This is a genomic window from Pseudolabrys sp., assembly GCF_035943735.1.
Classification (GTDB): domain Bacteria; phylum Pseudomonadota; class Alphaproteobacteria; order Rhizobiales; family Xanthobacteraceae; genus Pseudolabrys.
On sequence record NZ_DASZBV010000026.1, the window covers coordinates 1 to 114,536 of the forward strand.

Annotated in this window: 106 protein-coding genes, 1 tRNA gene and 1 pseudogene (1 of these 108 running past the window's edge); 54 read left to right on the forward strand and 54 right to left on the reverse strand. The window is 63.9% G+C overall.

Features of this window, described 5'->3' with window-relative positions:
* Nucleotides 1–682: 682 nt before the first annotated feature.
* Nucleotides 683–2,266: an EAL domain-containing response regulator gene (locus VGV41_RS19460; RefSeq protein WP_326865705.1), complete on the reverse strand. Its 1,584-nt coding sequence runs from the start codon at nt 2,264–2,266 to the stop codon at nt 683–685.
* Nucleotides 2,267–2,344: 78 nt separating this feature from the next.
* Here VGV41_RS19460 and VGV41_RS19465 point away from each other — a divergent pair, with 78 nt between their 5' ends.
* Nucleotides 2,345–3,604, forward strand: a complete 1,260-nt coding sequence (locus VGV41_RS19465) for an EAL domain-containing response regulator (protein ID WP_326865706.1) — start codon at nt 2,345–2,347, stop codon at nt 3,602–3,604.
* A gap of 107 nt (nt 3,605–3,711) precedes the next feature.
* On the forward strand, nt 3,712–6,012 hold the full coding sequence (locus VGV41_RS19470; RefSeq protein WP_326865707.1) for a PAS domain S-box protein: 2,301 nt from the start codon (nt 3,712–3,714) through the stop codon (nt 6,010–6,012).
* Nucleotides 6,013–6,200: 188 nt separating this feature from the next.
* Here VGV41_RS19470 and VGV41_RS19475 read toward each other — a convergent pair whose 3' ends face one another.
* Nucleotides 6,201–7,466 (reverse strand): MFS transporter, encoded by a 1,266-nt coding sequence (locus tag VGV41_RS19475; protein ID WP_326865708.1) that lies wholly within the window; start codon nt 7,464–7,466, stop codon nt 6,201–6,203.
* 103 nt (nt 7,467–7,569) lie between these two features.
* On the reverse strand, nt 7,570–8,487 hold the full coding sequence (locus VGV41_RS19480; protein ID WP_326865710.1) for an NADP-dependent oxidoreductase: 918 nt from the start codon (nt 8,485–8,487) through the stop codon (nt 7,570–7,572).
* A gap of 90 nt (nt 8,488–8,577) precedes the next feature.
* On the opposite strand from VGV41_RS19480, the gene VGV41_RS19485 reads away from it, so the two are divergent.
* The 3 genes from VGV41_RS19485 (at nt 8,578) to VGV41_RS19495 (ending at nt 10,430) form a co-directional block, all read left to right on the forward strand.
* Nucleotides 8,578–9,396 carry an AraC family transcriptional regulator gene (locus tag VGV41_RS19485; protein ID WP_326865711.1) on the forward strand — a complete coding sequence of 273 codons (819 nt, stop codon included), beginning with the start codon at nt 8,578–8,580 and terminating at the stop codon, nt 9,394–9,396.
* A 52-nt stretch (nt 9,397–9,448) separates the two neighbouring features.
* Nucleotides 9,449–9,838 (forward strand): hypothetical protein, encoded by a 390-nt coding sequence (locus tag VGV41_RS19490; protein WP_326865712.1) that lies wholly within the window; start codon nt 9,449–9,451, stop codon nt 9,836–9,838.
* 208 nt (nt 9,839–10,046) lie between these two features.
* Nucleotides 10,047–10,430: a hypothetical protein gene (locus VGV41_RS19495; protein WP_326865713.1), complete on the forward strand. Its 384-nt coding sequence runs from the start codon at nt 10,047–10,049 to the stop codon at nt 10,428–10,430.
* 73 nt (nt 10,431–10,503) lie between these two features.
* On the opposite strand, the gene VGV41_RS19500 is transcribed toward VGV41_RS19495, so the two are convergent.
* Nucleotides 10,504–13,398: a PAS-domain containing protein gene (locus VGV41_RS19500; RefSeq protein WP_326865714.1), complete on the reverse strand. Its 2,895-nt coding sequence runs from the start codon at nt 13,396–13,398 to the stop codon at nt 10,504–10,506.
* Between the two features lie 646 nt (nt 13,399–14,044).
* Here VGV41_RS19500 and VGV41_RS19505 point away from each other — a divergent pair.
* The 3 genes from VGV41_RS19505 to VGV41_RS19515 all read left to right on the forward strand — a co-directional run bounded on the left by VGV41_RS19505 (nt 14,045) and on the right by VGV41_RS19515 (nt 15,794).
* A complete protein-coding gene (locus VGV41_RS19505) occupies nt 14,045–14,767 on the forward strand; it encodes a S1 family peptidase (protein WP_326865715.1) in 723 nt (240 codons plus the stop codon).
* 82 nt (nt 14,768–14,849) lie between these two features.
* Nucleotides 14,850–15,065: a hypothetical protein gene (locus tag VGV41_RS19510; protein ID WP_326865716.1), complete on the forward strand. Its 216-nt coding sequence runs from the start codon at nt 14,850–14,852 to the stop codon at nt 15,063–15,065.
* Between the two features lie 177 nt (nt 15,066–15,242).
* Nucleotides 15,243–15,794, forward strand: a complete 552-nt coding sequence (locus tag VGV41_RS19515) for a hypothetical protein (RefSeq protein WP_326865717.1) — start codon at nt 15,243–15,245, stop codon at nt 15,792–15,794.
* Nucleotides 15,795–15,834: 40 nt separating this feature from the next.
* Here VGV41_RS19515 and VGV41_RS19520 read toward each other — a convergent pair whose 3' ends face one another.
* The 7 genes from VGV41_RS19520 to VGV41_RS19550 all read right to left on the reverse strand — a co-directional run bounded on the left by VGV41_RS19520 (nt 15,835) and on the right by VGV41_RS19550 (nt 23,031).
* Nucleotides 15,835–16,344 (reverse strand): plasmid partitioning protein RepB C-terminal domain-containing protein, encoded by a 510-nt coding sequence (locus tag VGV41_RS19520; protein WP_326865718.1) that lies wholly within the window; start codon nt 16,342–16,344, stop codon nt 15,835–15,837.
* On the reverse strand, nt 16,341–18,170 hold the full coding sequence (locus tag VGV41_RS19525) for a recombinase family protein (RefSeq protein WP_326865719.1): 1,830 nt from the start codon (nt 18,168–18,170) through the stop codon (nt 16,341–16,343). Before VGV41_RS19525 ends, VGV41_RS19520 begins: the two co-directional genes overlap by 4 nt.
* 217 nt (nt 18,171–18,387) lie before the next feature.
* The gene (locus tag VGV41_RS19530; protein WP_326865721.1) at nt 18,388–18,849 is read right to left on the reverse strand and encodes a phage terminase small subunit P27 family; all 462 of its coding nucleotides are present in this window, start codon (nt 18,847–18,849) and stop codon (nt 18,388–18,390) included.
* 32 nt (nt 18,850–18,881) lie between these two features.
* Nucleotides 18,882–20,183, reverse strand: a complete 1,302-nt coding sequence (locus VGV41_RS19535; protein ID WP_326865722.1) for a site-specific DNA-methyltransferase — start codon at nt 20,181–20,183, stop codon at nt 18,882–18,884.
* A 584-nt stretch (nt 20,184–20,767) separates the two neighbouring features.
* Entirely contained in the window at nt 20,768–21,457 is a 690-nt protein-coding gene (locus VGV41_RS19540; protein ID WP_326865723.1) for a helix-turn-helix domain-containing protein, read from the reverse strand.
* A complete protein-coding gene (locus VGV41_RS19545) occupies nt 21,454–21,708 on the reverse strand; it encodes a helix-turn-helix domain-containing protein (RefSeq protein ID WP_326865725.1) in 255 nt (84 codons plus the stop codon). Before VGV41_RS19545 ends, VGV41_RS19540 begins: the two co-directional genes overlap by 4 nt.
* A gap of 72 nt (nt 21,709–21,780) precedes the next feature.
* Nucleotides 21,781–23,031: a hypothetical protein gene (locus VGV41_RS19550; RefSeq protein ID WP_326865726.1), complete on the reverse strand. Its 1,251-nt coding sequence runs from the start codon at nt 23,029–23,031 to the stop codon at nt 21,781–21,783.
* A 395-nt stretch (nt 23,032–23,426) separates the two neighbouring features.
* Between VGV41_RS19550 and VGV41_RS19555 the strand changes: the two genes are divergently transcribed.
* From VGV41_RS19555 to VGV41_RS19565, 3 genes are read left to right on the forward strand one after another with little or no spacing between them, the layout of a single operon-like run.
* Nucleotides 23,427–23,873, forward strand: coding sequence for a DUF2924 domain-containing protein (locus tag VGV41_RS19555; protein WP_326865728.1), 447 nt, complete (start codon nt 23,427–23,429; stop codon nt 23,871–23,873).
* A complete protein-coding gene (locus VGV41_RS19560; RefSeq protein ID WP_326865729.1) occupies nt 23,870–25,189 on the forward strand; it encodes a recombinase family protein in 1,320 nt (439 codons plus the stop codon). The genes VGV41_RS19555 and VGV41_RS19560 overlap by 4 nt, the downstream gene beginning before the upstream one ends.
* On the forward strand, nt 25,186–25,587 hold the full coding sequence (locus VGV41_RS19565; RefSeq protein ID WP_326865731.1) for a hypothetical protein: 402 nt from the start codon (nt 25,186–25,188) through the stop codon (nt 25,585–25,587). The genes VGV41_RS19560 and VGV41_RS19565 overlap by 4 nt, the downstream gene beginning before the upstream one ends.
* A 498-nt stretch (nt 25,588–26,085) precedes the next feature.
* Here VGV41_RS19565 and VGV41_RS19570 read toward each other — a convergent pair whose 3' ends face one another.
* Nucleotides 26,086–26,562 carry a hypothetical protein gene (locus tag VGV41_RS19570; protein WP_326865732.1) on the reverse strand — a complete coding sequence of 159 codons (477 nt, stop codon included), beginning with the start codon at nt 26,560–26,562 and terminating at the stop codon, nt 26,086–26,088.
* Between the two features lie 565 nt (nt 26,563–27,127).
* On the opposite strand from VGV41_RS19570, the gene VGV41_RS19575 reads away from it, so the two are divergent.
* Together VGV41_RS19575 and VGV41_RS19580 are read left to right on the forward strand one after the other, a co-directional pair.
* Nucleotides 27,128–29,416 (forward strand): AAA family ATPase, encoded by a 2,289-nt coding sequence (locus VGV41_RS19575; RefSeq protein WP_326865733.1) that lies wholly within the window; start codon nt 27,128–27,130, stop codon nt 29,414–29,416.
* 18 nt (nt 29,417–29,434) lie between these two features.
* Nucleotides 29,435–29,917, forward strand: a complete 483-nt coding sequence (locus VGV41_RS19580; RefSeq protein WP_326865734.1) for a hypothetical protein — start codon at nt 29,435–29,437, stop codon at nt 29,915–29,917.
* A 906-nt stretch (nt 29,918–30,823) separates the two neighbouring features.
* Here VGV41_RS19580 and VGV41_RS19585 read toward each other — a convergent pair.
* Together VGV41_RS19585 and VGV41_RS19590 are read right to left on the reverse strand one after the other, a co-directional pair.
* A tRNA-Ser gene (locus tag VGV41_RS19585) sits at nt 30,824–30,913 on the reverse strand.
* Nucleotides 30,914–31,127: 214 nt separating this feature from the next.
* On the reverse strand, nt 31,128–31,352 hold the full coding sequence (locus VGV41_RS19590) for a hypothetical protein (RefSeq protein WP_326865736.1): 225 nt from the start codon (nt 31,350–31,352) through the stop codon (nt 31,128–31,130).
* A gap of 199 nt (nt 31,353–31,551) precedes the next feature.
* On the opposite strand from VGV41_RS19590, the gene VGV41_RS19595 reads away from it, so the two are divergent.
* Nucleotides 31,552–32,430 carry a formate dehydrogenase accessory sulfurtransferase FdhD gene (locus tag VGV41_RS19595; protein ID WP_326865737.1) on the forward strand — a complete coding sequence of 293 codons (879 nt, stop codon included), beginning with the start codon at nt 31,552–31,554 and terminating at the stop codon, nt 32,428–32,430.
* 44 nt (nt 32,431–32,474) lie between these two features.
* Nucleotides 32,475–33,107, forward strand: a complete 633-nt coding sequence (gene mobA, locus VGV41_RS19600) for a molybdenum cofactor guanylyltransferase MobA (RefSeq protein ID WP_326865739.1) — start codon at nt 32,475–32,477, stop codon at nt 33,105–33,107.
* On the opposite strand, the gene glp is transcribed toward mobA, so the two are convergent.
* Nucleotides 33,104–34,372, reverse strand: coding sequence for a gephyrin-like molybdotransferase Glp (gene glp / locus VGV41_RS19605; RefSeq protein WP_326865741.1), 1,269 nt, complete (start codon nt 34,370–34,372; stop codon nt 33,104–33,106). The two genes, mobA and glp, sit on opposite strands and share 4 nt — an antisense overlap.
* A complete protein-coding gene (mobB, locus tag VGV41_RS19610) occupies nt 34,372–34,896 on the reverse strand; it encodes a molybdopterin-guanine dinucleotide biosynthesis protein B (RefSeq protein ID WP_326865744.1) in 525 nt (174 codons plus the stop codon). The genes glp and mobB overlap by 1 nt, the downstream gene beginning before the upstream one ends.
* Before the next feature lie 349 nt (nt 34,897–35,245).
* Between mobB and VGV41_RS19615 the strand changes: the two genes are divergently transcribed.
* From VGV41_RS19615 to VGV41_RS19625, 3 genes are all read left to right on the forward strand, one after another.
* Entirely contained in the window at nt 35,246–36,238 is a 993-nt protein-coding gene (locus tag VGV41_RS19615; protein WP_326865746.1) for a DUF2336 domain-containing protein, read from the forward strand.
* Between the two features lie 232 nt (nt 36,239–36,470).
* A complete protein-coding gene (locus tag VGV41_RS19620) occupies nt 36,471–37,430 on the forward strand; it encodes a tripartite tricarboxylate transporter substrate binding protein (RefSeq protein ID WP_326865747.1) in 960 nt (319 codons plus the stop codon).
* A 17-nt stretch (nt 37,431–37,447) separates the two neighbouring features.
* On the forward strand, nt 37,448–38,632 hold the full coding sequence (locus VGV41_RS19625) for an FAD-dependent monooxygenase (RefSeq protein ID WP_326865748.1): 1,185 nt from the start codon (nt 37,448–37,450) through the stop codon (nt 38,630–38,632).
* 26 nt (nt 38,633–38,658) lie between these two features.
* On the opposite strand, the gene VGV41_RS19630 is transcribed toward VGV41_RS19625, so the two are convergent.
* On the reverse strand, nt 38,659–40,638 hold the full coding sequence (locus VGV41_RS19630; protein WP_326865750.1) for a molybdopterin biosynthesis protein: 1,980 nt from the start codon (nt 40,636–40,638) through the stop codon (nt 38,659–38,661).
* Entirely contained in the window at nt 40,635–41,699 is a 1,065-nt protein-coding gene (locus VGV41_RS19635) for a molybdopterin-binding protein (protein WP_326865751.1), read from the reverse strand. The genes VGV41_RS19630 and VGV41_RS19635 overlap by 4 nt, the downstream gene beginning before the upstream one ends.
* On the opposite strand from VGV41_RS19635, the gene VGV41_RS19640 reads away from it, so the two are divergent.
* The 4 genes from VGV41_RS19640 (at nt 41,689) to VGV41_RS19655 (ending at nt 44,930) form a co-directional block, all read left to right on the forward strand.
* Entirely contained in the window at nt 41,689–42,042 is a 354-nt protein-coding gene (locus tag VGV41_RS19640; protein ID WP_326865752.1) for a sulfurtransferase TusA family protein, read from the forward strand. The two genes, VGV41_RS19635 and VGV41_RS19640, sit on opposite strands and share 11 nt — an antisense overlap.
* A gap of 161 nt (nt 42,043–42,203) precedes the next feature.
* Nucleotides 42,204–43,133, forward strand: a complete 930-nt coding sequence (locus tag VGV41_RS19645; RefSeq protein WP_326865753.1) for a virginiamycin B lyase family protein — start codon at nt 42,204–42,206, stop codon at nt 43,131–43,133.
* 21 nt (nt 43,134–43,154) lie between these two features.
* Nucleotides 43,155–43,886 (forward strand): dienelactone hydrolase family protein, encoded by a 732-nt coding sequence (locus tag VGV41_RS19650; RefSeq protein ID WP_326865754.1) that lies wholly within the window; start codon nt 43,155–43,157, stop codon nt 43,884–43,886.
* Nucleotides 43,887–43,946: 60 nt separating this feature from the next.
* Complete coding sequence (locus tag VGV41_RS19655; protein ID WP_326865755.1) at nt 43,947–44,930, forward strand: Bug family tripartite tricarboxylate transporter substrate binding protein; 984 nt, start codon at nt 43,947–43,949, stop codon at nt 44,928–44,930.
* 12 nt (nt 44,931–44,942) lie between these two features.
* Here the strand turns inward: VGV41_RS19655 and VGV41_RS19660 are convergent, their stop codons facing one another.
* Entirely contained in the window at nt 44,943–45,884 is a 942-nt protein-coding gene (locus tag VGV41_RS19660) for a nitroreductase family protein (RefSeq protein ID WP_326865756.1), read from the reverse strand.
* 1 nt (nt 45,885) lies between these two features.
* On the opposite strand from VGV41_RS19660, the gene VGV41_RS19665 reads away from it, so the two are divergent.
* The 15 genes from VGV41_RS19665 (at nt 45,886) to VGV41_RS19735 (ending at nt 58,214) form a co-directional block, all read left to right on the forward strand.
* Nucleotides 45,886–46,899 carry an ABC transporter substrate-binding protein gene (locus VGV41_RS19665; RefSeq protein ID WP_326865757.1) on the forward strand — a complete coding sequence of 338 codons (1,014 nt, stop codon included), beginning with the start codon at nt 45,886–45,888 and terminating at the stop codon, nt 46,897–46,899.
* Between the two features lie 8 nt (nt 46,900–46,907).
* Complete coding sequence (locus VGV41_RS19670; protein WP_326865758.1) at nt 46,908–47,702, forward strand: ABC transporter ATP-binding protein; 795 nt, start codon at nt 46,908–46,910, stop codon at nt 47,700–47,702.
* Complete coding sequence (locus tag VGV41_RS19675; RefSeq protein WP_326865759.1) at nt 47,699–48,586, forward strand: ABC transporter permease; 888 nt, start codon at nt 47,699–47,701, stop codon at nt 48,584–48,586. The genes VGV41_RS19670 and VGV41_RS19675 overlap by 4 nt, the downstream gene beginning before the upstream one ends.
* Nucleotides 48,583–49,299 carry a succinate dehydrogenase/fumarate reductase iron-sulfur subunit gene (locus VGV41_RS19680; RefSeq protein WP_326865760.1) on the forward strand — a complete coding sequence of 239 codons (717 nt, stop codon included), beginning with the start codon at nt 48,583–48,585 and terminating at the stop codon, nt 49,297–49,299. The genes VGV41_RS19675 and VGV41_RS19680 overlap by 4 nt, the downstream gene beginning before the upstream one ends.
* Complete coding sequence (locus VGV41_RS19685) at nt 49,296–49,622, forward strand: succinate dehydrogenase (RefSeq protein WP_326865761.1); 327 nt, start codon at nt 49,296–49,298, stop codon at nt 49,620–49,622. Before VGV41_RS19680 ends, VGV41_RS19685 begins: the two co-directional genes overlap by 4 nt.
* A complete protein-coding gene (locus tag VGV41_RS19690) occupies nt 49,619–49,957 on the forward strand; it encodes a succinate dehydrogenase (protein WP_326865762.1) in 339 nt (112 codons plus the stop codon). Before VGV41_RS19685 ends, VGV41_RS19690 begins: the two co-directional genes overlap by 4 nt.
* A 4-nt stretch (nt 49,958–49,961) precedes the next feature.
* Nucleotides 49,962–50,696: a sulfite exporter TauE/SafE family protein gene (locus VGV41_RS19695; RefSeq protein WP_326865763.1), complete on the forward strand. Its 735-nt coding sequence runs from the start codon at nt 49,962–49,964 to the stop codon at nt 50,694–50,696.
* A gap of 11 nt (nt 50,697–50,707) precedes the next feature.
* A complete protein-coding gene (locus VGV41_RS19700) occupies nt 50,708–51,580 on the forward strand; it encodes a fumarate hydratase (protein ID WP_326865764.1) in 873 nt (290 codons plus the stop codon).
* 10 nt (nt 51,581–51,590) lie between these two features.
* Nucleotides 51,591–52,199 (forward strand): fumarate hydratase C-terminal domain-containing protein, encoded by a 609-nt coding sequence (locus VGV41_RS19705; protein WP_326865765.1) that lies wholly within the window; start codon nt 51,591–51,593, stop codon nt 52,197–52,199.
* Nucleotides 52,196–53,923: an L-aspartate oxidase gene (locus VGV41_RS19710; protein ID WP_326865766.1), complete on the forward strand. Its 1,728-nt coding sequence runs from the start codon at nt 52,196–52,198 to the stop codon at nt 53,921–53,923. The genes VGV41_RS19705 and VGV41_RS19710 overlap by 4 nt, the downstream gene beginning before the upstream one ends.
* Before the next feature lie 155 nt (nt 53,924–54,078).
* Nucleotides 54,079–54,999 carry an AAA family ATPase gene (locus VGV41_RS19715; protein WP_326865767.1) on the forward strand — a complete coding sequence of 307 codons (921 nt, stop codon included), beginning with the start codon at nt 54,079–54,081 and terminating at the stop codon, nt 54,997–54,999.
* Nucleotides 54,996–55,904: a sulfotransferase domain-containing protein gene (locus tag VGV41_RS19720; protein ID WP_326865768.1), complete on the forward strand. Its 909-nt coding sequence runs from the start codon at nt 54,996–54,998 to the stop codon at nt 55,902–55,904. Before VGV41_RS19715 ends, VGV41_RS19720 begins: the two co-directional genes overlap by 4 nt.
* Entirely contained in the window at nt 55,904–56,176 is a 273-nt protein-coding gene (locus VGV41_RS19725; protein ID WP_326865950.1) for a PqqD family peptide modification chaperone, read from the forward strand. The genes VGV41_RS19720 and VGV41_RS19725 overlap by 1 nt, the downstream gene beginning before the upstream one ends.
* The gene (locus VGV41_RS19730; RefSeq protein WP_326865769.1) at nt 56,139–56,609 is read left to right on the forward strand and encodes a lasso peptide biosynthesis B2 protein; all 471 of its coding nucleotides are present in this window, start codon (nt 56,139–56,141) and stop codon (nt 56,607–56,609) included. The genes VGV41_RS19725 and VGV41_RS19730 overlap by 38 nt, the downstream gene beginning before the upstream one ends.
* A gap of 21 nt (nt 56,610–56,630) precedes the next feature.
* The gene (locus VGV41_RS19735) at nt 56,631–58,214 is read left to right on the forward strand and encodes a radical SAM protein (protein ID WP_326865770.1); all 1,584 of its coding nucleotides are present in this window, start codon (nt 56,631–56,633) and stop codon (nt 58,212–58,214) included.
* Between the two features lie 62 nt (nt 58,215–58,276).
* Here the strand turns inward: VGV41_RS19735 and VGV41_RS19740 are convergent, their stop codons facing one another.
* The 7 genes and pseudogenes from VGV41_RS19740 to VGV41_RS19770 all read right to left on the reverse strand — a co-directional run bounded on the left by VGV41_RS19740 (nt 58,277) and on the right by VGV41_RS19770 (nt 66,225).
* Complete coding sequence (locus VGV41_RS19740; protein WP_326865771.1) at nt 58,277–60,190, reverse strand: asparagine synthetase B family protein; 1,914 nt, start codon at nt 60,188–60,190, stop codon at nt 58,277–58,279.
* 545 nt (nt 60,191–60,735) lie between these two features.
* Nucleotides 60,736–61,329: a phage tail protein gene (locus tag VGV41_RS19745; protein WP_326865772.1), complete on the reverse strand. Its 594-nt coding sequence runs from the start codon at nt 61,327–61,329 to the stop codon at nt 60,736–60,738.
* 25 nt (nt 61,330–61,354) lie between these two features.
* The gene (locus tag VGV41_RS19750; protein WP_326865773.1) at nt 61,355–61,942 is read right to left on the reverse strand and encodes a phage tail protein; all 588 of its coding nucleotides are present in this window, start codon (nt 61,940–61,942) and stop codon (nt 61,355–61,357) included.
* A 222-nt stretch (nt 61,943–62,164) separates the two neighbouring features.
* Nucleotides 62,165–62,947 (reverse strand): GntR family transcriptional regulator, encoded by a 783-nt coding sequence (locus VGV41_RS19755; RefSeq protein ID WP_326865774.1) that lies wholly within the window; start codon nt 62,945–62,947, stop codon nt 62,165–62,167.
* Nucleotides 62,948–63,078: 131 nt separating this feature from the next.
* Nucleotides 63,079–64,308 (reverse strand): GNAT family N-acetyltransferase, encoded by a 1,230-nt coding sequence (locus VGV41_RS19760; protein ID WP_326865775.1) that lies wholly within the window; start codon nt 64,306–64,308, stop codon nt 63,079–63,081.
* 323 nt (nt 64,309–64,631) lie between these two features.
* Nucleotides 64,632–65,750: pseudogene (locus VGV41_RS19765) on the reverse strand (acetate--CoA ligase family protein); the annotation flags it as partial.
* 121 nt (nt 65,751–65,871) lie between these two features.
* A complete protein-coding gene (locus tag VGV41_RS19770; protein WP_326865777.1) occupies nt 65,872–66,225 on the reverse strand; it encodes an HPF/RaiA family ribosome-associated protein in 354 nt (117 codons plus the stop codon).
* On the opposite strand from VGV41_RS19770, the gene VGV41_RS19775 reads away from it, so the two are divergent.
* On the forward strand, nt 66,224–66,658 hold the full coding sequence (locus VGV41_RS19775) for a hypothetical protein (protein ID WP_326865778.1): 435 nt from the start codon (nt 66,224–66,226) through the stop codon (nt 66,656–66,658). The genes VGV41_RS19770 and VGV41_RS19775 overlap by 2 nt on opposite strands.
* Before the next feature lie 220 nt (nt 66,659–66,878).
* Here the strand turns inward: VGV41_RS19775 and ureG are convergent, their stop codons facing one another.
* From ureG to VGV41_RS19850, 15 genes are all read right to left on the reverse strand, one after another.
* Nucleotides 66,879–67,493, reverse strand: coding sequence for an urease accessory protein UreG (gene ureG / locus VGV41_RS19780; protein ID WP_326865779.1), 615 nt, complete (start codon nt 67,491–67,493; stop codon nt 66,879–66,881).
* Between the two features lie 88 nt (nt 67,494–67,581).
* Nucleotides 67,582–68,229 carry an urease accessory protein UreF gene (locus VGV41_RS19785; RefSeq protein WP_326865780.1) on the reverse strand — a complete coding sequence of 216 codons (648 nt, stop codon included), beginning with the start codon at nt 68,227–68,229 and terminating at the stop codon, nt 67,582–67,584.
* A 166-nt stretch (nt 68,230–68,395) separates the two neighbouring features.
* Entirely contained in the window at nt 68,396–68,848 is a 453-nt protein-coding gene (locus VGV41_RS19790; RefSeq protein ID WP_326865782.1) for an urease accessory protein UreE, read from the reverse strand.
* Nucleotides 68,845–69,141 (reverse strand): putative quinol monooxygenase, encoded by a 297-nt coding sequence (locus VGV41_RS19795; RefSeq protein WP_326865783.1) that lies wholly within the window; start codon nt 69,139–69,141, stop codon nt 68,845–68,847. Before VGV41_RS19795 ends, VGV41_RS19790 begins: the two co-directional genes overlap by 4 nt.
* 27 nt (nt 69,142–69,168) lie before the next feature.
* The gene (ureC, locus tag VGV41_RS19800; protein ID WP_326865784.1) at nt 69,169–70,878 is read right to left on the reverse strand and encodes an urease subunit alpha; all 1,710 of its coding nucleotides are present in this window, start codon (nt 70,876–70,878) and stop codon (nt 69,169–69,171) included.
* A 10-nt stretch (nt 70,879–70,888) separates the two neighbouring features.
* Entirely contained in the window at nt 70,889–71,194 is a 306-nt protein-coding gene (locus VGV41_RS19805) for an urease subunit beta (RefSeq protein ID WP_326865786.1), read from the reverse strand.
* Nucleotides 71,195–71,252: 58 nt separating this feature from the next.
* Nucleotides 71,253–71,555 carry an urease subunit gamma gene (locus VGV41_RS19810; RefSeq protein ID WP_326865787.1) on the reverse strand — a complete coding sequence of 101 codons (303 nt, stop codon included), beginning with the start codon at nt 71,553–71,555 and terminating at the stop codon, nt 71,253–71,255.
* Between the two features lie 8 nt (nt 71,556–71,563).
* The gene (locus VGV41_RS19815; protein ID WP_326865789.1) at nt 71,564–72,388 is read right to left on the reverse strand and encodes an urease accessory protein UreD; all 825 of its coding nucleotides are present in this window, start codon (nt 72,386–72,388) and stop codon (nt 71,564–71,566) included.
* Nucleotides 72,389–72,497: 109 nt separating this feature from the next.
* Complete coding sequence (urtE, locus tag VGV41_RS19820) at nt 72,498–73,193, reverse strand: urea ABC transporter ATP-binding subunit UrtE (RefSeq protein WP_326865790.1); 696 nt, start codon at nt 73,191–73,193, stop codon at nt 72,498–72,500.
* A 143-nt stretch (nt 73,194–73,336) separates the two neighbouring features.
* Nucleotides 73,337–74,092: an urea ABC transporter ATP-binding protein UrtD gene (gene urtD, locus VGV41_RS19825; protein WP_326865793.1), complete on the reverse strand. Its 756-nt coding sequence runs from the start codon at nt 74,090–74,092 to the stop codon at nt 73,337–73,339.
* Between the two features lie 9 nt (nt 74,093–74,101).
* Nucleotides 74,102–75,262, reverse strand: coding sequence for an urea ABC transporter permease subunit UrtC (gene urtC / locus VGV41_RS19830; RefSeq protein ID WP_326865795.1), 1,161 nt, complete (start codon nt 75,260–75,262; stop codon nt 74,102–74,104).
* 181 nt (nt 75,263–75,443) lie between these two features.
* Nucleotides 75,444–77,006 (reverse strand): urea ABC transporter permease subunit UrtB, encoded by a 1,563-nt coding sequence (urtB, locus tag VGV41_RS19835; RefSeq protein WP_326865951.1) that lies wholly within the window; start codon nt 77,004–77,006, stop codon nt 75,444–75,446.
* A gap of 152 nt (nt 77,007–77,158) precedes the next feature.
* Nucleotides 77,159–78,487, reverse strand: coding sequence for an urea ABC transporter substrate-binding protein (gene urtA, locus VGV41_RS19840; protein WP_326865797.1), 1,329 nt, complete (start codon nt 78,485–78,487; stop codon nt 77,159–77,161).
* Nucleotides 78,488–79,181: 694 nt separating this feature from the next.
* Nucleotides 79,182–80,171, reverse strand: coding sequence for a dihydrodipicolinate synthase family protein (locus VGV41_RS19845; RefSeq protein ID WP_326865798.1), 990 nt, complete (start codon nt 80,169–80,171; stop codon nt 79,182–79,184).
* 31 nt (nt 80,172–80,202) lie between these two features.
* A complete protein-coding gene (locus VGV41_RS19850; protein ID WP_326865799.1) occupies nt 80,203–81,576 on the reverse strand; it encodes an MFS transporter in 1,374 nt (457 codons plus the stop codon).
* Nucleotides 81,577–81,698: 122 nt separating this feature from the next.
* Between VGV41_RS19850 and VGV41_RS19855 the strand changes: the two genes are divergently transcribed.
* Nucleotides 81,699–82,619 carry a LysR family transcriptional regulator gene (locus VGV41_RS19855; RefSeq protein ID WP_326865800.1) on the forward strand — a complete coding sequence of 307 codons (921 nt, stop codon included), beginning with the start codon at nt 81,699–81,701 and terminating at the stop codon, nt 82,617–82,619.
* 170 nt (nt 82,620–82,789) lie between these two features.
* Here VGV41_RS19855 and VGV41_RS19860 read toward each other — a convergent pair whose 3' ends face one another.
* Entirely contained in the window at nt 82,790–83,548 is a 759-nt protein-coding gene (locus tag VGV41_RS19860) for an SDR family oxidoreductase (RefSeq protein WP_326865803.1), read from the reverse strand.
* Nucleotides 83,549–83,573: 25 nt separating this feature from the next.
* Entirely contained in the window at nt 83,574–85,364 is a 1,791-nt protein-coding gene (locus VGV41_RS19865; protein ID WP_326865804.1) for an IlvD/Edd family dehydratase, read from the reverse strand.
* Nucleotides 85,365–85,505: 141 nt separating this feature from the next.
* Here VGV41_RS19865 and VGV41_RS19870 point away from each other — a divergent pair, with 141 nt between their 5' ends.
* Complete coding sequence (locus tag VGV41_RS19870; RefSeq protein WP_326865805.1) at nt 85,506–87,143, forward strand: choline dehydrogenase; 1,638 nt, start codon at nt 85,506–85,508, stop codon at nt 87,141–87,143.
* A gap of 3 nt (nt 87,144–87,146) precedes the next feature.
* On the opposite strand, the gene VGV41_RS19875 is transcribed toward VGV41_RS19870, so the two are convergent.
* Nucleotides 87,147–88,664, reverse strand: a complete 1,518-nt coding sequence (locus VGV41_RS19875; RefSeq protein WP_326865806.1) for an altronate dehydratase family protein — start codon at nt 88,662–88,664, stop codon at nt 87,147–87,149.
* A gap of 290 nt (nt 88,665–88,954) precedes the next feature.
* Here VGV41_RS19875 and VGV41_RS19880 point away from each other — a divergent pair, with 290 nt between their 5' ends.
* The 4 genes from VGV41_RS19880 to VGV41_RS19895 all read left to right on the forward strand — a co-directional run bounded on the left by VGV41_RS19880 (nt 88,955) and on the right by VGV41_RS19895 (nt 93,368).
* Complete coding sequence (locus VGV41_RS19880; RefSeq protein WP_326865807.1) at nt 88,955–90,307, forward strand: ABC transporter substrate-binding protein; 1,353 nt, start codon at nt 88,955–88,957, stop codon at nt 90,305–90,307.
* Nucleotides 90,308–90,415: 108 nt separating this feature from the next.
* Entirely contained in the window at nt 90,416–91,357 is a 942-nt protein-coding gene (locus tag VGV41_RS19885) for a sugar ABC transporter permease (RefSeq protein WP_326865808.1), read from the forward strand.
* Nucleotides 91,354–92,253 (forward strand): carbohydrate ABC transporter permease, encoded by a 900-nt coding sequence (locus VGV41_RS19890; RefSeq protein ID WP_326865809.1) that lies wholly within the window; start codon nt 91,354–91,356, stop codon nt 92,251–92,253. The genes VGV41_RS19885 and VGV41_RS19890 overlap by 4 nt, the downstream gene beginning before the upstream one ends.
* Nucleotides 92,254–92,258: 5 nt before the next feature.
* On the forward strand, nt 92,259–93,368 hold the full coding sequence (locus VGV41_RS19895) for a sn-glycerol-3-phosphate ABC transporter ATP-binding protein UgpC (protein WP_326865810.1): 1,110 nt from the start codon (nt 92,259–92,261) through the stop codon (nt 93,366–93,368).
* Between the two features lie 17 nt (nt 93,369–93,385).
* On the opposite strand, the gene VGV41_RS19900 is transcribed toward VGV41_RS19895, so the two are convergent.
* The 5 genes from VGV41_RS19900 to VGV41_RS19920 form a co-directional block, all read right to left on the reverse strand.
* Complete coding sequence (locus tag VGV41_RS19900) at nt 93,386–94,027, reverse strand: ABC transporter ATP-binding protein (protein ID WP_326865811.1); 642 nt, start codon at nt 94,025–94,027, stop codon at nt 93,386–93,388.
* Nucleotides 94,020–94,799 carry an ABC transporter ATP-binding protein gene (locus VGV41_RS19905; protein ID WP_326865812.1) on the reverse strand — a complete coding sequence of 260 codons (780 nt, stop codon included), beginning with the start codon at nt 94,797–94,799 and terminating at the stop codon, nt 94,020–94,022. The genes VGV41_RS19900 and VGV41_RS19905 overlap by 8 nt, the downstream gene beginning before the upstream one ends.
* Entirely contained in the window at nt 94,796–95,743 is a 948-nt protein-coding gene (locus VGV41_RS19910; protein ID WP_326865813.1) for a branched-chain amino acid ABC transporter permease, read from the reverse strand. The genes VGV41_RS19905 and VGV41_RS19910 overlap by 4 nt, the downstream gene beginning before the upstream one ends.
* Nucleotide 95,744: 1 nt before the next feature.
* Nucleotides 95,745–96,641: a branched-chain amino acid ABC transporter permease gene (locus VGV41_RS19915; protein ID WP_326865814.1), complete on the reverse strand. Its 897-nt coding sequence runs from the start codon at nt 96,639–96,641 to the stop codon at nt 95,745–95,747.
* A 237-nt stretch (nt 96,642–96,878) separates the two neighbouring features.
* On the reverse strand, nt 96,879–98,186 hold the full coding sequence (locus VGV41_RS19920) for an ABC transporter substrate-binding protein (protein ID WP_326865816.1): 1,308 nt from the start codon (nt 98,184–98,186) through the stop codon (nt 96,879–96,881).
* A gap of 178 nt (nt 98,187–98,364) precedes the next feature.
* Between VGV41_RS19920 and VGV41_RS19925 the strand changes: the two genes are divergently transcribed.
* The gene (locus tag VGV41_RS19925; RefSeq protein WP_326865817.1) at nt 98,365–99,174 is read left to right on the forward strand and encodes a putative hydro-lyase; all 810 of its coding nucleotides are present in this window, start codon (nt 98,365–98,367) and stop codon (nt 99,172–99,174) included.
* A gap of 2 nt (nt 99,175–99,176) precedes the next feature.
* Here VGV41_RS19925 and VGV41_RS19930 read toward each other — a convergent pair whose 3' ends face one another.
* Together VGV41_RS19930 and VGV41_RS19935 are read right to left on the reverse strand one after the other, a co-directional pair.
* Nucleotides 99,177–99,473 (reverse strand): putative quinol monooxygenase, encoded by a 297-nt coding sequence (locus VGV41_RS19930; RefSeq protein ID WP_326865818.1) that lies wholly within the window; start codon nt 99,471–99,473, stop codon nt 99,177–99,179.
* On the reverse strand, nt 99,470–100,336 hold the full coding sequence (locus VGV41_RS19935) for an IclR family transcriptional regulator (RefSeq protein WP_326865820.1): 867 nt from the start codon (nt 100,334–100,336) through the stop codon (nt 99,470–99,472). The genes VGV41_RS19930 and VGV41_RS19935 overlap by 4 nt, the downstream gene beginning before the upstream one ends.
* Before the next feature lie 196 nt (nt 100,337–100,532).
* Between VGV41_RS19935 and VGV41_RS19940 the strand changes: the two genes are divergently transcribed.
* Both VGV41_RS19940 and VGV41_RS19945 read left to right on the forward strand, forming a co-directional pair.
* Nucleotides 100,533–101,363, forward strand: a complete 831-nt coding sequence (locus tag VGV41_RS19940; protein WP_326865821.1) for a sugar phosphate isomerase/epimerase family protein — start codon at nt 100,533–100,535, stop codon at nt 101,361–101,363.
* Nucleotides 101,360–102,820, forward strand: coding sequence for an FAD-dependent oxidoreductase (locus VGV41_RS19945; RefSeq protein WP_326865822.1), 1,461 nt, complete (start codon nt 101,360–101,362; stop codon nt 102,818–102,820). The genes VGV41_RS19940 and VGV41_RS19945 overlap by 4 nt, the downstream gene beginning before the upstream one ends.
* Here VGV41_RS19945 and VGV41_RS19950 read toward each other — a convergent pair.
* Together VGV41_RS19950 and VGV41_RS19955 are read right to left on the reverse strand one after the other, a co-directional pair.
* Nucleotides 102,817–103,197 (reverse strand): cupin domain-containing protein, encoded by a 381-nt coding sequence (locus VGV41_RS19950; protein ID WP_326865823.1) that lies wholly within the window; start codon nt 103,195–103,197, stop codon nt 102,817–102,819. The two genes, VGV41_RS19945 and VGV41_RS19950, sit on opposite strands and share 4 nt — an antisense overlap.
* A gap of 7 nt (nt 103,198–103,204) precedes the next feature.
* Nucleotides 103,205–104,998, reverse strand: a complete 1,794-nt coding sequence (locus tag VGV41_RS19955; RefSeq protein WP_326865825.1) for a thiamine pyrophosphate-binding protein — start codon at nt 104,996–104,998, stop codon at nt 103,205–103,207.
* Between the two features lie 288 nt (nt 104,999–105,286).
* Between VGV41_RS19955 and VGV41_RS19960 the strand changes: the two genes are divergently transcribed.
* The 5 genes from VGV41_RS19960 to VGV41_RS19980 all read left to right on the forward strand — a co-directional run bounded on the left by VGV41_RS19960 (nt 105,287) and on the right by VGV41_RS19980 (nt 112,315).
* Nucleotides 105,287–106,531, forward strand: coding sequence for an ABC transporter substrate-binding protein (locus VGV41_RS19960; RefSeq protein WP_326865827.1), 1,245 nt, complete (start codon nt 105,287–105,289; stop codon nt 106,529–106,531).
* A gap of 85 nt (nt 106,532–106,616) precedes the next feature.
* A complete protein-coding gene (locus VGV41_RS19965; protein WP_326865829.1) occupies nt 106,617–107,492 on the forward strand; it encodes a branched-chain amino acid ABC transporter permease in 876 nt (291 codons plus the stop codon).
* Complete coding sequence (locus VGV41_RS19970) at nt 107,489–110,017, forward strand: branched-chain amino acid ABC transporter ATP-binding protein/permease (protein WP_326865830.1); 2,529 nt, start codon at nt 107,489–107,491, stop codon at nt 110,015–110,017. The genes VGV41_RS19965 and VGV41_RS19970 overlap by 4 nt, the downstream gene beginning before the upstream one ends.
* A gap of 33 nt (nt 110,018–110,050) precedes the next feature.
* Complete coding sequence (locus VGV41_RS19975) at nt 110,051–110,755, forward strand: SDR family oxidoreductase (protein ID WP_326865832.1); 705 nt, start codon at nt 110,051–110,053, stop codon at nt 110,753–110,755.
* A 126-nt stretch (nt 110,756–110,881) separates the two neighbouring features.
* Nucleotides 110,882–112,315 (forward strand): PAS-domain containing protein, encoded by a 1,434-nt coding sequence (locus tag VGV41_RS19980; RefSeq protein ID WP_326865834.1) that lies wholly within the window; start codon nt 110,882–110,884, stop codon nt 112,313–112,315.
* 13 nt (nt 112,316–112,328) lie between these two features.
* On the opposite strand, the gene VGV41_RS19985 is transcribed toward VGV41_RS19980, so the two are convergent.
* A complete protein-coding gene (locus VGV41_RS19985; protein ID WP_326865835.1) occupies nt 112,329–113,210 on the reverse strand; it encodes an NAD(P)-dependent oxidoreductase in 882 nt (293 codons plus the stop codon).
* 179 nt (nt 113,211–113,389) lie between these two features.
* Here VGV41_RS19985 and VGV41_RS19990 point away from each other — a divergent pair, with 179 nt between their 5' ends.
* Nucleotides 113,390–114,400 (forward strand): TRAP transporter substrate-binding protein, encoded by a 1,011-nt coding sequence (locus VGV41_RS19990; protein WP_326865836.1) that lies wholly within the window; start codon nt 113,390–113,392, stop codon nt 114,398–114,400.
* A 119-nt stretch (nt 114,401–114,519) separates the two neighbouring features.
* Nucleotides 114,520–114,536 carry the 5' end (the start) of a TRAP transporter small permease gene (locus VGV41_RS19995; RefSeq protein WP_326865837.1) on the forward strand. The gene runs 490 nt beyond the window's last position, so only the first 17 of its 507 coding nucleotides appear in the window; its start codon is at nt 114,520–114,522; its stop codon lies beyond the right edge, outside the window.

Consider the following 114,536-nt stretch of genomic DNA (forward strand, 5'->3'; position numbering starts at 1 on the left):
GCCTCTGCGATCTCGGCGATGCGCAGCCAGTGCATAGCCATATCGGTCAGGCGAGCGCGGTCGGAATCGAGAGACAATCGACCCGCCAACTCCAGGCAGGTCTTTGCTTCCTTGCGGTATCCTTCGGCCCGCTCGCGTGCATTGGCCATGTTGGATTGGAGTGCTAGGCGCCAGCTGAGCCAAGCTTTGAGCCGAATTCCGCAATGATGTCGGAGAGGCTGTTGTGGTCGGCCTGTTCGGCCAGTCTCAGGTAGCACCAGGCAAGGTGGTTCAGCTCGGACGCGAGGCCGGCGCTTCGTTCATTGGCGGCTTTCGCTCTCAGCTGAGCCGCGAGCTTTCGGTATGAGTCGGCAGCAGTCATGGGCGGGTAGAACCTACTTACAGTGTGTCATTTGACAATCCTTCAAGTTTTACCTGTGCGATGCGTTCCATCAGTCCGCCGACAAGGTAAAGGGACCACAAAACACCTCAAAAGAGGCCAGCGCCGATGGAACCGGGTCAGTACCTGGATGAGGGGGACGGAAGCTATTACCGCCGTTCTAGCCGTGAGCAAGATGCGTTTTCAGAACAAAGCTAGATTATCAATCCAGATCATGGGGTCTGTTCCGGAGTCATGCTCGTGGCGGCGCTGATGCCCGCACCGAGCGAAATCGTCAGATATTTAGCCCTGCTGGGTAGTTATTTAGCCCTGCTGGGTAGCTGGCAAGCTTGCCTCACTCGCATGATCCGACGGCGCACTTACGTCCGCCGCGTGCTTTTCAAGCTGAAGCACAGGAGTCGCAGAAGGCGCTCCACTTCCGGACAAAAGGCGCTGCCGCTGCGCCTTGAGCCTAAGGAATGGGATGAGATCATTCATTGGCATTGGTCTCGCGAGGAGGTGGCCCTGTGCCATATCACAATTCATTTTGTACAGCTCGACCAAGTCTTCCTTGGCCTCCACGCTCTTGGCGACAGCAGCAGCACCGAAGCTGTGCGCCAATTCAACGATCGAGCGGCAAATTGCGGAATTCTGTTCGTTCGTGGAGCAGCCTTGGACATAGCTTGCATCAAGCTTCAATTCCGAGAATGCAAATTTTTTGAGCCTAGGGAATGAGGCCCGCCCTGTCCCAAAGTTATCGACGGCAAAACTAACATCGTAGATCATCAGCTGACTGGCAATATCATGCAGTCCGTCAATTGCCTCCGCGGCTTGCTCTTCATCTAACTCGAACACTAGCCCGGGCCAATTTGCATGATGTGGCCTATGTTCGCGTATGAGCTTGGGAATCGGGACACTCGAGAGACAATCCCCCGAAACATTGATCGCAATCTTAATTGCGTACCCGACTCCCCGCAGATCTGACCATTCCCTCAGGCAAGTCAGGATGACGTGCTCTGTCAGCCGTCTAAGACACGAGCGGCTCGCATGCAGAAGGAATTCTGAAGGGAGCACTGTCCCTAACTGGGGGTGGCAAACACGCGAAAGCGCTTCGACCCCGGCTATTCGCCTGAGCTTCAGGTCAATTTTGGGCTGATACCAGACCTCGACCCAGCCATTTTGCAGGGCGGCGTCCAGATCAACGACCGCACCTTCCGTGACCCCTTCCTCTTGGATCCGCTTTAGCTGCTCTGTGACGACCCCGCGAATCGCGGAGATTGAACACGGTTTCGCCAGGGGCGACAGCATGTTCAGACCGTGTTTTAGCCCGACCGAATGGACGTTCTCCACCACGACCTCGGAGCGTCCGCTTATGAGCTGAACCGCGCCGCGGTACTTCTTTGCCGAAAGCTCCCTAATCACGTCGATCGCATCCGAATCTCGTAACGAGATATCAAGGAAGATCAGACTCGGAACAAAACTAAGTAATCGGTCGGAGACGGCTACGAGGGAGTCTAATTCGATGCAGACGGCGCCGGTTGAAGCTATGGCATTTGCAATTAGGCGCCTCACCCCAGGGTCGTCATCGACAATAAAGCAGGAATTGGCTCGCAGTGGGGATCCGCTCGCCCGGGTCGCCCCACGCCATTTTGCCTTTGGGCGGACGCTTTCATCCGCAAGAGCGGAGGCCAGCCATTTTCGAGCCTTGAACATTGCAGCCCCCGACATCTTCGCCGAAGCCATAAGAGAGAAACTTTTTTTACAAAATCTTACTGCAGTCACAGGGACATGGCGTTTGCAGCGATGGAACTCGGTCGTCCGATACCGCAATACCGTCGGCGACAACCTTTCACCTCGATTTTGCGGCCAATGATAACGATTTCGAAAACGGTATCGCGTGATGCTCATTGAAGCCTGCCCGTTCCCTCCACTTGCTAGGTTGCTCCCCCGAGCGGTGTCCAGATTTCTCATTCGAATTAGTCCGCCATGGCAAAAGTATTCACCGCATCATCCGGCGCGCGGCGCTCTGTTCTAATATTCGACGACGACGCGGCGATGCTCGCTCTTGCCAAGGAGAGATTCCAACGTGAGCAATGCGAGGTCCGCACGGCGAATGACAAATCATCTTTTTTAAACGCGCTCACGGCCAAGCCAGAGCTGATCCTCCTAGACCTCTCACTGAAGGACCTAGACGGGATTGAAGCGTTTTCGTTGATTGCAACTCACCATCCCAGGGTGGACATTTTGCTCTTCAGTGGCCATTCAGAGGAGGTCATGAATCACGCTCGCGTCGTAGGTGAGCAGAGCGGCTTAAAAATTCTTGGGCTGTTACGCAAACCCTTTGCGCGACGCGACGTGCTGAAAGCTCTGGCGCTTCGCTCCCCGGAAAGACCACCGCTTGACCAAGAACTAGATCGCCGGGACAACACCCATCTTCTCGACGAAGCGATTGAGAAGGGCTGGCTAGAATTTTGGTATCAGCCAAAGGTTAGCTTGCGCACAGGCGACGTTTTGGGCGCTGAATGCTTGGCAAGAATTCGGCATCCGGACTTAGGGCTGCTGGCGCCTGCAGTGTTTTTGCCCACGGCATCTGAAGCAAAGCTTTTCGATCTAACTAAATGCGCTCTCTGCGATGCGGCACGCTTAGGCGCTGAGCTGCAAAGACACCCCGACTTCCAGCTTTCAATCAATATCGCCGGCAGCTTGTTGCACCGAACAGACCTTCTCGACGTACTGCTAGAAATTAGTAGAGAGGCGCCACGCAACGGGCGTCTTATTTTAGAGCTCACAGAGACCGACTTCGTGGCTGAGCCACTGAATATGCAACGCTTTGCCACGCGTGCCGTGCTAAATGGGTTTGGGATATCGATCGATGACTTCGGACACGGTTATGCGAATTTCGATCGCCTCCGCCGGACGCCGTTTTGTGAGCTTAAAATTGATCGCTCTGTAACGGCTGGGTGCGCGGGCGACCCACACTTGAGGACGTTGTGCAGAGCTGCGGTCGAGCTTGCACATGGATTTAAGGCGGAGGCAGTCGCAGAGGGTGTGGACAACATCGACGATCTCCGCATTCTGCGAGAACTCTCATTCGATATAGCTCAAGGGTATTTGTTTTCGCGGCCCGTTAGGCGAGATCTCTTCGACGACATTCCACAGAGATATGCATTTGATTGTTTAACCTGCAAAGGCGACGGAGCGGGAGATGATCAAAGCCGTTCGACGCGCTCTGCTACGAAGGTGTAAAGGCTACGCGAATGCACAGCGGTGGTAATGAGCAATTGCTTTCTCCCCAGAGCGCGCGGAATGGATCACGGGTACGGCGGACAGCCCCAGCGCCCGCCACCGCCTCATTGTCCTCGCTCCTGGACGCCCTTCCAGGCCCAGCAGCCTTTCTCGATCGAACCGGGCGCATTTTAGCCGTCAACGAACGGTGGCATATTTTTGGTCATGAAAATGGACTGCGTGATCCTAACGCCTGTATCGGCGTGAACTATTTGGCCGTCTGCGAACGCACCGGCGGGGAAAGCCAGGCGGAAGCTCGTAAAGCCGCGAGTGGAATTGGGGCAGTGCTGGCGGGAGCACAAGATGTTTTCACTCTCGAATATTCCTGCCATTCACCGAAAGAAGAGCGCTGGTTTCTAATGACCGCTTCGAGCACCGCCCACGAAATTGTATCGGGAGCGGTAGTTATGCATTTGGATATCACAAGCCAAAAAGCAGATCAGCGCGCACAGCAGTTTCTTGATGAGTATTTCAATACCCCCTTCCAGGAAGCCGCCATTGGCCTGGCTGTTATCAATCCGGGGGGTCGTTATCTCCAAACGAACGCCAAATATTGCGACATGGTCGGCTACACCGAGGCCGAGTTGAAGTCGAAAAACATGCTTTCTGTTACCCACCCAGAAGACAGGTCTAGCAACCTGTTGCGCCTATCTGAATTGCTCAACGGGCAACGGCAAAGCTTTGTGGCAGAAAAACGTTATGTAAGAAGCGACGGTTCGACGATCTGGGTCAGGAATAGCGTTTCCGCCAGACGCAATGCGTTCGGCCACGTGACTAGCATTCTGGCTTTCTCAGAAGACATAACAACCCGGAAACGAGCGTCGGAGGAACTGGAAAAAGCAAAGGCCAGATTAGAGATAGCTACTCGCCTAAGTCGCCTCGTCGCATGGGAATTTGACGCAGAATTGAATGCTGCGACCTTCTCCGACGAGGCGAAAGCCATTTGCGACATTCCATCTAACTCCAGCCTCAGCCTAGAGGAGTTCTTATCGTTTTATATTGCTGCCGACCGGCGGCGCCTGGAGCAGGCGATTCAAGAATGCCTCACTGAAGGCACTGCATACGACCTTGATCTGGAAATTGAGACATCGAAGAGAGGTCGCTCATGGATCAGAACAATTGGTCAAGCGGTCTCGGCCGGCGATCGCGTCGTGCGCATCCAGGGAGCACTTCAAGATGTTACCGATCGCATATTGCTCCAACGCAAGGCAAGCCATGCGCAAAAAATGGAGGCGGTCGGACAGCTTACAGGGGGGCTCGCTCACGATTTCAATAATCTGCTAACCATCGTTATTGGAAATACTGAACTATTGGAAGAGCAACTGGACGGTCATCCTGAATTGGCTGGTCTGGCGCAAAGCGCAAGGTCAGCGGCGGAGCGAGGAGGAAAATTAGTCGAGCATCTACTGGCGTTCGCGCGGCGGCAATCGCTGAGAGCAGCACCTGTAAATGTGGCACAGCTCACTATCGCAATGACTACCCTCCTGCGCCGCACACTTGGCCCGACGATATGCATCGACTTTTCGATACAGGCGGATCTTTGGGAGGCGCTCGCCGACGCAGCCCAGCTAGAGAGCGCGCTACTGAACCTCTGCCTTAATGCTCGCGACGCCATGCCAAGTGGCGGATCGATAGACATCGAAGCGCACAACCATGAAATCTGCTCAGATAGCTCGGGGCAGCTGCCTTCCCTCTCTAAAGGTCAGTATGTCTGCATCAGTGTATCTGACTCTGGGAACGGCATGTCCCCCGAAATCACGGCGCGAGCCTGCGAACCATTCTTTACCACGAAAGGCTCAGGAAAAGGGAGCGGCCTAGGGCTTTCAATGGTCTGCGGATTTGTCCAGCAGTCCAAAGGCGAGGTCCAGATTGAGTCGGAATCCGGATTAGGGACCACAGTGCGCATGTACTTGCCTCGCGCCACTTCGCATGCCGCGAGCCCCGCGCCTCGGGGCGGAGTCCAAGGAGGAGCCGAGAGGATATTGCTCGTTGACGATGAGTCTGACATTCGACGATACGGCACGCGTCAACTAGAGGAGTTCGGATACACGGTCATTGCGTGTGATAACGGCGACGACGCCTTAGAACTCTTGCGCGAGGGCGGGGCATTTGACTTGCTTTTGACCGACATGGTCATGCCTGGAAAGATCGACGGAATCGGCCTCGCTCAAAGAGCTCGCGTACTGGATCCCAATTTGAAGGTGCTGTTGAGTACAGGTTATTCCGAACGGGTACTGATGGAGATCGTCGAACACGGATTTCTGGTACTCAAGAAGCCCTACCGGAAGAACGAGCTTGCTCTTAAGGTGCGAGAAGCGCTCGCGGCAGAAACTTGGTCGGCTTCTCGAGAATGCAGCGCCGGCGCCTGATCGGGTAGACGCTGCAGTGTCCGAAATGGGTCAGAAGCGGACAACAGCCGACTCGCCCAGTAGGTTTGCTCTGGGCCAAGACGAGACGTGAGCGGGCGCTCATGCTTGCCTGGATCCACGCGGCGTGAACCTTCAACCGGGCTGCCACCACCGTATCCAATTTATGAGATCGCGGACGTAGGCGGCAGTCACCTTAAGACGTCGCGGGTACCATGGACGTCGGCGATGTTGTCGCTCGCCCTCGCTTCGAAGTGCGGATTGCGTGCAACGGCGATGGTGAACAGCGCCGCAATGAGCGCGAGGCCACCGTATCCCAGAGCGATCTGCGGTAGCGAGTAGGCCTTAGATAGTTCGCCGGAGATGAGGCTCGGGAAAGTAGCGCCGCTATAGCAGAGCAGATAGACCGCGCTGAAGATCGGCGCACGTTCTGCAAGCGTGCTGCCTTCAAGCAACCCCCGCGTCGAGGCGCTGATTGCGATACCTTGGCCAGCACCGGCGATCACCGTTGCGAAGACAAACAGCGTTAGCCTGCCGACGCCGACCGCTGCGATGACGCCAATCACTCCCGCCAGGAATGTGATCATGCCGATGCGTTGGGCTACGTCGGATGGAAACCGGCCTCCAATGGGCGCACCGAGAACACTGGGAGCCATGTAGGCGGCGAACACCAGGCCGAGGATGAGCGGGCTGTGGGTGTGAAGTTGCTCTTCGACAAGCGTAGGCACGAAGGCCTGGTAGAAGGCGCCGATCGCCCAGGTCGCCAGGAACACCGCGGCCGCAACCGGCAGCAGATGCCTAACCCGCGCCGGTACGCTGATCTTGGGCAGCATTGAGCGCCACGCGCCCGGCGTCGGGTTTGCGGTTTCCGGGCTGAGGGTGATGAGTGCGGCGGACAGCGACAAGAAGCCGATGCACACAAGGTAGATCACGTCGCGTGGCAAAGGGCCGAATTGCACAAGCGCGCCCGACTCGATCGCGCCGACGGCGAGACCAAGCATGGGGCCCTGGCTCGATGCGACGGAAGCCAGCCATTGCGGTTTCGCGGGTGCAGCGTCGACGATGTAGGAGGTCAAGGTGCTACTGGCCAATCCAGTGCCGACGCCCATCAGGATTCGGCCGGCCAGCAGAGTGCTGACGACATGCACGTTCAACAGCAGCACGCAGCCCAGCAGGAGCAGTCCGAGGCTGAGGATCGCGGCCAGGCGGCGTCCGAGATGATTGGATAGCCGGCCCAGTACCAGAAGTCCGATGCCAGCGCCTACAGAATAAGTGACGATGGCCATCGAGATGGCGAAGTTGGTGAATCCATCTTCGGCCCGATAGATGTTGTAGACCGGGATCGGCGCCGCCGCCGTTGCAAAAGCGGCCACGAGCGAGGTGACCGCGGATAAGAATGCCAGCCGAAGCGTTCTGCTCCGGCCTGCACAGTTGACGACGGGTGCGGCGTTTTGCATGGAGCCTGCCCTTTCCTGTTCCGGACAATTGATAAACATGCGTCGTTGGGCGGGGCGCGACCCTCAGCGACAGAAAGGGATCGCGCCCAAGCCGAGCGAGTCCTCACGGACGAACACGGATGATCGTCTTCCCGTTGATCCGCTTGGTCGTGTTGAGGGCGGCGACCGCATCGTTGAAGGGGGCGACGGTGCCGATGTTCGTGCGCAGCCGTCCGTCCCGAACGCGCTGAACGATTTCAGTTAATTGGGCGCGATCGGCCTCGACGACGAAGTCGATGGCGGCACCGTCGGAAGGGCGCGCTTCGGACGGCCCGACGACAGACACCAGCGTTCCGCCGCCCCGGATCAGACGAGCGGACCGCTTGCCGATTTCGCCGCCGATGACATCGAAGACCAAATCCACGGGGCCGACATCTTCAAGCGTCTCATTATCGAGATCGACGAATTCGTTCGCGCCGAAATCGAGCGCCATCTGACGGTCTGAAGCGCGTCCGGTGCCGATCACATAGGCGCCGAACTCACGGCCGAGCTGCGTCACCATCGAACCGACGGCCCCGGCCGCGCCGTGCGCGATGACGCGCTGCCCCGCGCGCAGGCGGCCATGCACCATCAGTCCCTGCCACGCGGTAAGGCCCGAAATGGGAAGGCTCGCGCCGACCGTGAAGTCGATGTCGTCAGGCAGCGGCGCGAGGTTGCGCGCCTCGATGGCCACGTACTCGGCCAAGGTGCCGTCGCGATACCAGTCGGCGAGACCGAACACGCGCTGGCCCACCGCCAGACCGGTCGTGCCATAGCCTAGCGCGGTCACGACGCCGGCCAGTTCGTGGCCGGGGATCGTCGGGGTCCGGTTCCGCGTGAGGCGATCGGTCCAGGTCGAAGGCCAGGTCAGCTCGGTCCCGACGAACCCGGATGCATGAATCTGAACCACAACGTCGTTGATCGCGGGCTGCGGTTCTGGCCGCTCGCTGAGCTTCATCCCCGCCCGTCCGGCAGCCTCGTCCGTCACGATGATCGCGTGCATAATGTCCTCCTGGGTGGTTTGCCGTTGCACGCCACCCATATGGAGGACTAAGGCTGACCGTTGGTCCCAAGAACATTGCCGATCGTCCCAATGGATCCATTCGCCGCCCTGTTCGCCCATGCCACCCCGCGGGCCCGCGCCTTCTTCGCAGGGACGCTGTGCAAGACGGTGCAATACCCGGACACGGGCCACTTGCATTTTCTGAACGGTGGCAAGCTGACCCTCGTCGAGCCCGGCAAGAGCGATCTGCCGGTCAACGGGCCGACGATCCTGTTCTTCCCGCGTGGTCGCGTTCACAGTTTCGTCGTCAATCCGGAGCGTGGCGCCGATCTCGTTTGTGCAACCGTCGAACTCGGTGGTGCCGAGGGCAACCCGATCGGACAGGGACTGCCCGAGCTCGTGGTTTTACCGCTGGCATCGCATCCCGCGCTGTCTCCGATTTGCAATTTGGTTCTCGGGGAGGCGTTCTCGGAAGAAGGTGGCCGCCAGGAAGCGCTCAACCGGCTGCTCGACTATCTCCTGATCCTGATTGTGCGGCATGTGGTGCATACTGGTGAGGTCTCGACCGGCGTGCTCGCCGGGCTAGCCGACCCGCGCCTTGCCAAGGCGTTGACGGCGATTCACGAGGCGCCCAAGAAGTCTTGGACGCTGGACGACCTCGCCGGCATCGCCGGTATGTCACGCACGCGGTTCGCTGAGCATTTCCGCACGCGGACCGCCCAGACGCCGATGGACTATCTCACGACCTGGCGCATCACGCTTGCACGACAGCTTCTCGCGCGAGGCAAGCCGGTAAAGAGCGTTGCGCAGCAGGTCGGCTACCAGAGCGCAGCCGCTTTCTCTCGTACGTTCAGCCGCGTGACTGGGCAGCCGCCCCGGGTTTCGACTGAGGCTCGTATAGCTGGCTGACGGACGACTTACTGACTAGGGCGCGTGGTTACTCTCAAATCCCGACGAGCCGATGCTGGCCTTCCTCCGCTCATGTCTGCTTCGGTCCATCACCGCCTATATCAGCGTTCCGGGCTGGCGCGACAGCGCAATCGATCAGGCGCGCTCGACAGAGGCGGAGGCAGTGAGCGAGGCGAGCGCCTCGCCCGGCGGCGTGGTCCGCCTAGATCTCGCTAAACTCCTGCACGACGGTGATCGGCGCTGGTCCAGCCCGACACCGACGGATATTGCGGCGCTGCGCCTGCAAGACGTGAAGTCATTGATCGAGCCACAATTGGCCTCTGCGCCCATCGAAGTGGTCGTAGTCGGCAGCAAATTGATCCCACAGTGCAAGCGGTCGCCGCCACCCTCGGTGCGCTACCGCGCCGGTCGCAAGCGCCGCCGCCTTCGCAGGCGGCCATGAGCGTCCACTTCCCCAAAGCAACCCCGACGCCGATCGAACTCCATCATGATGGTCGCGCCGACCAAGGTTTTGCGGTGATCGCTTGGCCAGCGAGCGATTTTTTCGATCAACAAACGGTTCAAGACCTGCAGGTTCTCAACGCGCCTTCAGCGCCCGTCTGTCCGATCAACTCCGTGTACACGACGGAGCTACCTATACACCCACCGTCATGATGAAGAATTCGAGGACGTTCCCAGGCTACGGGTATTTTTTGGCCGGCACCGAACTAGCCCCCGCAAAGATGCCACTCTTCTTCAGCGTTACACAGTCGATCGCCGCCGATCTGCAAGCGCAACCGATCTCAGCGGATGAATTGGATCGAGCGCGTAACCCCAGCGCGGAGGCGATGATCGCGCGTCGGCAATCGAATGCCTACTGGGCTGGCAGCCTAGTCGGCGCTCAGGTCGATCCGCGCCGGCTCGACATCATTCGGGAAACGCTGCCTGCCCTCAAGCGGGTAACCGCCGCCGACGTCCAGCGCGTTGCACAGACCTATCTCTCCGAGACGAAAGCCTGGAAGGCGATCGTTACTCCAGCGTCAAAGCCGCATTGAGGTCTGTCCAAGCCGACCCCCTCATGATTGGGGGTTACGAACAACGGAACCTGCCCACACATCGCACTAACCATTACGACGCCCCGAGCCGCCTTTTGGAAGACCGCAGCTTTCGCCTCTGTAAAGGACGGGACCGCCCAACGCCCGTAAACTCGGCGTACTCGGCGATCGGACGCGGATGGCCGATCAGGTAACCCTGAATTTCGTCGCATCCTTCCGCCACGAGGAAGCGAAGTTGCTCCTGGGTCTCGACGCCTTCGGCGGTCACGGGCAGCGACAGGCTGCGCCCGAGTCCGATAATGGCCCTCGTAATAGCCGCCGATTGCGGATTATCGGATAATCTTGCGATGAACGCCTGATCGATCTTCATGCGATCAAATGGAAATGATTGCAGGTACGAAAGCGAGGAATAGCCGGTGCCGAAATCGTCCATGGCAATTCGAATGCCAAGGCCCTTCAAGCGCCGCAGTACCGCGAGCGCCCGTCTGAAATCATCGATTAAGACGCTTTCGGTGATCTCAAGTTCGAGCCGACTTGGCGGCAGGCCTGTGTCCAAGAGGATCTGGTGAACGAGGCTCGGTAGATCACCGTGTTGAAATTGGACCGGCGAGAGATTAACCGAGACCTTGAGCGACTTCTGCCAGGAGGCGGCTTCCCGGCACGCCTCGCGCAATACCCATTCACCGAGCGCCAGGATCAAGCCACTATCTTCCGCCAATGGGATGAAGACATTCGGTGAAACAAGTCCGCGGGTTGGGTGCTCCCATCGGGCCAGCGTCTCAAAGCCGACAATTCGCCCATCAATGCTCGCTTGCGGCTGGAAATGGAGATGCATCTCGCTACGTTCGATTGCGCACTTCAGATCGTGCTGCAGCAGCCGCCGCTCACGCAGCCGAGCGTCCATTTCGGGCGCGAAGAAACGGACGGTGTCTCGGCCCTCCCGCTTCGCTCGGTATAATGCCGCATCGGCATTTGCCAATAGCGTGGTGAGGTCCCGGCCGTCATCCGGATAAATGGCAACTCCGATACTCATCGCCACCCGTACTGATCGACTATGCAATCCGGGATGAGTGGCGAAGGCCTGTTGGACCTTTCTCGTCAACTCCTCGGCGCCGGACGGTTGATCTGCCCCGGTCATGACAACGCTAAATTCGTCTCCGCCCAGCCTTGCCACAAAGCAGTCGGTTGCGACATCGCGCAAGATATTGGCGACTGCGATCAGCACTTCATCGCCCGCCGCATGGCCGAAGACGTCGTTCACGTCCTTGAACCGGTCGAGATCGACTGAAATGATGGCGAGCCTTTCAGATTCCACGGCCGCGATTTGATGTTCGATAAAATCGTTAAACGCCGCACGGTTTTTCAATCCCGTGAGAGCATCGTGTTGTGCAAGGTACTCCACCCGAGCCTGCGCCTGTCGCTGTTCGGTCGTATCTTCGTGTGTTGCGACCCATCCGCCTCCCGGCATCGGTGTGCTAACGGCACGAATACAGCGTCCGTCGCCAAGTTCCACGTTCCAACTTATCATCTGGCCTCGCCACATCGTGTCTTTCATCTCTTGGCAGCGACGCTCGACGTCACCGCTGAAGACGCCTCTATCTTTGCGATGTTGCATCAGCTCTTCGAGAGAGCAGCCCGGCTTGATGATCTCCCTCGACAGGTTATACATCTCGATATAGCGATTATTGCAGAGAACCATTCGCCCGTCGGAATCGAACATCAGCAAGCCTTGCGACATGTTGCTGATGGCTGCTTCGGTGCGCCGCTTTTGACGAATGAGCTGTTGCTCGGCCCTTGTTATATCTGTGACGTCAACAGCGGCGCAAATGCGCGCGCGGCGTCCCTCGAACGCGAGATCGGTCGCGTGCACCGAAACCTGAATGACAGAGCCGTCCGCCTTGCAGTGACGCCATGTCCGCTGCCCGCGGGTGACCTGGCCTGAGCGAAAGAACTGTGAAAATTCATCACGATCCTCTGGGGGGCGAAGATCATCCGTGAGCATGGCCAGAAATTGCTCCCGGCTGTAACCGTAGTGCTGCAGGGCCGTGTCGTTCACAGCAAGAAAGCGTCCCGAATCGCGCTCGACAACCCACATCGGAACCGGGCTGTTGCTAAATAGGAGATTGAGCGACTCCTCGCGCTGCTTCAGATCGGTGATGTCGACCCTGATCCCAACGCTGCCACCATCCCGGGTGCGGCGCTCGTGCACTCGGATCCATCGTCCGTTGGCGAGAAGCTGTTCATGCGTGGTCGAAGGCTCCTTATGCTGCGCCAGCCGTGCAATTAGCCATTCCTGCTCACGTCCAACGGCGTCCGGATATTGCCCGTGCGAGAGTGCGGTCCTGAGAACGTCCTCGAATCGGGCCCCGACCGAGATCGCATCCCTGCTAATGCCATACATTTCGCGGTAGCGACTGTTCCAGAGGATGAAGCGATCGTCTTTGTCGAGCAGCGCAACCCCTTCCGGGATCACTTCGATTGCCTCGACCAAAAGCGCATGGGCGGCTTGAGCTTTCTCTCTCGCGCTTTCCGCCTCGCCCGTTGCTTTTGTAAGCTCACGTTCGGTCCGCCGCTGTTCAGTGATGTCCTCGTGAGTGGCCACCCAACCGCCCTCGGGCATGGGAACGTGATGGATACGGAAGACCTCGCCCGTGCCAAGCGCAACGGTCGTGTCAGTCGGTTCCCGTTCTATTGCGATGCTCTTACGCCACTCGAGGTACTGTTCTCGCGTCATCGCCGGGACGCTGCCGGCCTGGTAGCGAAGCTCTACGATTTCGGCCAGTGTCATACCCGGCCGAACTTGCTCGGGCGTGAGCCGGTACATCTCAATGTAGCGGCTGTTGCAGAGGATCAGTCGATGGTGCTCATCGAAGGAGCAGAGGCCATGCGAGATATTATTCAAGGCGACATCGAGTAGCGCCGCGCTTGCCCCGCCGGTGGAAGGCGCGATTCCTCGCGTTTTTGGCATATTATGCCTTTCTTAAGCATTGCCCAGCCGGCAACGTCCCGCCGTTCAACAGTAAGACTGTAAGATTGCTTCCCTCTTAATATGCAAGTCGCGAGTAACCCCCTTCCGCTACTCAAGAAAAAAAATCCTGCGGCGCCTGGAGTCGAGAAGAATGAGGAACTCGTTCACCTCATTTGGTCCGCTGATGGCAATCCGGACTGCCGTGATACAACGCGCAAGCAGAAGGCGGAGCGCTTGGTTGAACGGTCGACGAGGCGCGCGGGGCCAGACAAAAGCAGCCTCGAGGCTGAGCCCAGGATGCCACGATATTTCTTCAAGTTCGAAACCGAGGAGATCCAGTACGAGGACCCAAGACGCGGGATGAGATCGAGCAACGGATACGAGACCGCGCTTACCATTGAATCGATGAGGGCGAACCTGAGAGGCAAGTACCTTGATGACTGGCTCCGGGCCGAACGGGAGGTCGAGTAGCACGCCATCCTTGAAAAGCACGGACGAATTGGAGCAAATCTAGTAGCGACCGCACTTTTTCACGCTCGGACGCAATGCGACCTCATGGCCAGCGTGGCTCAGTTAGTGGGTTGACAACAAACCCAATTTTGGGCTCATCCCCAATATGCGGCGTGCTCTTGCGTCAGCAATATTAATGGCGTTTTGCGCCCCCGCGCTCGCTGTCACTGGCGGCGCGCCGCCGGCCACGGGCGACGTCGCGCGTGCCATCGTCATGCTAGTGGACGAGAACGGCGACCTCTGCACAGCCACCGCGCTCGCGCCGGAGCTGGTTCTCACCGCCGCACATTGCGTCATCGGGCCGCACAAGCGCGTGGTGAAGGTCTACCAGACCGGCCAATCCATCCCCGTGCGCTCGGCGCAGGCGCATCCGCGCTTCAATTTCGCCAGTTACGCGGCGAGCCGCGCCACCGCCGACGTGGCGCTGGTCAAGCTCATGGCGCCGCTGCCCGCCATCGTCGCACCGGCCGAACTCGCAGCCCCACGCCGCGTCAGCGCCGGCGAGACGCTCACCATCGCCGGCTTCGGCGTGACGGTGGACCGCACGCCGATCGGGCTCGGCGTCCCGCGCGAAGCCCCCCTCACCGTCACCGGCAAGCCCGGCTCGCTGCAGATCCGCCTGGTCGACCCGAAGACGCGCAACCGCCGCGCCGGGCTCGGCGCCTGCGTCGGCGATTCCGGCGGCCCGGCCTTCGAAACCGGCGCCGACGGCAGGCGCCGCGTCATCGCCGTCGTCAGCTGGACCACCGCGCCGAACGACGAGGACGGCTGCGGCGGCCTCACCGGGCTGACACCACTCCTGCTCTATCGCGACTGGATCGTCGAGACTGCGAAGAAGTACAATTCGACGCTGCCTTGAGCTTCACGCCGCGGCCGATCTTTACCGTCCGCTCACCATATCGGCCAACCGGCGCTTAAGCCTGGCGGCATAAGACAGCCGCATGAGCACCGTCTCCGCCATCGCCAGTTCCGGCATGATGACTGCCGCCGCGCGCCTTGCGACGTCGGCGGCGAAGGTGGCAAACCCGAACTCGGGCGCCGACCTCTCCACCGAGGCGGTCAACCAGATCGAGGCCCGGCTCGACTTTTCGGCCAATGCGCTGGTGCTGCGCGCCGACAGCAGGATGACCGGCGCGCTCCTCGACATGCTGGCGTAACCGCCTGATCTGTCGCAATTCCCCGACGCATTAAGGTTACGCGGTCAGGTTACCGGCGGTCGGCGCTCGTCACGCCCCCCTCGCCCCGATAAATGCCCAGCGTTGCGCGTGGATTGCCACGCCACCCGAAGGAGCCGTTTCCGCGGCCGCAAGCCGCTCCAGAGCTGCGAGGTTGAATTGATAAAATCCGCATCCGTTTTCATCACGGCGATCTTTGTCTGCCTGATCACAACGCCCGGCAACGCTACGCCCCGCTCCGCGCATCACCATCGCGGCGCCACGGCGCATAACCCGATCGTCTGCGACCTACGCGGCTGTTCCGACCGCGCCGCGGCCGCGCCGCGGCATCAAGCCGCCGCACGCGATGCCTACGCTGCGGTGAGCCCGGTCGATGCCAACGGCAACACGGTTGTCGTCGGCGGCCGGCCCGCCGGCTGCCCTTACGAATTCTGCGGCTGTGAGGCCTCGCGGTACGTGTTCGGCGAAATCCGCCGCGAGCTCAATCTCGCCTCCGCCTGGGCGAAGAAGTTTCCACGGACCCAGCCCGCCGCCGGCATGGCGGCCGTACGCAATCATCACGTGATGATCCTCATGAGCCACGTCGACGGCAAGGACTGGCTGGTGCACGACGGCAATTCCGGCAGCCACCTGACGCGCGAGCACGTGCGCTCGATCGCCGGCTACGTCATCGTCGATCCGCACGGATCGCGCGCGGCGAGCGCCGACTGATAACGGTGCCACCGCCGCCTCTTACTAACTGGGGCACCGACTAGCGGGTCGAACTATGAGCTGTACGGCTTGCTGCTACCGCGCCCGTGAGCTCGGTTGCGGCACACTTGAATTTCAGTCGGCTCAAATCGCGGAATACCTTTGGATGGGCAACGCGCACATAGGCAGCCACCTTGGGATTGGCGAGAATCCTCCTGACGTAGGCCTCTGTCACCATCGAAGCGCGAGCATCATCGGCATATGATCTCGCTGCGTTCCAAAAGGCGGCCTCAAACTGCGGCACAGCTTTTTCTATCACCGCCAACTCGGCTTGGCTAAGGCCTCGCATTCGCCGTTTCGTGCGCACGAAGTCAGACGCTTTTGATCCGAAAATAAGAAGGTTTAGAAATGGAAAGGAGTAATCGGAGCAGGCGGCCATAAGATCGGCGATTTCGTTCTGCCGGCGCGCATTGACTCGCCTCAGCATCGAATAGAAATAGAATGGCCTCGCCCTAGCACTGATCTTCTCCAGCGCGGCATCGCAAATTCCCTTTAGGCTAACGCGTGTCATGTCCGCTCAACAAAAACCCTGTCGGAGGTCAGGGAGGGCAGCGAATCGAGTCCTTCTCCCTTTAGGGTTTTGATGAAAGTTGGGTCGCAAAATAAGTGCTGAAGAGACGCCTCAAGTACCCTTTGACGCGCGGCAACGCGGCGCCTTTTCGCAATAAAAGCGGCCATCGATGCGGAGTATCTCTGTAAGGCACGCAGCAAAATCTTAGCATGCGTCGTTTTTCGGTTGAGCCGCAGATGCGAGAAGTTCGGCAAATGAGCACCTTTGACAGCCACCGCGATCGGCTCGCGTATGCGTGCCAACGGCGTCTCGTATAATCCATCGCGGGCGACAAGAACGCGCAGCGGCTCCAAAGTGCTCGCCGCAAACTTCTGAATGTCCAGGTGGCATCTGTCGAGCAGAAGCTGTTGCGCTACGTCTGACGTCAGATCCGGCACAAATAAATAATCGATGATATGGGAAGTCTTCTCTGAAGCCCGAACGATAATCAGCAGGTCAGACTGATGCGTGATGCTTCTTTTGAGGAGCCACCGAGGCCTGCCGTCCCGCGTACGGTAGAACCAGTGCGCGATGGCTATCGAAATCACAAGCTCGTCATTTACCAAAAGCTTCGCCTGCTTGCGGTCACCGATTTCTTTAACCGAGTGGCCCCAGCGTCTCAGCTCGCGGGCGACAAGATCTGAGACGAGTTGTCGGGTAGAGACATACACGAGCCGCTGCGAACCGCGTCGGTATCCGACGGCCTTAAAGGCGTCGAGCATGCTGCCGAAATGACGCTCGAATGTGTTGGCCGATGGGCATCCCGGCGTATCTAGAATAACGGTTGTCGATAAAGCACCGTGCTTGCACCAGATAGCCGTCAAGTGGCTCAGTAAGTCGAACTTCGTAACGCGCCTGTTTATGCCTCGAAGCTTGTCTTGGACGCGATCGAATAGATCCTTAGCGAGGATAGGCTGGAAAACGCCCTCAGCTCGCACCCAGGTTGCCGGATCATGTTTAAGCCTACGTGCCCTAAGCTTAAACGAGGTCATCCCGAAGACGTTGTTGCCGATATATTTTTCGTTGGAAAGCATCGCGCGGACGCCCTTGACGCGCCAAAGGTGCCCAGTGCTATTGCGTATGCCTTCGGCATTCAGTTTCGCTGTCAGCGCGCTGATGGAGACATCCGTCCACGCGAATTCGCCGAAAACACGGCGTACGGTATCGACCTCGCGTTCAGGTCCGGGCACAAGGATTGTGCGATGGCTAGACAGGAACTTCTGCTCTCCGTTCTCCAGGATTCCCTTCAGTTGCCCGTAATCGTCAACGAGCATGCGGCGCAGGCCGAACACCGCACGACCGCCGTGGCTAAACCCACGGCGGGTCATACTGCATTTGGCTAAGAAGATTCTATTCGATAGATCGCGGCTATACTCGGCCGCCATCAGGCGCTTTATACTCTTGATGATAGTGGCTGTGATGCTGCCATCGTTGGCGAATTCCTCGGCGCAATAGCGTATTGCTATACCAGACTCGCGACATAGAAATTCATAATAGGCACTTTCATCGGCATCCTGAAAGCGCCCCCACCGGCTTACATCATAGACAAGTACAGTCCCGAAGCCGGCGTTACCGCCTCGGACGTCTTGCAAAAGTTGCTGGAGGCCGGCGCGACCCTTAATGCTTAGTCCACTCTTCCCCTCGTCCGCATACGTTTTTACGATTTGGAAGCCGTGGCTTGCTGCATACAACGCAATCAATGATTTTTGGTTCTCGGTGGAATACCTCTGCATGTCCGCGGACATTCGGACATATTGAGCTGCCTTCTTCGACTGCTCGTACGGCATCGGCTTTCGCCCCGCGCGTGTCTACTCAGTGCATCGCGGCCCAACAATGTGCTATGGCGCGAGAATACTCCTTGCGCGCAGCCACGCCAACAGGAACTCCATTATTTCAGAGCGCCGGTACTAATGGTGGCAACTTGGTGATCTCTTCCGCGAAGATCTCCCGCCTTCCTCGAGGTCGCACTCTAGCGTTAGCGCTTTTGTTTGAAATATACGCGCCTTACTGAGACCCTTGCGGTTCTGGGCCGTCATCTGTTTCGGGCACAAAATCAAAAAGCGAAGTCTGCGAATCTGGTGGGCCGGGCATCGAAATTCGGCTGCGGCTCGCCGGCGTGAAGCCAAATTCCGAAGCGATCCGCATCATGATCTCGGCCTGACGATTGGCGATTGAGACGTATGGCGACTGGATCGGGTATCCGGTCGGCGACTTGACCATAGTGCCGTATTTCTGAACGGCTTCGATTGCCTCGGCCCAGAGCCCGTAGGCACTGCAATAGGTAGCCAGCGCAGTTCGGTCGAGCGCCGTAATCATCCGGAGACTGGCGAGATGTGTGGTGAGCCGGTCCCATTCCTCTCGTGCAACCGGGCCTAGTTGGGGCGGACATTCCGGGATCTCCGGCTTCGGCTGGGGCTCGTTGGGATTCAGAGGGCGCTTGCCGGGATTGCCGGTCAGCAGCTTCATGCGCGTAGGAACGGGTCTGCGGCCGCGCATCGCTAACCCTCCAAAGATTCAGCGGCTTGGGCCGCGATTTCATCGAACGTGCGGCCATCGGCTTCGAACACGGCCTTCGAGCCTGTGAATGCCTGCCAGCGCCGGATCGCGACATCGACGTAGACGGGATTGATCTCAATGGCGAAGCAGATGCGGCCGGTGGTCTGCGCCGCAATCAGTGTCGTGCCACTGCCCAAGAACGGCTCATAGACCGCTTCGCCGGACGCGCTGTTGTTCAGCATCGGACGCCGCATGCATTCGACCGGCTTTTGAGTGCCGTGCTGCGTCTCAGCATCCTGGCCGCCTGTCGGGATCGTCCAGAGTGTCGTCTGCTTGCGATCGCCTAGCCAGTGGCCCTTGTCGCGCACCGCGTACCAGCACGGCTCGTGCTGCCAGTGATAATCGCCGCGACCGATCACGAGGCGCTCCTTCGCCCAAATGATCTGCGCGCGGATGGTGAAGCCTTGCTGGATCAAACTCTCGGCCACCGTCGGGGCATGCAGCGCGCCATGCCAAACGTAGGCAATCCGGCCGGGAAAGAGAGCCCAAGCAGCGCCCCACTCGGCGCGGCTGTCATTCTCGACTTTTCCGACGCGCTTGGAGTTGTTCACACCGGCCCGGTGACGCCAGGCGGGATCGTAGTCGACCCCGTAGGGCGGGTCAGTGACCATGAGCACCGGCGTTGCCCCGGCGAGCACCCGCGCCACAGTGTCCATATCGGTACTGTCGCCGCAGACGACGCGGTGGAGCCCAAGCTGCCAGACATCTCCGACCTTGCTTACCGCCTTCTCCGCGTGCGCGGGCACCTCGTCCTCGCCGGTCAGGCCCAACGTATCGGCCGGCTGTAACGCCTCCGAGAGCTCCTTGGCTGTGAAGCCGAGCACCTGGAGGTCGGCGCCAAGCGACGAGAGGTCCTGCAGCTCGAGGCGGAGCAACTCGAGATCCCAGCCAGCATTCAGGGCCAGACGATTGTCGGCGAGCATGAGCTGCCGCTGCTGAATTTCCGTCAGCCCTGTGAGGGTGATCACCGGCACCTCCTTCAAGCCCAAAAGCCTGGCTGCGGCGAGGCGGCCGTGACCGGCTATGAGATCGCCGCGATTGTTTACGAGAACCGGGTTGGTGAAGCCGAACGCCCGGATGCTTCCCGCGATCTCCGCAACCTGCTTGTCGTCGTGGGTCCGCGCATTGCGTGCCGAAGGGATTAATCGGCCGATCGGCCACGTATCCAGCGAGAGCGAGGATGCCTGGCTAGAACCGAGTTGGTTTCGCGAGGGAGACGCGGCCTGCGTCACGTCATCGGACATGACCTACCCCCCCCACCCTGAATTTCGCGGCAAATTTCTGAAGTGCACCGGCGCGCACCGTCAAAAAAAAGATTTCGCAATTGGCCGAAAAAGTGTGTGCGCCTAGCCCGCCGGTCCGGGCTCGCGATCGACCCGACTTTTGACCACCCCCCGCCCTCCTGAAAATAAATCGTCGATCGGACGCGTCGGCACGTCGTCGACCACTGAAAGGATTCAGCTTTTGATTTTTTTGATTTCGTTTGATCGAATCAAACCTCACAGCCCAGAAAAAAAATCTCTGCATGAGGGAGGAACCGGTACCTGAGTCGAGAGACGCAGAGATTGAAACCCCCCTCCCCCATGGGCTTTTTGTATCTGAGTTCGATTTGATGCGCGCGAATGGGCGACGCTCGCCTGACGAAACACGCATCCAGCAAGCGTTTGACCGTGCCCGACACCCAACTGACCCTTCGGACCGCGACCTCAAGCGTGAAATTCGGCATCCAAAGCGCAGTGCCACCGAACCACCATTCCGGTTCGCAACGCCCGTGGAGCATACTGCCTGGAAGAACCTGTGGATCGAGGGCGGCATCATCCGTTCCTCTTCAATCTTGAAGCTTCAAGCGGCGCTGAATCAGGCGCAGGCCGGCACCGTGTTGTGAGAGCTCCGCCTCCGTTGCTGCCGCCGACAGGCCGACATCGATCGCGTCGACGATCTCAGCGTACGTTACAGGTCGGCCGGCATAGACTTCGAGTAGGTCGTTCGACCACCGGCGTTCCGCTTCGGTCCGCGCGGCGTCAGCCGCACGCGGGATAGGAAGCTTCGATCGCTGAGGCATCCTTTCTTCCCTCGCCGGACTCCTTGAGTAGGTTTGTTTAGGTAGGATCCTTGAACAGGTTTGGGTGACAGCAGAGTCACTCTCCAGGTGACCGGCTTGTCGCGTCTCAGGTGACACTTTCGACCGGCGCGAACGGTGCAGCTTGCTCTTCCAAGCCGCCTCATGTTCCGCGAGGCGCTTCCAGTTCGGCCGGTAGCGATTCCGGTTCGAGTACCCGCCGTGCCGGTCTTTTTCGAACAGACCAAGCTTCTCGAGCCGGTTCGTCGCGCGGATGACCGTTCGTGTGCAGCAATCCAATAGAGATGCGATCCGCTGTATGCCCGGGTCACACCTCCCGGTCTTCCGGTTGAAATGCTCGATAAGGGCCAGCGCTACCTTCCTGTCACTGGGCCGCAGTCCCGGCATGATGTTGATGACCTTGGCGGCGAGCAAGGTGTCGAGCGCGTTCACGGTCATTTCGGCACTTCCGCGACTGCATGTGCCTGCTTGACGACCGCTGGCACGAGCGGCGCTGCGACCACTGTGTTCTCTTCGGTCCAGGCGATGAGCGCCGGGCGGCGATATCGGACGGCCCTGCCGGCTTTGACGTACTCCGGTCCGACGCCCTGCGAGCGCCAAGCCTGAAGTGTGCGCGAGGACAGCCGAAGAAGGTCGGCAGCCTGGATTTCCGTGAGGAGTCGCTCGGGGTCAGTCGCTTGCTGTGCCATCGGCTTCGCTCAGTTGCGATTCGATGGCACGAAAAGTGGAGCAAGTTCGAACCGCGAAATAGACGCCGCGATTTAATCGCCGCGGCGATTAGGCTGCGGCGATTTCGGGGTGGCACCAGCGACGCGCCACGCATGCGCCCCTGTCTCTGCGATCGCGCGCTTTCTGACTGCCGAGAATGATCGTTCGCTTATGGGCCATTTGGCTCGGGCCGCTGCGAGCAGCTCGCCATTCGTGGCAGTCCGCCTATTTGGAGATTTCCTCATCATGTCAGCAAGCCACGTGTAGCATTCGTGTTCAATTCGATGTTGATCCTCGGCCCAGCGAATACCTTTTCCGTGCGTCTTTGAGGTCGATGCTGTCGTAGCCGGTCGAACATCAACGTGGTCGATCGGTTTCACGTGAAGCTTCTCAGCCGAGCCAGTCTTCGGTCGCCGGAGCATCAGGCTTAAGTAAAGCGGCGCCACCCGCTCTTCGCCATCACCGGACGGATCGGGATACCGATCGTAAAAATCGCCTTGATAGAGATCGAGAACAGCGGTTTTCCGCAGCCACATTGCGGGGGAAATCTCGACCAGAGCTCCTTGGCCGGAGAGCGCAGCTTCTGCGACGATCTCGCCATCAATGAGCGGCTTGATAATGCGGCGGAAACGGTCGCGTAGGGCGTCCTCGGCCACACGCGACCGGGGCTCACCATCGAGCAGAAAGCCTGCCGGATCGGTATCGCGTTCCGTGCCGTGATCGACGTACCAGTACGCGTGATAGAGACGCGACTGGAAGCCGACGGTCCGAGGCTTGCCGCCACGTGCAATTGCCGTCTTCCTGAGGCTTGCCACCTGTGGGTCATTGAAGACAAAAAGATCAAACGCTCGCAGGAGTGGCTGATCGGTCAGCCGCAGCAAAGCGTCATCCGCCCAGAGTGCAGGCACTATGCGCACGTCGTAGATTGCCGTCTTGTCCGGCGCTGGTTCAGTGGCAACAGATCGCCGGAAATCCGTAAAAGTCAGAAGCTTCCACGCCGAAGCCGGAACGGACACGATCTCCGCGAGCGGGCCCCCACGACGGCCTCGAGCCGCCAATTGCCCTGAGATCAGGTGGGCTCTGAGCGCCTCACCGACAGATTTAGCGGCGTTCAGTTGAGCATCTCTGAGAAGCTGCAGTTGCTCGTTCTGCCTGTCACGAGTCTCAGCGTCATCGGCCAAGTCGAGATGGCGTGCGCCCGCTCTCCGCCAATCCCTCTCTGCCGACACACACTGCTTCAGCAGATCCGGATCGACGGTCCGCCTGACAGCTTCTCGTAGTGTCCAACCGGCAACCTCGGCCATTAGTAACCGAATCTCAGCTCGCGAATCGGCACTCAAATCGCCGATCAGTTTGCACCCACAAGGTTGAGACTCAAGAAAGTCGGCTGTTTTCCCCGGCTCTGTCGCCCGTTGATCTACCTTTGTCTTCGCCGCTGCACGGTCAAGCTCGATCGGGACATTTGTCGGCTAGCGTTCCCGGCTTTTGCGTGCAGCTTGGTACGCATGAATGATCCAAAACCCAACGATCACGGCATCCCGAGCGTGGTGTCGGAGATCGCGATCATCCTCTCCGCTGGGCTCATGCGTCTTGCTGCCCGGAAGTCCAGCCAAATCTCCCCGTCTGCCCGAGAAAGTTCGCTTCACTTCTCGGCCCCCGAGAGCGGTGATCCGGCCCGACTTGGACAGGAAAGCCGGGAATGAGCGAGTCGGTGCTAGCGCAACTGGCGGCCCTTAAATTGGCCCCCGTGGCCGATCTCAAGCGCAAATGGCGCGATCTCTTCGATCGGGAGCCCCCACCCTATAACCGCCGGTTTTTGGAGAGCCGGCTAGCCTACCGGATCCAGGAGCTGGCCTACGGAGGCCTCAGCGAGGAGGCGCTGGAACGGCTGGATGCCATCGCCGACGAGCTGGAGGGGAAGGTCACCAAGGCCCGCCGGGCCTCTGCGACCGGTCGGCCGATTGCGGGGACACGGCTGATTCGGGAATGGCAGGGCAAGGAGCACTGCGTCACGGTCCGGCGAGATGACTTCGAGTACCAGGGCCGCCCCTACAAGTCGCTTTCCGCAGTTGCCCGTCACATTACTGGGACCAATTGGAATGGGCTCGTCTTTTTCGGGCTGAAGAATCAGGGGAGGCGCACGTGAAGACTCCCGCTGCCCCGCCGAAGCCGAAGGTTCGCTGCGCGGTCTACACCCGCAAGTCGAGCGAAGACGGCCTTGAGCAGGAGTTCAACAGCCTCGATGCGCAGCGAGAGTCTTGCGAGGCCTACGTCCTCAGCCAGAAGGCCGAGGGCTGGGTTCTCTTGGATGACAGATACGACGATGGCGGCTTTTCCGGAGGAACGCTGGACCGGCCCGCCCTGAGGCGCCTGCTGGCCGATATCGAGGCCGGCAGAGTCGATGTGGTTGTCGTCTACAAAATCGACCGCCTCAGCCGGTCGCTGATGGACTTCGCCAGGCTCGTGGAGGTGTTCGACCGACGGCAGGTCACCTTTGTCAGCGTCACGCAGGCCTTCAACACGACCACATCCATGGGGCGGCTCACCCTCAACGTGCTCCTGTCGTTTGCCCAGTTCGAGCGGGAGGTGATCGGGGAACGCATCCGCGACAAATTCGCCGCTTCCCGTCGCAAGGGAATTTGGATGGGCGGATGGACACCACTTGGCTACGACGTGAAGGATCGGAAGCTCCTGGTGAACGAGACTGAGGCGAAGCTCGTCCGCTCGATCTTCCTCCGCTTCGGCCGCGAGACACCGCCACAGATCCTGATCGAGCAACTCACGAAAGAGGGCGCACTCAACAAGCAAGGCAAGCCGATCGACAAAGGCTACCTCTACCGAGTGCTGAACAATCGGGTGTATCTGGGCGAGGCAGTCCACAAGGGGACTTCCTATCCCGGCGAGCATGAACCAATCGTCGAGACCGAGCTTTGGGACCGGGTCCACGCCCTGATCAAGGGTAGCCCGCACACCAAGAAGACCCGGCAGCTTGGGCGCACGCCGGCCCTGCTTAAAGGGCTGCTGTTCGGTCCGAGCGGCACGGCGATGACGCCGTCCCATACCCGTAAGCGCGGCAAGCTTTATCGCTATTACACGTCGATCGATTGCCTGAAGCGGGCAGCCGCTGACTCAGCGCTGCGGCGCATTCCGGCGGCCGAGATCGAGGCGGTGGTGGTCGCCCAGATCAAGACCATGCTGCAGAGCCCTGAAATCGTCGTGGCAACCTGGCGGGCCGCCCGTCAGACCATCAAGGGCCTGACGGAGCGTGCCGTCCGCGACGAGCTATTCCGATTTGAGGCTCTGTGGAACGAGCTGTTCCCTGCAGAGCAGGCCCGCATCGTCCAGCTCTTAGTCGAGCGTGTGGATATTTCGGAAGCCGGCGCGGACATCCGATTACGTGTCGATGGGCTGTCGACGGTCTTCAATGATCTACGGAATAGCCAAGGGCGACAGGCCGCATGAGCAGGCAAAACCAGGCGCAGACTGTGACCGTGCACGTGCCGATGAAGTTCACGTGGCGCGGCGGACGTAAGACGATCGTCTCTGAAATCGGCCCGGCCTCTCCACCTTTACCCAAGACCGAGGATGCCTTGCTGAAAGCGCTCGCCAAGGCGTTCAGGTGGCGCGGACAGATCGAGAGTGGCGAATACGCCTCGATTACCGAACTGGCAAAGGCTCGGGGCGTGAATGACTCCTACGCATGCCGCCTGCTCCGCTTGACGCTCCTCTCACCCGAAATCGTTACCGCAATCCTCGATCGCCGCCAGCATGCGGATCTCACGCTGAAGCAACTCACTCGGCCATTGCCGATTGAATGGGACCGGCAGGTCAGCGCCATGAGCAGCCTTTATCCCCGATGATTTTCAGCCGACTCGACTCGGCGCGCCGACTCGAAGACCTCTGCAAGCTGCGGATGACGAGCAGTTGCGGGTGCACCAATGCCTATCGAGGGACGGTCGACGAGAGGCAGCAAATCCGACGCGCCCTTTGTTGCTACTGTCGGATATGTCCGGAGCCTGGGCATCGGGAGTGTCGACGCCTACTGCAAGGGCAAGCGGACAGGCGCATGGCCATGCCACCATTCAGGCATAGTCAGTCTTTCAGGCTTGCGCAGCGAAGCCACGCTTCGTGAAATCGAGCAGCGATTGGTCTGCACTCAGTGTGGCGCGATTGGAGCCGATACTCGACCGAATTGGCGGGAGCTATCTGGTCCACAGATCGTCGACTTCAAGCGCGTCCATTCGCGCGTGTAAGTTCATTATGGAACATCTTCCGGCGGTCAGTTTGATGCCCAGGGGCAGGCTCGAACTGGACACCAAACGTCCTGAGAACACTGGCGTTTCGATTCCCTGGGAGTCCTACCCGCGAGCTGGTGAGCCGGGCTGAGCATCCGCGTTACCTACTGGCTTCCAGCGGTACTTGGTCTGCTCCTGCTGATTTTCGAGAGTCTTAAATCCAAGACGTTCAAAGCGCGCAGCCATCAAACTTTGATTGTCATGACGCACGGACGCCGTGATCGGCATGTCATGTTCTTTCAACCGAGCGACTATCCCTGAGCACACGCGCTTGCCTCTCGCTGTGCCGGTAACGCCGAGGTAGACCAGCTCTATCCCATCCTTCCCGTCGCCTTGGGCAAGTGCATATCCGACAATCTTACCGTCGGAATCGAGCGCGACCAACGAAGCACCCGTTGCCACCCAGCCTTCCACCAATCCTTTCGTTTGTTCTACAACTCCTATCGTTGGGACTTCGGGCGCAACTTCCCCGAAAATCGTTAGGATGTCGTCCACGTCGGCGGCAGTTGCGGTTCGGTAGATGATACCCGGCTTATCCATGTTGAAGCGTCCAGAGTAGCGTGAAGCGAAATGTCTCAGCGCTTTCCACGTTCGGCGTAAACATTGGTGTAGCGAATGTCGGGGCTTCTCTGAATTCGCACAGACCATTCTCCCTCGGGCTCTGAGTGTCAATCTTCGCCGCACCTGCCATTGTTGCGGAGAAGTCGCCAAATGACCATGCAGGCGCCCTTGTCGGCCATCCCGGCTGCGACTGACGCTAGGAATTCCTCGGCGGTGTGATGCTTCCGCGCTGGCTTCTTGACGCGGCCTCGGGTGAAGCCGACCGATACCTGCGATTTCAGGCCGTCGATCTCTTCCTGCAAAAAGCTCGTGGCGGTGATAGAGGCACGGAGAGCCCAATCGCATTTCCGTTTGTGATCGAGAGCGCCTGGCGCACGCTCTCGTCCAGCTCGCTGGCCTGTTCGTCCAAGTAGGCGCGGAGCCGGTCGTTCATGGAGGGTCTGTTTTCGCCTTCTTGCTTAAGAACAAATAGAGAACTCGAAGCGCGCGAGTCAACAGCGGACGAATCCGAGAGTATCCTTTGAATACATCAGAGGGTTGCGGGATGTTTGTAAAGCAGGTCAAACACATCGGCTCCGTGGGCCGGTTTCGGAGCTGCGCGGCGGAGGGTGATGTCACCTTCAAGAAGTACACCGTCATTTTCGGCGAAAACGGGCGCGGGAAGACGACCCTGTGCTCCATCCTCCGATCTCTTCAGACGGACAATCCCGACATCGTCATAGGCCGCAAAACCCTCGGCAGCTCGTCGGAGCCGAATATCGTTCTGACCCTTGGGAGTGGCACGGCCCTCTTCAAAGATGGGCAATGGAACAGCGCGCCGACATACTTGCGCATCTTCGATGCTCAGTACGTGGCCGATAACATTTATTTCGGCGATGCGATCGGGACGAACCAACGTCGCAACCTGTGCAACCTGATCCTCGGCCAAGACGGCGTGACGCTTGCCGCCGAGTACCACAACCTCGACACCGCCATCACCGAGAAGAACGGCGAAATCGGAGAAGCGAAACGCGTGCTGACGACGCACGTGCCGGCAAACCAAGTAGATCAGTTCATCGAGCTTGATGAAGATCCGCAGATTGACGCTAAGATCGAAGCCAAGCGCAAGGAAGTCGAAGGTCTAAAGGATATCGACAACCTGCGCTCTCAGGCGCTGCTCCAGAAAGTGGAATTCCCTCCTCTACCTGCTCGGTTAAAGGACATTCTCAGCAAAACGCTCGAAGAAGTGTCCCGTGATGCCGAGGCCACGGTGAAGCAACATCTGAAAGCCCATGGAATGGAGGGCAACGAATCTTGGCTGTCCACGGGCATGATGCATCACCACAACAACGAGTGCCCGTGGTGCGGCCAGGACACTAAGGGGCTTAGCCTCATCGAAGCCTATCAGTCGTACTTCAATGACACGTACACGACGTTCCGACGTGAGCTGACGCAGTACCAAGGTCTGCCCGGCACGCATTACTCGGACGACCGCATCGAACTCATGCTGAATCGGCTGCAGTCGAACACCAACGCGGCCGAAGTCTGGAAACGGTACGTTGCGTTCGATATGCCCACGTTACCGGACGTGGACCTCGGCGCCCTCCTTCGTGCGTTTCGAGAGCAAATGATTGACTTGCTCCACAAGAAGGCCGCCGCACCGCTCGAGGCGCTGCCCCTCTCCGAAGAGTACTCATCTGCCTATGAAGCTGCTTCTCAGCTCAATGACGCGGTCACCGCGTACAACGCCGCGGTAGATGCGGCGAACCAAGCGATTAACACGTTCAAGCGAAGTGCAAGCCCCGCGAAGTTGCAGTCGGCGACCAATGAGCTGAAGTGGCATGAGCTGACTGAGAAACGATATGAGAAGACCGTCGCTCAAGCGTGCGACCGATACAAAAAGCTGACCGCAGAGAAGCAAGAACTCGAACGGAAGAAGCAGGCAGCGCGCGACAAACTCGACGCATACAGCAGTGACGTCTGCGACAAATACACAAAGGCGATCAATCGCTACCTCAAACGGTTCAACGCCGGTTTCCACCTCGACAGTGTCCGAGTTGAATATTCAGGGCGCGTTGCGAACTCTACCTTCTGCGTCGTCATCAACGACACGTCGGTAGAGATGGGCAGCAGCGACACCCCGTTGTCTGAACCGAGCTTCAAGAACACGTTGTCGGCTGGCGACCGCAGCACGCTCGCCCTCGCCTTCTTCTTGGCTGAGATCGAAGCCGATACGGACAAGGCCGATTGCATCGTCGTATTCGACGATCCGTTTAACAGTCAGGATCACTTCCGGCGGACTTGCACAGCAACGGAAATCAAGCGGTGTGGCGAAACGGTGTCGCAAGTGGTCGTAATGTCTCACGACCGCAGCTTCCTGCGAGACCTGTGGGACCTGCCGTTGCCTACCGCAGATCGCAAGCCGCTGTGGCTGATACCGTTTGGCCATAAGGACACCGTAATCGCCGAGTGGTCCATTGAGACCGACACCGAAAGCGAGGACGCAGCGAACAGGCGAGTTCTGCTGAGCTTCTATCATCACCACAAAGGCCAGCCGCGCGATGTGATTCAGAAGCTGCGGCCAGTCTTGGAAACACACATGCAGCGCATGGCTCCGCAACTTCTGGGCGGCGTGAAGGGTCTCGGCAATATGCTCGGGAAAGTTCGAGACGCGAACTCCCCCCCGGTGCTGGTCGAGGCCTACGCCGACATCGACGACATCAACACGTACACGCGACGCTATATGCATGGCGAGGGAAGGAACCCGGACAGCGAGCCCGTTCACGCAACGGAATTGGAAGGCATGGTGGCGAAAGTGCTTGAGATTGCCGGGGCGCTGGCAGAGCTTACATAGGGCTCAGGAGAAACGCACATGCCACGGATGACCGACCCCACGGAGGGGATGGTTTCGTTTCAACAGGCGTTGCTTGATGGCGAAATTGATCTGCAAACGGGCAAGCTCGATCCTGAAATCTTCCTCCACTCCGATAGCCCTACCCCCGGCGTGATGCGGCTCACCTACGTGAGACTCGATGGCAGGACGGTGAAGGCGTTCGTCGTCGCCGTTACCGCCGGATACATCGAGGGACTTCCGGTTCTTCAGTTGGGCGTCGCGGTCCCAGAGAAGTATCGCAACAAGGGCTATGCCAAGAGCACCTTGGCGGCGGCCATCGCTGAAATGAAGAACGGATTCGTCAAAACCAAAATGTCCTCGTTCTATGTCGAGGGAATTGTGAGCGTCGATAACGAGCCGTCGAAGCGCGCTTCGGCGGCTACGATCTCGCCGGACCCAACGCCTGTCACCGACAAGGACACTGGGCTGCCGGCGCTTCAGTACCTTCGGAAGGTCGAATAAGGGCGGTACTACAGAACGCGGATGGATGCCGCGATTTCTCGGTCGTGATCTGTGGCGCTTGCCAGCACCGTATCCTAGTCGAGACCTTCTCGTCGGAAGAACGGGACGAAAATTGCAGCGAACATCAGCAGGTGTCGTGTCATGTCGGCTCCCTCTTGGGCCGATTCCGCAGCATATGCTCGATGAGCTGCAAAGTCTGCTCGATTTGAAAGCGAGCGTACTCACGCATGGCGTGTTTAGTTCGTCGAATTGTGCATCTGGTTTTGCTGGCCCGCTGGCGCTGAGTGTGTCGTTTAAGTACGCGGATATTCGTGAGAGTGCGTCTAATGGCTTTGGTAAGACCATTAGGACTGCTTGTAATGCGGATTCGAACCTCTGACCCCCAGATTCGTAGTCTGGTGCCTCTGCCATCAGTGGATCGCACCAGTCTCCAGCCCCGCGCTCCGCAATAACGGAAATTCTGCCGACTGCGGTCAGAGAAATAAGCGGCCGTCCGGCTTTGCCTCCATACTATGGGAAGTTCGGAGACCTACCCGCGTCCGAAAGCGCCGCGCTTCGGCGGGGTTTTCGACCGGCCGTCCGCCTTGGGGCGAAAGCACCGACTGCCTGGCTGGGACAGCAGGATTCGAACTGCGAGATGGCCGATCGTGGTTGGAAAGCATTTCGATCGAGGGAATGCGCTGCAAACCCCAGTCGCCCGCCGCCTCGAAAAATGGCCGACTGCTACTAGGGCCCCGAACCGTACCTACGGAAAGCAGTACAGAGCGTTCGAGAGAATGCGGCGTTGAGAACGGGGTTGGACGTCCTGGATGGCTTTCGAGGTCCTGAGCGAAGCGTAGCAACGACGCAGGAACAAGGCCTATTTGGCCGCCAAATTCAGTCCGAGAAACGGTTAGCCAACGAGGCTGGCGGAGAGAGAGGGATTCGAACCCTCGATACGGTTTCCCGTATACACGCTTTCCAAGCGTGCGCCTTCAGCCACTCGGCCACCTCTCCGGATCGGCTGTCGTCAGCCGCGCGCAGCCGCACCTGTGCGCGAGGCACCGGCCGCCGGGGCTAGGTTCATGGCCGCGCAAGGGCCGATTTGCAAGCCAAACCTGCGACGGCGCCAATATGTTTTTCTTCCTTGTCACGCGGCGGCTCGCTCGCCGGCATCACCCGAATGCCGACCATTCGCGGGGAAACCCGGCGCGTTCGGAGCGACGCCTTATCAGTTCGCGGCGAATCGGGCGGCGGCGAGCCGGCGTTCGTGCTCCTGCCTGAGTAGATCCAGCGCCAGGTTGGCCTGCGCCTGCAACGCTTCATACTGGATTTGGCCGGCCGAATCGTCGGTGGCTGCGGCTGCGATCGCCAGATCGTTGGCGACCAGCCTCTCGGGCGCCACCGAAACGGATAGCCCGCACACGAAAAGGATGAGCAGAGGAACGACCCGCATGTCCGCACCTGTTTGACTGCCGTGCGGGTAGCATGAAACCACAAGGACCTTGAGGCGCCGCCAAATGGCGCGGCGGATTTGCGTCAAATAAAGTCATAACTTCTTTACGTTTGGAGCTGTCCGGCCCAGCCCGGCAGGACCCGGCCCGCATTATCTCACAGCCCATGCGGGACGACGGCGAATACCCTATATTCGGCACATGTCCGACGAACTGCCATACATCATCCGTCCGAACCCGGCCGATCCGCGCCTGACCGAGCGCGTCCGAGGCATCGATCAGACCGGCGCGCCGATGGAGACGTCGGTGACGGTCGAGCGCGCCCTGACGATCTTCCTCAATAGCCAGGAGATCGTTACCGCAATGACTATCAACGACTATCCCGAATATCTGGCGATCGGCTACCTGCTGAACCAGAACATGTTGCTGCAGGACGACGAGGTAACCGGCGTCGATTACGACGAGGAGCTATCGGTCGTCGTCGTGCGCACAAAGCGCAAGACCGATTACGAGAAGAAACTGAAGAAGAAAGTGCAGACCTCCGGCTGCGCGCAGGGCACCGTGTTCGGCGACCTGATGGAAGCGCTCGAAGACGTCTCGCTGCCGGATGCCGAGTTGCGGACGTCGTGGCTCTACCGCCTGACGCACGCGATCAACACCACGCCGTCGCTCTATCTCGAAGCCGGCGCCATCCACGGTTGCGTGCTGGCGCAACAGGACAAACCGCTCGTCTATATGGAAGACGTCGGCCGCCACAACGCGGTCGACAAGATCGCCGGCTGGATGTTCAAGGAGAAGATCTCGGCGTCGGACAAGATCTTCTACACCACCGGCCGCCTCACCTCGGAGATGGTGATCAAGACCGTGCGCATGGGCATTCCGATCCTGATCTCGCGCTCGGGCTTCACCGCCTGGGGCGTGGAGCTCGCGCGCAACGCGAACTTGACCCTGATCGGCCGCGCGCGCGGCAAACGTTTCGTCGCGTTGGCCGGCGAGAGCCGCATCGTGTTCGACCAGGATCTCGCCTTCGTCGAGGAGGAGAGTACCAAGCACCGACGCAAGGCGGCGGTCGAGGATTGAGATCGGGACTCGCGGAGGCTCTCAGCCTCGACTACATAGCCCGCATGACCCACCCCTACCCCCCGACCCTCGGCCTCGTGCTCGCCGGCGGGCTTGCCCGCCGCATGGGCGGCGGCGACAAGGCGCGCATCGAGCTCGGCGGCGTTTCGATCCTCGACCGCGTGCTGGCAACATTGTCGGCGCAATGCAGCGGTATCATCATCAATGCCAATGGCGATCCCGCGCGCTTCGCCGACACCGGTCTCACCGTCGTGCCGGACAACATCGAAGGTTACCCCGGCCCCCTCGCCGGTATCCTTGCCGGCCTCGACTGGCTGGCGGCGCAGAACAACGGCATCGAATGGATGCTGAGCGTACCGGGCGACTGCCCGTTCCTGCCTGACGACCTCGTCGAGCGTCTGCACGCCGCGCGGCGCAAGATGGGCGCCGGCGTGCCGCTCGCCTGCGCCCGCTCCGGCGAATGGCGACATCCGGTCGTGGCCTTGTGGCCGTTGGCGCTGCGCGAAGATTTGCGCAAAGCGCTGGTCAAAGAGGACCTGCGCAAGATCGAGGTGTGGACCGCGCGGCACGGCATCGCCATCGCCGACTGGCCGACTGAGCCGATCGATCCCTTCTTCAACGTCAACACGCCCGAGGATGCCGCCAAGGCCGCCGAAATCGTCGCCGGCGCAGCCTAGTCCATTAGCACCGCATACGAGAGAAAGCCGACGTGGTCACCACGGGCGATGCTCGTCGTCTCTTCCGGAAATTCCAGCAGCCCGTCGGTCTGCGTCAGCGACGTGAGGATGCCGGCGCCGTCCTGGGGGTGCTTGATCGCCTCCAACTCGCCGTCCGCTCCGCGCCGCAACGCGACGCGCACGTATTCGCGTCGGTCTTTCTTCTTCTTGTACGCAAACCCTGAGCGCACCGGCAGCGGCAGCAGCGTCTGCGGCCGCGCGCCAGAGAGGCGCCGCAGCAGCACCTTCACCACGCGCACGAAGGTCACGAACACCGCCACCGGATTGCCCGGCAGGCCCACGAACGCCGCACTGCCGCCCTCGCCGCGGATGACGCCGAGCGCGACTGGCCGGCCGGGCTTGATGGCGACGCGCCAGAACACCAGGCTGCCGATCTGCGCGACCGCCTCACGGACGTAATCGGCCTCGCCGGTCGAAACCCCGCCGGAGGTGACGATGAGATCGTGCGCCGCCGCGGCCGCGCGCAGCGCCCGCGCCAGCGAAGTGGGGTCATCGGCGAGAATGCCGAGATCGGTGACGCGCGCGCCGAGCCGCTCGAGCAGTTCGCGCAGCAGGTAACGGTTGGCGTCGTAGACACCCGCGCGCGGCAGCGCCGAGCCGGGCTCGACTACTTCGTCGCCGGTCGAAAAGATCGCCACCTTGAGCGGCCGGCGCACGTTCAAATCGGTAATGCCGAGGGCCGCAGCGAGCGCGATGTGCTGTGGCTCGAGCACAGTGCCGGCGGCCAACGCTACGGCGCCCTTGGCGATGTCCTCACCGGCGAGCCGCCGGTTGGCGCCGCGCCTCAAGCCTTTCGGCACGACGACGGCATCGCCATCGGTCGTCACGTCCTCCTGCATGAACACCGTGTCGGCACCCTTCGGCATTGCCGCGCCGGTGAAGATGCGAATGGCGTTGCCGACGTCAAGCGACAGCGCCTCGCCGGCGCCGGCGGTCAGCCGCCCGGAAATCGCGAGCCGCGTGTCGGCATCGGATTTGAGATCGGAATGGCGCACGGCGTAACCGTCCACCGCGGAATTGTCGAACGGCGGCAGATCGACCGGCGCGACGACATCGGCTGCCAGCACGCGTCCGCGCGCTGCCGCGAGCGGCACGCGGTCGGTCTCCGCCACCGGCGCGATACGCTCGGCGATCAGCCGCTCCATGTCGTCGAGCCGCAGCAGCGGCCCGGAGAACGCGAAGCAGTCGTCGCTCAGTTGCGCCATCAGTTGCTCCGCAGGGCCTCGGCCTTTTCCAGCGGAATGGCGTTCGCCAGCACCAGTTCCGCGACCGCTTCGACATCGTCGAGATCGACCACGGGCACCTTGGCCTGCGGCAGGGCCGTATCCGCGGCAATCGCCACGATATAGGGGTCGTCCGGATGGATCAGCGGCTTGCCGTTGGCCGTGCGATGGACCTCAATCTTGGGGAAGGCGTCGCGCTTGAAGCCCTCGACCAGGACGAGATCGACCGCCGACATCTTCGCCACCAGATCGAGCAGATCCCACTCCGGCTCGTCGCGCAGTTCGTGCAGGATGGCGAAGCGGCGTGCCGACGAGACGATCACCTCGGTGGCGCCAGCGGTGCGGTGCATGAACGAATCCTTGCCCGGCTGGTCGAGATCGAAGCCATGATGAGCGTGCTTGAGCGTCGAGATCCGCAAAGACCGGGCAGTCAGGCGCGGAATGAGCTTGGTGATCAAGGTCGTTTTGCCGGAGCCGCTCCAGCCGGCGAGGCCGATGATACGCATGCGGCCTATATAGGGCGGTTCGCGCTCCGCGAGCAATCGCCAGACTTGCCAGCCACTCAGCCGGGCACGGGGCATGTGCTGGCCCACAATGGTGGCCAGGGAGCGGCATCCGCTACAGGTTGTTACCCGCGCAAGCTGTGCGCGAACCCGGACAACCCATAATCGCGATTGTCGATCGGCGATGAGCAATCCACATCGTTAAAACTGAGGGAGCAATCGGGCGCGCACGGACAACTGAAGCCCTGCAACCACAGGTTTTGCATCGCGCTTACAACCGAATGTCCTTAAGTCCCGATCAATACATTCTGTAGTAACTAGGTACTCGTGACCCCAGAATGGGTGTTGTTGCATGCCGGCACCGTTGTCCATCGACGCGATCGAAGACGCGATTCAACACGCCGATCCTAAAACGCGTCACCAGACATTGCGCGCCGTGACCGATCTTTTCATGTCGAGTGCACCCGGTCTCGACGACAGCAAGGTCGGCATTTTCGATAATCTCTTCGATAGCCTTCTCGACGACTCCGAACTGGAAGGCGTCCTCGATGTCAGTAAGCGCATGGCGCCCATCGGCAACGCTCCGCCTCGCCTGGTCCGCCGCTTGGCCGAGGATGATCGCATCGAGGTCGCGGGCCCGATCCTGTCGCAGTCGCCGCGACTGAGCGAGACCGATCTGTGCGAAATCGCCAAAGCGAAAGGCACCGAGCATCTCCTCGCAATTTCGGCACGCCCCGGTCTGACCGAACCTCTGACCGATATCCTGATCGAGCGCGGCAATCAGGACGTGGCGCGCAGTGTCGCAAAGAACGTCTCGGCGCAGCTCTCGCGCGCCGGCCTTGAGCAACTGGTGAGACTGGCGGAGCACGACAACGCGCTCAGCGCCGGACTGAGCGTCCGCTCGGATATTCCGGCCGAACGTCTGCAGGCCCTGCTCGCCAAGGCGGCGGCGCGAGCCGAGCAGAAGCTCGTCGGTGTCGCCGCCGCACAACGGCTCGTCGTTTCGATGCAGCAGTCCGGCGGACTCGCCGAAGCCGCCGTCAAAAACTTTGCGCTGTCGCGGCACTACGAAGCCGTCGTCGCCAGCCTGTCGCTGCTCGCAAACCTGAAATATGACGCGGTCGAAAACCTGCTGCTGCAGGCGGACACGGGCGGCCTCATTCTCACCTGCAAGGCGCTGGGCTTCGACTGGAACACCACGATGGAGATCCTGAAGACGAGCGCCGAGCGCAGCGGCTTGAGCGAGCGCGATGTTAATCGCGCCCACGCCGACTTCATGAAATTGTCGAAGGCCACGGCCGATCGCATTTTGCGATTCTGGCACGTCCGTCAAAGCGTCGCGTGACGCTCATATTCGTCATTGCCGAGCCGCAGGCAAGTCGCCGCCGCGGCACTTGCGCATGCACCACCCGATGACGCGCTGACCGGACGCCTCGGATCGCGCCCGTCCCGCGGTTGCAATTCCCGCCTCGCTGCAGCAATGTCCGCCGCAAAGAGCGGCAGCACACCGCAATAAATCCCCGGGGAGGCATCAATTGCGCACACACCACTCACGTTTCTTTGGCGGCGCCGCCCGCATGTTCGGTATACTGGTCCTTTGTGCGACGCTCGCGCCGCTCGGCAACATTGCGCACGCGCAGGCCTATCCCGATCATACGGTAAAGATCATCGTACCGTTCCCGGCCGGCGGATCGGCCGACACCGTGCCGCGCATCATCGCGGACTGGCTGTCGCGCAAATGGAAGCAGCCCGTCATCATCGAGAACCACACCGGCGCGGCCGGCAACATCGGCGCGGAGCTCGCCTATCACGCCGATCCTGACGGCTACACGTTGCTGTCGGCGCCGCCGCCACCGCTGGTGGTCAACCAGAACCTCTATCCGCATCTTGCCTTCGACCCCGGCAAGTTCGAGCCGATCGTCGTCATGGCGTCGGTGCCGAACGGTCTGTTCGTCAACCCCAACAAGATCAAGGCGAATACCGTCGCCGAAGTGATCGACGCCATGAAGAGGAATCCCGGCAAGATCACCGATGCCACGCAGGGCAACGGCACCACGTCGCATCTGACGGCCGAGATGTTCCAGATGATGGCGCATGTGAAGATGCAGCACGTGCCCTATCGCGGCACGGCCCCGGCGCTGCAGGGCCTGCTGGCCGGCGACGTCGACATCATGTTCGACAATCTTGGCGTCTCGCTGCCGCTGGTGAAGGCGGGCAAGCTCAAGCTGCTGGCCGTCGCATCGAAGAAGAGGCTGGCGGACCTGCCGGATGTGCCGACCTTCGCGGAAACTCTGCCCGGCTTCGAGTCGACCGCATGGTACGCCGTCGTCGCACCGCCGAAGACGCCGAAGGCGATTGTCGACAAGATCAATGCCGACATAAATGAAGCGCTGCGCCAGCCTGATATTCAGGCGAAGCTCAAGAAGTTGACGGCGACCGTCGTCGGCGGCTCGCCCGCACAGACTGCCAGCTACATGCACGCCGACGTCGAGCGCTGGGGCAACGTCATCAAAGCGGCGCACATAAAGCTTCAGTAGCAGGAAGGACATTGAGTATGGCCGGTAAGCGACCGAACGTCGCGATCGTCGGTGGCGGGATTGGCGGCCTGTTTGCCGCCAATGCGCTACGCGCGCAGGGGCTGAAGGTCGACATCTACGAGCAGGCCCCGGCGCTGGGCGAAGTCGGCGCCGGGGTCTATCTCACGCCGAACAGCGTGCGGCATCTCAACCGCGTCGGACTCGGGCCGCAGGTCGAGAAATTCGGCGCGCTGGTCGGCACGCAATCGCATTATTTCCACCAGGACGGCACGCCGATCGCACCGGTGCAGGTGACGGATTCCTCGGGCTGGAACGCCACCTACGGCATGCATCGCGCCGATCTCGTGGAGATTCTCGCTGGCGCGCTACCGCAGGAGATCGTGCACACCGGCCATCGCTGCACCGGCTTCGCGCAGGACGCCGAAACGGCGCGCGTGTCGTTCGCCAATGGCGCGACGGTCGCGGCGGACATCGTCATCGGCGCCGACGGCATTCACTCCGAATTGCGGCCGTACGTGTTTCCGCCGTCCAATCCCGTCTTCCACGGCGGGATCGCCTACCGCAGCGTCGTGCCGCACAGGCTGATTCCAGATTGGCCGAACAAGGCCTGGCTGATGTGGCTCGGCAAAGGCAAGCACTTCCTCACCTTCCCGGTGCGCCACGGCGAACTGGTCAACTATGTCGGCTTCGTGCCGGCCGATCAGCAGATGAAGGAGTCGTGGTCGGCGCCCGGCGATCCCGATGTGCTGCGCGCCGAATTCGCTGGCTGGGATCCGCGCATCGGCGAATTGCTCTCGCACGTTACGCAGACGTTCCGTTGGGCGCTATACGATCGCGAGCCGCTGCCGGTGTGGACCAAGGGCCGCCTGACGCTGCTCGGCGACGCGGCGCATCCGATGCTGCCGCATCTCGGTCAGGGCGCCAATCAGTCGATCGAGGACGGCATGGCACTGGCGACCATCCTCGCGCTATGCGACGTGAGCACCGCAAGCGCCGCGCTCAATGTCTACGAGCGGCTGCGCCGCGAGCGCGTGGCGGCCGTGCAGCGCGGGGCGCGCGAGAACGGCATGCGCTACGATTCGGTTTATGCCGACCTTGCGCGTCGCGACGCCGAGATCACCGCGCACGCCGAATTCCGCAAGCGACTCTACGATCACGACGTGGTGCCGGAAGCGAAAGCGGCGGCAATGTCCTTCGCCTGAGCTGCTGACAAGGCCTCGCGAGACGATCAGGCGGGCTCCATGCCGAGGGCGCGGATGCGCGCGCGCGTCGGCTCGTCCCTGAGCGCAGCAAGGAACGCCTCGACCGCCGCATGCCCGCGTCGCCGCTCGGCGACAAGGAAATCGTAGTGCTCCGGCGCGACCGGCAAGAAACCGAGCCCGTACATCTTCGCCACCGGCGCGATGGCAAGGCCCCAGTCGGCGCGGCGCTGCGCGATCGCCGCGGCGACGGCATTGTGCGACTTCGGCTGGTTGGCGTAACCAGGCGGCCGTTTGCCCTGGAGCAGCGAGTCCATCAGCACGCGCGTGCCCGAGCCGGCGTTGCGATTGACCATCAGCACGCTGGCATCGCCAAGCGCGGCGGCAAGCCCCTCTTTCGCACTGCGGCCCTCGAAGCGCGCGTCGCCGGGCCGGAAAAGGATGCCCTGCATGCGACGCCAGCCGTGCACCAAGCTGAGACCAGGCTGCACCAGGTGCACGTTGTAGTCGCCGCTCTTGGGATCGATCAGATGCACGGGCGCAATATCGCATTCGCCACGCGCGATTGCCGCCGCGCCGCCGAGGCTGCCGACCGCGAGCACGCGCGCGGAGAAGCCGCGATCGATGACCGCGCCGATGACTGCGTCGAGCGCGACGTCGTGGCTGCCCATCACCACGAGATCGGGCGCGTGCGCGACGCCGCCGATCAAAGTCACCTCGGCGGCGCTGCCAGCCTCGAGCGTCGAGGCAAGCGCATCGATGGCGAGGAAGCCATCGGCCTGCGAAAAGCTCGTCACCGCGCCGGAGCCCTTGCCGATCGGAAAGGCGATCGGGCCGTCCTCGCCGGCGATGAGCGAGACGAGCACGAATTCCTCCCGGCCCAGTTCCGAGGCGATGGGCACTGGCACCCGCGCGGTCAGCGTTTCCGCCGCTTCCGGCGGCAGGCCGGCGCGCGCGCGGATGAGCGGCGCAACGAAAGTGTGAAAGGTGAAAATCGCCGAGGTTGGGAAGCCCGGCAGCACGATGACCGGCTTGTCCTGCGCAATGCCGAGACAGAGCGGCTTGCCGGGCTTGAGCGCCACGCCATGCACGACGATCCTGCCGAGACGCGAGACGATTGTGTGCGACAGGTCGCCCGCGCCTTTCGAGGTGCCGCCCGAGAGCACGACGATGTCGCACGCCGCCAGCGCCGCGCGCACCGCCGCTTCGAGTTTTGCCTCGTCGTCGGGAAAGGCGCCGAACGCAACCGGCATGCCGCCGGCCTCGGCGACGGCGGCGGCAACAACAGCGCCGTTGCTGTCATAGACTTTCGCCGGTTTCAGGACTTCGCCCGGTTTCACGAGTTCGTCGCCGGTCGACAAAATCGCCACCTTTGGCCGCCGCACGACCGCGACGGTACCAAGTCCTGCGGCCGCCAGCATGCCGATCTCGCGCGAACCGATGCGCGCGCCGCGCCGCAGAACCGTCTCGCCGCGCGCGATGTCCGAGCCGGCGTAGGAGATGAACTGTCCAGGCGCCACGGGGCGCCGCACGTCGATCGCCGGCGCGCCGCGCTCGCGCAATTCCGTCTGCTCGATCATGACGACGGCGTCGGCGCCGCGCGGAATGATGCCGCCGGTGGCGACAGCGGTGGCGGTGGCGCCGCCGACATCGAGCGTCGGTTCATGACCGCAGGCGATCACCTCCGCATTCAGCGTCAGCACCCGCGGCGCGCTCTCGCTGGCGCCCACCGTATCCGCAGCGCGGACCGCAAAGCCGTCGACATTGGAGCGGTCGAACGGTGGCGCATCGGCGAGCGCCACCACGTCGTGCGCCAGCACGCGTCCGAGCGCGTCCGCCAGCGTTACCGTCTCCGCGGCGAGCGGCGTGAAGTCGGCAGCGCCCGCGAAGCGCGCCTTTGCCTCGTCGGGCGAGACCACCTCGAGGAATTGCTCCTGCCGCGCCGCGGCGCGAACACGGGCGAGAAGTTCCTCTTCAGCGCGAGAAGGCGATGACGTTCCGTGGCTCATGGCCACGGCCATACCCGAACGGCAGAGCCGGCGGAATAGCCCTCGCTCTCCGCGGGTACGAGCACGTAGCCGTCGGCCCGCGCCAAAGCCGACAGCGGCAGATAGCGGCTGGCCAAGGGCTCGGCGCTACGGCTGCTGCGGGTGACCGGCACGAACTCGGTCAGGCCGATGGTCGAAGCGATCTTGCGCTCCAGCCGCACGGTATCGACGAAATCGACGCCCGGCCGGACGGCGGCGAGCCGGTCGACCATCGGCCGACCCAAAATCAGCCAGACGGCGAGCGCGGCGTCGAGCCGGCCCGGCAGCAGCAGGACCGGCCGCTCGCCCGCGAATCCAAATGCCGCCGTTTCGCCCGGCGACAGGGCCAGCCCATGCATGACCAGCCGGCCGTCGCGCTTGAGCGCTGTGACGCTGGCGTCGTTGCGCCCGGTGCCGGTGCCGCCGATGGCGACGATGGCGTCGGCGTCGCCGGCATTGAGCGCGTTGTCGAGGCTGCCGCTCTCGCGCAGCAGCCCGCCGCGGCGATCCACGTCGGCGCCGATGAGCTGCGCGGCGGCGGCGATCAGCGGGTCGTCGCGCACCGGCACAAGACGCACACGCGGCATGCGCATCTGCGCCAGTGACAGCCCCAGCGCGGTGAGCGCGGCAACGTCGGTCAGGCGCAGGCGCTCGCCGGTACGCCGCAGCGGCGTGCCGGCCTGGCTGTCGCCGCCGGCCTCGAGGACGCCGTCGCCATGGAAGGCCGCGGCCAGCGCCTGTGCGCCGGACGCGGCGACCTGAACCGCCTCGAGCGGGACGACGCTGTCCGTCATCTCTGGCAGTGGCTGGCCGACCTCGATGCGCGCCGGCGCGCGGCCGAGCGACGCGGGCGAATAGCTGCCGGCGCCCAGGGTATCGTCCGCCGCGATGGCCCAGCCGTCGCGCAGCGCGATGGCCGCGGCCGGCCGCGCCGGGGCAATGACGTTTTCAGCCAGCACCCGGCCGGGCACGATCGGCGCTTTCGCCGGCACAATGGCTTTCACCTGCGCTTCGACCAGCGCCAAAGCCTCGTTGAGCGGCATCAGCCGCGCGATCGCCTGGGGGTGTGCGGACGCCATTATGGGGCAGGACGGACCGGGGTTGACCTCGGCCTTAGTCTACCGCAACACCGCGCCAGCAAAAGTCCGGATCGGGATCGAAATGGCGGATAAGACGGTCAGCCTGCGCGGCCTCAAGTGCCCTCTGCCGGCATTGCGCACCAAGAAGTTGCTGTCTGGCATGGCCAGCGGCGACCGACTGACCATCGAATGCACCGACCCCTTGTCGGCAATCGACATCCCGAACCTGCTACGCCAGACCGGCGATGCGCTGGAAGACAAGCAGCAGGACGGCGAGCTGCTGACGTTCAGGATTCAGAAGAAGTAGCGAGCCAAAGCTACGCGCTCGCGCAAATTGCGCCCCGCGAAAAAGAAGCTGACCCGTATTGCAGGCAGCTCCGCACTATCGATTGACACGCCTTCCGCCCGGTCAATACGATCTCTTCACGCTTTAAATTGTATCGAAGCGCGGTACAGGATTTCATGTCGATGGAAGCGCGCAAGCCGGATACGGAAAGAGCGCGTCGGATCGTCATCCGCGAACATAAAATTCCGAGCGCGCGCAGCGGCCCCTACATCTGCGTCGAAGGACCCGATCGCAATCTGTGGTTCTGCGAGAGCGGCGCGGCAAAGATTGGCTGCTTCGATCCAACGACTGCACGTTTCGTCGAATTCTCTCTTCCGACCCCCGAAGCCACGCCGATCGGCATTGCGCTCGGCGGCGACGGGCATCTTTGGTTCGCGCAGAAGAAGGCGAACAAGATCGGACGATTGTCCACCACCGGCGCGCTGAGCGAATTTCCAGTCCCCACGTCAAATGCCGGCCCCGACGGCATCGCGCTCGGACCCGACGGCAACATCTGGTTTTCGGAAACCGAAGCGTCGCAGATCGGACGCATCACGCCGGATGGCAACATCACCGAGTTCAGGGCCGGCATTTCGCCGGGCAGCAAGCCGCTGTCGATCGTAGTGCGCGACGGCGCCTTGTGGTTCAGCGAGGCCGCCGGCAATCGCGTCGGCCGCATCGGCATCGACGGCCAGGTCGCGGAATTCGACATCCCGGGCAGCGATCCGCAGCCGCGCGCGATGGTGACACATCCGGACGGAACGATCTGGTTCGTGGAAACCGGCGCCAATGCGCTCGGGCGATTCGACCGGAGCTGCCGATTCAGTGAATTCAAGTTTCCGACGCCGAACGCGTCGTTGCGCGGCGTGACGGTCGGACCGGACAGCAATCTCTGGTGCACCGAGAACTTCGCCAACAAGATCGGCCATATGCGCCCGGACGGCAGATTGATCGGCGAATACGATATTCCGACCGCGTCGAGCGGGCCGCGCTGCATCGCGGCGATGTCGAACGGTCGGCTCTATTTCACGCAATATGACGCAGGCATGATCGGCGAGATCATCCTCGATTGAATCAGCCATACGGGGGATGCGGTGGCCGTCGAACGAATTGACTATAAAGCCGGCGCGGTCGCAGCCACGGGCGCGCTCGTCTATGACGAGAAGGTCGCCGGTCGCAGGCCGCTGCTGCTGGTGGCGCCGAACTGGCTGGGCGTGAGCGAAGACGCCGTCGAGCGCGTGCGATCGATGGCCGGCAGAAAGTACGTTGCCTTGGTGGCGGACATGTACGGCGGCGGCAGGGTCGCCGGTACACCGGATGAGGCCGGCGGCCTTGCCAATGCCGTGCGGCAGGATACGTCGGAACGACGCCGGCGAATTGTTGCAGCGCTCGAAGCCCTGCGCCGCGAAAGCGACGCGCGCGGCATTGGCGATCTTAAGCGGCAAGCCGCCGCCGGCTTCTGCTTCGGTGGCGGCAATGTTCTTGAACTGGCCCGCGCCGGCGCCGACGTGCAAGCCGTCATCTGCGCGCATGGCGACCTCGTCACGCCAATGCCGGCAAAGCCCGGCGACATCAAGGCGGCCATCTGCGTCCTGCACGGTTCGAAAGATCCGGTCGTGCCGAAAGAGCATCGCGACACGTTCGAAACCGAGATGGAGGCCTGCGGCGCGAAATGGCAGATGCTGGTCTTCGGCGGCCTGCTGCACTCGTTCTGCGAGATCGAGTCCGATGTGCCGGGCATCGCCTGCTACGACGCCGGCGCGGCACGCCAGAGCTTTCAGATGATCGACGACTTCGCGACCGCAGCCTTCGCGGGCAAGCTTTAAAGATAACAAAAAGAGCAATGCGGATTATCGCATTGCCGACATCAAGGGAAGGGGAACGTCATGACCAGACTGGGGCGCATCTTCTTAGGCCTGCTGTTCGCGTGCGCAGCCGTTACTGCCCAGGCACAGACATATCCAAGCCGTCCGATTCGCCTCATCGTGTCGATTGCGGCGGGCAGCGTCACAGACGTGATCGTGCGCAAGGCGACGATGGAACTGTCACCGCAACTGGGGCAGCCAATCATCATCGAAAACCGCGGCACCGCCAGCGGCATCATCGCCGCGCAGGCCTGCGCCAGCGCGAAGCCGGACGGCTACACGCTCTGCGTCCTGCACCACGACGCGATGTCGTATAATCCGCTGCACTTCGCCAATCTTCCCTATGACCCCGCGACGGATTTCGTCCCGGTCACGCGGCTCTACTTCATCAACGAAGGATTGTTCGTGTCATCGGCGCTTGGCGTGAAATCGGTTGCCGACCTCAAGGCGATGGCGCAGGCAAAGCCCGGCAGCCTCAATTTCGCGACTTTGGGCGACGGCTCGTTTCCCGATCTCTTTCTGCGCTGGCTAAACAACCAGTGGGGCACACAGATCGTCGGCATTCCTTACGCCGGCGGCGGACCCGCGGCGCAGGCCGTCGCGGCCAATCAGGTGCAGATGACGCGCTTTGGCATCGGCAACTTCCTCGGCCTGGTCAGGGCGGGCAACGTGAAGGCGATCGCCGTCTCGTCGGACCAGCGATCGCCACTCCTGCCGGACGTGCCGACATTCGACGAATCCGGACTGAAAGGCTATCCGGGCAAAGGCTGGTGGGGCCTGCTGGCGCCGAAGGGCACGCCTGCCGACGTGGTGGCCAAGCTCAACAGCACTTTCGTCAAGCTGTTCAGCGACCCGAAGTTTGTCCAGTACCTCGAAAGCCAAGCCGTCGTGTCTGCGCCGACGACGCCGGCGGAGTTCGCGGCGTTCCTCGTCGAGGACCGCAAGGCGGCGGAATCGCTGGTGAAGGTCGCGAACACGAAGCGCAAGGAGTACAAGCCGCAGTAGCCGCGGCGCGGTTCAGTCCAGACTGAACCCCTGCCGTCGGACGAAAGCGCCGAAGTCGGCGCGCTGGGGCGTGGCGTATTGCCGCGCCTTATCCTCCGACCAGCCATAAAACCGCGCGACGCCGAAACGCTCGGTGTCGCGCTGCCTGCGGTACGGACGGATTTCGGCGCGGCGGCGATCGTAGGCATCGATGTTTGCCGCGAGCTCGGTCTCGGCATAGCGCTCTTCGTGCACAGTCACCGACAGCGGCAGCCGGGGAGAGAGCGCGCCCTCTTCCGCCGGCCAGCCGAGCGTCAGACCTGCGACCGGCACGATCTTTTCCGGCAGTCCGAACATCTCGGCGATCGTCTGCGCGTGATCGCGGATCATGCTGATCGGGCAGCAGCCGAGCCCGACCGCTTCCGCGGCCTGCACCAGGCCCGCGAGCACGATTGCGGCGTCAACCGTCGCGTTGAAGAACAGATCGAGGTGGTCGTTGGGGAATGGCTTGCCGCGCATTTCCGCGATCTGCGGCGTGCGACGGCCGTTGCCGAGCACGATGATGAACACCGGCGCATCGATCAACCAAGGCATTTCCGGAAGCAGCGCGCCGATGGCATGCCGCTTTCCTTTGTCGCGAATAATAAGAATATCGCTCTGTTGCAGATCGCTCTTCGTCGGCGCAGATAACGCGCAGGCACACAGAAGCCGCACGAGATCGGGCGCGACGTCGCGCGCTTCATAACGGCGGCACACACGATGCGCGGCCATGCGGGCGAGTTCATCAAGCCCCGCCGGCGCCGCATCGGCACGGAACGGTTCGCCGAACCGCTCGGCGAGCAGCGTTTCGATGCGGTGGATGAGGTCGGACATGGGCTGGCTCCCGAGGACGGATCGCGGCTTGCCACGCGGGCTGATCGTGGTGGATGATAGGGCAACAAGAACAAAGACAAAAAAGCAGCCCGGGAGGAACACAATGATTTTCCGCAGGCATTTCTACGCCTTGGCCGTGCTATCCGCCGCAGCCCTGGTGGCCGGCGCCGTGCCCGGTCATGCCGAGACGCGCACCGTTCGCATCGCGAAACAATACGGCATCTCCTACCTGCCGCTGACCATCATGCAGGAGAAGAAGCTCTTGGAGGCCGAGGGCAAGAAGCTCGGCCTCGACCTGTCGACCGAGTGGGTCCGTTTCACCGGCGGGCCGCCGATGAACGAGGCGCTGATCTCCGGCAATCTCGACTTCGCCTCCGGCGGCGTCGGGCCGCTGGTCACAATCTGGGCGCGCACGCAGAACAACATCAAGGTGAAGGGCATCGCCGCGCTCAACGCGATGCCGCTCTATCTCAACACCATCAATCCCAACGTGAAGACCATCAAGGATTTCACGGAGAAGGACCGTATCGCCTTGCCGGCGGTGCGCGTGTCGATTCAGGCAGTTGTATTGCAAATGGCAGCCGAGAAAGTCTTCGGTCAGGGCCAGGAGCACAAGCTCGATACTCTCACCGTATCACTGAGCCATCCCGATGGACTTGCGCAGATGATGAGCGGCAAATCCGAGATCACCGCGCATCTGACGTCCGCGCCGTACCAATACGAAGAGCTCGACGATAAGCGCGTGCATCGCGTGCTCAACAGCTACGACGTGCTGGGTGGGCCGCATACTTTCAACGTCGTCTGGGCGAATGCGAAGCTCTATCAAGGGAGTCCGAAGCTGGTGCAGGCCTTCCTCGCCGCGCTCGGCGAGGCGATGAAGGAGATCAAGGCGGATCCGCACGCCGCGGCGGAACTGTGGGTCAAAGCCGACAGGTCGAAGCTGCCTGTGGCGGAGGCCGAGAAGATCATCCGCGATCCGGAGAACCAGTGGACGATGACGCCGCTGCGTACCATGGCGTTCGCCGACTACATGGCGCGGGTGAAGATGGTGCCGGTCAAGCCAGCGAGTTGGAAGGACATGTTCATCGACGCAGTACACAATCTGCCGGGGAGCTGAGGCCGGACGTGAACGCGGATAGCAATACCCCGCTGCTCGCCGTCAACGGCGTCACGCTGCAGTACAAGACGCCGCGGCATCTGGTGACGGCGACCTATCGCGTCGACTTCTCGGTGCACCAGGGCGACCGTTACGTGATCCTCGGGCCGTCCGGCTGTGGCAAGTCCACGCTCTTGAAGGCAGTCGGCGGCTTCATGAGACCGGTGGAAGGCGATATCCGCATCCGCGGCAGGGACATCGTCGCGCCCGGCCCCGACCGCATGATGGTGTTCCAGGAATTCGAGCAGCTGATGCCCTGGAAGACGGTGTTTCAGAACGTGCTCTTCCCCATGAAGGTGACGCGCAAGTTCGGCCGCGCCGAGGCGAAGGAGCGCGCCGAAGCAGCGATCGCCAAGGTCAACCTGGCGCAGTTCCGCGACGTCTATCCGCACATGCTCTCGGGCGGCATGAAGATGCGCGTCGCCATCGCGCGCGCCATGGCGCTCGAGCCCGACATCCTGTTGATGGACGAGCCGTTCGCCGCACTCGACGCGTTGACGCGGCGCACGATGCAGCAGGAACTGCTGTCGCTGTGGGAGCAATTGCGCTTCACCGTGCTGTTCGTGACGCATTCGATCGAGGAAGCCATCATCGTCGGCTCGCGCATCCTCGTTTTGTCGCCGCATCCTGGCCGCGTCCGGGCCGAGCTCGACACCGGCAGCCTCGATTACGGCAATATCGACCGGCCTGAATTCGGCGCCATGTCGAAGCGCATCCATGACCTGCTGTTCGCCAATGAGCGGGCGAAAGAGGCGACGGCATGACGATCGACGTCCAGCATCAAGGGCTCGCGCCGGCCCGGCCGGAATTCGAGGTCGAGCCGACCGAGGCGGTGACCATCGGCGACGTCGAGCGACCGCTGTCGCTGTCCGAGCGCATCCTCAGCAACGAGAGCTTCCAGCGGCTGATGATCCTCGTCGTGCTGATCGTCGTCTGGGAAGTCTACGCGATCTGGCTCAACAACTCGTTGCTGTTTCCGACCTTCACCGAGACGGTCCAGACCTTCTGGCACGACATCCGCAACGGCGTGCTGATCAATCGCACGCTGACGTCGCTGCAGACACTGGCTATCGGCTATGCCGCCGGGCTCGTCTGCGCCGCCGTGTTCACCACCTTCGCTGTGGCGAGCACAATCGGCACGCGCATCCTCTCGACGCTGACGGCGATGTTCAATCCGCTGCCGGCGATCGCGCTGTTGCCGCTGGCGCTCATCTGGTTCGGGCTCGGCACGCCGTCGCTCGTCTTCGTCATCATCCATTCGGTGCTGTGGGCGGTGGCGCTCAATACGCTGTCCGGCTTCCGCGCCGTGCCGGAGACGCTGCGCATGTCGGGCCGCAACATGGGCCTGAAAGGCGCGCGCTACGTCGGGCTGATCCTCATCCCGGCGGCGTTCCCCTCGATCCTCGCCGGGTTGAAGATCGGCTGGGCCTTCGCTTGGCGCACATTGGTCGCAGCGGAACTCGTGTTCGGCGTCTCGTCGCGCTCTGGCGGCATCGGCTGGTACATCTTCGAGGCGCGCAACGATCTCGATACCGCAACCGTGTTTTCCGGTTTGCTGACCGTTATTCTTATCGGTCTTTTCGTCGAGTCGATCATCTTCCGCACCATCGAAGCGCGGACGGTCAATGTCTGGGGCATGCAACGATGAGCGCGACGCTCGACGTCGCGATCTGGCGCGGCACCGAAGACGGCCACTTCCAGTCCTTCGCCGTGCCGCGCCGCGAGCACCAGACCGTGCTCGACGTCGTCACCGAGGTGCAGCGGCATTTCGATCCGACCCTGTCCTACCGGTTCGCCTGCCGCGTCGGCATGTGCGGCTCCTGCGCCATGGTGGTGAACGGGCGCCCGCGCTGGACCTGCCGCACGCGCGTGAGCGAGGTCGCCGAGGGCGACCGGCTCAAGCTCGAGCCGCTGCGCAATCTCACGATCGTGAAGGATCTCGCGGTCGAGATGACCGACTTCTTCGATAAGTGGAAGGATGCGCGCGGCTATTTCGAGCCCGGCCCGGCGCCGGAGACGGACTTCGCCGTGGTGCCGCCCGAGACGCGCGAGCGGCAGACCGCCAATGCCGGCATCGAGTGCATCGGCTGCGGCGTCTGCTATTCCGCGTGCGATGTGGTCGCGTGGGATCAGGACTATCTCGGCCCGGCCGCGCTCAACCGCGCCTGGACGCTGGTCAATGACGTACGCGACCGCGGTCAGACCGAACGCATCGACGCAGTCGCCACCGATGCCGGCTGCCACGCCTGCCATACGCACATGAGCTGCACGCAATTCTGTCCCAAGCAGATCGCGCCGACTTATGCCATCGCCGGCTTGAAGCGCGCAGTGATGAAGCGCGCGTTCGGAGGCGGCGGATGACCGCGCTCCTGTTCGCCGCGCAACGCTTGAGCGCGATGGTGCTGGCGCTCGCCGTAGCCGTGCATCTCGCCACCATCCTCTATGCGAGCCACGCGGGGCTGACGGCAGGCGCCATCCTCGCGCGCACGCACGGCAATGTCGCCTTCGCGACGTTCTATGGCCTGTTCGTGGTCGCCGTTGCCGTGCACGCGCCGATCGGCCTGCTTAACATCTTGCGCGAATGGACGCCCTGGCGCGGACGCACGCTCGACTTCGCGCTCGTCCTGTTCGCGCTGATGCTCCTCCTGCTCGGCTTCCGCGCCGTGGTGGCGGTTTACGCATGAGGGCGTCGCACAAACAGCGCGGCTTCGTGGCCGCGATGCTGCACCGGCTGTCCGGAATCGCGCTGGCGATTTTCCTGCCGCTGCATTTCCTCGCCCTCGCCACCGCGCTCAACGGGGCCAATGCGCTCGACTCGTTCCTCGCCCTGACGCGCAATCCGTTGGTCGAGGCGTCCGAGTTCGGCCTGGTCGCAGCGCTGGCGCTGCACATGACATTGGGCCTGCGCGTGCTCGCCATCGAGTTCCTCGATTTCCGCGAAAGGACTGCCGCCATCGTCTCCGTCTGCGCCGCCGCGGCGTGCGCCGCCGGCCTCGTCTTCGTCCTCAATCTCGGCTGACGGCATGTTCGGCGGTCTCACGCTCGATACCATCGCGATTCTCTGGCTCGGCGCGCTGCTCGGTGGCATCGCCGCCGGCGGTTCCGGCTTCGCCTTCGCGCTGGCCGCCTCTTCGATCTGGCTGCACCGCGTCGATCCGCTGCATTCGACGATCATGGTGACTGGTGCCGGCGTACTGCTGCACCTGTCGACGATCTGGCCGCAGCGCAAGAACATCAGCGTCGCGCGCCTATCGCCGTTCATCGCCGGTGCGCTGGTCGGCATCCCGATCGGCGTCTACCTGCTCGCCTACACCAACGCCGGCGCGCTCAAGCTCGTACTTGGCACCTTCCTCATCGCCTACGGCGCCTACGCCGTACTCTCGCCGCGCCTGCACACGATCAGCTTCGGCGGCCGCGGGGCAGACGCTATCGTCGGCTTCATCGGCGGCGTGCTTGGCGGCATCGGCGGCTATTCCGGGGTCATCCCCACGATCTGGACGCAGATGCGCGGCTGGCCGAAGGAGATCGCGCGCGGCGTCTACCAGCCCTATATCATCGTGGTGCAGAGCATCACGCTGGCTGGCATCGTCTGGGTCACGCTCGACCGTATGGGCCTCGTGCTGCTCCTGTCGGTGCTGCCGCCGCTCCTCATCGGAACCTGGATCGGCTGGCAACTTTACGGCAAGCTCGATGAGCGGCGGTTCCGCCAAGGCCTGGGCTTGCTGCTGATCGCATCCGGCGCGACACTCATTCTGTAGGAGCAAAGCCCATGCAGCTCGATCTGAAGGAAGTCGAGGAGCTCGCGAAGACTCTCTATATCCGCGCGCTCAAATTGCTGCCGCCCGACATCAAGCGGGGCTTCGATCGGCTGATCGCTACGGAGACCGACGCGACCGGTAAGGCTGTTCTCGGCACCATGGTCGAGAACATCGCGGTCGCCGAGCGAACGCGCAATCTGCTCTGCCAGGACACCGGCATCCCGATCTACAACATCGTCATCGGCCGCAACGTCGAGTTCGACGGCGCCGGCATGAAGGAGGCGATCCGCCGCGGCTGCGAGCGCGCAACGAAGGAGCATCCGCTGCGCTCCTCTGTCGTGCACCCGATCACGCGCAAGAACGAGCAGACCTCGTGCGGCCCCGGCGTGCCGCTGATCAATGTCGACTTCGACACGCGCGAGGAGACGGTCGAGATCGAGATGATCCCGAAAGGCTCCGGCTCGGAGAACGGTTCGTTTCTGCAGATGCTGATCCCCGCCGACGGCGTCAAAGCGGTCAAACGTTTCGTCATCGACCGCGTCATCGAATGCGGCGGCCGCGTCTGCCCGCCGACTATCGTCGGCGTCGGCATTGGCGGCACCTCGGATCTCTGCATGCATCTCGCCAAGGTGGCGGCGACGCGGCCACTCGGTACGACGTGCAAGGATGAGGAAGGCGCCAGGATCGAGGCGCAGCTCTCGGAAGCCGTCAACGAGCTCGGTATCGGGCCGCAAGGTCTCGGAGGCCGCTCGACCTCGTTCCGTGTACATGTCGAGGTGGCGGCAACGCACATCACCATGAATCCGGTGGCGGTGAACATCCAGTGCCATTCGGCGCGCCGCGCTTCGGCGGTCATCACGCCGGGCGGGATTGCCTTCGCGTAAGGAGCGGACGATGGCCCATCATGTCCTCGACATGCCGATCACCGAAGCGCAGGTGCGCGAATTGAAAGCCGGCGATACGGTCACGCTGGAGAAGACCCTGTACGGCATTCGCGACGCCACCCTGATTGCGATGTTCGACGGCGGCCGCACGACGCGGCTCAACATGAAGGGCCATGCCGTGATCCATACTGCGCCCAACGTGCGCAAGGTCGACCCGCGTCATGACAATTCGTCCGGCTACGAACCTTTGTGCATCGGCACGACGACTTCGATGCGCATGGAGCGTTTCACCCGGCCGCTGATGGAGCGTGAGGGCGTGCGGCTGATCATCGGCAAGGGCGGCATGGGCCAGGGCACGCTGGATGCCTTCGGCGAGCTCGGCGGCGCCTATCTTGCCGTCGTCGGCGGTGCCGCCGCGTTGCAGACGACCTGGATCGAGGCGATCGAAGAGGTTGATTTCGACGACCTCAATCCCGAATCGCTCTGGAAGTTCCGCATCAAGGAGTTCGGCCCTCTGCTGGTGACGATCGACTCCCACGGCAATTCGCTGCACGCGCAGGTCAACGCCGACGCGGCCGCGCGCCGCGCTGCCGTGCTGGCAAGCATTGGCGCGGAATGAACACGCTCCAGACAGACATCCTCATCCTCGGCGCCGGCGGCGCCGGGCTGTTCGCGGCGCTGCACGCGAAAAAGGCCAATCCGGATCTCGACGTCACGATCGCGGTGAAGGGTCTGCTCGGCAAGTGCGGCTGCACGCGTATGGTGCAGGGCGGCTACAACGTCGCGCTGTCGCCCGAGGATTCGGTCGAGCGCCATTTCATGGACACGATCGAGGGCGGCGGCTGGCTCAACAACCAGGAACTCGCCTGGCGGCTGGTCGAGACGGCGCCGAAGCGCATCCGCGAGCTGGAGACCGAGCTCGGCTGCTTCTTCGACCGCAACCCGGACGGCACCGTGCACCAGAAGGCCTTCGCCGGGCAGACCTTCGACCGCACCGTGCACAAGGGCGACCTGACCGGCATCGAGATTATCAATCGGCTGGCCGAGCAAACGTGGCGGCGCGACGTGCGCCGGCTCGAGGATCATCGCGCGCTCGATCTCATTCCCGCCGTCGACGGCTCGGGGCTCGCCGGCGTGCTCATGCTCGACATGCGCACGGGCGAGGTCACGCTCGTGCGTGCACGGGCAACCTTGCTCGCCACCGGCGGCGGGCCGACCATGTACCGCTACCACACGCCGTCGGGCGACAAGTCGTGCGACGGGCTGGCCATGGCGCTGCGGGCCGGGCTGCCGCTGCGCGACATCGAGATGGTGCAATTCCACCCGACCGGACTGCTCGCCGGCGAAGGCACGCGCATGACCGGCACCGTGCTCGAGGAAGGGTTGCGCGGTTCCGGCGGCTGGCTGACGGACAGCGAGCAGAAGCGCTTCATGTTCGACTACGACAAGCGCGGCGAGCGCGCGACGCGCGACATCGTTTCCCGCTCGATTATGGACCGCATCCGCAAGGGCTTCGCCTCGCCGCACGGCGGCGTCTACATCGAGATGGGCCACCTCGGTCCGGAGCGCGTGCGCCGCGAATTCAAGGGTATGGTCGAGCGCTGTGCCGACTGCGGCTTCGACCTTGCCGCCGGCCGCGTCGAGGTGATCCCGACAGCGCATTACATGATGGGCGGCGTGGTGTTCGACACCGACTGCACCACGCCGATGCGCGGCCTCTACGCCGCCGGCGAGGACACCGGCGGCGTGCATGGCGCCAACCGCCTCGGCGGCAACGGCGTCGCCAACTCCACCGTCTACGGCGGTATCGCCGGCGACGTCATGGGCGCACGCGTCAAGCCGGGCGGCGGCCTGCCCGATCCGGACAAGGCGGCGATCGCGGCGGCAGAGGCCCGCGCCTTCGCGCCATTCGGCCGCAAGGCCGGCGCCGGCGATCTCACCGAGATGCGCGAGCGGCTGTTGCGCATCATGTGGGACGACGTCGGCATCCTGCGCACGGCGGAGACGCTGGCGCGCGGCAAGGCGGCGCTCGAGACGCTGACGCGCGACATCGAAGCCTGCGGCATCGCCGACGGCAGCCGCCGCTACAATCTCACCTGGATGGACCGGCTCAACCTGGAAAACCTGACCTTGGTCAGCCGCGCCATCTGCGCCGCCGCCGACTTCCGCAAGGACAGCCGTGGCGCGCATTTCCGCGAGGATTTCCCTCAGCCGTCCGACCTCGCGGGCTCCGCTTTTACCAAGGCGACGCTGGCCGGCGGTGCGATCACGGTGACCAGCGAGCCAGTCACCTTCAGCCGCGTGCGGCCGGGGCAGAGCCTGCTTGGGCAGGCGGCAGAGTAGCAGCCGCGCAGTTGCCCGGCCGGCAGGCCGGAAACCCTTTTATCGCTAGTGTGTTAGCGCTGGTCAGCGGCACGCACTGCGTGTGTTTTCACAATCGTTCTTGCGATGGTTTGGTTGTATTCTAGAATGAGCTCGCGTAGTCACGGGGCTTCAGGGTGGAATTCTACCGTATCTCCGGGCTTTCGGTTGCCAGCGAGATCGTGCTTCCCGGCTTGATTGCCGGGGCGCCCTCGGTGTCGCCGGAGGTCACGATCCGCCGCGGCGAGGTGCCCGAGGCGCTGCCGGCTGCCACATCGTCCGGCATCACCTGGCAGCGATGCGACGCGCAATTCCTGCTGCGCATCCCGGCCATCGCCCGTTTCATGCTCACCGGTGGCCGCGACGTCGTCGTCGCTCCGGAATCCGACGCCGATCCGGACGACGTACCCATATTCCTCCTCGGCACGGTGTTCGGAATTCTGCTCCATCAGCGCGAGCAGATCGTCCTGCATGCGAGCGCGGTGGATGTGAGCGGCAGGGCCATTGTATTTTGCGGCGCTTCGGGCGCCGGCAAGTCGACGCTGGCGGCCGCGTTGGCGCATCGCGGCTATCCGGTCGTCACCGACGACGTTTGCGGTCTTTCGCTTCACGACGAAGTGCCGACCGTCCATCCCGACGGCCGACACCTCAAGCTGTGGGCGCAGGCGATCGCACGGCTGGACCTGACGGAACGGCGGGGCGCGCGCGTACGTCAGAAACTCGAGAAATTTTTCATCGATCCGCACAACGTATCCACCGAGCCGTTGCCGCTCGGCGCCATTTACGTTCTGCGCGAGGCGCGGCCACCGAACGCGGCCAGTATCACGCAGCCGAACGTGGTCGACGCGACGCTGCTGCTCCGGCGAGGCGCCTATCGGCCTCGGCTTGTGTGGCAATTCGATCAGAAGGCGGCGTATTTCCACGCCGCGGCGCGAATCGCAAACATCGCGGGGATTTATCACCTCACCCGGGTGCTGGATTTCGCCGCCATGCCGGATGTGATCGCGTCGCTCGAGCGCCACTGGCAGGATCTTGGCATCATGGAGAGCGCTCCGTGACGCGGACGATCTGGCTCGCGTCCTATCCGAAATCCGGCAACACCTGGTTCCGGATGCTGGTCGCCAACCTGGCGGCGACGGACAGGCCTGTCGACATCAACAACCTGCCGGAGCGCGGCGGCATCGCCAGCGCGCGCGGGCCGTTCGATCATCTCACGCTGATCGAGTCAGGGCTGCTCACGCACGACGAGGCCGACCGGCTGCGGCCGCGCGTCTACGAGGAGCTCAAGCGCGGCGCGCCCGACGATGAATATGATGCGCTGGAACCGCCGCAACCGGTGCGCTTTGTGAAGTGTCACGACGCCTACACGTATACGGTGAATGGAGAGCCTATGCTCGGCGGCGCCAAAGGCGCCGACGCCGCCATCATCATCGTCCGCGACCCGCGCGACGTGGCGACGTCGCTGGCGCACCACAGCCACGTGACCGTCGATGCGGCCATCGATTTCATGAGTAATGCCGCCGCCGCGTTCTGCGACAAAAGCAGCCAGCAGGCGAACCAGCTTCGTCAACAGCTTCCCGGCTGGAGCGGGCATACGGAAAGCTGGCAAACGCAGAGGGACATTCCGATCCATCTCGTTCGCTACGAGGACATGAAGGCCGACACGGCCGGCACATTGCGCCGCGCGCTCGCCTTCGCAGGACGCGACGTCGGCGACTCTGATGTCGCTCGCGCCGTCGCCTTCGCGGATTTTTCGGAGCTGAAGCGGCAAGAGACGGAACTCGGCTTTCGTGAGGCAGCGCCCAAATCGCCGAGGGCCTTTTTCCGACGCGGCGAGGCCAGCGGCTGGCGCGACGAACTGACGGCGGAGCAGGTCGCTCGCATCGAGAAGACCCACGGGCCGATGATGAAGCGGCTCGGCTATCGTCTGTCGTCGGAGACGGTTGAAGGAGAAGCGGCGTGATGGTGCGCAGGCAGGGCGATTGGCTTTCGGCCAAGGTCGGCGATGAGCTGGTGATGATGAGCGCCGAGAAGGGCAACTATATCGGCCTGTCCGAGGTCGGCGCGCGCGTCTGGGAAATCATCGAGACACCGAGTGAATTCGATGCGGTCTGCGCCCAACTTGTGCAGGAATACGAAGTCGAGCCGGACATCTGCCGCGCCGAGATGAAGGCCTTTCTCAACGAGTTGGTGAAGCATGGCGCGATTGCGCTTGATCCGTCGCCTGCTGCTTAGGTTCGGCCAGATCGGCCGACGCCGGCGCACGCTGGTCGCCGAGGCCGTGCTGTGCCTGCTCGCAGCCCGGCTGGCGCTTCTCTTCGTGCCGTTTCCCAGACTGGCACGGCGCCTTGGCCGATTCGTGCCGCCCGACCAGGCGCAGGGTCTTGGCACCGCCTCGACGGCACAGGCGGCACAGGCCGCCACCGACATCGGCTGGGCGGTGACGCGCGCCGCGCGCTACATGCCATTCAAGGCGGTCTGCCTGCCGCAAGCGATGGCGGCGCAGGCAATGCTGCGCCGGCGCGGCGTCGCCAGCGTCATGCATTTTGGCGCAGCGAGAGGCGCGGAGAAACCGCTCGACGCTCACGCCTGGCTCGATGCGGCGGGCGTGGAGGTGACGGGCTATCCGGTGGCCGAAAGCTTTGCCGAGATCGCGTGTTTCGTGTGAAAGGCCGGCGCACTTGAAATCATGACGACACAATCGAAGAATGCGTTAAGGAACGGCGGCTCCGGATATCTGAGCCATCGGCCTCTACAGATTGCCATGACGCCGGCGAGAGCGGTCGGTGGCGTCAGCGATGCATTCGCCAATTACCGACCGCGCCGGGCGGACATCGTTGCGTTGACGCGCATTGTCGGTGGAAGATCGGACGCCCTGGCGGAAGTGCTGCCTATCCTCGACTGCTTGACGCTGCGTCCGCCCGCTTCGTTTGCGAACCTGTCAGACGTGTATGCAGCCGCGCGGCGCGCCGACCAACCGCCGAGACCAAGCACACAGGCCATTCGCCTCTTGCAACGTTTCTTTCTGGACGAGGTCGATCGACGACTGCAATTTCTCTATCGTCAATACCTTTCCTCATGCACAAATGCGGTCGATGCGCCTCACGACGAGAAGGTCTGCGCGCTAGAAGCAGTGCGAAACGAAGCGCAAGCGATCGTCAGTTCCTATGCCTGGCATTGGCTGGCCGAGTGGCTTGAACTGGAACTGATCGGCGAAACCGCCGCCACCTGCATCCGTCGTCTTTCGAATCTCGCTTTTAAGCTCGCGCGGATCAATTTCCGTCTTACCTATCACTGCAACATCTCGTGCCGGCATTGTTACAACAGTTCCGGTCCGCATATGAAATCGCAACGCATTCCACTCGATGCGATGCTTGAAATGGTCGCTCAAATGCCGGCCGCTGGCATCGGGCACCTTAATTTGACCGGTGGAGAACCGTTTCTCTATCGCCGCGATTTGCTGACGCTGATCGCCGCCGGCCGAAGCATCGGGCTGCACGGTATAAGCATTTACACCAACGGATATTGGGCGCGGAGCGATGCGGAGACGAGACGAATTCTCGAGGAACTGGCTGAAGCTGGATTTATGCAAAGCCGGGACGACCATCTCAAAGTGAGCACAGGTCTCTATCATCAGGAGTTCGTCGGAATTGACCGGGTAATGAATGCCGCACGCGAATACCATGCGATGTTCGGGCGCCGGCTGAAGATTGACGTTGAAATAGACGCCGCGCAACGAGGCGCCAAGGACGAGGTTCGCGAAATAATTCGGGCCGCCGGTCTGGGCGACCGCGTGGAGCTGTTTTTTCGCGGCGTCACGCCATTGGGGCGGGCCAAGCAGATGGGCGCCCGCAAGACACAGTCAGTTATCCCGGCTTGCGACGGGATCGACCAGATCGTCTTCGATCCCGGGGGTTACACCAGGCCCTGCTGCGGCCTGAATAACGAAAACCACGGCGTGGTCGTCGGCAATATGAAGTCCCATTCGCTTCTGGATCTGGTGAAGCGGATGCAAAACGATCCGATCCTGCAATTTGTCGCAAATAACCGCATGAGCGATCTTTTCGATCATATCGAAAAGCCGAAGATGCAAGACGGCTATTCTGGCCGATGCCACTTGTGCCAGCACGCGCTGGGAGACTTGCGCGACAAGGAAGAGCTGCAGGCCAAACTGTTCGACCGCCAGAGATTCTATCCGTTCTGGTTCAGTTCGACAGAGCCGGATCGCCCTATATCCTTTCCGGCCGAGGACGAACGGAGCGAGCTCGATTGATACTGGGCTCGGCGTTTGCAAGCCAGTCACAGCGCGCAACCGTGAGCGTCTAGCCAGTCCGCTTATTTCGTCTCGTGCTGCTCGACATAGGCGGCAAGCATAAGGGCATGCAGAGCGGCAACCATGGTCTCAACACCGGCCGGAATGTTTCCCGCAGACATGTCCGCATGGACCCGATCGGCCGCCGGGAAATCCTCGATCTGCTGCCGCAGGCGGTTGAAGTCGATCAGGCGATGCGCCGTCTCGTTGCCCGCAAAATGGGTGAACTTTTCAAGCAAATCGTCTCGGCTCTCGGCGAGGTCCAGCCAGCGACTGGGATAGAACGGATTCTTCCGCCGCCGGAACCGGACCTTTGGTGGCAGCACGTCGACCATGGCGTCGCGGAACGGTCTGCGATCATAGCCGTCGCGCACGAACAATTCGCTGGGCAAGGACAGCGCAAATTCAACGACCCGGCGGTCGAGAAGCGGAAATGCAAAGGCAAGGCCGTGGCTTGCCCCGATTTGAGCCCAGACCTCGGTCCGCTCCGAGATATGCGAACCCGTACTGAGGCGCCAGCGGTTTTCGCACGCACTCGGCGCTGTCTTGTAGGCCGCTGCCGGATTGTGCACCAGGTGAGTGCGCGCTGCCGGGGTCAGCAGTTGAGCGAGCTTATCCCGGAAAGGCCGGCGCTTTGGTGCAATCCTGTCTGCCAAAGCGACGAGCGGAGCTGGCAGCGCGGCACGCCAGAGGGGCGAAAACACGCTGCTGTACCAGATCTTGATCTTCGGCACGCCCGTCGCGCGACCCAGCGCCGAGACCTCGCGAGCGAGCTTGCGCCACCGCCCGGACAACAACAGTTCGGTAAGCGCGCCCTTGCCGCCAAAGCTTGCGGCTTCATCGCCTCCCCAACCCGAGAGGACGACGCTCACACCCCGTGCCTCGGCATCTTCACAGATTGCATTCTCCGGTTGCTCGGGGCCGAGACCAATGACGTTGTCGGCGTCCAGGCGCCCGTTGAGCATGGATAGCCGCACCGGTGGACGTATGGGCGTCCAAGCAAGGTCGCGCTCTTGCTGCAAGACAGCATCGACGAATTCGGATTCGTCCGCGACGCTGACGTCGTTGCGTCGCCGATCCACGAACGAATAGGTGTGTAGAGTACGGCCCTGCTCGCGAAGCTGGCGCGCGGCCAGAACCGCGACACAGGATGAATCCAGCCCTCCGCTCAGATGCGCGGCCGTCGCGCCGTTGTGCGGCAAACGACAGCGCACCGCCCGATCGACCAAGCGGCGCAGTTCGCGCGCGGCCTCTTCGGAGGAACAACGTCGTTTGCCGACCGATGCACGGTCAAGATTCCAATACCTGCTGATCGAGATGCCGTCGCGGGAGACTTCGAGGTAGTGCGCCGGCGGAAGACGCCTGATCCCGGACAGGAGACTGTCATCGGCTTGCCGACCACGCGCGAACCATCGCGCGAGTGCCTCTTCATCGATTTTCTTGTCAATTATGCCGACGCCATACAATGCTTTGGGAAGCGAGGCGAAGGCGAACAGCTTGCCCGGCCGATGGACATAGGAGAGCGGTCGGACGCCGAAGACATCACGACCGCAAACGAGGCGCTGTTCTTTCTTTTTCCAGCATGCGAATGCGAAGTCGCCGAGCAAGCGATGAAGGCCTGGCTCGCCAAAATGATCGAGTGCCGCCAGAAGAAGCGCATCATCATGGAGGGGAGTTGACCGAACAACAGCTCGGAGCGCTTCCGGCTCGTCGAGCCGCACGTCCGCTGCGATCACTGCCGCAGACGTCTCCGGCAGACTCTGCGATCGGCCGGGACCACTTGAGAAGTCGAGCACGACAAGAGCGACCGGACCATCTCGCCATATGGACGTGGCCGGGCGCAGCCGCGGCACCTCCATCTGGGCCACCATCGCGCGCAGAAGACGTTCGCTTGCGCCGGCACCGTCAAGGTTGAACACACCGCAGATCACGCGCATATGTGGCTCGGTTTCGAGGCGCTCGCACAGAGCTATCCCATTGGAAAAACTTAATATTCAGTCGTCCTGCGATATATTATTCTTTTTCTCGGAATAGATGCAACTGTTGACAAAGCGATCCATAGTTGTGTTTAATTCTTGCGGCTTCCGATAGGCCGGGGATCGGGTTTCGGGGGGCGGAGCAGTTGCAAATGGCGCGCGCGATGCAGAATAAGGATCGGTCCGACCTTCGCACATCGCAGGGCTCGCCGCTGAGGCGGCGCAAATGGGAAACACCTTGCGTCATTACGGAATCGGTGCACATCACCGATGGCGCTCCGACCGTGACAAATCCAGATTCTATTTGCACCAGTCAGTGTCTCATCGCCAGCTGATACGCGACGAGGCAGCTTTGGCGCCGAACTCGACACACCGGCGGCATCGTTGATTGTGGCCTTGCAGCGACGTTCGATTTTCTAAACGTCACGGCTCGGCCCTTCCGATGGCCGGCCCACCTTCGTCGTGCCGACCGAACGACGGCGGACTGTCTTCTTGACGTCGCGGCCTTACTGACGCGATGGGTAAATCCCCGTCGTAGCGACACACCAGTTCATCGACAGCGCCGGGCTCTGGGTGCTGACCGGTTGATTGCCGCCGGTCATGCCAATGGCCGTTATGGCCATGGGGGTATTGGCCGGCGATCCGGTCGCCGCGTAGAACTTGCCGGACGCATATGTGGGAAGAAGCGCGCCAGACGGTGAAGCTACGGTTTGCGCACTATTGGTCGCATACAACTGGTGCGTATGGGACGGCAGGTTCGAGACCAGCAGCGTCACCTGCGTTTGGCCATAGGTGGCGCCGAGAGGTTGCCCTTGGCCATTCGCAAGCTGACCGTAGGAGGCCCGTCCCGAAAGGTTGGGCAGGCCGAAGGTCGAAGTACCATTGCCGCCAAAAGAGGTCCCCAGCAGCGAGAACAGCGCCGCGTTCTGTGCGATCGGCAGCAGTGAGCCGGTGGTCTGCGCCCAACCGGTCGGACACCAGTTGAAGGCGAACAGGCGGACTTCGCCGATGTATTGTTCCACATTCTGCGCACTGGCGCCGTGAATGCCGACGATACTCAGCGCGGTTGCGAAAATTGCAGTCGCGATATGGCGCTTCATGAAAGCCGCCTCCCTGATGATCTGTTTACGGTCGCGACGGGAAGATGCCCGTCGTCGCGATGCACCAGTTCATCGACAGCGCGGGACTTTGGATGTTGACCGGCACGTTCTGACCGGTAAACCCGACAGCCATGGACGACATCTGCACGTTGGCAGGCGAGCCGCTCGCCGCGTAGAATTTCCCCGCCGCGTAGGTGGGGAGCAGCGCGCCGGCTGGTGCCGCTACGGAGTCCGCGGCGCTGCTCGCCATTAGCTGATGCGTATGGGACGGCAGGTTCGAGACCAACAGCGTCACCTGCGACTGACCATAAACGGCCCCGATGGGTTGCCCCTGGCCGTTCGCGAGCTGGCCATAAGGCGCGCGCCCGGACAGGTTCGGCAGGGCGAAGGTCGTGCTGCCGTTGCCGCCGAACGTCGTACCGATCAGCGCGAACAGCGGCGTGTATTGGCTGATCGGCAGCACCTGGCCGGCGGCCTGCAGCCAGCCGTACGGACACCAGTTGAAACCGAACTGGCGGACTTCGCCGACGTACATTTCCTGCGCGACAGCAAGGTTGATGCCGGCGGTGCTCAGCGCGCCGGCGAACAAGGCGGTTGCGACATGTCGTTTCATGGCTGACGGCTCCCCTTCCCCGATGATGTGGGCGTGCGCACCAAAAGATTGCATGGCACGTTGATACAACCTGAAGCTACAACCCATCCTTCATGCACGCAATAGAAGAGTTCGGTATTAGAGACACGCACCGAGCGTGTCCGCGGCAGATGCCAGTGACGCACTGACGGGACGATTCCGCCGTCACGGATGGGTCGATGGGTGAGCGCCGCCCGGCAGAACCTATTGGCGGCGTGCCGCGCCGGTCTTGGGCCAATGCAGTTCCATCTCGAGCGATACCGTGTCGCCGCGATAGATGCCGTGGCCCGAATAGAGGATGATTCCATTGACGTCGATGAGCGTGCGATCGACTTTGGCGACCGGCGCGTTCAACGGCATCTTCAGCAGCGCTGCGACCTCGACGTCGGCCGTGCCGACGGTCAGGGTCTGCCAGGCTTGGGCGAGGCTGTTGCCGGCAACGCTGTGCAGGATGGGCAGTGTCGGCAGTTTGCGAAACTGACTGCGCGGACACAGCCGGAAAAGCTCGTCCTCGACGTAGGCGGAGGAAAGCAGATACGGCCGCCCCTCGCGCGTGTGCACCCGGCGGATCATCCGGTACTTCGCCGCCGGCTGTCCCTTCGTCAGATCGAGCGGCGGCAGTGCCGGCAGCAAGCGTATTTCGAGAACGTCAATGTCGGCGCCTTTGTGCACGCTGGCGACAGACTGCCAGTCGGTGGCCAGCTTATGCTGCCGCCCCACCGTCGGCGCCTTGCGCACGAACGTGCCCTTCGCGCGCAGGCGCTCGAGCAGTCCCTCCCGCTCGAGCAGGCCGAGCGCCTCCCGCATCGTTCCGCGCGCCACCGAGAACTCCGCGGCGAGATCGTCGACATTTGCAATGCGACTGCCTACCGGCCATTCGCCGGCGGCAATCCGGTTTCGGAAGAGCGTCGCTAACTGGATGTAGCGAGCGACAGGACTGCGGCTGAGATCCGTCACCGGCGCCTTTTTGGCGTTTTTCTTGATCATCCGGCTTCCTTAATAGTGGGCGCGGACCGCTACCTTAGCGTGTAGGTGCAATTGTGCAAATATTCGCGTAAAAATAGTCAACCGCGGACGGCTGCCGTGGTGTCCAAGGCCGCTTATATTGAGAATCAGACTTAGCGGAGCACCTTCGCGGCGCGAATAAGCGCCGGATCGGATGCATCCGCGCGCGCCGCGAAGCCGAGTTCGGCGGCAATCGCATTCAAGCGGGTGAGGCGGGCGGGGTACGCCAACACCGCCATCCGCGCCCCCTGCCCGGTGACGGCGCGCAACAGCTCCTGCAGCAACTGCGTCGCCAAGCCCTTGTCGCGTAAATCGGCGCGAATGATCACCGCCGCTTCCGCCTGCTCGAAATTGGGATCGGCGGCCGAGCGTGCAAGCCCCGCGACACGCTTATCCTCCCAGGCGAGCATGGTCATCTCGCGGTCGTAGTCGATCTGCGAGAGCCGCGCCGCGGTCTCGTGGCTCTTCTCGCGCAGCAGCGCAAACACCGGATGCCAGAGATCGGCGGCGTCGACCTCCTCCGCGAAGCGCCGCAGTGCCGGTTCGTCCTCGGGACGAATTGGCCGCACCGCAAACACACTGCCGTCGGCGGTCCGAATTTCACTTTCCAGCCGCTGCGGATAGGGGCGGATGGCAAGCCGCGCCTCGGCCGGCGCGCTCGCCGCGCGGATGCGCACGCGGCCGTCGACGGCGATGACGCCGTCGGTGTCGCAAAGCAGCGGATTGATATCGATCTCGGTGATCTCGGCATGCTCAGCGGTGATGCGCCCGAGCTGCATCAGCACGGCGACGACGCCATCGATGTCGGCCGCCGGCCGGTCGCGATAACCCTTGAGCAGTGCGGCGATGCGCGTGCGCTCGATCTGTGCGCGTGCAAGAGCAGTGTTGAGCGGCGGCAGCTCGAGCGACTTGTCGCGCAGAACCTCGACCGCGGTGCCGCCGTGGCCGAACAGGATCACCGGCCCGAAGGTCGCGTCGGAACTGACGCCGGCGATCAGCTCGTAGGCGCCGGGCCGCTGGATCATCTGCTGCACGATGAAGCCTTCGAGCCTGGCCGACGGCCTCGCGCGCGCGACGCGCTTGAGCATCTCGGCCGCCGCCGTCTCGACCGCCTGCGGCGTGTCGAGATCGAGGGTGACGCCGCCGACGTCGGACTTGTGCGTGATGTCGCGCGAGCGGATCTTCAGCGCGACCGGGCCCTTGATCTCCGCCGCGCGAGCCGCCGCGGCCTTCGGATCGGCCACCGCTTCGGTGCGCGCGAAGGGCACGCCGTAGCAGGCGAAGAAGGCGGCGCATTCCGCCGGATCGAGCCACTCGCGGCCGTCAGCCAGCGCCGCCTGCACGAGCGCGCGGGCCTTGTCTGTATCGGCCGCAGCACCGGCGCCGAGGACGGCGTCTCCAGCAGCAACGTCTGGCTCTGCCGATAGCGCACCAGATACATGAAGGCGCGGACGGCGCGCTCCGGCGTCTCGAAATCCGCCACCTTCGCCGACGCGAGCACGGCGCGGCCGGCAGCAAGGCTCGCCTCGCCCATCCAGCAGGCGAAGACGTTCTTGGCCGCGGCGTCGTGGCTTTGCAACGCGCCGACGAGACCTTGGGCCGCATCTTCCGCACTGACGATCGCCGTCGGGCAATAGGCGACGAGCAGCGCGTCGACGTCCTTGTCGTCCATGAGCACGCCGACCGACTTGGCGTAACGGTCGGCATCGGCGTCGCCGATGATGTCGACCGGATTGGCGTGGCTCCATGTCGTCGGCAATACGGCATTGAGCTTGTCGAGCGTCTCGACGCTCATCGGCGCGAGCTTGCCGCCCTCCTCGATCAGGCGATCGGTGGCGAGCACGCCGGCGCCGCCGCCATTGGTGACGATGGCGAGACGGTTTCCCCCGGTCGGCGCCATGCGCGCGAGCGTCGCCGCGGCATCGAACAGTTCCTCCATTTCGTTGACGCGCAGCATGCCGGCGCGGCGGAAGGCCGCTTCGTAGACGACATCCGCGCCGGCGAGCGCGCCGGTGTGTGAGGTCGCGGCGCGCGCGCCTTCCTCGGCGCGGCCGCCTTTGACCACGATCACCGGCTTGATGCGCGCGGCGCGCCGCGCCGCCGACATGAACTTGCGCGCATGCGTGATGCCCTCGGCGTAGATGAGGATCGCCTTGGTGGCGTCGTCGAGCGCGAAATAATCGAGCAGGTCGCCGAAATCGACGTCGCTCATGTCGCCCATCGACACGATGCCGGAAAAGCCGATGCCGCGCGGCAAGGCCCAGTCAAGCACCGTGGTCGCCATCGCGCCCGATTGCGTGAGGAAGGCGATGTTGCCGGCGAGCGTGCCGGCCGGCGCGAAGGTGGCGTTGAGCCCGATGCCCGGCACGGCGATGCCGAGGCAGTTCGGGCCGACGATGCGCAGGAGATGCGGCCGCGCGGCGGCGAGCAATTGCGCTTCCCGCTCGCGCCCGACCTTCGCCTCGCCTTCGGCAAAGCCGGCGGTGAGCACGACCGCGGCACGCGTGCCGCGCCGGCCCAATTGATCGATCAGCGGCGCGATGGTGTCCGGCGGCGTCGCGATCACCGCAAGATCGGGCACGAGCGGCAGACCGGCCACATCCTTGTAGGCCATGATGCCGTGCACCGCCGCGGCATGCGGATTGACCGGCACCACCGAACCCGAAAAGCCGCCTTGCGTGAGGTTGCGCATCAGCGCCGCGCCGACCGAATGCGGCCGGTCGGACGCGCCGATCACCGCCACCGAGCGCGGGCGGAACATGCGATCGAGATTGCGGATCGACATGGGTGTCGCCTGGCTTTGAACTTGTCATGGCCGGGCTCGTCCCGGCCATCCCGCTTAGTCGGGCACAATGCTCTCCTAAGCGAGGTCACCGGGACAAGCCCGGTGACGACAATACTCAGATTCACGGGCGCTCGTGTGACTTGACGTTGCCGGCCATGCGGTCGACCTGATCCTGCAGCTGCCGTCGTGCCCGCTTGAAAGCGTCGTTGAGCGCGAAATTCAAATCGGCGTGACGTTCGTCGGAAACCGGCGTGCGCCCGATATTGACCTCGCGTCCCTCCGGCAGTGCCAGGCGGATATTGACCTCATAAAGCCCGCCGTTGCGATGCCGCACGCCCGGCCCCTTGAGCGCGATACGGCCGGCGGTCACGCGTCCGAAGCGCTCCTCGAGCTGGGCGATATGGCGATCGACGGCGCCGCGCAAATCCGGCTTGCCTTCGATATCCTGAAAATCGATCTGGACGGGGGTCTGCATGGATTGGCTCCATCTTCTTGTGTTCGGACAAGAAGCCTCTCCCAAGCGCCAGGTATCAACATTGATCTGCCTCAAGCAGGCACGGCCGTCGGCGCGGTACGCACGGAACTCCGAAGCCGACCGCGAGTTTTACGGAAAACGCGGGGATCGAACGATGCGCGCCGTTGAGCAGATCGGACTGGATGACGACTCCGTACGTGCCATGGGCGAAGCCTTCGATATCGCCTGTTCGCGATTGATCCGCGCCAGCGTGCTCGACGCTTCCAATGTCGAACGGATGCAACGGCTGGCGGCGAAGCATCTCGTGCACTGCGCCCGCCGTGGCGAGCGCGACGAATGGCGGCTGGCCCGCCGCGCCATGTTCCTGATGTGCATGGCGGCGGCCCAGGAGCGGGTCGCGGCGGCGCAGGAGACGATGGCCAAGGCGGGCTGAGCTGCTCCGTTGACCAAGAGAGGCATCTCCGCGAGCGCTGCGTTTGTCGATGCGCCCTCTCCCCCGCGTGGGAGAGGGCATTGAGAGACTCTCCAAGCGTTCCGATGGGTGAGGGGGCGATTTCAGGAACGCCCCCTCACCCATTCTTTATGTCTGAACTGCTGCGGCTGCCCTCTCCCACGAGGGGAGAGGGCGCGTGCGGCGGCGTTCTCGCCCGCGGCTACGCCAAACCGCCCTTCTCCTCGATGAAGCGCGCGATCGTGTTGGCGCCTTCGCCCGTATGCATATTGGCGAAGACGAAGGGCCGACTGCCCCGCATCTTTTTGGCATCGCGGTCCATGACCTCCAACGAGGCGCCGACATGGGGCGCGAGGTCGATCTTGTTGATCACCAGCAGATCGGAGCGGGTGATGCCCGGCCCGCCTTTCGACGGGATCTTCTCGCCGGCGGCGACGTCGATCACGTAAATGGTGAGGTCGGCGAGCTCGGGCGAGAAGGTCGCCGCGAGATTGTCGCCGCCGGATTCGACCAGCACCAGATCGAGATCGGGAAACTTGGCGCACATGTCGGCGATGGCGGCGAGATTGATCGAGGCGTCCTCGCGGATCGCGGTGTGCGGACAGCCGCCGGTCTCGACGCCGGCGATGCGCTCGGGCGCCAGCGCACCGGAGCGCACCAGATATTCAGCGTCCCACTTGGTGTAGATGTCGTTGGTGATGGCGGCGATCTGATATTTGTCGCGCAGCGCCTTGCATAAGCGGTCCATCAGCGCGGTCTTGCCGGAGCCGACCGGGCCACCGACACCGACGCGCAGGGGACCGTGGGGGTTTTTCATTGGCGTTTGCATCCTCGTGTCTCGCTGTCCGTGGTCTTCCACCCTCCCCTGGAGGGTGAAATGCGGAAGCTGTATCCGCCCGCCGCAGTCACGACCTGAACAGCCGCGTGTACTGAGTCTCGTGCCGCAACGATGCGAGGTCGGCGCGGAACGTCGACGCGCCCAGATCATCAAGCGATGTCTCGAGCGCGCGCCGCGCCGTTGCCGCGACGACCGGCTCGAGCGCCGCAATGACGCGCTGGCCGTCGGTCTGGCCGAGCGGCACCAGCCGCACGCCGGCGGAAACCCAATTGGCGACCAGCGCTTGCAGAAAGGCGGCGAGCGCCGATTGGATCGCGATGCCGTTCCCGGCGGCAGCCACCGCCACCGCGACGGGATAAGCGACGGGGCCGTCCCATGCAGCCTTCAAACGATCGAGCGCGGCGCAGGGCCAGGCGGCGCGCGTCGCCTCGGTGAAGGCATTGCCCTGCGCGGTCGTCTCCAGATGCCGCTCCTTCGACGGCGCCAGAGCCGCGGCAAGTTCGGCGATCCCGCGCAGCGCGTTGTCGTCGTCGACCGCGCGATGCGCGTGCACGAACAGGACCGCGTCGCAGAAGCCGCCGCCATCGGTCAGCATCGTTGCCAGCCAATCTTTGAGCGTTTCGGCTTTCGTGACGTCGCCAGACTCCACGGCCCATTCGATGCCGCTCGAATAGGAGAACGCGCCGACCGGATAGGCCGGCGACAGCCAGGCCATGAGGCGATAGAGACTGCTCTCCCCTCCCCCCACGAGCCCCGCGCGTGGCGGGGAGGGGTCGGGGGTGGGGGGCGAAACTTGCGCAGACGCACGTCGCTCGCGCGATGCGCGCCGACCCTCCCCACCGCTTTGCGGGGGGAGGGTTGAAGTCCGTGTGCCGCTCTTCCTAGAGCCCATGCCCGTCTCCGTGCGCATAGGCGCCGTGCTCGGGATCGAACACCGCATCGATATAACTGAGCGTCGCGCCGAGGCCGCGCAGCATCTCCTCCAGCACATGATCGCGGCGGATGCGCAAAGCGTCGCCGGCGATCTGCACCTCGATGTGGCGGTTGCCGATGTGCCATGCGAGCCGCGCCAGCTCCTGCGCGTTCGTCGCGCTGATCTCGACCAGCGGCTCCGGCTTGCCGGTCACGCGCACCACGGCGCCGTCCTCGATCACGAGCGCATCGCCGTCGCGCAATTGCGCCGGCCGCGGCAGGTCGAGCAGATAGGTGGCGCCCTCGGCGCCGACGAACACCACGCGGCGGCGATGGCGGTCTTGCGCATCGAGCACGATGGTGTCGCGCGCAGCGCTCGCATCCCATTGGCCGGCCGGCTTGATGGCGGTGACGCGCTTCATTTGCGCTCGACGCTTTCCGGCATGATGACCTGGATGTCGCGCTCGACCGCGACCTCCGCCACCACGGCGCGCCACGCCAGCAAATGGGCGGTCTCGTTGTGCCGCGCCAGCGCCTCTTTCGATTCCCAGCGCTCGACCGCGACGAGCCGTGTCGGGTCGGTGACGCTGAGGTTGAAGTCGTAGAACAGGCAGCCGGCTTCCTTGACGGTGCCCGCCACCACCTTGCGCGCCTCAGCGCAGGCGCGCTCTGTCGTGCCCGGCTTCAGCTTGAGCTGGGCGATCACGTAGATCATCGAACCTCTCCCGGCAGTCCACTCGCATCAGAACAAGAAATATCGCTGCGCCATCGGCAGGACCTCCGCGGGCGCGCAGGTCAGCAGCTCGCCGTCGGCGCGCACCTCGTAGGTTTCCGGATCGACCTCGATGTCCGGCGTGGCATCGTTATGGATCATGCTCTTCTTCGAGATCGAGCGCGTCTTCTCCACCGCGACCAGTTGCTTCTCGACGCCAAGCTTGTCGCCGAGCTTTGCCCGCACCGCCGCCTTCGACACGAAGACCAGCGACGACGCGGTCAGCGCCTTGCCGAAGGCGCCGAACATCGGCCGGTAGTGCACCGGCTGCGGCGTCGGGATCGAGGCATTAGGGTCGCCCATCAGCGCCGCAACGATCGAGCCGCCCTTGATGATCGTCTCCGGCTTCACCCCGAAGAACGCCGGCGACCACAGCACCAGATCGGCGAGCTTGCCCTTCTCGATGGACCCGATGTGCTTCGACACGCCGTGCGCGATCGCCGGATTGATCGTGTATTTGGCGACGTAGCGCTTCACGCGCGCATTGTCGTTGTCGCCCTTGTCCTGCTTGAGCCGGCCGCGCTGCTTCTTCATCTTGTCGGCGGTCTGCCAGGTGCGGATGATGACCTCGCCGACGCGGCCCATGGCCTGACTGTCCGACGACATCATCGACAGCGCGCCGATGTCGTGCAGGATGTCCTCGGCGGCGATCGTCTCCTTGCGGATGCGGCTCTCGGCGAAGGCCAGATCCTCCGGGATCGACGGATCGAGATGGTGGCACACCATCAGCATGTCGAGATGCTCGTCGATGGTGTTGCGTGTGAACGGCCGCGTCGGATTGGTCGAGGACGGCAGCACGTTCTTCAAGCCCGCCACCTTGATGATGTCGGGCGCGTGGCCGCCGCCGGCGCCCTCGGTGTGGAAGGCGTGGATGGTGCGGCCCTTGAAGGCCTTGATCGTGTCCTCGACGAAGCCGGACTCGTTGAGCGTGTCGGTGTGGATCATCACCTGCACGTCCATGTCGTCGGCGACCGAGAGGCAGCAGTCGATTGCCGCCGGCGTCGTGCCCCAGTCCTCGTGCAGCTTCATGGCGCAGGCGCCGGCCTTGATCATCTCTTCCAGCGCGGCCGGGCGCGAGGCGTTGCCCTTGCCGGCGAAGCCGAGATTCACGGGAAAGGCGTCGGCGGCCTGGATCATGCGGCCGATGTGGAACGGGCCGGGCGTGCAGGTCGTGGCGTAAGTACCGTGCGCCGGGCCGGTGCCGCCGCCGAGCATCGAGGTGACGCCGGACATCAACGCCTCCTCCACCTGCTGCGGACAGATGAAGTGGATGTGCGTGTCGAAGCCGCCGGCGGTGAGGATTTTGCCTTCGCCGGCGATGATCTCGGTGCCGGGGCCGATGACGATGGTGACGCCCGGCTGGATGTCGGGATTGCCGGCCTTGCCGATGGCGGAGATGCGGCCGGCGGTGATGGCGACGTCGGCCTTGACGATGCCCCAGTGGTCGAGGATCAGCGCATTGGTGATGACGGTGTCGGCGGCGCCCTTCCTGTTCGGCGTCTGCGACTGGCCCATGCCGTCGCGGATCACCTTGCCGCCGCCGAACTTCACCTCCTCGCCGTAGATGGTGAAGTCCTTCTCGACCTCGACGATGAGATCGGTGTCGGCCAGCCGCACCTTGTCGCCGGTCGTGGGCCCGAACATGTCGGCATAGGCGCGGCGGTTCATCGTCACGGACATGGTCGCGTTCCTAAAGCTTGCCCATCACGCCCTGGCGGAAGCCGTAGACGGTACGCTTGCCGGCGAGCGCGACGAGCGTCACCTCGCGCGTCTGCCCCGGCTCGAAGCGTACCGCCGTGCCGGCGGCGATGGCGAGCCGCATGCCGCGCGCCTTCTTGCGCTCGAATTTCAGGGCCGGATTGGTCTCGAAGAAATGATAATGCGAGCCGACCTGGATCGGCCGATCGCCGGTGTTGGAGACGGTGAGCGTCGCCGTCTTGCGGCCGACGTTGAGCTCGATCTCGCCGGGGGCGATGAACATCTCGCCGGGGATCATGCCAGCACCAGCGCGCCGCCGGCGGCAACGGAAACGACTTTCTTCATGCCATGTCCTTTCAGCGGATCGGATTGTGCACGGTGACGAGCTTGGTCCCGTCCGGGAACGTCGCCTCCACCTGAATGTCGTGGATCATCTCCGGAATGCCGGCCATCACCTGCGCGCGGGTCAGCACATGCGCGCCGGCTTCCATCAGATCGGCGACAGTCCGCCCGTCGCGCGCGCCTTCCATGATGAAGTCGGTGATCAGGGCCACCGCCTCCGGATGGTTGAGCGTGACGCCGCGCTCGAGCCGTCGGCGCGCGACCATCGCCGCCATGGCGACGAGCAGCTTGTCCTTTTCGCGGGGCGTCAGGTTCATTCAAGTCCTCATTGATGCCAGAGCCGCGGCACGGCCTGCCCGAGCGCCGCGAGGATCGCCACGAGATCGCGCCGCAAAGTCGCTCCGTCGCGGGCGACGAGGCGCGCCACCGCAATGCCGTTCCAGGCGGAGATGCCGGCTTCGCCGGAAAACCCGAGCGCGCGCACGGCTTCGAGTATCGTTTCGTCGGCAGGCGCGACCAGAACGGTGGCGAGCGCGATGCAGCCCGCAGCCGATGCCGGCCGCGCGAGCTTTTCGGCGATATCGCCGTCAAGCCGCACGTTCTCGGCGAACACAAGCTTGCCGCCGCGGCGCACGCGCCAGGTGTCGGCCCAGAAGCCGTCGCGCATCGCCTCGCCCATCGCGGCGCGGCCGAACAGCACCGCCTCGGCCATCACCAGTGACGCGTCCTCGGCGAGGTCGACGTCGATGCGGCGCTTCAGACGCGCGCGGTCGAACAGGATCGTCTCCTGCGGCAGCCAGGCGAGCCGGCCGCCGGCGCCGACACTGAGCCGCACGTTCATCGCGGCGTCGGGGCCGGCCGAGCGGTAGATCTTTTCCGCCGCCGCGGTGCCCGCGACCAGCCGCGCGCTTTTGCCGACGTCGATGTCGACGCTGAACGCGTCGCCGCCGGTCATGCCGCCGCCGGTGTTGACGACCACGGCTTCGAGCCCGTCCTGTGTATTGGGAAAACGAACGCGCAGCGAGCCGGATTCGTGCACGCGCGTGCGGCGCGTGACGCCGTCCGCCGCGCCGACCGCGAGGGCGATCGTCCCGCACGCGCGGTTGGCGGCGAAGGTGTCCTGTTCGATGGCTGCGGCTATAGCGCGCACGCTTCCCCTCACTCGTCATGCCCGGCCTTGTGCCGGGCATCCACGTCTTCGTGCGTGGAAAGTCTGCAAGACGTGGATGGCCGGGACAAGCCCGGCCATGACGCCGGATTTAAATCGCCATCGCGCGCTTGAGCGCGCCCTCGTCCATGTCGGCCTTGTCGCAGGCGTAGACGATCGACCCGCGGTCCATCACCACCAGCCGGTCGCCGAGTTCCTGCGCGAAATCGAGATATTGCTCGACCAGGACGATCGCCATCTGCCCGAGCGAGCGCAGGTAGGAAATGGCACGGCCGATATCCTTGATGATTGAAGGCTGAATGCCTTCGGTCGGCTCGTCGAGCAACAGCAGCCGCGGCCGCATCACCAGCGCGCGGCCGATGGCCAGTTGCTGTTGCTGGCCGCCGGAGAGATCGCCGCCACGGCGATTGAGCATCGTGTTCAGCACCGGGAAAAGCGAGAACACGTCGTCCGGCACCGAGCGGTCGTTGCGCGGCAGCGGCGCAAAGCCGGTCTCGAGGTTCTCCTCGACGGTCAGCAACGGGAAGATCTCGCGGCCTTGCGGCACGATGGCGATGCCGTGCCGGGCGCGCTCGACCGTCGACAGGCGCGAGATGTCCTTGCCCTCGAACGTGATCGCTCCGGCCGAGATCGAATGCTGGCCGACGATGGCGCGCAGCAAGCTCGTTTTGCCGACGCCGTTGCGCCCAAGCACGCATGTCACCTTGCCCGGCTCGGCCTTCAACGACACGCCGCGCAGCGCCTGCGCCGCGCCGTAGTGGAGGTTGATCGCGTTCACGTCGAGCATGATTCACCTTCTGCCTCGTGTCCCGCACGCGATGCAGCGCGCAGCGGTGCATCGCAGATGCGGGACCCCGGTTTCTTTCCTCAGCAACCGGGGTCCCGGGTCTGCAGCGCAGCGTCCCGCTGCGCTGCGCCCGGGACACAAATTCATCTCCCCAGATACACTTCCACCACGCGCTCGTTCTCGGACACCTGGTCGATGGTGCCTTCGGCGAGCACCGAGCCCTCGTGCAGGCAGGTGACCTTGACGCCGAGCTCGCGCACGAAGGCCATGTCGTGCTCGACCACGACCACGGTACGGTCGCGATTGATCTCCTTCAGCAACTCCGCCGTCTGCATGGTCTCGACATCGGTCATGCCGGCGACCGGCTCGTCGACCAGCAGCAGCTTGGGGTCCTGGGCCAGCAGCATGCCGATCTCCAGCCACTGCTTCTGGCCGTGCGACAGGCTGCCGGCGACGCGGCGGCGCAGCGGCCTCAGCCGGATGGTGCCGAGGATCGCGTCGATGCGCGCCTCCTGCTCCGACGACGTCTCCCAGAACAAGGTGCGGCGCACGCGGCGGTCGTTCTTCAGCGCCAGCAGGAGATTGTCCTCGACCGTGTGCATGTCGAATACGGTCGGCTTCTGGAATTTGCGGCCGATGCCGAGCTCGGCGATCTCGGTCTCGTCGAGCTTGGAGAGATCGAAACTGCCCTGTTCGAAGAACACATCGCCGGCGTCCGGACGGGTCTTGCCGGTGACGACGTCCATCATCGTCGTCTTGCCGGCGCCGTTCGGCCCGATGATGGCGCGCATCTCGCCTGGCTCGATGATGAACGACAGTTCGTTCAGCGCACGAAAGCCGTCGAACGACACGGTAATGCCGTCGAGATAGAGCAGCGCGGAGGTGGTCTGCTGGTCCATCGAGCTCCCCTACTCGGCCGCGCGCGGCGCCGGCGCGTCCATGTCGGCGCCCTCTTCCGCCGCCGCCGACTTCTCGGCACGGCGATCGAAGCCCCACTTCAAGGTGCCGACGATGCCGCGCGGCAACAGCAGCGTGACGGCGACAAACAGGCCGCCCAGCATGAACAGCCAGTACGGCGCCAGCACTCCGGAGGTGAAATAGGTCTTGGCGTAGTTGACGAGCAGCGCGCCGAGCACGGCCCCCGTGAGCGTGCCGCGGCCGCCGACCGCGACCCAGATCACCGCCTCGATCGAATTACCAGGTGCAAATTCGCCCGGATTGATGATGCCGATCTGCGGCACGTAGAGCGCGCCGGCAACGCCGGCCATGCAGGCCGACAGCGTGAACACGAACAGCTTATAGGCCTCGACGCGATAGCCGAGGAAGCGCGTGCGCGCCTCGGCGTCGCGGATCGCGATCAGCACCTTGCCGAATTTCGAGGTGACGATGGCGCGGCAGATGAGAAAGCCCAGCGCCAGCGCCAGGCACGAGATGACCAGCAGCGCGTCGCGCGTCGATTCCGCCTGCACGTTGAAGCCGAGGAGGTCCTTGAAATCGGTAAGGCCGTTGTTGCCGCCGAAGCCGAAATCGTTGCGGAAGAAGCCGAGCATCAGCGCATAGGTCATCGCCTGGGTGATGATCGACAGATAGACGCCGGTGACGCGGCTCCTGAAGGCGAACCAGCCGAACACGAAGGCGAGGAGGCCGGGCGCGAGGAAGATCATCAGCGCGGCATAGGCGAAGTGGTTGAAGCCGTACCAGTAGAGCGGCAACTCGTGCCAGTTCAGGAACACCATGAAGTCCGGCAGGATCGGGTTGGCGTAGACGCCGCGCGTGCCGATCTGCCGCATCAGATACATGCCCATGGCGTAGCCGCCGAGGGCGAAGAACGCGCCGTGGCCGAGCGACAGGATGCCGGCGTAGCCCCAGATCAGATCGATCGACAGCGCGAGCAGCGCGTAGCAGATGTACTTGCCGAACAGCGCGACGAGATAGGTCGAGACGTGAAGGCCCGATGTCGCGGGCACCAGCAGGTTGAGCATCGGGATCGCGACGGCAAATGCGCCGAGCAGCACCAGGAAGATCGCGGCGCCCTTGTCGATCAGCCGCGTGAGCGGGAAGGCGTTCATGACGCGCTCCTTCCCTCTCCCCGCTGTGCGGGGAGAGGGTGGCGAGCGCCGGTAGGCACGAGCCGGGTGAGGGGCTGTGCACGGCCCCTCACCCGGTCCGCCTGCGCTTCGCTTCGGCGGACCGACCTCTCCCCGCATTGCGGGGAGAGGTAAAGAGAGTGCGCGGAGGCGATCGTCATCCTCACGCCTCCACCGCCCGGCCCTTGAGCGCGAACATGCCGCGCGGGCGCTTCTGGATGAACAGGATGATGAAGACGAGGATGGCGATCTTGCCGAGCACCGCGCCGGCATAGGGCTCGAGGAACTTGTTGGCGATGCCGAGCGTGAAGGCGCCGACCAAAGTGCCCCACAGATTGCCGACGCCGCCGAACACCACGACCATGAACGAGTCGATGATGTAGCCCTGCCCGAGGTTCGGCGACACGTTGTCGATCTGCGACAACGCCACGCCGGCGATGCCGGCGATGCCGGAGCCGAGACCGAAGGTCAGCGCGTCGATGGTGGCCGTGCGGATGCCCATGGCCGCCGCCATGGCGCGGTTCTGCGTCACCGCGCGCATTTCGAGGCCAAGCCGCGTGTAGCGCAGCATGCCGAGCAGCGCCACGAACACGGCAAGCGTGAAACAGATGATCCAGAGCCGGTTGTAGGTGACGGTGATGCCGCCGAAGTCGACGGCGCCGCTCATCCACGACGGATTGCCGACGTCCTTGTTGGTGGGGCCGAAGATCGTGCGCACTGCCTGCTGCAGGATCAGCGACAGGCCCCAGGTGGCGAGCAAAGTCTCCAGCGGCCGGCCGTAGAGGAAGCGGATGATCGTGCGCTCGATGGCGATGCCGACAACGCCGGACACGACGAAGGCGAGCGGCACCGCGATCAGCAGCGAATAGTCGAACAGCGCCGGATCGTAGGTGCGGATGAGCTGCTGCACGACGAAGGTGACATAGGCGCCGATCATCACCATCTCGCCGTGCGCCATGTTGATGATGCCCATCACGCCGAAGGTGATGGCGAGGCCAATGGCGGCGAGCAGCAACACCGAGCCGAGCGACAGCCCGTACCAGGCGTTCTGCACGGCGCTCCACATCGCCAGGCGATCGCGGATGCTCGTCTGCGCCGCAGTCACCGCCTGCCGCACGTCCGACGGCATATCGTGCGGCAGGCTGTCGAGCAGGCCGAGCGTGTCCTGATCGCCGCGGTCGCGCAGGACGGCGATGGCGTCGATCTTCGCCTTCGCCGGCGACTCCGGCGTGGTGACGACGACGGCGGCGCGCGCCTCGGCGAGCGCGCGCTTGACCCGGGCATCGGTCTCCTTGGCCAGCGCGGCGTCGAGATTGGGCAGCGCCGGGGTCTCGTGCGACTTGAACACGGCCTGCGCGGCGTTGAAGCGCTTGTTCGGATCTGGCGCCATCAAGGTGAGGCCGCCCATGGCCGCGTCGATGACGTTGCGCAGCCGGTTATTGACGATGACGTCGTCGATGTCGTCCGGCACCTTGCCGCTGAACGGCTTGCCCGTAGCGGCGTCGAGCAGCTTGCCGTCCTTGGTCTTGATGAAGACCTTCTTCTCGGCGGCGCTGAACTGCAGCCGCGCGTCCTTCAGCGCGCCGAGCACGTCGGCCGCCAGCGAATTGCCGCTCGACACCACGCCGTCGATCGCGTCGCCGGTATCGCTGAGCGAGCCTTCGGTGAATTTCGCCAGCGCGTCCTCGTAAGGACCGGCATGCGCCAAACCCGCCCCGGCGAGCATCACACCGAGCGCAAAGACGAGCGCCAGCAGGCGGCGATAAACACCACGCATTTCAGTCGTTCCCCGGCAAGGGTTTGATCGCGTGGAGGCGGCGGCGACCGCCGCCTCCGTTTTCGTCACGCGCCCACGCGGGCGCGGCGTTCAACCACGCGTCAGGAGCCCTGACCGCCGCACTTCTTGGTGACTGTGTTGTAGTTGCCGCACTTCAGCTTGACCCAGTCGGCCTTGAGATCCTTCGAACCCGGCAGATAGGGCGACCACGCGTCGCCGGGGACGAGACCCTTGGTCTTCCACACCACGTCGAACTGACCGTCGCCGCGGATTTCGCCGATGAAGACGGGCTTGGTGATGTAGTGGCTCGGCAGCATTTCCGACACGCCGCCGGTCAGGTTGGCCTGCTTGATGCCCGGCAGCGCCGCGATGACCTTGTCGGGATCCGTCGTGCCGGCCTTCTGGACCGCCTTCACCCACATGTTGAAGCCGATGTAGTGGGCCTCCATCGGGTCGTTGGTGGTGCGCTTGTCGTTTTTGGTGAAGGCGTGCCACGCCTTGATGAAGGCCGCGTTCGCGGGCGTCTTGATCGACTCGAAGTAGTTCCAGGCGGCGAGATGGCCGATCAGCGGCTTGGTGTCGAGACCGGCGAGCTCTTCTTCGCCGACCGAGAACGCCATCACCGGGATGTCGGTCGCCTTGACCCCCTGGTTGCCGAGCTCCTTGTAGAACGGCACGTTGGCGTCGCCGTTGACGGTCGAGACCACCGCCGTCTTCTTGCCGGCCGAGCCGAACGCCTTGATCTTGGAGACTTCGGTCTGCCAGTCGGAGAAGCCGAACGGCGTGTAGTTGATCATGATGTCTTCGGGCTTCACGCCCTTCGACTTCAGGTAGGCCTCGAGAACTTTGTTGGTGGTGCGCGGATAGACGTAGTCGGTGCCTTCGAGCACCCAGCGCTTCACCGAACCACCGTCTTTCGACATCAGATAGTCGACGGCCGGAATCGCCTGTTGGTTCGGCGCGGCGCCCGTATAGAACACGTTGCGCTCGCCCTCTTCGCCTTCGAACTGCACCGGATAGAACAGGATCGAGTTCAATTCCTTGAACACCGGCAGCACCGACTTGCGCGACACCGACGTCCAGCAGCCGAACACGACCGAGACCTTGTCCTTGGAGATCAGCTCGCGCGCCTTCTCGGCGAACAGCGGCCAGTTCGAGGCCGGGTCGACGACCACCGCCTCGAGTTTCTTGCCGAGCAGACCGCCCTTCTTGTTCTGCTCGTCGATGAGCATGAGCATCACGTCCTTCAGCGTCGTCTCGCTGATGGCCATGGTGCCGGAAAGCGAATGCAGGATGCCGACCTTGATCGTGTCCTCGGCGCGGGCGCCGCTCGGGAAAATGCCGGATGCGAGCAGCGTCAGGCCCGCCGCAGCGGCAAGCCACTGACGGCGATTCGGTCGGTTCGCGACCGTCGTTACTGTTTTGAACATGGGTGAAGCCCTCTGGGTGAAGACGTGCGTGGTCGTCCCGGCGACGTCCCGCGAAGAAGGTTTCGCAAGGCCTGTGCCAAGCGTCGGGCAGACGCTTCAAGGCTTTGAGTGGAAATGATTTTCTACAGGCACACAGGCAGATGCCAAATTCTTGAGCACCCACGCCTGATTACGGATTAGGCAGATTGCGTGATTAGTTTTCAGGCGGCGCTGTACGCGGCGGCAGCAACAGAATGCGAGCGACCGGACATGCGCTATCGCCCGTATTCTTTGGTCGGCCCCGGGCAGGCCAGTCCCTTTTTCCTTTTCCCCGAATAGGGGAATGGAGCGCCGGGAGGCGCCAGGGGCTTGCGAGGCCCCTTTGGACCACCCTTGCGATCGGGCGGTCCGCGCGCCGAGGTTCGAGGACAGGGTTGCGAAGCCCGTCCCCGGGCGCGCGCACCGCGGATTCGGCAGGTTTGCGAGGCCTGCCGCCCGGGTGCTGCGCCTCCCGGCGCTCCATCGGTCAAGTCCGCGCGGCTCTCGCGCAAGCTCGACCGCGGCGCACGGGATGTCTCCCCGCACGCCGCTCCGCCGCCGGCCCTCCCCGCTCGAGACGGGGAAGGACCGAAGGCTGATAAAGGCTACATATTCCTATATAGGAGGATTGTCAAGCGCCGCCCGTGCGATCGCGATTGCCGATTTACACGTCTCGTTAGGCGGCCAATCTCGTTTCCTTGATATCGATGACGGGTAGCCCCACGTTCTTGAGCAGGCGATACAGCGTATCGATTTCGTGCTGCTGCGGCTTCGGCATCGGGGCGCGCATGAACGGGCTTGGAATCAGCCCGCACAACCAGGTCGCCGTCTTGTAGCGGATGTGAAGCCGTCCCATGTCGGCCACGTAAGAATGAAGCTGCGACAGGCCGCCGAGCCAGATCTCGCGTGCTTTGTCGATATCTTTCCGGTCCCACGCCTCGAGATGATCGAGCATCGGGTCGAGTGCGAAATTCCAGAACCCCGACAGCGTACCGTCGAACGTGCCGTTCGCCTTGTACTCATGAAAGCGCGAGGCGAGCGCGCCCATCACGGCGACGTGGCGGTCGAGGCCGCGCAGACCGTTGGCGATCAGCATGAAGCCGTCGTACATGTACGTCATCTTCCAGCCGACGACGTTCTTGACCTCGTTGCAAATCCGCAGCGTCGCCTGCAACGGCAGACCCGGATAGAACGGCGGCTTGGCCCCGCCGACCGGATGCGTCACGATCGGAAGATCGACCGCGCGGTCCTGCGCGATGATCTGATCGAGCCAGATCTCCGGGTAATTGTCGGCGTCCCAGCACGAGGTGACGTCCTGCGCACCGCCGGGCGGCGTGACGAAGATTCCGTCGACGCCGAGCGCCTTGCAGTCCCTCGCCGTTTCGACCGTCTCGTCCGTGGTGATCGCCCAGGTGCCGGCAATGACCGGGACCTTGCCGTTGATCTCCTCCATCGCGATCTCCAGCACGCGGCGCTTCTCCTGACGGGTCAGGTAGAAGATCTCGCCCGCCTCCGGATTGATGCACAGGCCGCCGCCCATGCGGACGAAGCGTTCGTTGTCGAGGAAGTGGCGCAGGAAGCGCCGGTAAGCCTTCTCATCGATCTTCATCTGACGATCGAAGGGCAACAGCGCGGCGACGTAGAGATGATCTCCGACGGATGTCATGAGGCTACCTTTCTTCACAGTTCAAGCACGTTCACGGAGACACTTCTTCCAGAACGCGGTTCTTGGTCTCGACCGCGAACACGGCCGTGACGATGGCCGCGAGCGCGGCGATGACGCCAAAGGCGAGAAAGACGTTCTCGAGGCCGCCGCCGATCATCAGTCCGACCACGGTCGGGCCGATCATCGAGGCGAGACGCAGCCACGCCGTCGCGACGCCGACCCCCATGGCCCGCGCGCGCGTCGGATAGAGCTCGGGCGTGTAGAGATAAGCGCCGATCGAAACGACGGAGGAAAAGAAGAAGGCGATGCCGACGAAGACCAGCACCCGGAGAGGCGACTGCGCTCCGATAAACCACAGCGCAATCAGCGCCGCCGCCGCGCCGACAAAAGCCATCGCGAACCACGACCGCCGGCCGAAATAGTCGATCGTCAGCGCGCAGGTGAGCGTCCCGGCGAGACCAACGACCTGGGTGATCAACCCGTATTGCAGCGATTGGCCGAGCGAGAGGTGAAAGACGGTCCGGTAGATCGTCGGCAGCCAGACCGTGAGCCCGTAGGTGATGAGGTAGGCGGCGAACCAGATGGTCCACACGACCAACGTGCGTCGCAGGTATTTCGGCCCGAAAAGGTCCGCCCACGAGGCAGGCTGCTCGTCGGCAGCGGCCACCGTCTGCACCGGCGGCAGCGGCTTCTGCGTCGCCTTCTCCGTTTCGCGCTCGATGAAGGTCAGGGCCGCTTCCGCCTCCGCGTCGCGTCCGCGGGTCGCCAGCCAGCGCGGCGACTCCGGCAACTGACGCTGCATGAAGACGACGAGCAGCGCCGGGATTGCGCCGATGACGAACATGTATTGCCAGCCGAACACCGGCACGACCCAGCGCGCGATCAGCCCAGCACCGACGAGGCCGACCGGGAAGATCAGTTCGTAGAGCAGGACGAAGCGCCCGCGTCCCTGCGCACGCGTGATCTCACTGATGTAAACGGCGGCGATCGGCACCTCGCCGCCAAGCCCGACGCCCTGCAGCGTGCGGAACACCAGCAGCGACCGGTAATCCCATGCGAAGGCGCAGGCGAGACTCATGATCGACATCACGAGAATCGACCATTGCAGCGCGCGGACGCGGCCATAGCGCTGCGCCGCCCAGCTGAACAGCAGCGCGCCCGCCAGCTGGCCGAGATAACCGGCCGAGATCAGCAAGCCGATCTGCGGCCCGGCCAGCTTCCAGAGGGGCACGAGGACGGGCAGGACGAAGGCGATGGCGAGCGCATCGAAGGCGTCGAAAAAGGTGGCGACACCGATGATGACGCGCGCCTTGACGTGCCAGGTCGAGATCGGAAGCCGCTCGATCCTGGCGACGACGTCGGAACGTTTCGATTGATGCAGATGCAGTTGATCCAAGGCGGCCATCGCTCCCTCCATCGTGCCCTTTTTCATTGCGCGTCGGGCTTTCCGGCATGATGCGGGAGAGCATCAGAAATTCAATTCAGGTTATTGTCATAGTTCTATGAACTATGTTCATATGAGCCGCCATGAACCTCCGGACCGTCGACCTCAATCTGCTCGTCGCGCTCGACGTCCTGCTGACCGAGCGCAATGTCTCCCGGGCGGCCGCGAGGCTGGGCGTGACGCAGTCGGCGCTGAGCCATGCGCTCAAGCGTCTGCGCGTGGTGTTCGGCGACCCGCTGCTGCGCCGGGGCGCCCGCGGCATGGAGCCGACCGAGCGCGCGCTGTCGCTGCATGAGCCGATCAAGGCGGTGCTGGCGGAAATCCATTCGCTCGTCAGCACGCGCATCGTCTTCAATCCGGCCACCACGCGCCGGACCTTCAAGCTGTCGATGAGCGACGCCATGAGCGTTGAAGCGCTGCCGCAGATCGTGCGTGAGTTGCGCAGGAGCGCACCGAACATCGATCTGCGGGTGACCACCTGCGGCCCGCGGGAGGCCTGCGCGCGCATCCTCGAGGACGAAGTCGAACTGGCCGTCGGCGTCTTCCCGCACGTACCCGCGGGCATCTCCCGCAGCGAACTCTATCGCGACGTCCTGGTATGCGTGGCCGACAAAGACAACCCGCGCCTGAAGGGCGGTCGCATGGACGAGCGGTCCTACCTCGAGTCGCCGCACGTCACCGTCGCGCCGAACCTGGATTCCGGCGTGCAACTCGACGAGATCTTCGAGTCGATGGGCTTTGCGCGGCGAGTCGTCGTCACCGTGCCGCACTACACCGCTTTGCCGGGTCTGGTCGGCGGCACCGACCTCGTCGCGCACACGCGCCGGCGTCTGGTCAGTATTATCCGGACGGCGGCCAATCTGACCGTGTTTCCGATTCCGGCGCCGTTTCGCGTGCCCGAACTTTGCTTCGAGCAGATATGGCATCCGCGCTATGAGCGCGACCCGGGGCACAGGTGGCTACGCGATCTGATTGCGGCGACGGTGAGCAACAAAAGACGGTAACAAAATAAGCCGCAGCGGCGTGACCCAAGGGCGCGCGCCAGACTGCCTTAGGTCGGCTCCTGGCCTCAGCGGACCTGACCTGTATCCCGCATAATACAATTTTTGTCTCACCCCACCCGGCTTCGCGCCGCGCGCGGCGCCACCCTCCCCTTTCAGGGGAGGATAATGACTCACAGCGCCATGCCGCCGTCGACGAGATGCGGCTGGCCGGTGATGAAGCTCGACTCGTCCGACGCCAAAAACAGCGCGAGGTTGGCCACTTCCTGCGCCTTGCCCAGGCGGCCGATCGGCTGGCGCGCGACGAAGTCGGCATAAGCTTTGTCGCGGCTCTGCCCGGTCGCCTTGGCATTGGCGTCGACGCGTTCGTCGAACGACGGCGACTCGATGGTGCCGGGGCAGATGGCGTTGCAGCGAATGCCCTGGCGGATGAAGTCGGCCGCCACGGCCTTGGTCAGGCCGATCACCGCCGCCTTGGTGGCGCCGTAGGCGTAGCGGTTCGGCACGCCGCGGATCGACGACACCGCCGAGGAGATATTGACGATCGAGCCGCCACCATTCTTCAGCATCGCCGGCAGGAACGCCGTGAGCGTGCGGTGCATCGACTTGACGTTGAGGTCGAAGGAGAAGTCCCAGTCCTTTTCGGAGCAGTCGAGCACGCTGCCCTGGTGCACATAGCCTGCGCAATTGACCAGGATGTGCGGCGCGCCGAATTTCTCGATGACGGACTTCGCCAGCGCGTTGACCGCATCGGTCGAGCGCGCGTCGAGCGCGAAGGTCCTGTCGGTCTTCAGCGCCTTCAATTTCGCAGCGTCGAGATCGGTGGCGACCACATCGGCGCCCTCGGCGATGAAGGTCGCGGCGATCGCCGCGCCGATGCCCTGTCCCGCTGCGGTGATGAAGGCGCGCTTGCCGCTCAGACGTCCGGTCACGTTCGAATTCTCCCTTGCACGTCTCTTAGTGATTATCCCGCGGCACGAACTTCTCCGCGACGCGCTGGTATTTGACCGCCGGCTTGAGCACCATGCCGTCGGCAAGCTGATCGACCATGCCGCGCTGGATCTCCTGCCACGGCGTCTGATGCGGCGGATAAGGGAAGCCGCCCGCCTTCTCCAGCGCCGCGCGCCGCTGCGCGAGTTCGGTGTCGCTGACGAGCATATCGGCCCTGCCCTTGTTCAGATCGATGCGCACGCGGTCTCCGGTCTTCAGTAATGCAAGCCCGCCACCGGCCGCTGCCTCCGGCGAGGCGTTGAGGATCGACGGCGAGCCGGACGTTCCCGACTGGCGGCCGTCGCCGAGGCAGGGCAGCGACGTGATGCCCTGTTTGATCAACGCCGCCGGCGGCTGCATGTTCACGACTTCCGCGGAGCCGGGATAGCCGATCGGCCCGACGCCGCGGACGACGAGCAGCGTGTGTTCGTCGATGCCGAGCGCCGGATCCTCGATGCGCTTGTGATAGTCCTCCGGACCCTCGAACACGACGACCTTGCCTTCGAAGGCCTCGGGATCCTTCGGATTGGACAGATAGCGCCGGCGGAACTCCTCGGAGATCACGCTGGTCTTCATGATCGCCGAGTCGAACAGGTTGCCCCTGAGCACCTTGAAGCCGGCCTGCGCCTTCATCGGCTTGTCGTAGGTGCGGATCACCTCTTTGTCGGTGACGGCGGCGTGGCGCACATTCTCGTCCATCGTCTTGCCGTTGATGGTCAGCGCGTCGCCATGGACGCGGCCGGCCTTGATCAACTCGTTCATCACCGCCGGCAGACCGCCAGCGCGGAAATACTCCTCGCCGAGGAAACGGCCGGCCGGCTGCATGTCGACCAGCAGCGGAATGTCGAGGCCGAGCGTCTCCCAGTCATCCATCGACACCGCGACACCGATATGGCGCGCGATGGCGTTGATGTGGATCGGCGCATTGGTCGAGCCGCCAATCGCCGAGCAGGCGACGATGGCGTTTTCGAACGCCTTGCGGGTGAGGATGTCGGACGGGCGCAGGTTCTCACGCACGATCTCGACCGCGCGCACGCCGGTCTCGTACGCGATCTGGCCGCGCTCGCGATAGGGCGCCGGGATCGCCGCACAGCCGGGCAGCGACATGCCGAGCGCCTCGGCCAAGGCATTCATGGTCGAGGCTGTGCCCATCGTATTGCAGTGACCGATGGACGGCGCCGACGACGTGACGATGTCGATGAACTCGGGGTAGCTGATCTTGCCGGCGGCATGGTCGGCGCGTGCCTGCCACACCACCGTGCCGGAGCCGGCGCGTTCGCCCTTCCACCAGCCGTTCAGCATCGGCCCGCCGGAGAGCACGATGGCGGGGATGTTCACCGTCGCCGCCGCCATGATGCAGGCCGGCGTCGTCTTGTCGCAGCCGGTCGTCAGCACGACGCCGTCGAGTGGATAGCCGAACAGCACCTCGACGAGGCCGAGATAAGCGAGATTGCGGTCGAGCGCGGCGGTCGGCCGCTTCCCCGTCTCCTGGATCGGATGCACCGGGAATTCGAAGGCGAGACCGCCGGCGGCGGTAATGCCGTCGCGCACGCGTTTGGCCAGGTCGAGATGATGCCGGTTGCAGGGCGACAGGTCGGAGCCGGTCTGCGCGATGCCGATGATCGGCTTGCCCGAGGTCAGTTCCGCCCGCGTCAGCCCGAAGTTGAGATAGCGCTCGAGATAGAGCGCCGTCATTCCGGGATTGTCGGGGTTGTCGAACCAGAGCTGCGAGCGCAGTTTCGTCTTGCGGCCGTCCATCGTTCACTCCATCCCGCTGGCGCCTGGCACGATAGAAGCGAATTCCTCGAAGGCAAGCCGGGGGCATGCCGCACCGCGGGCCTTGGAACGGCGGGACCTCGGCGTCTACACTTTGCGCCGGGACACGCAGCAAGGCCGATCATGACGACCGCACGGGATACCGGAAGCTTCGATTACATCATTATCGGCGCCGGCTCCGCCGGCTGCGTGCTGGCGAACCGCCTCACCGCCTCCGGCCGCCATCGCGTGCTGCTGCTCGAGGCGGGCGGCCGCGACAATCACTTCTGGATCCACGTGCCGCTCGGCTACGGCAAGCTGTTCGCCGACGCCAAAGTGAACTGGCTGTACGCGACCGAGCCGGAGCCGGACCTCGACAACCGCCGCATCATCCAGCCGCGCGGCAAGGTGCTCGGCGGCTCGAGCTCGATCAACGGTCTTCTTTATGTGCGCGGGCAATCGGCCGACTACGATCACTGGCGGCAACTCGGCAATACCGGCTGGGGCTTCGACGACGTGCTGCCCTACTTCCGCAAGGCCGAAGACCAGGAGCGCGGCGCCGACGACTACCACGGCGAAGGCGGGCCGCTGTCGGTCTCGGACGTCAGCGAGCCGCATCCGCTGTGCGAAGCCTTCATCGCGGCGGCGCAGCAGGCCGGCTTCCCGCGCAACAACGACTTCAACGGCGCCACGCAGGAAGGCGTCGGCTATTACCAACTGACCACGCGCAAGGGCCGCCGCTGGTCGACCGCGCGCGGCTATCTCAAGCCCGCGCTGAACCGGTCCAACCTGAAAGTGGTCACCGATGCGCTGGCGACGCGCATTGTGTTCGACGGCCGTCGCGCGACCGCCGTCGAATACCGGCAGAACGGCGCGCTGCATCGCGCGCGCGCCAATGCCGAGGTGATCCTGTCCGGCGGCGCGTTCAACTCGCCGCAGCTGCTGCAATTGTCCGGCGTCGGCCCGGCCGAGCTGCTGCGCCGTCACGGCATCGACGTCGTCGCCGACATGGCGGGCGTCGGCGCCGACCTGCAGGACCACTACCAGGTGCGCATGCAATATCGCTGCACCGAGCCGATCACCATGAACGACGTGATCAACAGCTGGCGGCATCGCATGGGCGAAGGCCTGCGCTATTTCGTCTCACGCAAGGGGCTGCTGACCATCGGCGCCGGCTATGCCGGCGCCTTCCTGCGCACGCGGCCGGAGCTGGCGACGCCCGACGTGCAGATCCACTTCCTCATCTTCAGCGCCGACACTGCCGGCGCCGCGCTGCATCCGTTCCCCGGCTTCATGATGTCGGTGTGCCAGTTGCGCCCGGACAGCCGCGGCTTCGTGCACATCAAGTCGGCCGACCCGTCGGCCGCGCCGGCGATCCAGCCGCGCTATCTGTCGGACCGGCTCGACTGCGACACCACGGTCGCCGGCATCAAGCTGCTGCGCGGCATCATGGAGCGGCCGGCGATCCGCCGCTACATCGACACCGAGCTGGTGCCGGGTGCCGACTGCGTCAGCGACGCCGACATGCTCGCTTATGCACGCGCCACCGGCACCACGGTCTACCACCCGACCAGCACCTGCCGCATGGGCGCCGACGCGAAGGCTGTCGTCGACACGCGCCTGCGCGTCCACGGCTTCGAGGGTTTGCGCGTCATCGACGCCTCGATCATGCCGGCGCTGGTGTCGGGCAACACCAACGCCGCCGCGGTCATGATCGGCGAGAAGGGCGCCGACATGATCCTGGAGGACGCCCGCGCCGGAACGCTCGCCGGCGCGGCGTGAGGCCTACATGGTGGCGCCGATCTGCCACGGCACGAATTCGAGATCGCCGTAGCCGAGGTCTTCCGACTTGGAACGTTCGCCGGAAGCCACGGCCAGCACCTTGTTGAAGATCTCCTCGCCCTTGTCGGCCACGCTGACGCCGTCGAGCACGTCGCCGCAATTGATGTCCATGTCGTCGATCATCGACTCGTAGACGTAGTGATTGGTGGCGAGCTTGATCGACGGCGTCGGCTTGCAGCCGAAGGCGGACCCGCGGCCAGTGGTGAAGCACATCACGTTGCAGCCGCCGGCGACCTGGCCGGTCGCGCCGACCGGATCGTAGCCGGGCGTGTCCATGAACACGAAACCCTTCTCCTTCACCGGCTCGGCATATTCATAGACGGCGCGCATCGTGGTCGAGCCGCCCTTGGCGGCGGCGCCGAGCGACTTCTCCAGGATGGTGGTGAGCCCGCCGGCCTTGTTGCCGGGCGACGGATTGTTGTTCATCTCGCCGCGATTGCGCTCGGTATAATCCTCCCACCAGCGAATGCGCGCGACCAGTTTCTCACCGACCTTGGCGTTGACGGCGCGGCGCGTCAGCAGGTGCTCGGCGCCATAGATCTCCGGCGTCTCGGCGAGCACGCCGGTGCCGCCGTGCTTCACCAATAGATCGACGGCGGAGCCGAGCGCCGGATTGGCGGTGATGCCGGAATAGCCGTCAGAGCCGCCGCACTGCAGCGCCAGCACGACCTCCGACGCGGGCCGCGTCTCGCGCTGCGCCCGCGCGGCAATCGGCAGCATCGCCTTGATGCGCTCGACACCCTCGGCAACGGTCTTCTTCGTGCCGCCCGTCGCCTGGATGGTCATGGTCTGGAAGTGATCGCCCTCGACCAAGCCGTAGTCGTCCTTCATGCGGTCGATCTGGAATACCTCGCAGCCGAGGCCCACCATCAGCGCCGCGCCCAGGTTGGGATGCGTGGCGTAGCCCCACTGCGTCCGCTGCAGCACATCCCAGCCTTCGCCCTTCGCTGCCATGCCGCAGCCGGTACCGTGCACGAAGGGCACGACGCCATCGATGCCGGGGTAGTCGTCGAGCAGGCCGGAGCGGTTGACCGCCTCGGCGATGAACTTGGCGACCGAGGCCGAGCAGTTCACCGAAGTGAGCACGCCGATATAATTGCGCGTGCCGGTCTTGCCGTTCGGCCGCACATAGCCCTCGAAGGTAGCGCGCAGCTCCGGCGGCAGCACCTCGTCGTTCTTCGCATCTTCGGCGAAGCGATAGTCGCGGGCGAAGTCGTGCATCGCCACATTATGCACGTGCACCCACTCTCCGGGCGCGATGGCCTGCGATGCGAAACCGATGATCTGCCCGTATTTGCGTACCGGCTCGTTCACCGCGACCGGGCGCACCGCCATCTTGTGCCCGCGCGGCACCCGTTCCCGCGCTGTCTGCCCGGCAATCTGGCTGCCCGCAGGAAATTGATCGACGGCGACCACGACATTGTCGTCGGGGGAGAGACGAATGAAACGCGGCGTGCTCACTGAGGGGTCCTTTCCGACTTCAAGGAACTGTCCGCCATTGCAGCGGATTCGCGGCCGAATTGCCGAGCTTCCGATACAGGGGTTTATCGCGATCCGGGACGATTGGATACAGCCGCAACAATCGCAGTTTCAATTGTCTCTCGCGGCCTGCGCATGTTGGGCAAGGGCTTGTTGCAGCGCGAGATGCACGGTATCGCGCAGACTTCACAAATCTCTAGCCTTTCCAAATGGCGAGAGTATCCTTCCCTCAAGGCCAGGACGACAATGGCAATATTCTGGGAGGAATAACAATGCCATCGACCCGTATCTCGCGCCGTTCCATCCTCAAAAGCGCAGCTCTCGGTTCCGCCGCCGCCATTTCCGCGCCGTATGTCAGCGGCGTCAACGCGGCTGGAACGATCACGATGGGCTGCTGGGACCATTGGGTGCCCGGCGCGAACAAGGCTCTCGACAAGATCACCAAGGAATGGGGCGACAAGAACAAAGTCGAAGTTCATATCGATTACATCACGTCGCAGGGCGAGAAGGACAAGCTGACCGCCGCCGCGGAAGCGCAGGCCGGAACCGGTCATGACATCATGTCGCACCGCGACTGGAACATCCGCATCCACGAGCGGCTGCTGGAGCCGCTCGACGATGTCATGGGTCAGTTGACCAAGTCGCTCGGGCCGGTCAGCCCGGTCGCCGAGTATCTCGCCAAGATCAAGGGCACCTGGCGCGGCATCCCGACGACCGTCGGCAGCCAGGTGAAGCCCTGCCAGTCGCGCTTCGATCTCTATCAGAAGTACTGCGGCATCGACCTGCGCGACATGTTCCCGAACGACATCTCGAAGTACGACAAGAAGAAGACCGATCTCTGGACCTGGGATCTGTACCTCGAGACCGCGCAGAAGCTGCACAAGGCCGGCTATCCGGTCGGCCTGCCGATGGGCCAGGCGTCGGACGCGGTCGACTGGGTCGGCGCCTTCTTCAAGTCCATGGGCGTCGTGTTCATCGACCACGACGACAAGATCAAGATCGACTCCGACGAGACGCGCAAGGCGCTCGAATACATGAAGAAGCTCATGGCGGTGAACCCGCCGGAGGTCTACGCGTGGGATGACGCCGGCAACAACCGCTGGATCATCTCCGGCAAGGGCTCCGGCATCATGAACCCGCCGAGCTCTTGGGCGGTCGCCAAGCGCGACAACCCGGACGTCGCCAAGAACATCTGGCATCACGGCATGCCGAAGGGTCCGAAGGGCCGCTTCGTCGGCCAGCTGCCGCAGTTCTACGGGCTCTGGCAGTTCTCCAAGAACAAGTCGGCGGCCAAGGACCTGCTGCTGCACATCTCGCAGCGCTCGTCGGTGGCGCAACTCGTCGAGGCCTCCTACGGCTACGACCTGCCGTCGTACAAGAGCCTGTACGATCTGCCCACCTGGGCCAAGGTCGAACCGCCGCTCGGCACGGCCTACAGCTATCCGCCGCGCGACGACGAGGAAACCTCGGTGTTCGGTCAGCCGGCGCGGGCCGAGGTTGGCGCCCAGATGTACAATCAGGCGATCAACACGGTGATGGTGGCGAAGTTCACACAGGGCAACGAGAAGCTCGACAACGTCATCAAGTGGGCCGCGAACGAGCTGGAAGGCACGTTGCGGGCCTGACGCCGCATGCGCGGCACGATGAAGCTGCATGCCGGCCGCAAGGGCCGGCATGCGCCACTTTAAATTGCCAATCTGATCTTACGTCCGACGACAGCCGGAGATCGCCGCATGGCCGATACAGTGCAGCGCTGGACAGCAGGCGTTCAGACCCCGCCGCTGGCGGCGCGTCGCGGTCTTGGCAAATTCATGCGGCAGCGCTCGACCATCGCCTTCCTGATGTGCCTGCCGCTGCTGGTGATCATCTCCTGCCTGGTCATCTACCCGGCCTTCTACTCGATCTGGCTGTCGATGCTGAACAAGTCGCAGACGCGATTCATCGGCCTCGGCAATTACCGCTTCCTCATGACGCGCGACGTCTTCTGGATGGTCGTGCAGCAATCGGCGATCTTCGCCATCTCGGCGGTGCTCTTCAAAGCGCTGATCGGGCTCGTCACCGCACATCTGATCAACAACCTGCCGGTCAAGGGCCAGCGCAAGTGGCGCGGCATGCTGCTGGTGCCCTGGGTCATTCCGCTGGCGCTGTCGTCGCTCGGCTGGTGGTGGCTGTTCGACCCGACGCATTCGGCTTTCAACTATGTCCTCCAGGAACTCGGATTCAGCGAGATCCCGTGGCTGTCCGACCCGTACTGGGCCCGCTTCTCGGTGATCCTGGTCAACGTCTGGTACGGCGCGCCGTTCTTCCTGATCATGTATCTCGCGGCGTTGAAGTCCGTACCCGAGCAGCTTTATGAAGCCGCGGCGATCGACGGCGCCAGCGCCTGGCAGAAATTCGTGCACATCACGCTGCCGATGATGCGCAACATCATGGCGATCACCATCCTCTTCTCGCTGATCGTGACCTTCGCCAACTTCGATATCGTGCAGATCATGACGGCCGGCGGTCCGCGCAACATGACCCACGTCTTTGCCACCTACGCCTTCATGCTCGGCATCCGCTCCGGCGACCTGCCGCTCGGCGCCGCCACATCGCTGTTCATGCTGCCTATCCTGGCGATCGCCGCAATCTTCATCCTGCGCGGCGTGCGTAAACGTGGAAGGGAAATCGGATGAGCACTGCGGCCGTCTCCGTTCCATCGAACCGCTCGCAGAGCCGCCGTTCAAGTCTGCGCCGCAGCCGCCGCTGGGCCTTGATCGCGTCCTACGTCTTCCTGGTGCTGTTCGCGATCTTCTTCCTGATCCCGCCCTATTACATGGTGGTGACGGCGTTCAAGAGCGATGCCGAGGTCGCACGCATGGCGACCAATCCGTGGATCATCGCCGACGGAGTAACGCTCGACCAGTTCAAGATTCTTTTCACGAACACCGACTTCCTGATCTTTTTCAAGAACACCGCGATCGTGACGGTGTGCGTCGTCTGCATCACGATGGTGGTCAGCGTACTCGCCGCCTTCTCGCTCGGCCGCATGAGGTTCTGGGGCTCCGGCCTCCTCGCCACCGGCATTTTCCTCACTTATCTCGTGCCGGACACGCTGCTGTTCATTCCGCTGTTCCAGATCGTCAAAGCCGTCGGCCTGCTCAATTCCTACTGGGGCATGGTGCTGGTCTATCCGACACTGACGGTGCCGTTCTGTACCTGGATCATGATCGGCTACTTCCAGTCGATCCCGAAGGAGCTCGACGAAGCGGCGCTGATCGACGGCGCCGGCCACATGCAGATGCTCACCAAGATTTTCATCCCGGTGGCCCTGCCAGGCATCATCGCCGCGACCATCTTCGCTTTCACGGTTTCGTGGGCCGCCTTCGTCTATCCGATGGCCTTCCTTTATTCCTCGGACCAGCAGGTGCTGACGGTCGGCACCGTGACGAGCCTGATCCGCGCCGACGTCTACAAGTGGGGCATGCTGATGGCCGGCGCGCTGGTCGCTGCAGCGCCGCCGCTCATCATCTACGCCTTCCTCATGGACTATTACATTGCGGGCCTCACCGCCGGCGCCACCAAGGGCTGAGAACAATGGCCGAAGTCGCACTGCGTCAAGTCGTCAAGAAATATGGTGACGTCGAAGCCGTCCGTTCGATCGATCTCGATATTCCGAACAACGAGTTCGTCGTGCTGGTCGGCCCGTCCGGGTGCGGCAAGAGCACGACCTTGCGTATGATCGCAGGGCTGGAGGAGATCACCTCCGGCGACATCTCCATCGGCGGCGAGATCGTCAACGACCTGCCGCCCAAGGATCGCGACATCGCCATGGTGTTCCAGAACTACGCGCTCTACCCGCACATGACCTCGTTCGAGAACATGGCGTTTGGGCTGAAGCTGCGGAAATTCTCCAAGGCCGAGATCAAGCAGCGCGTCGAGCATGCCGCGCGCATTCTCGACATATCGGAACTGCTCGAGCGCCGACCGAAGGCGCTTTCAGGCGGCCAGCGTCAGCGCGTCGCCATGGGTCGCGCCATCGTGCGCAATCCCAAGGTGTTCCTGTTCGACGAGCCATTGTCCAACCTCGACGCCAAGCTGCGCGTGCAAATGCGCACCGAGATCAAGCGCGTGCACCAGAAGGTCAAGACGACGACGGTCTACGTCACGCACGACCAGGTGGAGGCGATGACGCTCGCCGACCGGGTCGTCGTCATGAACAACGGCATCATCGAGCAGATCGGCCCGCCGCAGGAGCTCTATCACAAGCCGCGCACGCGCTTCGTCGCCGGCTTCATCGGCTCGCCGGCGATGAATTTCATTCCGTGCACGATCGAGGCGCACGGCGACGGCCTGCGTGTGCGGGTCTCCGACACGATCGCACTGCCGGTGCCGGCCGCGCGCGCCGCGCCGTATCGCAGCGCCGTGGGCAAGGAGATGACCTTCGGGCTGCGTCCCGAGCACATCACCGAGCCGCGGCCCGGCAACGGCGCCGGCAATGGCAACGGCGACACGGATTTCGCGGCCGTGCTCGACGTCGTCGAGCCGATGGGCATGGAGACGATGGTGTTCTTCACCATCAACGGCACCGAGGTGTGCGGCCGCGTCGAGCCGACCGCCGCCGGCGAGGCCGGCACCAGCATGCGCCTGCACGCCAACATGGATCACATGCACCTGATCGACCCGGCGACCGGGCTGGTGCTGTAGGACGGGGCTGCGCGCGTCTACGCCGCGGCGACGACGCCGCGTTCGATGCGATAGGCGCGCGCCAGCAGATCGAGCACGTGCACCTCGTTCGATTCGGCGATCAGCACCGACACGCCCTCGCTCTTGAGGTTTGCCAGCACTTCGCCCAGCCGCCGCGCCAGAGCCGGCGCCAGGCCTTCGAACGGCTCGTCGAGCAGCAGGATGCGCGTGCCGGCCATCAGCGCGCGCGCCAGCGCCACCATCTTCTGTTGCCCGCCCGACAATTCGAGCGCGCGGCGCGCCGCGAAGCGCGCCACCTCCGGCATGATGCCGAAGATCCATTCCAGCCGCTCCTCGACGCCGTCGGCGCGCGTCGACCAGGTCGGCAGGCGGATATTCTCTTCGACGGTGAATTCCGGCACCAGCCGGCGGTCCTCCGGCATGTAGCCGATGCCGTGCTGCACGCGGCGATGCGCCGGCAAGGCCAGCAGGTCGACATGGCCGAGCTCGACCTTGCCTTGCGCAGGCAGAGCGCCCATCAGCGCACGCAGCAGCGTCGTCTTGCCGGCGCCGTTGCGGCCGATGAGGCCGCACATCTCGCCTTCATCCACGGCAAGCGAGGCGCCGCGCAGGATCGGGATCGGCCCGATCGAGACGTTGAGATCGGCGACCCTAAGCATGCGTCGCCCCTTTCGGCCGCAGCTTGACGCCGGTGATCAGCTCCTGCACGCGCGGATCGGCGAGCGTCTTGTCGGGCGCGCCGTCGGCGATCACGGTGCCGTCGTAGAAGGCGAGCACGCGGTCGGCGAACTTCTCGACGATCTCCATGTCATGCTCGACGAACAGCACGGTGATCTTGCGGCTCTTCAGCGCCGTCATGACGACGCTCATCAGGCCGAACTTCTCCTCGATCGAGATGCCGCTGGTCGGCTCGTCGAGCAGCAACAGCCGCGGCCAGCCGACCACCGCCATGCCGATGTCGAGGAGCTTGCGGATGCCCTGCGGCAGCGTGTTGGCCGGCGTGTGCCGGTAGAGCCCGATCTGGAACAATTCGAGCGTCGCCTCCGCCTCGGCGATCGCCGCCGGCGAGCGCAGCGGCGTCGTGAGCACGCCGAACGGCCCGCGGCAGCGCGCGATGGCCGCGGCGATGCACATGTTCTCGAACACGGTCAATGTCGGGAACACCTGCGCCACCTGGAACGAGCGCGAGATGCCGAGCCGCGTGATCTCGCGCGACGGTTTGCCGGTGATGTCCCGGTCCTCGAAGCGGATCGTGCCCTTGGTCGGCGTCAGGTGGCCGGTGATCATGTTGATGAAGGTCGTCTTACCGGCACCGTTGGCACCGATGACGCCGACGGTCTGTTCGGCCGGGATGCTGACGTTGATGTCGCGCGCCGCCACCAGCGAGCCGAACGTCTTCTCCAGATTCTCGACGGCGAGGATCGCGCTCATGACGACGCCTCGCCGCTTTTGCGCCGGCGCGTCAGGAGCGAGCCGAGCCCGTCCGGCAGGAACAGGATCGTCAGCAGCAGCGCCGAACCGAGCGTCAGCTGCCACAGGCTCGGCATCGCATCGACGGCGAAGGAGCGCACGGCCTCGAAGCAGAGCGAGCCGATGAAGGCGGCGGCGATCGAGCCGGCGCCGGCGAGGACGGTGACGAAGACGAAGCCGCCCGAGGTGGTCCAGTAGGCCATGTTCGGGTCGACGTGGCCGATGGCGAGTGCGGCCAAGCCGCCGCCAAGACCACCGAGCACGCCGGCGACGAAGATCTTCACGTGCACGATGCGGCTCGCGGAGACACCGAGGAATTCGATGCGGATCTCGTTGTCGCGGATCGGCGCCGCCAGCGCACCGGCGACCGAGCGGAAATAGGCGCCGATCAGGACCGCGCAGACGGCGCCAACGCCGAGTGTCAGCCAGTAGAGCGCGCGTCCGAGCGCGTCGCCGCGCGGCGCGAAGCCGAGGATGGTCGGCGTCGCCACGGTGAAGCCGTCGGTCGAGCCGAGCGATTCCGTCTTCACCAGCACGCCGTAGAGGATCATCGACAACGCCAGCGACAGCATGGCGAAGAATATCTCGCGATAGCGCGCGAGCAGAAAGCCGACGAGGACCGCGACGATGCCAGCGGCGATGCCGCCGAGCAGAACCAGCGCGATGGCGTCGGTGAAGCCGGTCCAGCGCGCGAACAGAGCGACGGTGTAGGCGCCGACGCAGTAGTAGAGCGCCTGCCCGAAGGAGACGAGGCCGGCGCGCCACATCACGACCAGTCCGAGCACGACCAGCGCGTTGGCGAAAGCGATGGTCGCGAGCGACACCACCCAGTCGGGCAGGACCGGCCCGGCCGCCGCCGCGATCAGGAACATGAGAGCGCCGACGAGATACGCGCGCGTGGCCATGTCAGATCTTTCTCGGCTGCGCGCGCACGAAGAGGCCGTAGGGCCGCACCACCAGCACCAGCGCCATGACGCCGTAGATGACGAACAATTCGATCTGCGGCGCCAGATGCACGGCGGCGGCGCGGCACAGTCCGACGATCAGCGCGCCGATCAGCGCGCCCTCGATCGAGCCCATGCCGCCGATGGCGACGACGGCGAAGGCGAGCACGATGACCTCGACGCCGATGCCGAGTGTCACCGAGATTTTCGGCGCCATCACCGCGCCGCCGAGCGCGCCCAGCGCCGCGCCGATGATGAAGGTGACGGTGTAGACGAGCGTGACGTTGATGCCGAAGGCCGCTGCGGTCTCGCGGTCGAAGATGACCGTCGTGAGCACGCGGCCGTAGCGCGTGAACCGCAGCGCCCACCACGCCACCGCGGCGACCAGCGCGGCGATGACGACGAGGAGGATGTCGTAGTTGGACAGCACGAGGTCGCCGATCTCGATGCTGCCGGCGGAAACCATCGGTTGATAGGCCGGGTAAGACTGCGCGCCCCAGATCAGCCGCGTCACATCCTCGAGAATGAGAAACACGGCGTAGGTGACGAGGACCACCACGACTTCGTCGCGGCCGTAGACGAGCCGCAACACGCCGCGTTCGAGGATGAGGCCGATGATCACGCCGATCGCCATCGCGAACACGATCATGAGCAGAAACCCGGCCGCCGCCGGCCAGCCGGCATCGACATAGATGCCGACGGCCGTCGCCGCGCCATAGGCGCCGAACGCGTAGAACGACCCGTGCGCGACGTTGAGGATCTTCATCACGCCGAAGATCAGCGTCAGGCCGATGGCGACGATGAACAGATAGGCCGCGTAGACGAGGCCGTCGGTGATGATGGCGAAGGCGGTCAGCACGTCAGCGCACCGAAGCTGTCGCGGATGGTCTTACCCTCCCCCGCGGAGCGCGGGGAGGGTCGGTTCGCATTGCGCATGCGATGCGAACCGGGGTGGGGGCGAGCTGCCAAATCGACGCGGAGAGAGTGTTGCAGCGCAGAGCCTCCCATCCCCGACCCCTCCCCGCCGCTCGCGAGAGCTCGCGTGGGGAGGGGAGCGAGAGGCCTTGCCGCGACGTTCACGCTCCCATGCCCGCGCTCAATTGCATTTCGCGCCCTTCATGCCCTCGGCGACCCACTTCTCGGCCTCGATGCCCGCCGGCGGATTCACGCATTCGGCCGGATAGCGCACGATGTCGGTGATCTCCGGCTCCTTCGTCTTCTTGTTGTAGTGATAGGTGCCGTAGGCGGTCTCGCTGATGCCCTGATGGCCGTCGCCGAGCGCCAGCTTCACGTGCCCGGCCGGGCCGTCGAACTCGAGGCCGGTGAACGACTTGATGATGTCCTCGGTGCCCGGCTTGTTGCCGTTGGTCTGCGCCTTCTCGAAGGCGAGTTTCAGGCCGAGCAGCGACTGCACCATCTGGTAGGCCGGATAGGTCGGCGGCGTGTTGTAGCGGTCGCGGTAGATCTTCTCGAACCAGTTGCGGATGTCGGTGTTGCGGGCGAGCACGCCGTTCGGGCCACGGCCGCCGATGATGGTGCCGTCCGGCAGCTTGTCCTTCAGCCGCCACACCACCGTCTCGCCGGCGGTCATGACAATCGGCATGCGCTTGTCGAGCCCGCGCGCCTGCTCCTGGAAGATGAAGCCCTCGAGATCGCCGTCGAAGAAGCTGGTGTGCACCACCTGCGACTTCGACGTCAGCAGGGTCGAAATCTCGGCGCCATATTCACCGGCGAACAGCTTCGGGAATAAGACCTTATCGGCGGCCGCCTTCGGCGCCAGCACCTTCAAGGCACCCTGGAAGTCGCGCCAGGAGTCCTGACCCCAGGCGTAGTTCTGGTTGATGCCGGAATAGAGGTGCAGGTTCTTGATCTTGCCGAGCACGTAGCGGGCAGCCGCGACATTATCCATGGTCGCGTGCGGGCTGACGCGGAACACGTAATGACGCGCCTTCTCCTCGAAGATGCGCGGCGTGCCGCAGTCGTAGAAGACGGTGAGCTCCTTCAATTCCTCGGCGACCGGCGCCACCGCAAGGCAACTGCCCGAGGACACATAACCGACGACGGCATCGACCTGATCGCGCTGCACGAGGTTGCGGAACTCGGTGACGACGTTGGCGACGGTGCCGGCCTCGTCGACGTATTTGGGGTCGATCTTCAAGCCGCCGAGGCCGACCTTGTTGAAGGGAGCCGGCGCCTTGCCGGTATTGAGCGCTTCGATGACGACTTCGGCGGCGTTGCGGCTCGGTATGCCGAATGGCGTCGCGGCCGGGCCGGTCAGAAACGTGACGAGGCCGAGCTTCACGGCCGCGGCGGGCGCGGCCGGCTGCTGAGCCTGCGCCGGCAGTACGGCCGCAGATGCGGCCAGCGCCGCAACGACGCACGCAATTCGAGTACGGATGGTCATGGACGTCCTCCCTGAGAGACCCTGTTGGCCGGGCTCGTTCTGTCGCCAAGCAAACTTGATTTACCGCCAAGTTTCAAGCCTGTTTCCGATCGCGGAAAGCTGCCTCACATCATCGCATGTTGCAGCGTGCCGCTTCGCCATGCTTCGATGCACAAGCAGTGACAGAGGATCCGAGGACATGACCGCAGCCGCTTCCCGCGACGACAGCGCTTTGGCCAACGGTCTGGCGGCGCGGCTGGCGATCCGCTCCGGCGCCTATGATGGCCCGACCTCGGGGCTGGCGCGCGGCTACGTGCAGGGCAATCTCGCCATCCTGCCGAAGGCGCTTGCCGGCGACTTCCTGCGTTTCTGTCAGCTCAATCCCAAGCCGTGCCCGTTGATCGGCATGTCGGCGCCCGGCGACTGGCGCGTGCCCGAGCTCGGCGCCGATCTCGACATCCGCACCGACATTTGCCGCTACCGCGTCTGGCGCGACGGCGCGCTGGTCGGCGAGCCGACGGACCTCAATGAGGTCTGGCGCGACGATCTGGTCAGCTTCGTCCTCGGCTGCTCATTTTCATTCGAGGAGGCGCTGATGGCGGATGGGCTGGAGATCCGGCACATCACGCTCGACTGCACCGTACCGATGTTTCGCACCAATATCGCGACGGCCGCGGCCGGACCGTTCCACGGTCCGATGGTCGTGTCGATGCGGCCGATGAAACCCGCCGATGCGATCCGCGCCATTCAGATCACGACGCGCTTCCCCGCCGTGCACGGCGCGCCGGTGCACATCGGCAAGCCGGAGCTCATCGGCATCCAGGATCTCGGCAAGCCGGACTATGGCGACGCCGTGCCGGTCAGGGACGACGAAATCCCGGTGTTCTGGGCCTGCGGCGTGACGCCGCAATCGGTGATCGCGACGATGCGGCCGGAATTCTCGATTACGCATTATCCCGGCTGCATGCTGGTCACCGACCGCCGCAACACCGAATTCGCCGTGCTCTAGCGTCAGATATCGTCGGCTACCGACCACATGCGGATTTCGCGCTGCTCGAGCAGCGGCACCGCGCGTTGCAGCACGAAGGTCTTGAAGTGCTGCATCTCGCGATGCGCCTTGAAGGCCTCTTCCGACTTGTAGACCTCGTGCAGGAAGATATCGCGCGTGTCGTCGCGCGCGCGATGCACCGTGAACGAGACGTTGCCCGGCTCGTCGCGGATTGCCGCCGCGAGTTCGCGCAGGATCGCCTCGATCGCCGCCGTTTCTCCCGCGCGCGGGCGCCAGCGGGCGGTGACGATGTAGCTCATACCTGCTCCGTCTCGGCGGCGAAGCCGAGCGCTTCGGACAATTGCCGCGCGGCCGCTTCCAGCGCCTTGGCGCGGCTTTGCAGCGCCTGGAACGACAGCCGCCACACCGGACCGGAAATGCCGACCGCACCGATCACCTGACCGCTGAAATCGCGCACCGGCATGGCAGCGCAGCGTACCTCCTCGTCGAACTCGCCATCGTCGAAGCCGACGCCGGAGGCGCGCACGTCCTCGATCTCCTGCACGAAGCGCTGGCGGTCGACGATCGTCTTCGAGGTCAGCGGCTTCAACTCGACGCGGTCGAGATAGCGATCGAACTGCTCCGGCCGCAACGCAGCGAGGATGACCTTGCCAAGCGCGGTGCAATAGGCGGGACGCACCACGCCGACGCGATCGGTGAGCTGGAATTTGCTCGGACCCGGCGTGCGCGCCATCACCACGACATCGTCGCTCATGCGCACGGCAAAATGGCTGCTCTCGCCGGTGGTGAGCGAGAGCTGCTCCAGTACCGGGGTGGCCATACTGATCATTTCCATCTCGTCGAGCGCGCTCGCCGCCAGGACGAACAGCGGCCGGCCGATGCGGTAACGCTTGTCCTTGAGCTGGCGGATGTAGCCGAGCGACACCATCGTCTTCACAAGATGGAAAGTGGTGGAGTTATGCAGGCCGACGCGTTTGCTCAGATCGGCGAGGCCGATGCCTTGGCGGTTGCGCGCGACTTCCTCGAGGATGGCGAAGGCGCGGCCGATCGACTGCACGCCGCCGGGCGCTTTGTCCTCCGGCTCATTGACGTCCGCCGCCCGCTCGATGACACGCGCCACGGCAGCGCCGCCGGAGCGGCGGCTGGCCGCCGCGTCAGGCATTGATTTCACTTTCGCTCTCAACCTGCTCTCCCACCGACGCCGGCTTTCCGGCTGTTCTTGGACGACCGGCCCTCGATCGTCCAGCAGGCTAGCATCCGTCGTTTCAGATAGGCAAACATATCCTCACATTGTGGGATCGGCGTTGACTGCCGCCCGCGTGGTCCTAGAGTCCTCGCGCGCGAGGCTCAAGGGCGCGATGACCACCAAACTCTTTGGCTGCAATACCTACTCCTATATGCGTGCCGAGCGTGCCGCCGACTGCGTGGCGCGACTGGCCGGACACGGGTTCCGTGAATTCGAGCTGATGGTGCATCCCGGCCACCTGTGGGCGGACATGCCGAAGCCGGAACTCGCCCGCCTGCGCGCACTGTTCGCCGGCGGCGTGCGGCTGACGACGCTCAATATGCCGAATATCGACATCAACGTCGCGGCGGCGGCGGCCGAGATGCGCCGCTATTCGCTCGTCATGCTCCGCGATGTCGTGCGGCTGGCCGGCGAGCTCGGCGCGCCGGGCGTGGTGATCGGCCCGGGCAAGGCCAATCCGCTGTTTCCGGCGACCGCCGAGGAGCTCCTCCCGCATTTCTTCGCCGCGCTCGACGTGCTGTGCCCTGTCGCCGATGCGGCCGGCACCGCGCTGTGGCTGGAGAACATGCCGTTCGCCTTCATGCCGGGCATCGATGAACTCGTTGCCGCGCTCGACCGCTACGGAAACGACGACATTGGCATCGTCTACGACGCCGCCAACGCGCATTTCATTGATGAGGACATCCACGCCGGCCTCAAGCGCTGCGGTTCGCGACTCCGGCTCGTGCATCTCTCCGATACCGGCCGGCGGCACTACCGTCATGACCCGATCGGGCAAGGCGATGTGCCCTTCGCAGCCATTCCAGTGATGCTCGCCGACGTCGGCTACCCCCGGCGGCCGGTGCTGGAGATCATCTCGCCGAAGGGCGACGCCGACATCCTCGACAGCGCCGCGCGGCTGGCCAGCCTCGGCTTCCGCGCTCCGGCGGAGGTCTCGACATGAGCGCATTCGATGTCATCGTCGTGGGCGGCGGCGGCTCCGGGCTGGCGGCGGCGATCGAGGCGCGCGCGACCGGGGCACGCGTGCTGCTGTTGGAGAAGAATGCCGCGCCAGGCGGCTCCACGGCATGGTCGGTCGGCTCGGTGACGGCGACCGGCACGCCGCATCAGCTGCGCAAGGGAATCGCCGATACGCCGGAAAGCCACTGGCGCGACATGGCCGGTTTCAACGGCGATCTCGATGCGCGCGACAACGCGCGGCTTCGCCGCGTGCTCGCCGACGAGATGCCCGACACGTTCCGCTGGCTGCTGGCGCACGGCGTACGCTTCTATGGGCCGATGCCGGAACCGCCGCACACCCGGCCGCGCATGCACAACGTGCTGCCGAATTCGCGCGCCTTCATCACGCATCTGACGCGCGCGGCGCGGCGGGCCGGGGTCGAGATCAGGACCGGCGCGCGCGTCACCGCGCTCATGCAGGAGAACGGCGGCGTCAACGGCGTGGTCTGCGGCGGCAAGACGCTTGCGGCAAAGAACGTCGTACTCGCCGCCGGCGACTTCACCAGCGATCCGGAGTTGAAGGCTCGGTACATGGGCCGGCGCGAGGCAAAAGTCGACGGCGTCAACATCACCGCCACGGGCGACGGCCAGAAGCTGGCGGTGGCGCTCGGCGCGCGCGTGCTCAACGGCGATCTCGCGCTCGGGCCGGAGTTGCGTTTCATCCCGCCGCAGCAATCGAACCTGCTGTTGCGGCTTCCGCCATGGCCGGCGCTGGCGAGCTTGATGGCGTGGTCGCTCGAGCACATGCCGTCGTCGGTATTGCGACCCTTCATCATGAGCTTCGTCACCACCGCGCTGGCGCCCTCGCCCGCGCTGTTCGATGCGGGCGCGCTGCTGGTCAACAAGGACGGCGCGCGATTTGTCGACGAGCGCGATCAGCCGGCCTTCGCGGTGGCCGAGCAGCCGGACAAGATCGCCTATATCCTGCTCGACGCGCGCGTCGCGCAAAGCTTCGAAGCCTGGCCGAATTTCATCTCCACCGCGCCGGGCGTCGCCTACGCCTATCTCGCCGACTACCGGCGCAATCGCCGCGACGTCTTCGCGCAGGCGCCAACGCTCGATGCGCTGGCGCAGGCGCTGGACATGCCGCTGGGCTCTCTCGCAAGCGCAGTGGCCGCGCACCATGCGAACGCCGGCAACCGGCCACGCTTCGGCGACGGTCCTTACGTTGCGCTCGGGCCGGTGCGCGCGGTGTTCGTGCATGCGGAAGGCGGGCTCGCGGTCGACGATACTCACCGCGTGCTCGGCGGCGACGAGCGACCGATCGCCGGCCTCTACGCCGCCGGCTCGACCGGTCAGGGCGGCCTGCTGCTCAAGGGCCACGGCCATCATCTCGCCTGGGCGTTCGTCTCGGGCCGGCGTGCGGGCCGCAATGCGGCGCGCGAAGCGCTCGCGCGCTAGCGCGGCTCTTCGTCGGTGACCGGCGAGGTCACCACGATGAAGATCAGATCCTGAACGCCGGTGTTGTTGATCGAGTGCTCGACGCCGGGCGGAAGATAGATGACGTCGTGGCGGCGGACGAGGCGCGTCTCATCGCCGATCTCCATCAGCCCCTCGCCTTCGAGCACGTGATAGACTTGCTCCTGCACCTTGTGACTGTGCCGCTTCACGTATGCCATCGGCTGGTACATCGAGATGCGGTAGTCGAGGTGCTTGGTCTTCAGCGAATCCGGAGCCGCGAGCGGCTTCGACAGCGCGCCGCCGAAATGGTCGGGATATTGCCGCCACGGCGTCTCGGCGACGTTCTTCACCGAAGGCTTGCGTTCGTCCTTCGCCATGACCGCCTCACTTCGCCGGCGTCATGTCTGGCAGGAAGCGCTGGCCGAACACCGGCTCCTTGTACGGCGTCGGCGGCAATTCCCAGGCGCCGGTTGAGGGCGGCCGCACGTCGGCGTCGACGTGGACGTCGAGCACGTAAGGCTTGTTCGCCTTGACCGCGTGCTCAAGGGCGGCCTTGAGGTCTTGCGACTTCGTCACGGTGATCGCGTCGACGCCGCAGGATTTCGCCAGCGCAGCGAAATCCGGATTATACGGTTTCTTGTTCTCGCCTTGGTGGAACATGGTGCCGTGCTCGCGGCCGCCGAACATGCCGAGCTGGATGTCGCGGATCGAGACCCAGCCGAAGTTATTCCAGATCACCCAGACGACCGGGATGTTGTACTCGACCGCGGTGCACAGCACGTGCGGCACCATGGTGAAACAGCCGTCGCCGGCGATGGCGACGACCGGTCTGTCCGGCGCGGCGAGCTTGGCGCCGAGCGCGCCGGCGGCGCCGAAGCCCATGCCGGAAAAGCCCCACGAATTGAGCATCGTCTGCGGCCTGCGTGCGTTCCAGAACTGCATGTACCAGTTGTGATTGACGCCGACGTCGCAGGCGAGGATGGCGTCGTCCGGCAGCACCGCCTGGCAATCGGCGACGACGCGCTCCGGCCGGATCGGCGAAGCGTGCACGTCGAAATTCGGCCGCGTGAAGTCGGCCCATTGCTTCTGCCAGCCAGCGATGGCGGCGAGCCACGCCTTGGTGTTCGGCCCCTTGCCGCCGCGGCGCTCGCTCTCGGCGAGCAGCTGACGCAGGAAGGTGCGCGCGTCGGCGAGAATGCCGAGGTCGGGCGGATAGTTGCGGCCGAGCTCGGCCGGGTCGAGATCGACGTGGATCAGCTTGCTGGTCGGGAAATTCCACGAATAGCCCGGCATCCACGACGACGCGGAGCGGTCATCGAAGCGCGCGCCGACGGCGATGACGACGTCGGCACGGCGGCCCGCTTCATTGGCCGGGTAAGCGCCGTTGCGGCCGATGAAGCCGAGCGACAGCTTATCGGTCATGTCGAAGCAGCCCATGCCGTTCGGCGACGAGATCACCGGAATGGCGTGCTTCCTCGCGAATTCGGTCAGCTCTCGGCTCGCTTCCGACAGCGTGACGCCGTGGCCGATGAAGATCACCGGGCGCTCGGCCCTGGCGATCATATCGAACGCCTGCGCGATCTCTTCCGGCGAGGCGCCCGAGCGCTGCGCGTTAAGCGGCGGTGCGGGCAGCGGCATCTCGACGTCGTCTTCTTCCTGGAAGACGTTGAACGGCACGTCGATGTTCACCGGGCCGGGGCGGCCCGACAGCATCGTCGTCGTCGCCTGCCGCAGCGCCAAAGGCAGCATGTCGACGCGCGTCGGCTGGAAGCTGCGCTTCACCACCGGCCGCACGATGTTCACGAAGTCTGCCTGATAATGCCGGTTGACCTCCTGGAACGGGCTGCGATTGAACTGCGAGGTCGGCACGTTGGCGGTGATCGCGAGCATCGCCGAGGAATCGGTCAGCGCGCAGGCGAGCGGCATGATGATGTTGCAGGAGCCGGGCCCGCACGACGTCAGGGTTGCCACCGGCTTGTGCTTCACGCGGAAATAAGCGTCCGCCATGTGCGCGGCGACCTGCTCGTGCCGCGGCGAGATCAGCGTGATCTTGTCGCGCGCCTCGTACAGCGGATCGAGCATGCCGACATTGCCGTGACCGCAGATTCCGAACACGTAGGGGATATCGCTGGCGATCAGGTACTCGGTGATCAGCTCGGCGCCTTTCATCTTCGGCATGTCGGTCCTCGTCGTCTTCGCGTTGTCCGCCCGGCGCGCGCCGGCGTGTCCCATCTACCACAATAATAGGTGTCGTACATCCATATGAGAGAAAGCGGGACCGATGGCTGTATCGGATGGCGAGAGAGCCCCGCGTGCCGCCATTTGTGTCCAAACAATCTCAGTGCTTGAAATTCGATTCTGTATCGTGAGAGACTTGGTCGACCGGCGCGGGAGCCTTCGTCCCCAAAGCGAAGCCCAAGAACAGCCGGCGGCCAACGCCGCAACGACCAACGGGAGGGAATTATCGTGATCCGCAAGAACCGTCGTGCCGTACTCAAGGGCGGCGCCGCATTTGCCGGCACAATCGCCTTCGGCTTTCCGGCCATCGTCCGCGCCCAGTCAAACAACATCAAGATCGGTCATCTGACACCGCTGACCGGCTTCCTCGGCGCGCTCGGCGCCTACGCCCAGCTCGGCATCAAGATGGCGGTCGAGGAGATCAATGCCGCGGGCGGCGTGAACGGCCGCAAGCTCGACCTGATCTCGGAGGACTCGGTCAATCCGGCGACCGCGGCCACCAAGGCCCAGCGCATGTACGACCAGGACAAAGTCGACATCCTGATGGGCGAGATCAACTCCGCCTCGGCGCTCACCATCATGCAGGTCGCCGAGCGCAACAAGCGCTTCTTCCTGCAGATCGGCGCCCGCTCCGACGCACTGCGCGGCAAGAACTGCAACAAATACACGTTCCACGTGGACATCCCCAACACGGTGATGGTCAATGCGGTCGGCCAGGCCCTGATGCGCGACAACATGGTCAAGGGCAAGAAGTTCTTCACCCTCACGGCCGACTACATCTTCGGCCACGACCTCCTGGCGGCCGCCAAGCGCTTCTTCAGCGCCAACGAGGGCAACCTGATCGGCAACGAGCTGATCGCCACCGACGTCACCGACTTCAGCCCCTATCTGCTGAAGGTCCGGCAGGCGCAGCCCGACATCGTCTGCTGCAATCTCGCCGGCAACCAGGTCACCAACCTGGTCAAGCAGTACGCCGAGTTCGGCTTCAGCTACCCGCTCGTGGGCTTCAACCTGAACACCGCCGACGCCTGGGCTGCCGGCGAAGGCAACCTCGCCGGCACCTGGCCGACGGTCTGGTACCACACGCTCGACGTGCCGGCGTCCAAGACCTTCGTGACCAACTTCATCAAGAAATACGGCAAGCCGCCGGAGAACCACGCCTGGATCGAATACGTGTCGATGAAGGTCATGGCGCAGGCCATGAGCGAGATCAAAGGCACCGACAACGCCAAGCTGATCGCGCATCTCGAAAAGCAGGCGCAGTTCGACATCCTGAAGGGCCGCAAGGGCTACTTCCGCAACTGGGATCACCAGTTGATGCAGGAAGCCTATCCCTTCACCGCGAAGAAGAAGGGCGAGCCCAAGGACAAGTGGGACGTGATGACACTCGGACCGGCGGTGCCCGCGGCCAACCAGTCGCTGGAATCGATCGCTCCGACGCGCGAGCAAAACGCCTGCACGTTCAAGGCCTGATCGCACCGCAGGCGTCCAGCGGCGCCTGCTCTCCCTAAGAAGCGCCGCGCCGACCACGCGGCGCTTCTCGCCTCAGGCGAAGAGTATGTCGTTCATGTTCCTGCTCGAACAGGTGGTCAACGGCCTCGTGCTCGGTGGCTACTACCTGCTGATCGCGCTAGGCTTGTCGCTCATCTTCAGCGTCGGCGGCGTCGTCAACCTCGCGCACGGCGCCTTCTACGCACTCGGCGCCTATGCCGCCGTTACCCTGACCGATTACGTCGGCTTCTATCCGGCGGTCGCGATCTCGCCGGTCGCGGTCGGCCTGCTCGGCATCCTGTTCGAGCGCTTCATCCTGCGCCGCTTCTACACCGCCGATCCGATTCTCTCGCTGCTCGTCACCTTCGGCCTCGCGATGGTCGCCGAGCAGGCGATCCGCATCATCTGGGGCGCCGCACCGCTATCGGCCGTGATGCCACAGAGCCTGAAAGGCGCGGTGATCGTCGGTGACTTCCTGTTCTCGCGCTACCGCCTCGTCCTGCTCGGCGTCGTCGCGCTCGTTCTCGTCGGCATCTGGCTGTTGTTGCAGAAGACGCCGTTCGGCCGCGTCGTGCGCGCCGGCATCCAGCGGCCCGACATGGTGGCGGCGCTCGGCATCCGGCTGCAGCCTTACATGACGACCATCGTCGTGCTCGGCGTCGCCATGGCGGCGATGGGTGGCGCCTTCTTCGCCCCGATCACCATCGTGCAGCCGGCCATGGGCTCCGACATCCTGATCGTCGCCTTCGTCGTCGTCGTCATCGGCGGACTTGGCAGCTTCTGGGGTGTCGTGCTCGCCGCCATCCTCGTCGGGGTCGTGCGCGGCATCACCATCAACTACGTGCCGGCTTATGGCGAGGCCTCGATCTATATCCTGATGTTCCTGGTGCTGATGTTCCGTCCGCGCGGCCTGCTCGGCGAGCGTATCGAGAAATTCGAATGAAGACGGTTTCGACGCACCGGCCATTGTTCATCGCCGCGGTCGCGCTCGTCGCGCTGCCCTTCCTGGTTCGCGCGCTTGGGCTCTCCATCGATAGCGCGACGGTCGCCGTCATTCTCGCCATCGCCACGACCGGACTCAATCTGTGCGTCGGCTATACCGGGCTGGTCTCCTTCGGCCATAGCGCCTGGTTCGGCATCGGCGCCTATGCCGCCGCGCTGCTGCAGCGGAACGTGTTTCCCGGCGAGATCTGGCTGCCGCTCATCGGCTCGATGCTGATCGTCGCGGCGCTGGCCACCGTCGTCGGCGTCCTGATCCTGCGGCGGCGCGGCGTTTATTTCTCGCTGCTCACGCTCGCATTGGCGGCGCTGACCTACACCATCGCCTTTCGCTGGAGCGACGTGACCGGCGGCGAGGACGGCCTCGGCGGCCTGGTGCGCGGCGCCGTCGGACCGATTTCGCTCGACGATCGCACCACGTTCTACATCCTGATCGCGCTCGTCGGGCTTGCCTCGCTCTATCTCATGCTGCGGCTGACGCGCTCGCCGTTCGGCCACGTGCTGGTGGCCATCCGCGAGAACCAGTTGCGCGCAACCTTCCAGGGCTATCCGGTCCAGCGCTACAAACTGGTCGTCTTCGTCATCTCCGCGGTGATGACCGGATTCGCCGGCGCGCTGCTCGCCTTCCAGACCTACCTGGCGTCGGCAGAAGGCGTGTCGGTGCAATTCTCCGGCGAGTTGCTGGCGATGGTGGTCATCGGCGGCATGCACCATCTGCTCGGGCCGGCGCTCGGCGCGGTGTTCTTCATCCTGTTCCGCGAGCTGTTCTCGATCTGGAGCGGCAACTGGCTGCTGTGGTTCGGACTGCTGTTCGTCGCCTTCGTGCTCTACTCGCCCGGCGGCCTGATCGGCATCTGGACAATCCTGAAACGCCGCTGGCGGCCGCCGCTGCCGGAAGCAGCGGCAATGAGCAAGCGCAAGATCCACGAGGGTCTGCCACTGCCGGGCTTCCTGCGCCCCGACCCGGTCAACGGTGGCGCGACCCTCGAGGTCGAGGCGGTGTCGAAGAGCTTCGGCGGCATCCGCGCGGTGAGCAATGCGAGCCTGGGCATTGCCAGCGGTCAAATCCACGCCTTGATCGGACCGAACGGCGCCGGCAAGACGACCTTGTTCAACCTGGTGTCCGGGCTTTTCCCGATCGACAGCGGCAGCGTCCGGCTAAACGGCGTCGAGCTCACTGCATTGCGTCCCGACAATATCTGCCAGCAAGGCATCGCTCGCTCCTTCCAGATCACCAACCTGTTCCGGACCTTGTCGATCTACGAGAACCTGCGCCTGTCGCTGCAGGCGCGGCACCCCGGCCGCTTCAACATCTGGCGCGACATCGACAGCTATCGCGACGTGCACGACCAGACCGCCGAGCTGATGCGCTTCCTCGGTCTCGAAGGCATCGAGACGATCGAAGGCGGCGATCTCTCCTATGGCGGCCAGCGGCTCGTCGATCTCGGCATCGCGCTCGGCTCCAAGCCGCAGATCCTGCTGCTGGACGAGCCGCTCGCCGGTCTCGCCGCAGCAGAGCGCGACCGCGTCGCCAATCTGGTCAAGAGCATCGCCGCCGGCATCCCGGTGCTGATCGTCGAGCACGACATCGACCGCGTGCTTGGCTTCTCGCATCGCGTCACGGTCATGAACCAAGGCGAGGTGCTGATGGCCGGCACGCCCGAGGACGTGCGCAGCGACGCGCGCGTGCAGCGGGTCTACACGGGCACCGGCACGCCGCCGGTCACCGGGCGCGTGGCCGACGTCGCGCGCGAGACGCAATTGCTCAAGGTCGAGAAGGTCAACACCTTCTACGGCAAGAGCCACATCCTCAACGACGTGTCGCTCGACGTGCGCGAGGGCGAGATCGTGGCGCTGCTCGGCCGCAACGGCGCCGGCAAATCGACGCTTTTGAAGAGCCTCGCCGGGCTCGTGCCGCCGGCCGCCGGCACGATCGACTTCCAGGGCAGGCACATCGCCGGCATGCGCGCGCCGGACATCGCGCGCATGGGCATCGGCTACGTGCCGCAGGGCCGCGGCCTGTTCGCCGGCATGAGCGTCGCCGACAACCTCGCGCTCGGGCGGCTCGCCCGTGCCACCGACGGCAGCAATGGCGTCGTCTGGAGCGAGGAGATGGTGTTCGAGCATTTCCCGCGGCTGAAAAAGCGCATGGACGTGCACGCCGACTATCTCTCCGGCGGTGAGCAGCAGATGGCCGCGGTCGCGCGCGCTCTCTCCGGCAATGTGCGCCTCCTGCTGCTCGACGAGCCGTTCGAGGGCCTGGCGCCGGCTGTGGTGCAGGAACTGTTCACGGTGTTCGACCGGCTGCGCCGGCATTGCTCGATCGTCATCGTCGAGCACAATCTCGATCTGGTGCTGGCGCTCGCCGACCGCGTCTTCGTGCTCGAGCGGGGCGCGGTCTTCCACACCGGCACCGCCGAGCCGTTGCTGACCGATCTCGATTATCGCAAGAAGATTCTGTGGCTGTGACGGCGGCGCCCCGCCGTTCGTAAAGGAGACATCATGTCACTGCAAGGCAAGAAGGTTGTCATCGTCGGCGGCTCGTCTGGCATCGGTTATGCCACCGCGGCGATGGCGAAGGCGCAGGGCGCCGAGGTGGTGATTGCCTCGCGCGCCGGCGCTCGGCTCGACGCGGCAGCGAAGGCGCTCGGCGTCAGGGCCATCCCCGCCGACGTCACCGGCGACGAGGCGGTCGAGAACCTGTTCCGCCAGACCGGCGCGGTCGACCACGTCGCGGTCACGGCGGCGCAACTGAAGGCCGGACCGTTCAAGACGCAGCCGATCGCCGAAGCCAAGGCCACCATGGAAGGCAAGTTCTGGGGCTCCTGGCGCGTCGCGCGCTTTGCCGAATTCAGGCCGGGCGGCTCGCTCACCATCGTCAGCGGCTTCCTCAGCATTCGGCCGCGGCCGAACTCGGCTATCGTCGGCGCCGCCAACGGCGCGTTGGAAGCGCTGGCGCGCAGCCTCGCCATCGACCTCGCGCCTGTGCGCGTGAACGCCGTATCGCCGGGGATCATCGACACGCCGATTCGCGCGGCCATGCCGGAGGATGCGCGCAAGGCCATGCTCGACAAGATCGCGGCCGGTCTGCCGGTCGGTCGCGTCGGGCTCGCCGACGACATCGCGCTGCAGATCCTGGCCTTCATGCAGAACGGCTTCGCCACGGGCTCGATCGTCTATATCGACGGCGGCGGTACGATCGCCTGACGCGATACCTTCATACTTCGTTAACCGGGTTTTAACTGTAAAAGAACCCGGCGCCCTTAGGGTCCGACGTGCTATCCACGCCGGGTCGCTGAGATGTTCTATTCCCTAAGCTTCAGACGCGCGTCATTGCTGACGCTCGTCACGGGCCTGCTCACATTCGTGGCCACCCTGATCGCCTTGAGCCTGCTCGGGCACGGCGGCGTCATCGACTTCCTGACCGCGCACTCCGGCATCGTTCTCGACATCGCCATCGCGACGGTCCTCGCCCTGTGCGCGACCGTCGCGCTCGGCATCCTGCTCACCGCACAGCAGACCCGCGCGCTCACGCAATACCGCACCGCGGTCGACAGCATGCCGCAAGGCTTGTGCATGTTCGACGCCAACGAGCGGCTGGTGATCTGCAATTCGCATTATTACGAGATATACAACCTGACCTCGGACGACGTGCAGACGGGCGCCACGCTCTCCGAGGTACTGCTGAAACGGGTCGCCAAGGGCACCTTCTCCCGCGACCCGGAAGAATACCGCAAGCAGTTCCTGGCCTCGGTGCACGAAGGGCGCACCATCACGCACGAGGTCAAGCAGGGCAGCGGGCGCATCCTGCTGGTGACGAACCATCCGATGAAGGACGGCGGCTGGATCGGCGTGCACGAAGACATTACGCAGCGGCGCGAGGCCGAAGATGAGCGGGTGGCGCTGAAGGACAACGAGCAGCGGCGCGCGCGGCTCGAGAAGGCGATCGAGAATTTCCGCGCCCGCTCCGAACGCTTCCTGCAGACCGTCATCGAGAGCGCCGATCAGATGAATCAGACAGCGAACAATCTGTCCGACGCATCGGCGCAGACGTCGCAGCGCGCCGAAAGCGCGGTGCAGACCTCGAACGAGGCCGCGCACAACGTCGCCAGCGCCTCCGTCGCCGCGGGCGACCTCAATGCCGCCATCGCATCGATTACGACGCGCGTCGGCGAAAGCGCCGAAGTCGTCCGCTTCACCGTGAGCGAGGCGCAGTCGGCGCACCATGATATCGAACTCCTGGCCAACGCGGCGCAGCAGATCGGCGACATCGTCAAGCTGATCCGCGCCATCGCCAGCCAGACCAACCTGCTCGCGCTCAACGCCACCATCGAGGCGGCGCGCGCCGGAGAGGCGGGGCGCGGCTTCGCCGTCGTCGCCGCCGAGGTCAAATCGCTGGCGGTGCAAACCGCCAAGGCAACCGAAGACATCGCCGCCAAGATTTCCGGCGTTCAGTCGTTCACCGGCACAGCCGTGCGTTCGATCGGCAAAATACGCGATCGCATGGGCGACATCGACGCCAGCACGCTGGCCATTGCCGAGTCGGTACAGCAGCAGAACGCGGCGGCGGGCGAAATCTCCGCCAATGCCGCCGGCGCGGCGCAGGGCGCCGAACACGTCGTCGCCGTTCTGACCGAGGTCGCCGAAGCGACCGCGCAGACCGGCCAGTGGTCGCGCATGGTGCTGGCCGCGTCGGAATCGGTGGCGCAGGCCGCCGCCGATCTACGCCACGAGGTCGAAGGCTTCCTCGAGACCGTCGCCGCCTGACAGCGACATCGCGTCAGCCGAAATCCTGCACCATCGACTCGCGCAGGAACTTCGCCAGTTCGCCGAGGTCGCCGCTGCCGTGGCCGTTGGCGACCGCCGCCGACAGCGTGGTCAACGTGCCCGCCGCCAGCGGCATCGGCACGCCGCTCAGCGCGCCGGTCGCCACCGCCGACATGATGTCCTTGCGCAAGGTACGGATGTCGAGCGTCATCGCCGGCTTCTCGCCCTTGAGCACGCCGATCTTGCTCTTCATCCAGCCGCTCGCATACGGCGCCTCCTGCAGCACCTCGAGCATTTGATCGAGCGACAGGCCCTGCCGCATGCCGAGCGCGAGCGATTCCGACAGCGCCTCGATGTAGGCGCCGAGACCGAGATTGACCGCGAGCTTCATCGCATAACCGCTGCCGTTCGGACCCATGTGTTCGATGCGGCGGGTGAGCTTCTCCAGCAGCGGACGTGCGCGCGCAAGCGACTCGGGCAAGCCGCCGATCAGCGCGACGAGCTTGCCTTCGCGAACCTGCGGAATGGTGCCGAGCACCGGCGAGTCGATGAGGTGGGCGCCGCGCGCCGCCACAACCGGCGCGAGTTCGCGTCCGGTCATCGGCTGCAACGTGCTCATCTCGATGAACAGCTTGCCGCTGACGTCCGTCGTGAGAAAGCCTTCCGATCCGGTGAAAATGCGGCGGACGCCGTGATCCTCGGTGATAATTGATATGATGAAATCGGATTGTTGCGCGACGGCGGCAGGATTTGCCGCGATTTTAAGCCCGTCGTTCGCTAGCGCGTTGTTCGCGCTCGAATTTTGATCCCATGCGATCACGTCAAAGCCGAATTCACGCAGGCGAACGGAGATCGCGCTGCCCATACGCCCGAGTCCGACGAGCCCAACTTTCATGGCGATTCCTCTCCCACGCATGATTTCACGGCGTGCATGTCACAGCGCCCGCACGCAATGCCGCACAACAATTGACAGCCATTCTTGCTCGGCTACTCTGGTGTTGCAAACCTTGGCGTCAAGCCACGGGCAATAACCGGTGCAATAAAAATCGGCGCCACAGTCCCGGGGAGGACACAATGAAGCTCCGCGCTCGAGTTGCCATGATCAATGTCGCGCTCGCGATGGCGGCGGCAGCCATTGCGACACCGTTGCACGCTGCCGAATACACCCTGAAATGGGCGACGGTGACCCGCGGCGACATGCAGGAGAAGTTCGGCCACAAGCTCGCCGAGGTTCTGCCGAAGGCGACGAACGGCCGCGTCGAAGTGAAAGTCTATCCGGGCGGCCAGCTCGGCAGCCCGGCGGCGCTGATCGAGGGCCTGCAGCTCGGAACGGTCGAAGGCTATGAGAACCCGGCCGACTTTTTCACCGGCGTCGATCCGCGCCTCGGCGAGTTCAGCATCCCGTTCCTGTTCCGCGACACCGCGCAGGCCAACAAGGTGCTCGCCGATCCGGAGTTCAACAAATACGTGCTCGACATGCTCGAGTCGAAGGGCATCGTCGGCGTCAACCTCGCGGTCGCGGCGGAGTCGCTTTATTTCGGCGCCAAGCGGCCGCTGCGCACGCTCGCCGACTTCAAGGGCGCCAAGCTGCGCGTCAACGCCACCGACGCCGAACGCGCCCGCATGGCGGCACTCGGCGCCACCGCCGTGCCGATGGGCCTGCCGGAAATGATCACCTCGCTGCAAAGCGGCGTGATCGACGGCACGATGAGCGGCATGTCGATCTACACCAACTTCAACCTGCAGAACGTCGGCAAGACGCTGTTGGAGACGCACGACACCCTGCTGATCTCGTTCGGCGGCCTGAGCAAGGCATGGCTCGACAAGATGCCGCCCGACCTGCGCAAGACGGTGATCGACACCGCCCGCGGCCTGCAGCCCTGGGCGCGGCAGACGGCGATCGACGAAGTCGCCGAACTGCGCAAGGTCTGGCTGTCGCGCGGCGGCGAGGTCATTCCGCTGCCGCCCGCGGAGCAGGCCGAGCTTGAGAAGCGCCTGAAGCCGATCGGCGCGCAGGTCACAAGCGGCAATCCCCAGCTGAAGGCCTTCTACGACAAGATCAAGGCCCTCTCGGCGAAGTACTGATCGTCCGCATGCTCCTGGCGCGCCACGGCCAGCCGTGGCGCGCCGCCGTCTCTCAAACCCGTCGCGCCGTCGAAATGGTTTGAGCGCTCCTCACAGTCCAGTTCCGAGGACCTGCAGGCATGACCGAGCAGCCAGC

Coding starts and splice junctions, on each gene's coding strand:
- VGV41_RS19495 (WP_326865713.1), top strand. CDS start 10,047: ATGATGAAGAATTCGAGGACGTTCCCAGGCTACGGGTATTTTTTGGCC.
- VGV41_RS19490 (WP_326865712.1), top strand. CDS start 9,449: ATGCTGGCCTTCCTCCGCTCATGTCTGCTTCGGTCCATCACCGCCTAT.
- VGV41_RS19805 (WP_326865786.1), bottom strand. CDS start 71,194: ATGATCCCCGGCGAGATGTTCATCGCCCCCGGCGAGATCGAGCTCAAC.
- VGV41_RS19705 (WP_326865765.1), top strand. CDS start 51,591: ATGGCCCATCATGTCCTCGACATGCCGATCACCGAAGCGCAGGTGCGC.
- VGV41_RS19675 (WP_326865759.1), top strand. CDS start 47,699: ATGACGATCGACGTCCAGCATCAAGGGCTCGCGCCGGCCCGGCCGGAA.
- VGV41_RS19945 (WP_326865822.1), top strand. CDS start 101,360: ATGAGCGCATTCGATGTCATCGTCGTGGGCGGCGGCGGCTCCGGGCTG.
- VGV41_RS19695 (WP_326865763.1), top strand. CDS start 49,962: ATGTTCGGCGGTCTCACGCTCGATACCATCGCGATTCTCTGGCTCGGC.
- ureG (WP_326865779.1), bottom strand. CDS start 67,493: ATGAAAAACCCCCACGGTCCCCTGCGCGTCGGTGTCGGTGGCCCGGTC.
- VGV41_RS19785 (WP_326865780.1), bottom strand. CDS start 68,229: ATGGCCTGGCTGTCGCCGGCCTATCCGGTCGGCGCGTTCTCCTATTCG.
- VGV41_RS19590 (WP_326865736.1), bottom strand. CDS start 31,352: ATGCGGGTCGTTCCTCTGCTCATCCTTTTCGTGTGCGGGCTATCCGTT.
- VGV41_RS19870 (WP_326865805.1), top strand. CDS start 85,506: ATGACGACCGCACGGGATACCGGAAGCTTCGATTACATCATTATCGGC.
- VGV41_RS19850 (WP_326865799.1), bottom strand. CDS start 81,576: ATGGCCGCCTTGGATCAACTGCATCTGCATCAATCGAAACGTTCCGAC.
- VGV41_RS19655 (WP_326865755.1), top strand. CDS start 43,947: ATGACCAGACTGGGGCGCATCTTCTTAGGCCTGCTGTTCGCGTGCGCA.
- VGV41_RS19885 (WP_326865808.1), top strand. CDS start 90,416: ATGGCCGATACAGTGCAGCGCTGGACAGCAGGCGTTCAGACCCCGCCG.
- VGV41_RS19795 (WP_326865783.1), bottom strand. CDS start 69,141: ATGATCTACGTGATCGCCCAGCTCAAGCTGAAGCCGGGCACGACAGAG.
- VGV41_RS19460 (WP_326865705.1), bottom strand. CDS start 2,266: ATGAGCATCACGCGATACCGTTTTCGAAATCGTTATCATTGGCCGCAA.
- VGV41_RS19540 (WP_326865723.1), bottom strand. CDS start 21,457: ATGACCGTGAACGCGCTCGACACCTTGCTCGCCGCCAAGGTCATCAAC.
- VGV41_RS19990 (WP_326865836.1), top strand. CDS start 113,390: ATGAAGCTCCGCGCTCGAGTTGCCATGATCAATGTCGCGCTCGCGATG.
- VGV41_RS19520 (WP_326865718.1), bottom strand. CDS start 16,344: ATGACACGCGTTAGCCTAAAGGGAATTTGCGATGCCGCGCTGGAGAAG.
- VGV41_RS19545 (WP_326865725.1), bottom strand. CDS start 21,708: ATGGCACAGCAAGCGACTGACCCCGAGCGACTCCTCACGGAAATCCAG.
- VGV41_RS19750 (WP_326865773.1), bottom strand. CDS start 61,942: ATGAAACGACATGTCGCAACCGCCTTGTTCGCCGGCGCGCTGAGCACC.
- VGV41_RS19975 (WP_326865832.1), top strand. CDS start 110,051: ATGTCACTGCAAGGCAAGAAGGTTGTCATCGTCGGCGGCTCGTCTGGC.
- mobB (WP_326865744.1), bottom strand. CDS start 34,896: ATGCGTATCATCGGCCTCGCCGGCTGGAGCGGCTCCGGCAAAACGACC.
- VGV41_RS19680 (WP_326865760.1), top strand. CDS start 48,583: ATGAGCGCGACGCTCGACGTCGCGATCTGGCGCGGCACCGAAGACGGC.
- VGV41_RS19505 (WP_326865715.1), top strand. CDS start 14,045: ATGGCGTTTTGCGCCCCCGCGCTCGCTGTCACTGGCGGCGCGCCGCCG.
- VGV41_RS19865 (WP_326865804.1), bottom strand. CDS start 85,364: ATGGACGGCCGCAAGACGAAACTGCGCTCGCAGCTCTGGTTCGACAAC.
- VGV41_RS19935 (WP_326865820.1), bottom strand. CDS start 100,336: ATGCCTGACGCGGCGGCCAGCCGCCGCTCCGGCGGCGCTGCCGTGGCG.
- VGV41_RS19770 (WP_326865777.1), bottom strand. CDS start 66,225: ATGCAGACCCCCGTCCAGATCGATTTTCAGGATATCGAAGGCAAGCCG.
- VGV41_RS19625 (WP_326865748.1), top strand. CDS start 37,448: ATGGCCGGTAAGCGACCGAACGTCGCGATCGTCGGTGGCGGGATTGGC.
- VGV41_RS19725 (WP_326865950.1), top strand. CDS start 55,904: ATGGTGCGCAGGCAGGGCGATTGGCTTTCGGCCAAGGTCGGCGATGAG.
- VGV41_RS19690 (WP_326865762.1), top strand. CDS start 49,619: ATGAGGGCGTCGCACAAACAGCGCGGCTTCGTGGCCGCGATGCTGCAC.
- VGV41_RS19920 (WP_326865816.1), bottom strand. CDS start 98,186: ATGACCATCCGTACTCGAATTGCGTGCGTCGTTGCGGCGCTGGCCGCA.
- mobA (WP_326865739.1), top strand. CDS start 32,475: ATGACCCACCCCTACCCCCCGACCCTCGGCCTCGTGCTCGCCGGCGGG.
- VGV41_RS19480 (WP_326865710.1), bottom strand. CDS start 8,487: ATGCACGCGATCATCGTGACGGACGAGGCTGCCGGACGGGCGGGGATG.
- VGV41_RS19700 (WP_326865764.1), top strand. CDS start 50,708: ATGCAGCTCGATCTGAAGGAAGTCGAGGAGCTCGCGAAGACTCTCTAT.
- VGV41_RS19925 (WP_326865817.1), top strand. CDS start 98,365: ATGACCGCAGCCGCTTCCCGCGACGACAGCGCTTTGGCCAACGGTCTG.
- VGV41_RS19790 (WP_326865782.1), bottom strand. CDS start 68,848: ATGAAGCGCGTCACCGCCATCAAGCCGGCCGGCCAATGGGATGCGAGC.
- VGV41_RS19910 (WP_326865813.1), bottom strand. CDS start 95,743: ATGGCCACGCGCGCGTATCTCGTCGGCGCTCTCATGTTCCTGATCGCG.
- VGV41_RS19775 (WP_326865778.1), top strand. CDS start 66,224: ATGGATTGGCTCCATCTTCTTGTGTTCGGACAAGAAGCCTCTCCCAAG.
- VGV41_RS19845 (WP_326865798.1), bottom strand. CDS start 80,171: ATGACATCCGTCGGAGATCATCTCTACGTCGCCGCGCTGTTGCCCTTC.
- urtA (WP_326865797.1), bottom strand. CDS start 78,487: ATGTTCAAAACAGTAACGACGGTCGCGAACCGACCGAATCGCCGTCAG.
- VGV41_RS19630 (WP_326865750.1), bottom strand. CDS start 40,638: ATGAGCCACGGAACGTCATCGCCTTCTCGCGCTGAAGAGGAACTTCTC.
- VGV41_RS19535 (WP_326865722.1), bottom strand. CDS start 20,183: ATGTCCGATGACGTGACGCAGGCCGCGTCTCCCTCGCGAAACCAACTC.
- VGV41_RS19855 (WP_326865800.1), top strand. CDS start 81,699: ATGAACCTCCGGACCGTCGACCTCAATCTGCTCGTCGCGCTCGACGTC.
- VGV41_RS19565 (WP_326865731.1), top strand. CDS start 25,186: ATGAGCAGGCAAAACCAGGCGCAGACTGTGACCGTGCACGTGCCGATG.
- VGV41_RS19570 (WP_326865732.1), bottom strand. CDS start 26,562: ATGGATAAGCCGGGTATCATCTACCGAACCGCAACTGCCGCCGACGTG.
- VGV41_RS19740 (WP_326865771.1), bottom strand. CDS start 60,190: ATGCGCGTGATCTGCGGTGTGTTCAACCTTGACGGTGCCGGCGCAAGC.
- VGV41_RS19810 (WP_326865787.1), bottom strand. CDS start 71,555: ATGAACCTGACGCCCCGCGAAAAGGACAAGCTGCTCGTCGCCATGGCG.
- VGV41_RS19485 (WP_326865711.1), top strand. CDS start 8,578: ATGGATCCATTCGCCGCCCTGTTCGCCCATGCCACCCCGCGGGCCCGC.
- VGV41_RS19735 (WP_326865770.1), top strand. CDS start 56,631: ATGACGACACAATCGAAGAATGCGTTAAGGAACGGCGGCTCCGGATAT.
- VGV41_RS19595 (WP_326865737.1), top strand. CDS start 31,552: ATGTCCGACGAACTGCCATACATCATCCGTCCGAACCCGGCCGATCCG.
- VGV41_RS19500 (WP_326865714.1), bottom strand. CDS start 13,398: ATGCCAAAAACGCGAGGAATCGCGCCTTCCACCGGCGGGGCAAGCGCG.
- glp (WP_326865741.1), bottom strand. CDS start 34,372: ATGGCGCAACTGAGCGACGACTGCTTCGCGTTCTCCGGGCCGCTGCTG.
- VGV41_RS19940 (WP_326865821.1), top strand. CDS start 100,533: ATGACCACCAAACTCTTTGGCTGCAATACCTACTCCTATATGCGTGCC.
- VGV41_RS19550 (WP_326865726.1), bottom strand. CDS start 23,031: ATGGCCGAGGTTGCCGGTTGGACACTACGAGAAGCTGTCAGGCGGACC.
- VGV41_RS19955 (WP_326865825.1), bottom strand. CDS start 104,998: ATGCCGAAGATGAAAGGCGCCGAGCTGATCACCGAGTACCTGATCGCC.
- VGV41_RS19580 (WP_326865734.1), top strand. CDS start 29,435: ATGCCACGGATGACCGACCCCACGGAGGGGATGGTTTCGTTTCAACAG.
- urtB (WP_326865951.1), bottom strand. CDS start 77,006: ATGCTCGCCGGGGCGGGTTTGGCGCATGCCGGTCCTTACGAGGACGCG.
- VGV41_RS19475 (WP_326865708.1), bottom strand. CDS start 7,466: ATGCAAAACGCCGCACCCGTCGTCAACTGTGCAGGCCGGAGCAGAACG.
- VGV41_RS19465 (WP_326865706.1), top strand. CDS start 2,345: ATGGCAAAAGTATTCACCGCATCATCCGGCGCGCGGCGCTCTGTTCTA.
- VGV41_RS19895 (WP_326865810.1), top strand. CDS start 92,259: ATGGCCGAAGTCGCACTGCGTCAAGTCGTCAAGAAATATGGTGACGTC.
- VGV41_RS19555 (WP_326865728.1), top strand. CDS start 23,427: ATGAGCGAGTCGGTGCTAGCGCAACTGGCGGCCCTTAAATTGGCCCCC.
- VGV41_RS19755 (WP_326865774.1), bottom strand. CDS start 62,947: ATGATCAAGAAAAACGCCAAAAAGGCGCCGGTGACGGATCTCAGCCGC.
- VGV41_RS19575 (WP_326865733.1), top strand. CDS start 27,128: ATGTTTGTAAAGCAGGTCAAACACATCGGCTCCGTGGGCCGGTTTCGG.
- VGV41_RS19965 (WP_326865829.1), top strand. CDS start 106,617: ATGTCGTTCATGTTCCTGCTCGAACAGGTGGTCAACGGCCTCGTGCTC.
- VGV41_RS19950 (WP_326865823.1), bottom strand. CDS start 103,197: ATGGCGAAGGACGAACGCAAGCCTTCGGTGAAGAACGTCGCCGAGACG.
- VGV41_RS19985 (WP_326865835.1), bottom strand. CDS start 113,210: ATGAAAGTTGGGCTCGTCGGACTCGGGCGTATGGGCAGCGCGATCTCC.
- VGV41_RS19880 (WP_326865807.1), top strand. CDS start 88,955: ATGCCATCGACCCGTATCTCGCGCCGTTCCATCCTCAAAAGCGCAGCT.
- VGV41_RS19635 (WP_326865751.1), bottom strand. CDS start 41,699: ATGCCGCTCAACGAGGCTTTGGCGCTGGTCGAAGCGCAGGTGAAAGCC.
- VGV41_RS19615 (WP_326865746.1), top strand. CDS start 35,246: ATGCCGGCACCGTTGTCCATCGACGCGATCGAAGACGCGATTCAACAC.
- VGV41_RS19900 (WP_326865811.1), bottom strand. CDS start 94,027: ATGCTTAGGGTCGCCGATCTCAACGTCTCGATCGGGCCGATCCCGATC.
- ureC (WP_326865784.1), bottom strand. CDS start 70,878: ATGTCCGTGACGATGAACCGCCGCGCCTATGCCGACATGTTCGGGCCC.
- VGV41_RS19930 (WP_326865818.1), bottom strand. CDS start 99,473: ATGAGCTACATCGTCACCGCCCGCTGGCGCCCGCGCGCGGGAGAAACG.
- VGV41_RS19665 (WP_326865757.1), top strand. CDS start 45,886: ATGATTTTCCGCAGGCATTTCTACGCCTTGGCCGTGCTATCCGCCGCA.
- VGV41_RS19710 (WP_326865766.1), top strand. CDS start 52,196: ATGAACACGCTCCAGACAGACATCCTCATCCTCGGCGCCGGCGGCGCC.
- urtE (WP_326865790.1), bottom strand. CDS start 73,193: ATGCTCGACGTGAACGCGATCAACCTCCACTACGGCGCGGCGCAGGCG.
- VGV41_RS19530 (WP_326865721.1), bottom strand. CDS start 18,849: ATGAAGCTGCTGACCGGCAATCCCGGCAAGCGCCCTCTGAATCCCAAC.
- VGV41_RS19685 (WP_326865761.1), top strand. CDS start 49,296: ATGACCGCGCTCCTGTTCGCCGCGCAACGCTTGAGCGCGATGGTGCTG.
- VGV41_RS19620 (WP_326865747.1), top strand. CDS start 36,471: ATGTTCGGTATACTGGTCCTTTGTGCGACGCTCGCGCCGCTCGGCAAC.
- VGV41_RS19510 (WP_326865716.1), top strand. CDS start 14,850: ATGAGCACCGTCTCCGCCATCGCCAGTTCCGGCATGATGACTGCCGCC.
- VGV41_RS19905 (WP_326865812.1), bottom strand. CDS start 94,799: ATGAGCGCGATCCTCGCCGTCGAGAATCTGGAGAAGACGTTCGGCTCG.
- VGV41_RS19970 (WP_326865830.1), top strand. CDS start 107,489: ATGAAGACGGTTTCGACGCACCGGCCATTGTTCATCGCCGCGGTCGCG.
- urtD (WP_326865793.1), bottom strand. CDS start 74,092: ATGGACCAGCAGACCACCTCCGCGCTGCTCTATCTCGACGGCATTACC.
- VGV41_RS19525 (WP_326865719.1), bottom strand. CDS start 18,170: ATGCCGTACGAGCAGTCGAAGAAGGCAGCTCAATATGTCCGAATGTCC.
- VGV41_RS19730 (WP_326865769.1), top strand. CDS start 56,139: ATGGCGCGATTGCGCTTGATCCGTCGCCTGCTGCTTAGGTTCGGCCAG.
- VGV41_RS19645 (WP_326865753.1), top strand. CDS start 42,204: ATGGAAGCGCGCAAGCCGGATACGGAAAGAGCGCGTCGGATCGTCATC.
- urtC (WP_326865795.1), bottom strand. CDS start 75,262: ATGAACGCCTTCCCGCTCACGCGGCTGATCGACAAGGGCGCCGCGATC.
- VGV41_RS19745 (WP_326865772.1), bottom strand. CDS start 61,329: ATGAAGCGCCATATCGCGACTGCAATTTTCGCAACCGCGCTGAGTATC.
- VGV41_RS19890 (WP_326865809.1), top strand. CDS start 91,354: ATGAGCACTGCGGCCGTCTCCGTTCCATCGAACCGCTCGCAGAGCCGC.